Source organism: Ureibacillus sp. GCM10028918 (genome assembly GCF_042666115.1).
Classification (GTDB): domain Bacteria; phylum Bacillota; class Bacilli; order Bacillales_A; family Planococcaceae; genus Ureibacillus.
The window spans coordinates 461,371-576,713 of the sequence record NZ_JBHTFK010000005.1 but is presented as its reverse complement, the minus strand read 5'-3'; the positions used below and the strand labels follow the sequence as shown (position 1 = coordinate 576,713).

Annotated in this window: 104 protein-coding genes, 1 pseudogene and 1 other annotated feature (2 of these 106 only partly in view); of the genes and pseudogenes, 98 read left to right on the top strand and 7 right to left on the bottom strand. The window is 38.2% G+C overall.

Going from position 1 to position 115,343, the window contains the following annotated elements; all coding sequences use genetic code 11:
* A protein-coding gene (locus tag ACFQU5_RS05995; protein WP_390285735.1) for a nucleotidyltransferase crosses the window boundary here: on the bottom strand, positions 1-966 show its 5' portion. The gene continues 243 nt to the left of window position 1, outside the view; the window shows 966 of its 1,209 coding nt (coding positions 1-966); the start codon lies at positions 964-966; its stop codon lies beyond the left edge, outside the window.
* 220 nt (positions 967-1,186) lie between these two features.
* Between ACFQU5_RS05995 and ACFQU5_RS05990 the strand changes: the two genes are divergently transcribed.
* The 33 genes from ACFQU5_RS05990 (at position 1,187) to ACFQU5_RS05830 (ending at position 34,969) form a co-directional block, all read left to right on the top strand.
* Positions 1,187-1,714, top strand: a complete 528-nt coding sequence (locus ACFQU5_RS05990; protein ID WP_390285733.1) for a YceD family protein — start codon at positions 1,187-1,189, stop codon at positions 1,712-1,714.
* A 24-nt stretch (positions 1,715-1,738) separates the two neighbouring features.
* The gene (gene rpmF, locus ACFQU5_RS05985) at positions 1,739-1,912 is read left to right on the top strand and encodes a 50S ribosomal protein L32 (protein ID WP_107933823.1); all 174 of its coding nucleotides are present in this window, start codon (positions 1,739-1,741) and stop codon (positions 1,910-1,912) included.
* A 180-nt stretch (positions 1,913-2,092) separates the two neighbouring features.
* Positions 2,093-2,851: an enoyl-CoA hydratase/isomerase family protein gene (locus tag ACFQU5_RS05980; protein WP_390285730.1), complete on the top strand. Its 759-nt coding sequence runs from the start codon at positions 2,093-2,095 to the stop codon at positions 2,849-2,851.
* 162 nt (positions 2,852-3,013) lie between these two features.
* Positions 3,014-3,397 (top strand): transcriptional regulator, encoded by a 384-nt coding sequence (locus ACFQU5_RS05975; RefSeq protein ID WP_390285728.1) that lies wholly within the window; start codon positions 3,014-3,016, stop codon positions 3,395-3,397.
* A 473-nt stretch (positions 3,398-3,870) separates the two neighbouring features.
* The gene (locus ACFQU5_RS05970) at positions 3,871-4,773 is read left to right on the top strand and encodes a ketopantoate reductase family protein (protein ID WP_390285726.1); all 903 of its coding nucleotides are present in this window, start codon (positions 3,871-3,873) and stop codon (positions 4,771-4,773) included.
* Positions 4,770-5,162 carry a DUF3397 family protein gene (locus ACFQU5_RS05965; protein WP_390285724.1) on the top strand — a complete coding sequence of 131 codons (393 nt, stop codon included), beginning with the start codon at positions 4,770-4,772 and terminating at the stop codon, positions 5,160-5,162. The genes ACFQU5_RS05970 and ACFQU5_RS05965 overlap by 4 nt, the downstream gene beginning before the upstream one ends.
* A gap of 124 nt (positions 5,163-5,286) precedes the next feature.
* A complete protein-coding gene (bshC, locus tag ACFQU5_RS05960) occupies positions 5,287-6,906 on the top strand; it encodes a bacillithiol biosynthesis cysteine-adding enzyme BshC (protein WP_390285722.1) in 1,620 nt (539 codons plus the stop codon).
* Positions 6,907-7,166: 260 nt separating this feature from the next.
* On the top strand, positions 7,167-7,598 hold the full coding sequence (gene mraZ / locus ACFQU5_RS05955) for a division/cell wall cluster transcriptional repressor MraZ (protein WP_390285720.1): 432 nt from the start codon (positions 7,167-7,169) through the stop codon (positions 7,596-7,598).
* A 31-nt stretch (positions 7,599-7,629) separates the two neighbouring features.
* Positions 7,630-8,580: a 16S rRNA (cytosine(1402)-N(4))-methyltransferase RsmH gene (gene rsmH / locus ACFQU5_RS05950; protein WP_390285718.1), complete on the top strand. Its 951-nt coding sequence runs from the start codon at positions 7,630-7,632 to the stop codon at positions 8,578-8,580.
* Positions 8,581-8,952 (top strand): cell division protein FtsL, encoded by a 372-nt coding sequence (ftsL, locus tag ACFQU5_RS05945; protein ID WP_390285716.1) that lies wholly within the window; start codon positions 8,581-8,583, stop codon positions 8,950-8,952.
* Complete coding sequence (locus tag ACFQU5_RS05940; RefSeq protein ID WP_486395094.1) at positions 8,949-11,174, top strand: penicillin-binding protein; 2,226 nt, start codon at positions 8,949-8,951, stop codon at positions 11,172-11,174. The genes ftsL and ACFQU5_RS05940 overlap by 4 nt, the downstream gene beginning before the upstream one ends.
* 131 nt (positions 11,175-11,305) lie before the next feature.
* Positions 11,306-13,231, top strand: a complete 1,926-nt coding sequence (locus tag ACFQU5_RS05935) for a stage V sporulation protein D (RefSeq protein ID WP_390285712.1) — start codon at positions 11,306-11,308, stop codon at positions 13,229-13,231.
* Between the two features lie 84 nt (positions 13,232-13,315).
* Positions 13,316-14,290, top strand: a complete 975-nt coding sequence (gene mraY, locus ACFQU5_RS05930; protein ID WP_390285710.1) for a phospho-N-acetylmuramoyl-pentapeptide-transferase — start codon at positions 13,316-13,318, stop codon at positions 14,288-14,290.
* Entirely contained in the window at positions 14,287-15,636 is a 1,350-nt protein-coding gene (gene murD / locus ACFQU5_RS05925) for a UDP-N-acetylmuramoyl-L-alanine--D-glutamate ligase (protein WP_390285708.1), read from the top strand. Before mraY ends, murD begins: the two co-directional genes overlap by 4 nt.
* A gap of 135 nt (positions 15,637-15,771) precedes the next feature.
* Positions 15,772-16,857: an FtsW/RodA/SpoVE family cell cycle protein gene (locus ACFQU5_RS05920; protein WP_390286534.1), complete on the top strand. Its 1,086-nt coding sequence runs from the start codon at positions 15,772-15,774 to the stop codon at positions 16,855-16,857.
* Between the two features lie 57 nt (positions 16,858-16,914).
* Complete coding sequence (locus tag ACFQU5_RS05915) at positions 16,915-17,757, top strand: cell division protein FtsQ/DivIB (protein ID WP_390285706.1); 843 nt, start codon at positions 16,915-16,917, stop codon at positions 17,755-17,757.
* Complete coding sequence (locus ACFQU5_RS05910; protein ID WP_390286532.1) at positions 17,735-18,448, top strand: DUF881 domain-containing protein; 714 nt, start codon at positions 17,735-17,737, stop codon at positions 18,446-18,448. The genes ACFQU5_RS05915 and ACFQU5_RS05910 overlap by 23 nt, the downstream gene beginning before the upstream one ends.
* 42 nt (positions 18,449-18,490) lie before the next feature.
* The gene (locus ACFQU5_RS05905) at positions 18,491-19,210 is read left to right on the top strand and encodes a DUF881 domain-containing protein (RefSeq protein ID WP_390285704.1); all 720 of its coding nucleotides are present in this window, start codon (positions 18,491-18,493) and stop codon (positions 19,208-19,210) included.
* A gap of 2 nt (positions 19,211-19,212) precedes the next feature.
* On the top strand, positions 19,213-19,581 hold the full coding sequence (locus tag ACFQU5_RS05900; RefSeq protein WP_390285702.1) for a small basic family protein: 369 nt from the start codon (positions 19,213-19,215) through the stop codon (positions 19,579-19,581).
* Between the two features lie 98 nt (positions 19,582-19,679).
* A complete protein-coding gene (gene ftsA / locus ACFQU5_RS05895) occupies positions 19,680-20,972 on the top strand; it encodes a cell division protein FtsA (protein WP_390286530.1) in 1,293 nt (430 codons plus the stop codon).
* A 32-nt stretch (positions 20,973-21,004) separates the two neighbouring features.
* Positions 21,005-22,165, top strand: a complete 1,161-nt coding sequence (gene ftsZ / locus ACFQU5_RS05890) for a cell division protein FtsZ (protein ID WP_390285700.1) — start codon at positions 21,005-21,007, stop codon at positions 22,163-22,165.
* Between the two features lie 1,009 nt (positions 22,166-23,174).
* On the top strand, positions 23,175-23,999 hold the full coding sequence (locus ACFQU5_RS05885; protein WP_390285698.1) for a sigma-E processing peptidase SpoIIGA: 825 nt from the start codon (positions 23,175-23,177) through the stop codon (positions 23,997-23,999).
* A gap of 214 nt (positions 24,000-24,213) precedes the next feature.
* Positions 24,214-24,921 (top strand): RNA polymerase sporulation sigma factor SigE, encoded by a 708-nt coding sequence (sigE, locus tag ACFQU5_RS05880; RefSeq protein WP_036202769.1) that lies wholly within the window; start codon positions 24,214-24,216, stop codon positions 24,919-24,921.
* Between the two features lie 445 nt (positions 24,922-25,366).
* Positions 25,367-26,149: an RNA polymerase sporulation sigma factor SigG gene (gene sigG, locus ACFQU5_RS05875; RefSeq protein ID WP_036202775.1), complete on the top strand. Its 783-nt coding sequence runs from the start codon at positions 25,367-25,369 to the stop codon at positions 26,147-26,149.
* Positions 26,150-26,446: 297 nt separating this feature from the next.
* Positions 26,447-26,683 (top strand): PRC-barrel domain-containing protein, encoded by a 237-nt coding sequence (locus tag ACFQU5_RS05870; RefSeq protein WP_390285695.1) that lies wholly within the window; start codon positions 26,447-26,449, stop codon positions 26,681-26,683.
* A gap of 78 nt (positions 26,684-26,761) precedes the next feature.
* The gene (locus ACFQU5_RS05865; protein ID WP_390285693.1) at positions 26,762-27,433 is read left to right on the top strand and encodes a YggS family pyridoxal phosphate-dependent enzyme; all 672 of its coding nucleotides are present in this window, start codon (positions 26,762-26,764) and stop codon (positions 27,431-27,433) included.
* 16 nt (positions 27,434-27,449) lie between these two features.
* Positions 27,450-27,926, top strand: a complete 477-nt coding sequence (locus tag ACFQU5_RS05860; RefSeq protein ID WP_390285691.1) for a cell division protein SepF — start codon at positions 27,450-27,452, stop codon at positions 27,924-27,926.
* Between the two features lie 128 nt (positions 27,927-28,054).
* Positions 28,055-28,330 carry a YggT family protein gene (locus ACFQU5_RS05855; protein WP_390285689.1) on the top strand — a complete coding sequence of 92 codons (276 nt, stop codon included), beginning with the start codon at positions 28,055-28,057 and terminating at the stop codon, positions 28,328-28,330.
* 132 nt (positions 28,331-28,462) lie between these two features.
* Positions 28,463-29,248, top strand: a complete 786-nt coding sequence (locus ACFQU5_RS05850; protein ID WP_390285687.1) for a YlmH family RNA-binding protein — start codon at positions 28,463-28,465, stop codon at positions 29,246-29,248.
* A gap of 95 nt (positions 29,249-29,343) precedes the next feature.
* Positions 29,344-29,895: a DivIVA domain-containing protein gene (locus ACFQU5_RS05845; protein WP_390285685.1), complete on the top strand. Its 552-nt coding sequence runs from the start codon at positions 29,344-29,346 to the stop codon at positions 29,893-29,895.
* A 66-nt stretch (positions 29,896-29,961) separates the two neighbouring features.
* Positions 29,962-30,211, top strand: a binding site (T-box leader).
* 273 nt (positions 30,212-30,484) lie between these two features.
* Positions 30,485-33,244 carry an isoleucine--tRNA ligase gene (gene ileS, locus ACFQU5_RS05840; protein ID WP_390285683.1) on the top strand — a complete coding sequence of 920 codons (2,760 nt, stop codon included), beginning with the start codon at positions 30,485-30,487 and terminating at the stop codon, positions 33,242-33,244.
* Positions 33,245-33,581: 337 nt separating this feature from the next.
* Complete coding sequence (gene lspA, locus ACFQU5_RS05835; RefSeq protein WP_390285681.1) at positions 33,582-34,058, top strand: signal peptidase II; 477 nt, start codon at positions 33,582-33,584, stop codon at positions 34,056-34,058.
* A complete protein-coding gene (locus ACFQU5_RS05830) occupies positions 34,058-34,969 on the top strand; it encodes an RluA family pseudouridine synthase (RefSeq protein ID WP_390285679.1) in 912 nt (303 codons plus the stop codon). Before lspA ends, ACFQU5_RS05830 begins: the two co-directional genes overlap by 1 nt.
* Positions 34,970-35,179: 210 nt before the next feature.
* Here ACFQU5_RS05830 and ACFQU5_RS05825 read toward each other — a convergent pair whose 3' ends face one another.
* Both ACFQU5_RS05825 and ACFQU5_RS05820 read right to left on the bottom strand, forming a co-directional pair.
* Positions 35,180-35,725, bottom strand: coding sequence for an MFS transporter (locus tag ACFQU5_RS05825; RefSeq protein ID WP_390285677.1), 546 nt, complete (start codon positions 35,723-35,725; stop codon positions 35,180-35,182).
* A complete protein-coding gene (locus ACFQU5_RS05820) occupies positions 35,722-37,152 on the bottom strand; it encodes an FAD-binding protein (RefSeq protein ID WP_390286528.1) in 1,431 nt (476 codons plus the stop codon). The genes ACFQU5_RS05825 and ACFQU5_RS05820 overlap by 4 nt, the downstream gene beginning before the upstream one ends.
* A 1,113-nt stretch (positions 37,153-38,265) precedes the next feature.
* On the opposite strand from ACFQU5_RS05820, the gene pyrR reads away from it, so the two are divergent.
* The 10 genes from pyrR (at position 38,266) to pyrE (ending at position 49,790) form a co-directional block, all read left to right on the top strand.
* Entirely contained in the window at positions 38,266-38,811 is a 546-nt protein-coding gene (gene pyrR / locus ACFQU5_RS05815; RefSeq protein ID WP_390285675.1) for a bifunctional pyr operon transcriptional regulator/uracil phosphoribosyltransferase PyrR, read from the top strand.
* 22 nt (positions 38,812-38,833) lie between these two features.
* A complete protein-coding gene (locus tag ACFQU5_RS05810; protein WP_390285673.1) occupies positions 38,834-40,126 on the top strand; it encodes a solute carrier family 23 protein in 1,293 nt (430 codons plus the stop codon).
* A 190-nt stretch (positions 40,127-40,316) separates the two neighbouring features.
* Positions 40,317-41,192 (top strand): aspartate carbamoyltransferase catalytic subunit, encoded by an 876-nt coding sequence (locus ACFQU5_RS05805; protein WP_390285671.1) that lies wholly within the window; start codon positions 40,317-40,319, stop codon positions 41,190-41,192.
* Positions 41,193-41,194: 2 nt separating this feature from the next.
* Complete coding sequence (locus ACFQU5_RS05800; protein WP_390285669.1) at positions 41,195-42,469, top strand: dihydroorotase; 1,275 nt, start codon at positions 41,195-41,197, stop codon at positions 42,467-42,469.
* Positions 42,469-43,569: a carbamoyl phosphate synthase small subunit gene (locus ACFQU5_RS05795; protein ID WP_390285666.1), complete on the top strand. Its 1,101-nt coding sequence runs from the start codon at positions 42,469-42,471 to the stop codon at positions 43,567-43,569. The genes ACFQU5_RS05800 and ACFQU5_RS05795 overlap by 1 nt, the downstream gene beginning before the upstream one ends.
* Positions 43,562-46,759 (top strand): carbamoyl-phosphate synthase large subunit, encoded by a 3,198-nt coding sequence (carB, locus tag ACFQU5_RS05790; protein WP_390285664.1) that lies wholly within the window; start codon positions 43,562-43,564, stop codon positions 46,757-46,759. Before ACFQU5_RS05795 ends, carB begins: the two co-directional genes overlap by 8 nt.
* Positions 46,759-47,532, top strand: coding sequence for a dihydroorotate dehydrogenase electron transfer subunit (locus tag ACFQU5_RS05785; RefSeq protein WP_390285662.1), 774 nt, complete (start codon positions 46,759-46,761; stop codon positions 47,530-47,532). The genes carB and ACFQU5_RS05785 overlap by 1 nt, the downstream gene beginning before the upstream one ends.
* Positions 47,529-48,440: a dihydroorotate dehydrogenase gene (locus ACFQU5_RS05780; RefSeq protein ID WP_390285660.1), complete on the top strand. Its 912-nt coding sequence runs from the start codon at positions 47,529-47,531 to the stop codon at positions 48,438-48,440. Before ACFQU5_RS05785 ends, ACFQU5_RS05780 begins: the two co-directional genes overlap by 4 nt.
* On the top strand, positions 48,441-49,148 hold the full coding sequence (pyrF, locus tag ACFQU5_RS05775) for an orotidine-5'-phosphate decarboxylase (RefSeq protein WP_390285658.1): 708 nt from the start codon (positions 48,441-48,443) through the stop codon (positions 49,146-49,148). It begins immediately after the preceding gene.
* Complete coding sequence (gene pyrE, locus ACFQU5_RS05770) at positions 49,149-49,790, top strand: orotate phosphoribosyltransferase (protein ID WP_390285656.1); 642 nt, start codon at positions 49,149-49,151, stop codon at positions 49,788-49,790. It begins immediately after the preceding gene.
* A 329-nt stretch (positions 49,791-50,119) separates the two neighbouring features.
* Here pyrE and ACFQU5_RS05765 read toward each other — a convergent pair whose 3' ends face one another.
* A complete protein-coding gene (locus tag ACFQU5_RS05765; RefSeq protein ID WP_390285654.1) occupies positions 50,120-53,953 on the bottom strand; it encodes a S8 family serine peptidase in 3,834 nt (1,277 codons plus the stop codon).
* Between the two features lie 374 nt (positions 53,954-54,327).
* On the bottom strand, positions 54,328-56,010 hold the full coding sequence (locus ACFQU5_RS05760) for an Rqc2 family fibronectin-binding protein (protein WP_390285652.1): 1,683 nt from the start codon (positions 56,008-56,010) through the stop codon (positions 54,328-54,330).
* A gap of 205 nt (positions 56,011-56,215) precedes the next feature.
* Here ACFQU5_RS05760 and ACFQU5_RS05755 point away from each other — a divergent pair, with 205 nt between their 5' ends.
* The 14 genes and pseudogenes from ACFQU5_RS05755 to ACFQU5_RS05690 all read left to right on the top strand — a co-directional run bounded on the left by ACFQU5_RS05755 (position 56,216) and on the right by ACFQU5_RS05690 (position 70,438).
* A complete protein-coding gene (locus ACFQU5_RS05755; protein WP_390286526.1) occupies positions 56,216-57,088 on the top strand; it encodes a YicC/YloC family endoribonuclease in 873 nt (290 codons plus the stop codon).
* A gap of 179 nt (positions 57,089-57,267) precedes the next feature.
* Positions 57,268-57,885: a guanylate kinase gene (gene gmk, locus ACFQU5_RS05750; RefSeq protein WP_390285649.1), complete on the top strand. Its 618-nt coding sequence runs from the start codon at positions 57,268-57,270 to the stop codon at positions 57,883-57,885.
* Between the two features lie 3 nt (positions 57,886-57,888).
* Entirely contained in the window at positions 57,889-58,113 is a 225-nt protein-coding gene (gene rpoZ, locus ACFQU5_RS05745) for a DNA-directed RNA polymerase subunit omega (RefSeq protein WP_390285647.1), read from the top strand.
* 382 nt (positions 58,114-58,495) lie between these two features.
* Positions 58,496-59,041 (top strand): annotated as a pseudogene (gene coaBC / locus ACFQU5_RS05740) (bifunctional phosphopantothenoylcysteine decarboxylase/phosphopantothenate--cysteine ligase CoaBC); the annotation flags it as partial.
* 5 nt (positions 59,042-59,046) lie between these two features.
* A complete protein-coding gene (gene priA / locus ACFQU5_RS05735) occupies positions 59,047-61,461 on the top strand; it encodes a primosomal protein N' (RefSeq protein WP_390285645.1) in 2,415 nt (804 codons plus the stop codon).
* Positions 61,462-61,540: 79 nt separating this feature from the next.
* The gene (def, locus tag ACFQU5_RS05730) at positions 61,541-62,032 is read left to right on the top strand and encodes a peptide deformylase (RefSeq protein ID WP_390285643.1); all 492 of its coding nucleotides are present in this window, start codon (positions 61,541-61,543) and stop codon (positions 62,030-62,032) included.
* 2 nt (positions 62,033-62,034) lie between these two features.
* Positions 62,035-62,976, top strand: coding sequence for a methionyl-tRNA formyltransferase (gene fmt, locus ACFQU5_RS05725; protein WP_390285641.1), 942 nt, complete (start codon positions 62,035-62,037; stop codon positions 62,974-62,976).
* Positions 62,973-64,331 carry a 16S rRNA (cytosine(967)-C(5))-methyltransferase RsmB gene (gene rsmB / locus ACFQU5_RS05720; RefSeq protein ID WP_390285639.1) on the top strand — a complete coding sequence of 453 codons (1,359 nt, stop codon included), beginning with the start codon at positions 62,973-62,975 and terminating at the stop codon, positions 64,329-64,331. The genes fmt and rsmB overlap by 4 nt, the downstream gene beginning before the upstream one ends.
* Before the next feature lie 27 nt (positions 64,332-64,358).
* Positions 64,359-65,498 carry a dual-specificity RNA methyltransferase RlmN gene (gene rlmN, locus ACFQU5_RS05715; RefSeq protein ID WP_390285636.1) on the top strand — a complete coding sequence of 380 codons (1,140 nt, stop codon included), beginning with the start codon at positions 64,359-64,361 and terminating at the stop codon, positions 65,496-65,498.
* Between the two features lie 13 nt (positions 65,499-65,511).
* Positions 65,512-66,258 (top strand): Stp1/IreP family PP2C-type Ser/Thr phosphatase, encoded by a 747-nt coding sequence (locus ACFQU5_RS05710; protein WP_390285634.1) that lies wholly within the window; start codon positions 65,512-65,514, stop codon positions 66,256-66,258.
* Between the two features lie 2 nt (positions 66,259-66,260).
* Positions 66,261-68,234, top strand: coding sequence for a Stk1 family PASTA domain-containing Ser/Thr kinase (pknB, locus tag ACFQU5_RS05705; protein ID WP_390285632.1), 1,974 nt, complete (start codon positions 66,261-66,263; stop codon positions 68,232-68,234).
* A gap of 4 nt (positions 68,235-68,238) precedes the next feature.
* Positions 68,239-69,120, top strand: a complete 882-nt coding sequence (gene rsgA / locus ACFQU5_RS05700; RefSeq protein WP_390285630.1) for a ribosome small subunit-dependent GTPase A — start codon at positions 68,239-68,241, stop codon at positions 69,118-69,120.
* Between the two features lie 2 nt (positions 69,121-69,122).
* Positions 69,123-69,788, top strand: a complete 666-nt coding sequence (rpe, locus tag ACFQU5_RS05695) for a ribulose-phosphate 3-epimerase (RefSeq protein ID WP_390285628.1) — start codon at positions 69,123-69,125, stop codon at positions 69,786-69,788.
* Entirely contained in the window at positions 69,788-70,438 is a 651-nt protein-coding gene (locus ACFQU5_RS05690; RefSeq protein WP_390285626.1) for a thiamine diphosphokinase, read from the top strand. The genes rpe and ACFQU5_RS05690 overlap by 1 nt, the downstream gene beginning before the upstream one ends.
* 767 nt (positions 70,439-71,205) lie before the next feature.
* On the opposite strand, the gene rpmB is transcribed toward ACFQU5_RS05690, so the two are convergent.
* Complete coding sequence (gene rpmB, locus ACFQU5_RS05685) at positions 71,206-71,394, bottom strand: 50S ribosomal protein L28 (RefSeq protein ID WP_036202868.1); 189 nt, start codon at positions 71,392-71,394, stop codon at positions 71,206-71,208.
* Positions 71,395-71,808: 414 nt separating this feature from the next.
* On the opposite strand from rpmB, the gene ACFQU5_RS05680 reads away from it, so the two are divergent.
* The 23 genes from ACFQU5_RS05680 (at position 71,809) to ylqF (ending at position 96,090) form a co-directional block, all read left to right on the top strand.
* Entirely contained in the window at positions 71,809-72,171 is a 363-nt protein-coding gene (locus ACFQU5_RS05680; protein ID WP_036202871.1) for an Asp23/Gls24 family envelope stress response protein, read from the top strand.
* Between the two features lie 18 nt (positions 72,172-72,189).
* A complete protein-coding gene (locus ACFQU5_RS05675; protein WP_390285623.1) occupies positions 72,190-73,842 on the top strand; it encodes a DAK2 domain-containing protein in 1,653 nt (550 codons plus the stop codon).
* A 721-nt stretch (positions 73,843-74,563) separates the two neighbouring features.
* Entirely contained in the window at positions 74,564-75,226 is a 663-nt protein-coding gene (gene sdaAB / locus ACFQU5_RS05670) for an L-serine ammonia-lyase, iron-sulfur-dependent subunit beta (protein WP_390285621.1), read from the top strand.
* 12 nt (positions 75,227-75,238) lie between these two features.
* Positions 75,239-76,132: an L-serine ammonia-lyase, iron-sulfur-dependent, subunit alpha gene (gene sdaAA / locus ACFQU5_RS05665; protein ID WP_390285619.1), complete on the top strand. Its 894-nt coding sequence runs from the start codon at positions 75,239-75,241 to the stop codon at positions 76,130-76,132.
* On the top strand, positions 76,125-78,170 hold the full coding sequence (recG, locus tag ACFQU5_RS05660; RefSeq protein WP_390285617.1) for an ATP-dependent DNA helicase RecG: 2,046 nt from the start codon (positions 76,125-76,127) through the stop codon (positions 78,168-78,170). Before sdaAA ends, recG begins: the two co-directional genes overlap by 8 nt.
* A gap of 273 nt (positions 78,171-78,443) precedes the next feature.
* Positions 78,444-79,034 carry a transcription factor FapR gene (gene fapR / locus ACFQU5_RS05655; protein WP_390285615.1) on the top strand — a complete coding sequence of 197 codons (591 nt, stop codon included), beginning with the start codon at positions 78,444-78,446 and terminating at the stop codon, positions 79,032-79,034.
* The gene (plsX, locus tag ACFQU5_RS05650) at positions 79,018-80,013 is read left to right on the top strand and encodes a phosphate acyltransferase PlsX (protein ID WP_390285613.1); all 996 of its coding nucleotides are present in this window, start codon (positions 79,018-79,020) and stop codon (positions 80,011-80,013) included. The genes fapR and plsX overlap by 17 nt, the downstream gene beginning before the upstream one ends.
* Positions 80,014-80,063: 50 nt before the next feature.
* A complete protein-coding gene (gene fabD / locus ACFQU5_RS05645; protein ID WP_390286523.1) occupies positions 80,064-81,014 on the top strand; it encodes an ACP S-malonyltransferase in 951 nt (316 codons plus the stop codon).
* Complete coding sequence (gene fabG, locus ACFQU5_RS05640) at positions 81,007-81,753, top strand: 3-oxoacyl-[acyl-carrier-protein] reductase (protein ID WP_390285611.1); 747 nt, start codon at positions 81,007-81,009, stop codon at positions 81,751-81,753. Before fabD ends, fabG begins: the two co-directional genes overlap by 8 nt.
* Before the next feature lie 122 nt (positions 81,754-81,875).
* Positions 81,876-82,112 (top strand): acyl carrier protein, encoded by a 237-nt coding sequence (acpP, locus tag ACFQU5_RS05635; protein WP_390285609.1) that lies wholly within the window; start codon positions 81,876-81,878, stop codon positions 82,110-82,112.
* A gap of 263 nt (positions 82,113-82,375) precedes the next feature.
* The gene (gene rnc, locus ACFQU5_RS05630; RefSeq protein WP_390285607.1) at positions 82,376-83,137 is read left to right on the top strand and encodes a ribonuclease III; all 762 of its coding nucleotides are present in this window, start codon (positions 82,376-82,378) and stop codon (positions 83,135-83,137) included.
* Between the two features lies 1 nt (position 83,138).
* A complete protein-coding gene (gene smc / locus ACFQU5_RS05625; RefSeq protein ID WP_390285604.1) occupies positions 83,139-86,699 on the top strand; it encodes a chromosome segregation protein SMC in 3,561 nt (1,186 codons plus the stop codon).
* 91 nt (positions 86,700-86,790) lie between these two features.
* On the top strand, positions 86,791-88,032 hold the full coding sequence (ftsY, locus tag ACFQU5_RS05620) for a signal recognition particle-docking protein FtsY (protein WP_390285602.1): 1,242 nt from the start codon (positions 86,791-86,793) through the stop codon (positions 88,030-88,032).
* Positions 88,033-88,466: 434 nt separating this feature from the next.
* Positions 88,467-89,636, top strand: a complete 1,170-nt coding sequence (locus ACFQU5_RS05615; protein WP_390285600.1) for an MFS transporter — start codon at positions 88,467-88,469, stop codon at positions 89,634-89,636.
* 125 nt (positions 89,637-89,761) lie between these two features.
* Positions 89,762-90,097, top strand: a complete 336-nt coding sequence (locus ACFQU5_RS05610) for a putative DNA-binding protein (RefSeq protein ID WP_390285598.1) — start codon at positions 89,762-89,764, stop codon at positions 90,095-90,097.
* A gap of 10 nt (positions 90,098-90,107) precedes the next feature.
* Positions 90,108-91,466, top strand: coding sequence for a signal recognition particle protein (gene ffh / locus ACFQU5_RS05605; RefSeq protein WP_390285596.1), 1,359 nt, complete (start codon positions 90,108-90,110; stop codon positions 91,464-91,466).
* Positions 91,467-91,573: 107 nt separating this feature from the next.
* Positions 91,574-91,846, top strand: coding sequence for a 30S ribosomal protein S16 (gene rpsP, locus ACFQU5_RS05600; RefSeq protein WP_036202915.1), 273 nt, complete (start codon positions 91,574-91,576; stop codon positions 91,844-91,846).
* Positions 91,847-91,864: 18 nt separating this feature from the next.
* Positions 91,865-92,098, top strand: a complete 234-nt coding sequence (locus ACFQU5_RS05595; protein WP_282989821.1) for a KH domain-containing protein — start codon at positions 91,865-91,867, stop codon at positions 92,096-92,098.
* A 254-nt stretch (positions 92,099-92,352) separates the two neighbouring features.
* Positions 92,353-92,871 carry a ribosome maturation factor RimM gene (gene rimM / locus ACFQU5_RS05590; RefSeq protein WP_390285593.1) on the top strand — a complete coding sequence of 173 codons (519 nt, stop codon included), beginning with the start codon at positions 92,353-92,355 and terminating at the stop codon, positions 92,869-92,871.
* On the top strand, positions 92,871-93,596 hold the full coding sequence (trmD, locus tag ACFQU5_RS05585; RefSeq protein ID WP_390285591.1) for a tRNA (guanosine(37)-N1)-methyltransferase TrmD: 726 nt from the start codon (positions 92,871-92,873) through the stop codon (positions 93,594-93,596). Before rimM ends, trmD begins: the two co-directional genes overlap by 1 nt.
* A gap of 208 nt (positions 93,597-93,804) precedes the next feature.
* Positions 93,805-94,149, top strand: a complete 345-nt coding sequence (rplS, locus tag ACFQU5_RS05580; protein WP_282989824.1) for a 50S ribosomal protein L19 — start codon at positions 93,805-93,807, stop codon at positions 94,147-94,149.
* Positions 94,150-94,337: 188 nt separating this feature from the next.
* Positions 94,338-94,901, top strand: coding sequence for a signal peptidase I (gene lepB / locus ACFQU5_RS05575; protein WP_390285588.1), 564 nt, complete (start codon positions 94,338-94,340; stop codon positions 94,899-94,901).
* Positions 94,902-95,211: 310 nt separating this feature from the next.
* On the top strand, positions 95,212-96,090 hold the full coding sequence (ylqF, locus tag ACFQU5_RS05570) for a ribosome biogenesis GTPase YlqF (protein WP_390285586.1): 879 nt from the start codon (positions 95,212-95,214) through the stop codon (positions 96,088-96,090).
* A 76-nt stretch (positions 96,091-96,166) separates the two neighbouring features.
* Here the strand turns inward: ylqF and ACFQU5_RS05565 are convergent, their stop codons facing one another.
* Positions 96,167-96,709 carry a PCYCGC motif-containing (lipo)protein gene (locus tag ACFQU5_RS05565; protein WP_390286521.1) on the bottom strand — a complete coding sequence of 181 codons (543 nt, stop codon included), beginning with the start codon at positions 96,707-96,709 and terminating at the stop codon, positions 96,167-96,169.
* A 174-nt stretch (positions 96,710-96,883) separates the two neighbouring features.
* On the opposite strand from ACFQU5_RS05565, the gene ACFQU5_RS05560 reads away from it, so the two are divergent.
* From ACFQU5_RS05560 to fliI, 18 genes are all read left to right on the top strand, one after another.
* Positions 96,884-97,672, top strand: a complete 789-nt coding sequence (locus ACFQU5_RS05560; RefSeq protein WP_390285584.1) for a ribonuclease HII — start codon at positions 96,884-96,886, stop codon at positions 97,670-97,672.
* Positions 97,669-99,579 carry a hypothetical protein gene (locus ACFQU5_RS05555; protein WP_390285582.1) on the top strand — a complete coding sequence of 637 codons (1,911 nt, stop codon included), beginning with the start codon at positions 97,669-97,671 and terminating at the stop codon, positions 99,577-99,579. Before ACFQU5_RS05560 ends, ACFQU5_RS05555 begins: the two co-directional genes overlap by 4 nt.
* A complete protein-coding gene (locus ACFQU5_RS05550) occupies positions 99,576-99,863 on the top strand; it encodes an EscU/YscU/HrcU family type III secretion system export apparatus switch protein (RefSeq protein ID WP_390285580.1) in 288 nt (95 codons plus the stop codon). Before ACFQU5_RS05555 ends, ACFQU5_RS05550 begins: the two co-directional genes overlap by 4 nt.
* A 163-nt stretch (positions 99,864-100,026) precedes the next feature.
* Entirely contained in the window at positions 100,027-101,187 is a 1,161-nt protein-coding gene (sucC, locus tag ACFQU5_RS05545; protein WP_390285578.1) for an ADP-forming succinate--CoA ligase subunit beta, read from the top strand.
* Positions 101,188-101,205: 18 nt separating this feature from the next.
* The gene (sucD, locus tag ACFQU5_RS05540; RefSeq protein ID WP_390285576.1) at positions 101,206-102,108 is read left to right on the top strand and encodes a succinate--CoA ligase subunit alpha; all 903 of its coding nucleotides are present in this window, start codon (positions 101,206-101,208) and stop codon (positions 102,106-102,108) included.
* Positions 102,109-102,222: 114 nt separating this feature from the next.
* On the top strand, positions 102,223-103,101 hold the full coding sequence (dprA, locus tag ACFQU5_RS05535) for a DNA-processing protein DprA (RefSeq protein WP_408063435.1): 879 nt from the start codon (positions 102,223-102,225) through the stop codon (positions 103,099-103,101).
* A 134-nt stretch (positions 103,102-103,235) separates the two neighbouring features.
* The gene (gene topA, locus ACFQU5_RS05530) at positions 103,236-105,314 is read left to right on the top strand and encodes a type I DNA topoisomerase (RefSeq protein WP_390285572.1); all 2,079 of its coding nucleotides are present in this window, start codon (positions 103,236-103,238) and stop codon (positions 105,312-105,314) included.
* A gap of 410 nt (positions 105,315-105,724) precedes the next feature.
* Positions 105,725-106,624 carry a tyrosine recombinase XerC gene (gene xerC, locus ACFQU5_RS05525; RefSeq protein ID WP_390285570.1) on the top strand — a complete coding sequence of 300 codons (900 nt, stop codon included), beginning with the start codon at positions 105,725-105,727 and terminating at the stop codon, positions 106,622-106,624.
* A gap of 17 nt (positions 106,625-106,641) precedes the next feature.
* Positions 106,642-107,190, top strand: coding sequence for an ATP-dependent protease subunit HslV (gene hslV / locus ACFQU5_RS05520; RefSeq protein WP_390285568.1), 549 nt, complete (start codon positions 106,642-106,644; stop codon positions 107,188-107,190).
* Positions 107,187-108,581: an ATP-dependent protease ATPase subunit HslU gene (hslU, locus tag ACFQU5_RS05515; protein ID WP_390285566.1), complete on the top strand. Its 1,395-nt coding sequence runs from the start codon at positions 107,187-107,189 to the stop codon at positions 108,579-108,581. The genes hslV and hslU overlap by 4 nt, the downstream gene beginning before the upstream one ends.
* An 89-nt stretch (positions 108,582-108,670) precedes the next feature.
* The gene (codY, locus tag ACFQU5_RS05510; protein ID WP_390285564.1) at positions 108,671-109,450 is read left to right on the top strand and encodes a GTP-sensing pleiotropic transcriptional regulator CodY; all 780 of its coding nucleotides are present in this window, start codon (positions 108,671-108,673) and stop codon (positions 109,448-109,450) included.
* Between the two features lie 327 nt (positions 109,451-109,777).
* On the top strand, positions 109,778-110,167 hold the full coding sequence (flgB, locus tag ACFQU5_RS05505) for a flagellar basal body rod protein FlgB (RefSeq protein ID WP_390285562.1): 390 nt from the start codon (positions 109,778-109,780) through the stop codon (positions 110,165-110,167).
* Positions 110,168-110,173: 6 nt separating this feature from the next.
* Positions 110,174-110,629, top strand: coding sequence for a flagellar basal body rod protein FlgC (gene flgC, locus ACFQU5_RS05500; protein ID WP_390285560.1), 456 nt, complete (start codon positions 110,174-110,176; stop codon positions 110,627-110,629).
* Between the two features lie 73 nt (positions 110,630-110,702).
* Entirely contained in the window at positions 110,703-110,972 is a 270-nt protein-coding gene (gene fliE / locus ACFQU5_RS05495; protein ID WP_486395122.1) for a flagellar hook-basal body complex protein FliE, read from the top strand.
* A gap of 110 nt (positions 110,973-111,082) precedes the next feature.
* Positions 111,083-112,675, top strand: a complete 1,593-nt coding sequence (fliF, locus tag ACFQU5_RS05490; RefSeq protein WP_390285554.1) for a flagellar basal-body MS-ring/collar protein FliF — start codon at positions 111,083-111,085, stop codon at positions 112,673-112,675.
* A 15-nt stretch (positions 112,676-112,690) separates the two neighbouring features.
* Positions 112,691-113,704 carry a flagellar motor switch protein FliG gene (fliG, locus tag ACFQU5_RS05485; protein WP_390285552.1) on the top strand — a complete coding sequence of 338 codons (1,014 nt, stop codon included), beginning with the start codon at positions 112,691-112,693 and terminating at the stop codon, positions 113,702-113,704.
* Entirely contained in the window at positions 113,688-114,479 is a 792-nt protein-coding gene (gene fliH / locus ACFQU5_RS05480; RefSeq protein WP_390285550.1) for a flagellar assembly protein FliH, read from the top strand. The genes fliG and fliH overlap by 17 nt, the downstream gene beginning before the upstream one ends.
* 4 nt (positions 114,480-114,483) lie before the next feature.
* A protein-coding gene (fliI, locus tag ACFQU5_RS05475) for a flagellar protein export ATPase FliI (RefSeq protein ID WP_390285548.1) crosses the window boundary here: on the top strand, positions 114,484-115,343 show its 5' portion. 466 nt of this gene lie beyond the right edge of the window; 860 of the gene's 1,326 nt are visible here — the first part of the coding sequence; it begins with the start codon at positions 114,484-114,486; its stop codon lies off the right edge, out of view.

Genomic DNA, 115,343 nt, shown 5'->3' with positions numbered 1-115,343 from the left:
CTCCTTAGTAATGCCAGTAAAAATATGGGTGACCATTCGCTGCAGTCTTGTCCAAGTATAACGTTTAGACTTGATGAGATTCATGAATTGGCTAAAAGAACTACTTTTTTTAGCAGCCTTAATTAGAGCAAATTCAATTCCTTCACTTACATCAGCAAAGCGAGTTAATTGTTCTGGCGTATTTCGCAAAATGGCGAAACGCAGGTAAGGCCAAAATGTCTCCCAATGCATAAAGGTATTGTACTGCTTATGCCAGTCTTCCAATAACTTAAATGATTCATTAGGAACAAATTGTTCAATTTCTTGTAATGATTGCCCCTCAAATATTGCCTTTCTTATTCCGGTTGCACTTGCAATGGTAGAGTCGGAATTAATGTCATCATGAAAACCGGCTTGAATCCGTGGAATTGTCATAGGCTCTATTCGTAGATTTAAACGTTTAGCTGCTTCGATATAGTGATAACCCAGAATGTTATTTGGCTTCGATAAATCTATTGTTTGATTTATTTCCTTTTGGCGAAGTTCTTCGTATGCCTTGTATAAACTTTGGGGATAACTAATTCCAGTTGTAACATACTGTTTAATAAGCGCATTATATCGTTCCTCGTTTGTCTTTAATAACGTAAAGGTGTTTATAAAGGGGTCAATAGAGCCCTCTTCACTACCGAAAGCAAAATTCGCACAGCCAACTGCCTCTAACAGTTGAATAGAACCTTCAGCAAAAAATGTAGCATGCCCGGTGCAGAAGGCATAGGGAAGTTCGATTACAATATCTACACCATTTTGTAGGGCCATCTTGGTGCGATGCCATTTATCGACAAGTGCTGGTTCCCCACGCTGCAAAAAGTGACCACTCATTACAGCAATGACCACATCAGCATTTGACTTGCTTTTTGATTGACTTATATGATAAAAATGTCCATTATGAAATGGATTATACTCAACAACCACACCAACAGCTTTCATTATGTTACACTCCTAAGGGGAATTATTTTCAGTTAAGAAAGTTTCGAAAAAATGGGTAAAGATGAGATATGGAGCTTTATTTGATATTCTCCTTTTTCTATCGTTTTTTCATTTAATTATTTAAATTATATTACTCAATTCTTATAGTGACAAGAAAATATCTTGACATCTAAAAATACACATTATATAATCAACATTGTTGTCTCGAGGTGATTAGTGAATGAAATGGTCAATTCATCAATTATCGAAGTATCGCCAAAATGGGATGCCGATTGATGCAGAAGTACAATTGGATGATGTAATGAAGCGAAACAAAGAAATTCGTCATATTTCACCCGTTCATGTAAAAGGACACTGTACTTTCGGTGCATCGCAAATGACATGTCAATTTACGATGACAGCGACATTAACACTACCATGTTCCAGGACATGGGAAGATGTTGAATATCCGATTAATGTCGATGCAGTTGAAATTTTCAGCTGGATAGAACCTGAACATCGTGGTAATGACGATGCAGATATACATTATATTGATGGTGAAGTTATCGACTTAAAACCAGTTTTAGAGGAACTTGTACTTCTTGAAGTGCCTATGCAAGTATTTAAAGAGGACACAGAAGGGAAAGTGCAGGGAGGCAAAAACTGGAGCTATTCAACAGATGAAGCTCGTCAAAAGGAAAATGACGAACCAAAAGTGGATCCAAGACTGGCTGATTTAGCTAAGTATTTTGATCAAACAGATGAATAGATAATCTGTAAGGAGGTGCCAATAATGGCTGTACCATTTAGAAGAACTTCTAAAACTGCAAAAAGAAAGCGTCGTACGCATTTCAAATTATCTGTACCTGGTATGGTAGCTTGCCCAAACTGTGGCGAAGCAACTTTATCTCACCACGTATGTAAAGCTTGTGGTCACTACAAAGGTAAAGAAGTAGTTAGTAAATAATACAGTATTTACTAATAATAAGGCTATTAGAGAGGCCATGGCTCTCTAGTAGCCTTTTTTATTTTTAGAAAATCTGATGCAACACCCAAGCTCCACCCTTGTAAAATCGAAATTCCTCCCTTACTATTTAATCAGTATGGTCTATTATTTCTTAAGTATCCATAAAGGGGATGTTTTAATGTGGCTTACAAAATAGAAAGCAAAGAGGGGATCATCACTTTCACTATTGCTCGGGAAGAAAAAAGAAATGCGGTAAATGATGAAGTGATGGAAGGTTTAAAGAAAGTTATTACATATATAAAAGAGCATAAAGATGTACGCTTTTTAGTAGTTACAGGTAGTGGAGAACAAGCTTTTTGCTCGGGTGGAGATTTATCGGAATTTCATCGTTTAAAAACCGAAGAACAAGCTTACGGGATGTTAAGCAAGATGGGAAATATCCTTTATGATTTAGCAACCTTACGTGTACCGACGATTGCATTAATAAACGGTGCTGCTGTTGGAGGGGGCTGTGAAATAGCAACTGCTTGTGATTTTCGACTGGTGGCAAGTCACGCAAAATGCGGCTTTATACAAGGGACTTTATCGATAACAAGTGGCTGGGGTGGCGGAACCTATTTGTTTGAGAGAGGGTTGCGACATGACCAGGCACTAAAAATGCTGATAGATTCGAAAAAATATGATGCAAAGCTTCTTTATGAAATAGGCTGGGCAATGCGTGTTTTCGAAGGTTCAAAAGAACAAGCATTAGAAGAATTTATTGCTGACATGAGAAAGATTCACCCAGATGTTCATCAAGCATATAAGGAAATTGAACTTCGAAAATGGCAAGAGAGAAATGTTTATGCAAGAGTGATGGAAGAAATTCATTTGTGTGCAAAACTATGGGAAAGTGATGCTCATAATGAAGCAGTAAATCGGTTTTTAAATAAGTCGTAATAAGAATGTGCTCTTCTCTGTAGTGTATGGGGAGTTAACTGACTCTTTTTGTATTAATAGTGGTAGAAGGAAATTTAATACAATTTATCCTTTTTCCAAGGTTTGTTATTCTATTTAATCTATTTACCTGCATATAGTAGTAAAAAATGCGAGGTGATAGAAATGGATGGAAAAAGACGTAAAGATCAATGGACGGCCGATGACGATGAAAAATTAGCCGAAATCGTCATTCAAGCAGTTCAAAATGGTAAAACACAACTTGAAGCTTTTGCTGAAGCTGCAAGTTTATTAAATCGTACAAAACAAGCATGTGGCTTCCGCTGGAATAAAACACTTAGACAGCAATATGGCCAAATGCTCAATAGCGTGCGAAAACGTCCAAAGCAATTAATGCGCAGCCATTTAAAACTAGCACTCAATAGTTTCGATGAATTAACCGAAGCATATAACGAACTGGAAACTAGATATCGCGAATTACAATCAGAACACGAAAAAATTCTGAAGTGGTTACAGCAAGGATCTAGCTTTATAGAACAGCAGAAATAAATTTTACCAGAGATTTTTGTCATTTAGTGTGTTTTTGTAAGATTAGCGAAGTCTTTAGAAGCTCTTATTCTTTTTTAAGAATTGCATCAATGTATTTAGGGTCGCCTAAATGAGAAAAAAGTAACTGAAATAACCATTACTTTAAACAGGTGGGCGGCACAAAAATGCATGATTATTTTGATGTAATCGTTATGCATGTGTCTTTTTCATCCGAGTGTTTATTTTTTGTACTTATTCTTAAAATTTTGTAATCGGGTCTAAAAATATGCCTAAACTGGGAATAAATTTCATATAACTTATCGTAAATACTTGGTATATCCATTATAATTAGGTATAAGAAGACAAGGTCTGCCATCTGGTAGACCTTTCATTTTCGTTATCAAAAAGTAATCTTACAAGGGGACGCTGCAATAAATAGTCCCCTTGTAATAAGAGCTTTTATAACATACAGTCAACGGACGAGAGGTGTATTGATGGAGATTGTTGTGATTGGTGCTGGCTCTGTTGGGATGCTGATAGCTAGCTTTTTATCGGAATATAATGATAGAGTAACTCTAATTACTAGGAGAGAAGAGCAGGCGAGAAATCTTAAGTTGTATGGGCTTCTGCGGAAAAATTCAGATGGTACATCTACTATAACTGAAGTCAATAGCAGCACTTGTTTGCCGGGACTTTCAAGGGATGCGTTAGTTATTATAACGGTCAAATATGGGCAATTGAAACAGGTTTATGACACATTGCATACTTTAGATCCTAGTATTCCACTCTTATTCCTGCAAAACGGTTTAGCTCATTTTGAAGAAGCTAATACTTTACCTCATCAATCAATAGCCTTTGGTTCATGTCAATTTGGGGCGCAACGTGAAAATGATAGAACCGTCCATCATCGTGGACATGGCCTTTTAAAGCTAGCGATTGAAAAAGGAGACACTCGTCCGTATACTCTCCTTTTGCAAAGTCCCAATCCCCTATTTCAAGTTGAAGTTGTAGAGAGTGCGGAGAACATGCTCTTTGAGAAGGCCTTATTAAATAGTTTCATTAATCCGTTAACGGCAATTTTAGAGGTTACTAACGGTATGTTGGTTGAAAACCCAATAACTCATTCTCTACTCGAAAATTTATATAAAGAATTAAAGGTTGCCTTCCCTGAAGAAGTGAAACAAGTTTCTTTTTCTGACGTGGAAAACCTATGTAGGAGAACTGCTGACAATAAGTCTTCAATGTTAGGGGATATTTTGAACTTAAGACCGACGGAAATTGAAACAATTGTTGGAGCGCTTTTAAAAAAAGCTGCCGATAGAGGCAAAACATTACCGATTTTGGAGACATTGTATTTATTAGTTTTAGCGAAGGAAGGAAGCGGTGAGAAAATGTGAAAATAATTATTCAATATTTGGTGAGTATCATTATCTTTTTCCCTATAATCTTATTTTTTATTGCATATGTACTTTCTCGTAAACGGAAAAAAAGTAAGGCAAAATCATTTGGAGTTGCAAGTGATGTAACGACAATTGTATTGTTTTTCTCGGTACCTCTTTCCATTTCAAGTTTATGGGAAAAGAATTACAATGTCTTTGTTTTTGTTATAGCGATTGTTATAGCGATTATTTTTACATACATAGATTGGCGTACAAAAAAAGAGATTGAAGTTTTGCGTTTATTAAAGAAAACATGGAGACTATACTTTATTCTATTAACAATCGCTTTTCTTATTATATGGATTGTTGGTTTGATTCAAAGTATAATTGAATATGCTTTTAGCTGATTTAAGCATTTTCTTTTGAAGTAGAAGTTCGATACTTTACAATAAGGAATGTGATGAAAACTTCAGGATAGATAGAAATTAGAACAATGCAGAAAACTGTTCGTAGAGTAGAGGAGATTTTTTTATGAGGCTGGAGCATATTGAAATACCAGTTAATAATAAATTACTAGCTGATTATTGGTCGGGTAGTGAAGAATTACTTTCATTTTTTGAGTATAAGTATAATGATGAAGCATTTAAAACTCGCTATAATTACTTAAAATCAAAGCATTATTATAATAAAGAGTTAAGTAGTATTATTCGTCAATTTATGGAACCAATTGGTATTTCCGATAAAGTAGAAGATAATTTAACTGCTCTGGCAAATGGATCAGTTGCTATAGTCGGAGGTCAACAAGCAGGGATTTTAACTGGTCCATTGTATTCTGTTCACAAAGCCATTTCAGTCATTCTGTTGGCAAAGGAGCAGAGTGAAAAGCTAGGAGAAAAAATTGTTCCTATTTTCTGGATTGCAGGGGAAGACCATGATCTAGATGAAATCAATCATACCTTTACGGTTGATAGCGGTACTATCAAGAAACGTGTATATAGTGAGCGTTCTAAATTGAAAACGATGGCTTCAACAACGAACATTCAAAAAGAAAAATTGAAAAGTTTAATCGGTACAATTTTCAAAGACTATGGTGAGACAGAATATACCCAAACATTATATAAAAGCTGTATCAATCAATTGGAACAAAGTCAAACTTTTACTGACTTTTTTGCCCGTTTAATGAATGAATTGTTCAAGACTGAAGGTTTGTTAATGATTGACGCCGCTTTTGAGCCCTTTAGAAAACTTGAATCAGATTTCTTTGTTAAGATAATCGAGCTAAACGAGGAAATTGCAAAAGTTGTTGTTGAAAAGGAACAACTTTTGGATAGGGAAGGGTTTGGTTCTCCAATAGATGCCAGTGAAGAGAATGCAAATCTCTTTTACGTGCAAGAAGGCGAACGATTTTTATTACAAAGAAATGAAGAGCAATCTTATCAAGATGCCAGTGGGTTTATTACATTAACTAGGGAAGAACTATTAGAGGTTGCCAAAAACAATCCAGAAAAGTTAAGTAATAATGTGGTAACGAGACCTCTTATGCAAGAGATGACGATTCCGGTATTAGCTTTTGTTGGCGGTCCAGGTGAACTAGCTTATTGGGCGACCTTAAAGGATGCCTTCAAAGTTCTAGATCTACAAATGCCTATTTTGGCACCAAGGTTGAACATTACTCTGTTAGAACGAAAAATAGAACAGCTCCTTGCTACATACCAATTATCGATTCTAGACATTATGAGTGGAAAAGCACAATCATTAAAAGCGCAATATATTGACAATGTGCAGGATTCGGAAGCAAAACAACAGCTTGAAGAGTTAAATCATGCCGTGAAAGAGCAGTATAAAAAGTTGGATGCTCACTTAAAAACACAGCAACTTGAACTGCAATCTTTAGTTGAAAACAATATAAAATATCATGAAAAGCAGTTTAAGTATTTAAGTAAAAAGATTGAACAGCAAGTACTCATAAAGCATGATAAAACAATTCGTCAATTTGATATGATGCAACTCGAAATCTATCCAAATGAAAGTCTGCAAGAGCGCGTTTATAATCCTTTCCAATATATGAATCATTATGGACCTACTCTAATAGAGGATTTATGTTCACTTCCATTGGAAATTGCAAATAAGCACTATGTAATCCTTCTGTAATAATTGTAGTGCGAGTTTAATGTTGGTGGGTCATTATACCTAATATAGCGTTGGAAGCCCGGTATGTAGAGCTTTGGGTTCAGAAAAAGGAAGTCGTCTCAAATAGAGACGACTTCCTTTTTTGTGCCAAATTTCACATGAGTAGAAGTGTAGAAAAGTACTATATACACAAATTGTAAAAAGTAGTTAACAATCTCTTTAAAAATGTGGAGGAAAGTGGGGGAATGTGGTACATTATTTACTAAAGTGGGGTGAGTAGCATGTTCATGGGAGAATATCAACATTCCGTTGATGCAAAAGGGCGCCTAATTATACCTTCCAAATTTCGTGAGGACCTAGGAAATACTTTTGTTATTACACGCGGACTTGATAACTGTCTATTTGGATATCCTATGAATGAATGGCGAAAACTCGAAGAAAAATTAAAAGAATTGCCCATGACAAAAAAAGATGCCCGTGCTTTTGCAAGGTTCTTCTTTTCTGGAGCAACAGAAGTTGAAATAGATAAGCAAGGGAGAATTAATATCCCATCGACATTAACTGCTTACGCAAAGCTTGAAAAAGAATGTGTAGTGTTAGGTGTATCAAGTAAAATTGAGATTTGGGCTAAAGAATCTTGGGAATCTTATTTCAACGATGCTGAAAATTCTTTTAATGAAATAGCAGAAAATTTAATTGGCTTTGACTTCTAGTTAAGTATGCGCCAAGAAGGAGTAATGGTTAATGTTCGATCATACAACCGTATTATTAAAAGAAACTGTTGATGGACTGAACATCAATCCACAAGGGATTTATGTGGATTGTACATTAGGTGGCGCTGGGCATAGCGAATACTTAGTACAGCAATTATCATCAGAAGGTCGACTCATTTGTTTCGACCAAGATACGACAGCAATAGAAAATGCAAAAGTACGATTAGTAGATTATTTAGATCGTGTGATATTCGTTCATTCGAATTTCCGTAATGTTAAAGAAGAGTTGCAGAAACTTAATATTCAAAAAATTGATGGTATTTTATATGACTTGGGTGTTTCTTCTCCACAATTAGATACACCAGAGCGCGGATTTAGTTATCATCATGATGCACCTTTAGATATGCGTATGGACCAAACAGCACCGCTTTCTGCTTTTCATGTAGTGAATGAATGGGCTTATGAAGATTTAGTACGTATTTTTTTCCGCTATGGGGAAGAAAAATTCTCAAAGCAGATTGCACGTAAAATTGAGGAAGCAAGAAAGAACGCACCAATTGAAACAACAGGGCAACTGGTTGAACTGATTAAAGAAGGCATACCTGCTCCTGCTCGGAGAAAGGGTGGTCACCCGGCAAAAAGAGTATTTCAAGCTATTCGAATTGCGGTTAATGATGAATTGGGTGCTGCGGAAGATTCATTAGTCGACGCAGTTGAGTTGTTAAAGATTGGCGGGCGAATTAGTGTCATCACATTCCATTCGTTAGAGGACCGTCTAACCAAATCGATTTTTAAAGAGGCTTCATCACTTCCAGAATTACCACCAGGATTCCCAGTAATTCCGGATGAGTACAAGCCTATATTAAAACTTATTACAAGAAAGCCAATAGTGCCAACAGAAGAGGAGTTAGAAATAAATAACCGTTCACGTTCAGCAAAACTAAGAATTGCCGAGAAAATTAACGAGAAAGGAAGAGGGTAAATGGCAGTACGTGCTAGGCAAAATGCTTATATTGGACAACCAGTAAAGCCTGAACAACAACAACAAATTAAACAACAAAGTAGTAAAAGAAAGAAATCGTTCATTACGCCCAAAGAAAAAATGCTCTATATAGCTTTCGTTGTCATGGTTGCAGTTCTAGCAGTTACAATACTACATAAACAAAGTTCAATTCAGCAAACGACCATGCAAATACAACAGATTGAATCAGAAATCACAGAAATCGAAAAACAAAATGTGAATTTAAAAGTTCAAGTAAGTGAGCTGTCAACCTATGAAAGAATTTGGGAGAAAGCAAAAGAACTCGGTTTAACACTTAATGAGAAAAATGTGAAGGTAGTGCCGGGAGAATGAAAAAAAAGAGATTTCGATTCCAATGGGGAGCCTTTCTAATGCTAGTTATTTATGGAGGGCTCTTTTTTGCATTATTTATCCGCATCTTTTATATTCAGTCAACCGGTGAAGTTAAAGGACAACAGTTAGAAGCTAGAGCAGCTGCACTCTATGGAAAAGAAGCGGTCTTATCAGCTGAACGCGGTAAGATTCTTGACCGTAATGGAGGTGTCATTGCAGAAGATACATTAAGTTATCGACTAATAGCCGTTGTAAATCCCGAAGCAACGACAGACAAAGACGAACCTAGACATGTACAAAACCCAGAAGAAACTGCTAAAGTACTTGCAAAATATATTTCGATGGAAGAGTCTGAGATTTATAGTATCTTAACGAAAAAATTAAGTGATGGAAGAACGCCATATCAAGTAGAATTCGGAGTGGCGGGGCGCAGTATTAGTCATGAAACGATGACGGCCATAAAAGAAGAAGGTCTTGACGGAATTATTTTTGCAAGTGATTCTAAAAGGTATTATCCTAATGGTCCCTTTGCTTCACATTTAATCGGCTTTGCATTAAAGGAAGAGCAAAAAGATGGCAACTTTAAAACCGTTGGAAAAATGGGATTGGAGTATACGTATAATAAAGAATTAACAGGTGTAGATGGTTCATTGCAATATGATAGTGATATATTCGGATACTTACTTCCAAATAGCGAGAAGATGGTGAAACCTGCGGAAAATGGGGATGACATCTATTTAACACTAGATAAGACAATTCAAAACTTCTTAGAAGAGTCAATGACAAATGTCTATAAAGAATACAATCCCGAAGCGATGATAGCAGTTGTAGCCGACCCAAAATCTGGAGAGATTTTAGCGATGTCACAGCGGCCAACCTTCGATCCGGATACTAGAGACGGGCTTGATTCATGGAATAATGACATCATTGAGTCAGTAATTGAACCTGGTTCTACCATGAAAACTTTTACTCTAGCAACAGCGATTGAAACGAATAATTGGCATCCAAACGCTTACTATCAATCAGGTTCTTATACGCTGCTTGGAGATACTATTCGAGACCATAACCAAAGAGGTTGGGGGCAGATTACGTATTTAGAAGGATTCCAAAGGTCATCGAACACAGCTATGGCTAATATGCTAGAGTATATCGGGAATGATAGATTAATAGATTATTTTAAAAAATTTGGGTTCGGTGAAAAAACAGGTATCGACTTACCTGGTGAAGCTTCAGGTACATTGTTGACGAATTGGCCGATAAACTATGTCACAACATCTTATGGACAAGGTTCTACTGTTACACCTATTCAGCTTGTTCAAGCAATGACAGCAATTGCAAACGATGGTGAAATGATGCAACCATATGTAATTGATAAAATAGTAGATTCTACTACTGGCGAAGTAATTAAGGACGAAAAGCCAACGGTGAAAGGGAATCCAGTATCTAAAGAAACAGCAAAACAAGTTCGAGAGATTTTGGCTTCTACTGTAACTGCAGAAGATGGTACCGCTAAAAGTTTTGCTATTGAGGGCTATGATGTAGCTGGGAAAACTGGAACAGCGTATATACCAAGAGCGGATGGGTCAGGAAGATACTTGACTGGAAACAAAAATAATTATCTATATTCGTTTTTAGGAATGGCTCCTGCAGATAACCCGCAATTAATTGTCTATGTTGCGGTAAAACAACCTAGACTAGAGGCAACAGAGGTTGGTTCTGCACCTGTTTCAGAAGTGTTCACTTCTGTTATGCAAAATAGTTTAAAATATCTAAATATCAATCCGGAAGACGTCGCAGAAGCAGAGACAACAACGATGAAGGATTATGTTGGCGAAAATGCTGAAAATGTTCAATTGGACTTAGTGAATGAAGGGGTTACACCTGTTGTTATTGGAGAAGGCGGTAAAATACTATCTCAATATCCTGAAAAAGATTTATCGATTACAAAGGGTAGTATTGTCTTTTTGAAAACGCAAGGCTCCGTTACTTTACCGTCATTTAAAAATTGGTCATTAAGAAATCTGCTTGTTTATAAGATGATGTCTGGGTTGTCGATTGAAATAGTAGGGGAAGGTTATGTTGAAAGTCAAAGTGTTTCCGCCGATACTGTAATCGGCGAAGGGTCCCCGATCGTTGTGCAATTAAGGACACCTGAAGAAACATATTCCACTACTCCGGTTGAAGAAACATCTGCTGAGGGAGAAGAATTACCGCAAGATTAACTTCATTCAGCAAATGCCGGGCTCCTATCAAATGGCGGGTTGAAAACATAAGCAAGAATAATTTGATAAAAGCATCCGAATAGAACTCGTTTTTAATTCATACTTTGTTAAAAACGAGGTGTGAATATTATATGAAGTGGATTTCAACCATTTCAAAAAATCGCTTAAAGTTAATTGTTTATGGTTTTATTCTTTTTGGTATAGCTGTAGTTATTCGCTTATTCTATGTACAAGTCATTCAGCATGATGAGCTAACTGAACTAGCAAAAGAAAACTGGGACAGGGAAATTCCATTTGCCTCGGAAAGAGGCGAAATCGTAGACCGCAAAGGGGAAGTCATAGTAACAAATAAATTGGCCCCAACTCTTTATTTTATGCCAGCACAAAATGATAATATTGAAGAAGCTGCAAAACAAATCGCTTCCGTATTAGACCTTGATGCAGAAAAATTGTTTGAGAAAATGAATAAACGTACTTATTTAGTAAAACTTGCACCAGAAGCTAAAAATATTACGTATGAACAAGCTGTGGAAATCCAAAGTCTAAAAATTGACGGGCTGTATAGTGGTGTGGATTATGTTCGACATTATCCTTATGGGAATCTACTATCCCGATTTATCGGATTTACAGGATATGATACACAAGGCCTTGCTGGAATTGAATATCAATATAACAAGGTTTTAACTTCTAAAGAGGCGGCGATTCGACTCTATACTGATGCGCAAGGGAATTCCTTGCCACATGTGGATGATGAATGGCGTGAGGGAGATCAAGGTGCAACTGTTGAGTTAACGATTGATTTGGAAGTCCAAAAGGTAGTGGAAAGAGAATTATCGCAGGCTATGGAAAAATATGATGCGGATCAAGCATTAGCAATCGCAATGAATGTTAATACTGGTGAGATATTAGGATTATCATCTTATCCTACATATGATCCTGCTAACTTTTCTGAAGTAGATCAATCAATCTATAACCGCAATCTACCTGTTTGGATGACCTATGAGCCAGGATCAACATTTAAAATTATTACACTTAGTGCAGCACTTGAAGAAAAAGTTGTAGACTTAGAAAAAGATACCTTCTTTGACAAGGGGTATACAATGGTAGAAGATACACGCCTTCGTTGTTGGAAGCGTGAGGGACATGGACAAGAAACCTTTTTGCAAGTTGTAGAAAATTCCTGTAATCCAGGCTTTATCGAGCTTGGACAGCGAGTTGGAGCTGATAAGCTTCTACAATATATAAAAGATTTCGGCTTTGGTGAACCTACTGGGTCAAACATTCCAGGGGAAGCCTCAGGAATTCTTTTTTCTAAAGAAGCTTTTGGTCCGGTTGAACACGCAACAACCTCCTTTGGTCAAGGGATTGCTGTTACACCAATTCAACAGGTTACAGCTGTGGCGGCTGCAGTAAACGGCGGGAAATTATTTACACCATATGTAGTTTCAAAAGTCGTTGACTCAGAAACTGGTAAAATCATTACTGAAAATAAGCCCGAAATGAAAAGAACGGTAATAAGTGAAGAGACATCTGCAGAAGTTCGAAATGCTTTGGAATCAGTTGTTGCAAATGGTTCTGGTAGACAAGCATTTCGTGATGGTCTTCGAATTGGCGGAAAAACAGGAACAGCACAAAAAGCAGTGGATGGTCGATATAAAGATGGTGAATATATCGTATCATTTATTGGATTTGCTCCTGCAGATAAGCCGGAAGTGGTCGTTTATGTGGCAATCGACAATCCGAAAAGCGCAACTGTTTTTGGAAGTACAATTGCTGCACCAATCGTTGGTCAAATAATTGAGGATATTGCACCAACAGTCGGGATAGAAGTAGACCGTGAAGGACAGATGGAAAAACAATATCGTTGGGGAGACCCAATAACTGACCGCGTACCTAATTTAGTTGGCTATTCTGTGGATGAATTAGCAAAATTGCAGTATCCATTTAAAATAGAGGTACATGGAGAAGGCACGACTGTAAAAGCACAATTGCCTGAACCAGAAAATATTCTTGAACAAGATGGGACAATACATCTTTATTTAGATGGAAAAAATTAATTATTAACTTCTTAGTTTAAATGCTAAACATAAATTTTAGAGTAGTACTAAAGAAGAATGAACAGAAATTAGAGGAGATCTAACATGACAATCACAACAACAATAACCATTCTAGCAATTTCATTTATCGTTTCTGTGGTTTTGGCACCAATATTCATCCCGTTACTTCGCCGAATGAAATTCGGACAGAGCATTCGGGAAGAAGGCCCGCAATCACATATGAAAAAGGCTGGAACTCCAACTATGGGGGGCATAATTTTTTTAATCTCGATAATTGCTACAACGGTAATTGTTGGAAATATGTCTGACATATTTACGACTCAGTCTGTCGTGATCATACTAGTCTTAGCTGGATTTGGTTTGATTGGATTTTTAGATGACGGGATTAAAGTAATTTTCAAACGTAATTTAGGATTAACATCATTGCAAAAACTAATCGGTCAAATTATTATCTCGATTGCCGCATTTCTATTATTGCGACTTGGTTCTTTTGATACATCGATTAGTGTACCGTTCACTGATTGGTCGATTGACCTAGGAATCTTATATGTAGGTTTTTTAATTTTTTGGTTGGTTGGCTTCTCAAATGCTGTAAACTTAACGGATGGATTAGATGGGCTAGTAGCTGGCACAGCATCAATTGCGTTTACGGCATTCGGAGTTATCGCATTATATAACGAACAAGCCGATGTAGCCTTATTTGCTTTTGCAGTAACCGGTGCACTTTTAGGATTTTTAATTTTCAATGCAAACCCAGCAAAGGTATTTATGGGAGATACGGGATCCCTAGCTTTAGGTGGATCCCTTGCCCTTGTGTCCATCCTTGTAAAAGCGGAATTGCTTTTATTGCTTATTGGATTAGTTTTTGTAATCGAAACATTATCGGTTATCTTACAAGTAGCAAGTTTTAAATTACGCGGAAAACGTATTTTTAAAATGAGTCCCATCCATCACCATTTTGAGTTGTCTGGATGGTCTGAGCGCAAGGTTGTAGGCGTCTTTTGGTCAACAGCACTAGTTGTTGCGTTAATTGCAGTAGTATCGGAGGCATTGCTATGATTGAGTACACAAATTTACAGCATAAAAAAGTCTTAGTACTAGGTTTGGCGAAAAGTGGTGTAGCAGCAGCAGAGCTGCTCCATCAATTAGGCGCATTCGTTACTGTGAATGATTCAAAGCCCTTTGATGAGAATTCACAGGCACAAAACCTTTTAGAAAAAGGGATAACCGTCATTTGTGGACGACATCCCGAGGATTTACTAGATGAAGGATTTGAATTGCTTGTTAAAAATCCAGGTATCCCATACACAAATCCAATCGTGGATGATGCAGTAAAACGAGGCCTGCAAGTGATAACTGAAGTAGAACTAGCTTATTTAGTAAGTGAAGCGCCAATTATCGGGATTACAGGTACAAATGGTAAGACGACGACTACAACTTTATTATTTGAAATGTTAAATAATGGTGGGAAAAATCCATTGATTGCCGGGAATATTGGAACCGTTGCATGTGGCGTTGCTGCTAGTGCAACGAAAGAAAATATAATTGTTACAGAGCTATCCTCATTCCAATTGATGGGGATAAAAGAGTTTAAGCCTAAGATTGCCATTTTAACGAACCTTTATGATGCCCACTTAGATTACCATGGTACATTTGAGGACTACGCAGAGGCGAAATTTAACATTACCAAAAACCAAGATGAGACAGATTGGTTCATCTATAATGCCGATCAAGAGATTGTGAAGGAATATGCTGCCAAATCGAATGCGCAAAAAATTCCTTTTAGCTCAAATGGACGTACCAATGAAGGAATCAGTGCAGATGACACTATGATTTATTGGAAGGGTGAAGCATTTTTAGAAAGATTAAATATTGCATTACCCGGGAAACATAATTTAGAAAATATTTTAGCTGCACTTGCTGCGTGTATTTTGTACGGTTGTGATAAAGAAGCGCTGGAAGAAGTATTAAAAACATTTACGGGAGTCCGACACCGTACGCAGTTTGTTCGTGATTGGAACGGGCGAAAAATTTACAATGACTCTAAAGCAACCAACTGTTTAGCCACAAAAGTTGCTTTAGAAGCTTTTTCACAACCGACTGTCTTACTGGCGGGGGGGTTAGATCGTGGCCACTCCTTTGAAGAGCTGCGGTCATCAATGAGGAATGTAAAAAGCGTAGTAGCATTTGGGCAAACCGGGGAAAGATTTATTGAATTTGCGAAGTCATGTGAAGTAGAAGAAACTGTATTAGCTGAGAATGTTGAAGATGCTGTGACAAAAGCGGCTTCTATTTCCGAAAGCGGGGATGTGATTTTATTATCTCCTGCATGTGCAAGCTGGGATCAGTACAAAAGCTTTGAGATTCGGGGCGATTTATTCATAGACGCTGTGATGAAGCTTTAATGGCTTTGATAGTGGATTAGAGTATTTTAGACTTTAATATTAATCCTGCAAATGACAGAATGGTTAATTCGTGTGTTAGGAGTAAACCTCTATGCACTGTACTTTTTGAGTATTTAAGAAGAAAGGATGCCTTAGCTGAAGTTTACGTATAAGAGGCTCTTCATTATTTCTGCAATCCTGCTGTCGTTAATTGGAATCATTTTCATTTATTCTGCCGGTACATATTGGAGTTCAATTCATTATGAGGATGAACTGCCCTTCTATATAAAACAAAGTATTTACTTGATTTTAGCTATAGTCGTATTTCTAACTGTTGCAAATATGCCAATATTTACACAGGAAAAGACCTGGATTGTACTCTATGTTTTCTCTTTGCTGTTATTAATCCTGGTTCTAATCCCTGGTATCGGTCTTGAACGAAACGGTTCACAGAGCTGGATTGGACTTGGTCCGTTAACAATCCAACCAGCGGAGCTCGTTAAAATTACAACTTTAATGTATTTAAGTTTTTTACTTAGCAAAGTAAGAAATGATGAACGCGTTGTGCAAATTAAGCATTTTTTAATTATTATCATTCCGTGTGGGTTAATCATGCTGCAGCCTGATTTTGGGTCCGTGTTCATTTTAGTTGTGGCGGCATTCATTTTGCTATTCATTGCAAAATACCCAATCAAATTATATGTAGGTTTCATTGTGCTTGGGATAGTAGGCTTGGTCGCTTTAATAGCATCAGCACCCTATCGCTTGAAGCGAATTGAAGCTTTTATCAATCCTTGGGCCGATCCATTAGTAAGTGGTTTCCAAGCGGTACAATCATTATTGGCGATTGGACCAGCAGGGCTGCTGGGACATGGTTTCCAAGAAAGTCGACAAAAGTTTTTATATTTGCCAGAGCCCCAAAATGATTTCATCTTCTCTATTATTTTAGAAGAAATTGGCTTTTTGGGCGGCTGTGTTGTGTTAGCCCTCTTTGCTGTTTTTATTTATTCTGGATGTGGACTGGCCATTCAATCACTGAAAAGCTCTGATTTTTATGCCATATCCGCGTTAGTTGGAATGGTAGGATTCCAAGCTGCATTGAATATCGGAGTTGTTATTGGGTTGATTCCTGTCACAGGAGTAACTTTGCCATTCATAAGTTATGGTGGTACGTCACTGATGATTATTTGGTTTGTTGTGGCCATTATTATTAGCTTTGCAAATCAATCCGACACGACGTAAGTTCTTTATAATATGGATGGATCAACGAAAAAGTGGAGGAGAGGAGGAGTAAAAATTATGGATAAAGTAATTGATATCGAAGAACGGATCCCGACCTTAAGAGAAAAAAGAAGAAAAAGAACCAATTTTAAATTTATCTTCTTAATTGTACTATTCTTGGTAACATTATTTTTACTCCTCTACTTTCAATCTCCGTATAGCGAGATCCAAAATGTCGAAGTTATTGGTGCCGAGCTAGTAGACGCGGATGTTTATAAAGAACAATCTGCTTTACATACGGGAGATTCGATGTGGGGATTTAAAGTAACGGATATACAAGACAAAATAAGTGAAGATCATTGGGTGAAGGATGTTTCGGTAAAAAGAAAATGGTTAACGACCGTTCAGATTGAAGTTAAAGAATGGGAAAAGGTAGCATACATATCCGTTGAAAATGAGCTATACCCTATGTTAGAAAATGGAGATATTTTTAAAGAAGCCAGTAGTCTAGAGCCAATTGATGCTCCGTTATTTTTGGAGTTTGAAGATGAAAAATTGAGAAAAAGATTATTAGAAGAACTGGCAAAGTTAGATTCAACGGTTTTATCGTTAATCTCTCAAATAAATTCAACTCCCAGCAGCGCGGATCCGTATGCAATTACCCTGTTTATGAATGATGGATACGAGGTACGGGCTGAAGTAACAACTTTAGCTGAAAAGTTAAATTATTATCCTTCCATTGTAGCGCAAATTGAAAGTGCTGGCTCAAATGAAAAAGGAATAATTGATATCGAAGTAGGTTCATATTACAAATCCTATCAGGATGAATATGCACAATTTGACTTTAACATCGATGAATCAGGTGAAGCAGTTATCGAAGAACAGGAAGTGATGGATGATGAAGAAACCACTTCGGAGTAAAAAAAACGGCAAATTTACAAGAAAGCAGCTCATCATACTAATTGTATGCATCGTAACTGGATTTATTATCGGTTACTCATATAAATTGACAAAAAATCAACAGATTAGTACCTACTCAGAACAAGAGGAATCGTATCGAGAAGATCTAATTCATCAACAGGAAAGAAATAAAGAATTAGCAGAGGAATTGCAAGATTTACAGGAGCAACTGAGAGAATATGAAAAATCCTTTGCACAAAATGAAGAGGAATATGAGCATTTAATTGAAGAAGCCGAGAAATTGCGACTAATGCTTGGGGAAATTCCTGCGCAAGGACCAGGAATTCAAGTTACTTTAAAAGACAATGAATATAATCCGAATTCAACAAATCCTAATGAATATATTGTGCACGAAAGCCATGTTTTATCTGTAATCAATGAGTTGAAGATTTCAGGAGCTGAAAGCCTTTCAATAAATGGACAAAGGTTAAAATCGAATTCATATATCAGATGTAATGGTCCTGTTATTACAATAGATGGAAAACAATACCCGGCGCCATTCGTGATAGAAGCAGTAGGAGATTCAAAAACACTTATATCTTCTTTAAAAATTGTCGGGGGAGTATTTGACCAATTACTGAGTGATAATATTGTTGTAACAATTGAGGAAAAAGATCTGATTCAGATGTCCACAATCGGTGATGAAACATAATATTATTCGCGGACAAGCCTAGAGCGTCTAGGAGGGGAACCAATGACGAAAAGAATCGTTACCCAAATAACAGTTATCTCATTTATTGTAGGCCTTATGATTGCTGTTCAATATAATACAGTTCAAAATCCTACGACAAGGGACACACGAGATATTTGGGCTATTAGGCAGGAATTATCTGTAGAAAAAGAACATCACTCAGAGTTGTTATCTGAAATAGCAAATTATAATGATATTATTGAGCAATATGAGGATGACGATGCTGAAAGTCAAGCTGTTTTATTAAATAATACGGTGGATGATCTTAAACGTGAAATTGGCTTATTATCCGTCAATGGGCCGGGACTAGTACTTAATATTACTCCTGCCATGGAATTAGTACAATTTGGATATGAGATCGAACCCATTTCACCTGATTTATTAATTCGATTGGTAAATGAAATTTACCGTTATGATGGCCTTTATGTTGAAATTGATGGGCAGCGTCTTACACACACTTCAGCGATTCGAGATATCAATGGTGCAACAACAGTTAATAGCGTTCCAATTGATGAAACAAACATTAAGATTAAAATTATTACTGAAACCTTCGAAAAGGCAGAAAAGCTATATGGTTATTTGTATGCTTCACCTTTTAGGGACGATTTTTACCTGGATAATTTAAACCTGAGTATAAATGAGGCACAAAAAAATATACCCATTACAGAAATTGACAGACCATTATCAACAGATTACTTAGTTGAAAACGACGAAGGGGATTAACTATGTGGTTACCATTATTAGGATTAATATTAGGCTTGAGTTTAGGATTGTTAACCGATATCCAAATCCCTGCTATATATGAAAATTATCTATCAATTGCTGTATTAGCAGCGTTGGATACTTTATTTGGCGGGATTCGTGCAAATCTACAACAAGTGTATGATGATAAAGTGTTTGTGTCTGGTTTTTTCTTTAATATTGCACTTGCAGCCGGATTAGCATTTTTGGGTGTTCACTTAGGTGTTGACCTCTATTTGGCTGCCATTTTTGCCTTTGGAGTCCGACTATTCCAAAATATAGCAGTCATTCGACGAATTTTGATATCAAAATGGGAAGAGAGACATATAAAAAAGGATGAAAATGCAGTATAATAGCTGTAAAATTAAATCTTGTACATGAATTTATTTAGACATTACTTAGGAATTACAATAGAATAAAAAATAGTAGGAAACGAAGGAGGTGCGGAATGATGAATCACCAGGATATATATATATCACTAGACATAGGTTCATCTTCTATTAAAGTTTTGATAGGAGAGATTACAGATAACCAATTGCACGTAATTGGTGTTGGTAATGTAAAATCTAACGGTATACGTAAAGGCGCAATCGTTGATATAGATGCTACTGTACAATCCATAAAAAAAGCAGTCGAACAAGCAGAACGTATGACAGGAATTAAAATAAACGAAGTAGTTTTAGGTATACCTGCAAATCAAACAACACTTCAACCAGTAAAAGGTGTAGTAGCTGTAAATAGCGAAAATCGTGAAATAACTGATGAAGATTTAGACAGAGTAATTGAATCCGCACAAGTAATGTCAATTCCACCCGAGAGAGAGCTAGTAAATATAATCCCTCGTCAATTTATAGTTGATAATCTAGATGAAATTAAAGATCCACGAGGTATGATTGGTATTCGTTTAGAAATGGATGCTACAATGATTACAACTTCAAAGACGTTAGTTCATAACGTATTACGGTGTGTTGAACGGGCTGGTTTGCAAATAAGAGAAATCTATTTACAACCATTAGCATCTGGATTCTTTGCTTTAACGGAAGACGAGAAAAACCAGGGAACAGCCTTTATCGATTTAGGAGGAGGTTCCACAACAGTTGCAGTTTTTGAAGAAGGTCTACTAACACGAACAGGGGTTATCCCTGTTGGTGGCGAACATATAACTAAAGATTTATCAATTGTTCTTAAAACACCTACTGAACAAGCCGAAGTGATAAAAAAACAGTTTGGACATGCTTTTTATGAAGATGCATCAGACGATGAAATCTTTGAAGTACCAGTTTCTGGCACAGATTCAATGGATCAATATAGCCAAAAATTCATCTCAGAAATTATCGGTGTCCGTCTTGAAGAATTATTCGAACTAGTTTTAGATGAGTTAGCTCGTTTAGGAGTTCGCGATTTACCTGGTGGAGTAGTCCTTACAGGTGGTGTTGCTCAACTTGAGGGAATTGCACAACTTGCTCGTCAAGTTATGCAAACACGTGTAAGAATTTATACTCCAGACTATATTGGAGTTCGTGAATCGGCTTATACAACCGCTGTAGGTTTAATACGTTATGCACATTCAGAAGATGATTTTTATGGTAGAGGTCCAATCCAGACACCTGCATATGCAACAGTTAGTGCGGGAACAACGCCGCCCAAAAAAACATCTAATGCAGTGGAAAAAGAAAACAGCAATACAAACAAAACAAGCGTAATCAATAAAGCTAAAAAACTTTTTGATAAGTTCTTTGAATAATAATTCGAGATTAGGTAGCAGGAGGAGAAACTATGTTAGAATTTGATACGAATATAGACCAGCTAGCTAACATCAAGGTCATTGGTGTCGGCGGTGGCGGTAATAATGCAGTTAATAGAATGATTGAGCATGGAGTACAAGGTGTTGATTTCATCGCTGTAAATACTGATGCACAAGCATTAAATCTATCAAAAGCAGAATATAGATTGCAGATTGGGAATAAGCTGACAAGAGGTCTTGGAGCAGGTGCAAACCCTGAAGTAGGTAAAAAAGCGGCAGAAGAAAGCCGGGAGCAAATTGAAGAAGTTCTTCGTGGAGCAGATATGGTTTTCGTAACTGCTGGTATGGGTGGAGGCACTGGAACGGGTGCAGCACCAGTTATCGCTTCAATTGCTCGTGACTTAGGAGCCTTGACTGTTGGTGTAGTAACACGCCCATTCTCATTTGAAGGCCGTAAACGCCAAACCCAAGCAATTGGCGGTATTTCAGCAATGAAAGAAGCTGTTGATACACTAATTGTTATTCCAAATGATAAATTATTACAGATTGTTGATAAAAGCACACCAATGCTTGAAGCTTTCCGTGAAGCAGATAATGTACTTCGTCAAGGGGTACAAGGTATCTCTGACTTAATCGCAACGCCTGGACTAATCAACCTTGACTTTGCAGACGTTAAAACGATTATGTCCGATAAAGGGTCTGCGTTAATGGGAATCGGTATTGCTACTGGTGAAAACCGTGCGACTGAAGCTGCGAAAAAGGCGATTTCAAGTCCATTACTTGAAACTTCGATTGACGGGGCAAAAGGTGTAATCATGAATATTACAGGCGGATCAAATTTAAGCCTATTTGAAGTACAAGAAGCAGCAGATATTGTTGCATCAGCTTCGGATGAAGAGGTAAATATGATCTTCGGTTCGGTAATTAATGAAAACTTAAATGATGAAATTATTGTAACTGTCATTGCCACAGGTTTCTCTGATGATATCTTAACTCAACCACAACGCCAACAAAGCAATCGCCCAATGGGAACGATGCGAGGTGGACAAGCTCAGGCTCAACCACAAGCACCGATGCGTGAGCGTGTACAAGAGCAACCAGTACAACAAGAACCACAAAGACAAGTGCAACATCAACAGCAAGATGATGTATTAGAAATTCCAACATTCCTACGAAACCGCCGTAATCGATAGTACGCCCAAGTAAGATAAAATTCGACATAAAAAGAAGCCGTCTCATAAAGTTGAGATGGCTTCTTTTTTGAATTACTAAAAAGTTTGTGTAATAAGTTGAAGTTAGAAGATAGAAAGTTATTCTCATTGTGACCCCTTCGTCACTATGTAAGTTGCGTAATTATCTGGAAGCTTTAGAAGGAGCAACTGTTGTGAACGGGAGGATCATTAAGTAAGCGCAGACAAGTCGAGGCCACTGAAAAATTATTATTGATTTTCGAAAAAAACTTTAAGTGGCGGTAAAGAAGGGAAGATTGGAGTAGAAGTGTAGACAATACTAGCCTTTGAACAAATCAAGTTGATTGAAGAAGGAAGTTTCACGATCTAGGCTCTATTTAGACAGAACAGAGATGATTGAGAGTAGAAGTGTCACAATCCAGGCTCTAATTAGACAAATCAGAGATGATTGAGAATAGAAGTGTCATAATCTAGGTTCTAATTAGAAAAATCAGAGATGATTAAATAGTAGAAGTGTCACAATTCAACCTTATATTAGCTCGCTCACCCACCAAAAATACTGAATTAGAAACTTTTAAAATTATTTAATCAACTATTTTAAGGATAATATGTAGAAAGTTGTCCAATCCATAAAATGCAGCCTACCCCGTAAGCTGTCGAATCTAACCAGGAGCTTTAGAAGGAGCAACTTATTGTGAGCGGGCCTATACAAAGCACTAAGAAAAGTCGTAGAGACAACAACAAGTTGGTTCTACGGCTTTTGTGCTTAGCCCGCTCACCAAAAAATACTTTATTAGAATCTTTATGACAATGTACGCTCTTTCAAGACAATATCTAATTCATACTATTTACCTTCCTACTATCATCATATAACGCCGAAAAATTTCTACATATTGTGTCAAATAACTGCATTTTTTAAAAAATATTGTCAAAAAGAAAATTCATATTTATACGACGGTTTGACATTTTCCGAAGTCGCAGGGTGTTACTCTATTAACAGGAGGACGCTGAAATGATTGGAGAATTACTCGTACTATACAATACGTTATTTAACTATTTTTTATTAAAATTTACGCAAGAAATAACGGGATTGTATGTGAAAAGGAGTAGGTTGCTACTTAGTGCGTTTTGTAGTGGTCTGATTGCAAGCATTTTCTACCAGACATTAATTGGAGCCTTACTTAGTTTTTTCGTACTAATTGGACTAGCATTTTCCTTTAAACTCCAGGCGTTGTTAAAGCAAGGCACTGTACTTTTTATAACTACCTTCTTTCTAGGAGGCGTGTTAACAAGCTTACTGCCCTTTTTATTAAATCAATCTGAAGTTACATTTTTTATCTTATGTACAGCAATTGCAATTATAGGATTAACAGCGATCCATTCAAAATGGAGAAGTATGATGCAAGCAAAGATTCAACATTCATTTGTCGTTGATTGTGACCTCGAATTATTTAAAAAAACATATAGTTTAAAAGGATTTATAGACACGGGAAATGAATGTACGGAACCCATGAGTGGAAAACCGGTTCATTTTCTTTCATATTCGGCAGTGTCAAAGAATTTACCGGAAGACTTCCATAAAGCGTTGCTGGAATGGGATGAAAAGAATCCTTATCAACTAAAGATGTTTCCTGCGTATGTTTATCCAAAGGTGAGGGTATTGACGCTATCGACTGTCCAACAAGAACGGTCCACCGTACTTGCCTTCCGGTTTGATAAGTTAAAACTAAGTGGTACAACTGCGAAAGAAATCGTTGAACAGTATATTGTTTTTACTAAACAAGATGCGAGGTACCCACAAGACGCACAAATGATTCTTCATGTTTTGGCACTATAAACTACTATGTTTTTTTCAAAAGTAGTAAAACACTTTGAAAACTTGCACCTGCATTAAAAGGGTACTAAATCTCCTTCCTAAGTGATGAGTAAAGTGAGGAAAGTGTAGGAGAGGTAAGTCCGCATGCGCCAAATCAGCCGCCTTCCATTAGCCGATAGAAATTTCTGCTATGGATAGTCACTTAATCAAATTTACGCATAAAGGGGGAAAATGATTGTTTAATAAAATAATTGACCTATTTAGAAAAATTTGGAGTAAGTTTCGACTTAAAGGAACGTACTATATAGGAGGGCACGATTCATTGCCAGTACCATTAACTAGAGAAGAAGAGATGACAGTTATTGAAGCCTTTATGAATGGTGATTTGAGAGCAAGAGATACATTAATTGAGAGAAATCTTCGTCTTGTTGTCTATATTGCAAGACGGTTTGATAACACAGGAACACCAATAGAAGATTTAATAAGCATTGGATCGATTGGCTTAATAAAAGCAATCGAAACATTTAATACTGAAAAAAATATAAAGTTAGCGACTTATGCTTCTAGATGTATTGAAAACGAAATTTTAATGCATTTAAGAAAGACAAGCCGTATGAAGGGAGAGGTATCATTAGATGAGCCATTGAATTCAGATCCGGATGGAAATGAACTGCTCCTTTCAGACATTCTTGGGACGGAAGAACAAATAATCATGAATGATGTTGAGAAAAAGATTGAAAGACAGCATATGTTCCAAGCCATAAATGGGTTAAGTGAACGTGAACGCTATATTATGGAATGTCGATTTGGTTTAAATGGCAAGCAGGAAATGACACAAAAAGAAGTGGCAGACCATTTAGGGATATCTCAATCCTATATTTCACGTTTAGAAAAGAAAATTATTTTAGATTTACGAGAACATTTAAATCAACCTATTTCTTAAATATAAAATTGATGATTACTTTGAAGCGGAGCTAAAGAGCAGCTCCGCTTTTTGATGTCCAGCTGCGAACGCCAGCTCCTCAATCAACTTCGGTGCTGCCTAAAAAGGGTAAAGAGCACTCTTTTGTCAGCCTCTCCAGTCGTATTCGGAGCTAACGGGCGTTCTCCGCTTTTCGATTTGATTGGATGAAATTGGACGAAATTTTTGTGCATATTCTTTTTTATTCCGGACAAACTTAAAAAACAGTTCAGAGATATATGTGAAGCTTTCTTCAAAATTACTTTTAGAAAGTTAAAGACCACATTTGTGGTTTTAACAGTCAGTGTCACACTTTTTGCGCTATTGGCTGTGCACATAGAAATTCAAGCATTTACTGGCTGTTTATTCCTTTGGTTTTTACAACAGTAAATGCGGGGAAAAAAAAGACAGTTCGGAGGAAAAGAAGATGGTTCGTACTAAAGTAGAACTTTGTGGTGTAGATACTGCTTCTTTGCCAGTGCTAAAACATGAAGAGATGAGAGCGCTGTTCGTTCGCTTACAAGCAGGAGAAGAATGGGTAAGAGATGAACTGGTAATTTGTAATTTAAGGCTTGTTTTAAGTATTGTCGGTAGGTTTTCTTATCGAGGCGAACAAGCAGATGACCTATTCCAAGTAGGTTGTATCGGTTTATTAAAAGCTATTGATCATTTTGACCTTAAGCATAATGTTCGATTTTCAACATATGCTGTACCAATGATCATTGGCGAGATTAGAAGGCATTTGCGTGATCATCATGCATTACGTGTATCCAGATCCTTGCGAGATATTGCCTATAAAGCAATGCAAGCAAAGGAAAAGTTTATTTCTGAAAATCTGCATGAACCGACAATTGAACAATTGGCAGAAGCTATTGAAATGAAGAAGGAAGATGTTTTGTATGCGTTAGATGCAATTCAGGATCCCTTATCATTACAAGAACCAATTTATTCAGATGGCGGCGATGCCGTTTATATTATGGATCAATTAAGAGATGATGATGTATCTGAAGAACAATGGGTAGCGTACGTTAGCGTAAAAGAAAGTATGCAAAAGTTAGATGAAAGACAGCAAATGATTCTCTCTAAACGATTCTATTACGGCGAAACACAAACTGAAATTGCAAAATCACTCGGCATTTCTCAAGCACAAATCTCACGATTGGAAAAAAATGCAATTGAGACAATGCAAAAAGACTATAAATTAGGATAAAACATGCAGCGCACTTAATTTAAGTGCGTTTTTATTTGCCTTTTGAAGTTATCATACCGAACTAACTTACTCTTTTTATAGTTTATATCTACCACTAGAAATTGACTCAAACTGCTTGTATGGAGAACAAGGCATCTTGTCCATGAGAGAACGCTCCGATAATCAAAGTATAGTTGACCACCAAGTTTATTCAATATAGGCATTTTTTATTTCTGTAAGTATAAATTTCGCTTACCCAAGCATAAGTGTTATTAAAGAGTAGAATGTGGTGATTATGTATACGAAAGGAGATCATATTTGCGTTTTTCCGATGTGCAGCAGAAGGAAATTATCGAAGCTGGAAATGGCCGTTTTATAGGGTATATTGTGGACGCCGAAGTAGATGAAAAGTCAGGAAATATTGTTGCATTTTTAGTTTCTGAACCCAAAAAGTTTATGTCCTTTATGCAAAATGAAGAACAAGTGAGAAAAGTTCCGATTAGTGATGTACTCGTAGTAGGAAAAGATGTCATCTTAGTAAGAGAACTTCCTTAATGGGAGTTGCTATGCATTGAAAATTGGCATGTAGATTGATACAATGAAAGAAACTATTATTGTAAAGTTGGGTTTAAATTGGCAAAGATACTAGAAAACTTACAAAGCATAAATGAAAAGATAGAACAAGCAAAAAATCGTTCCAATGCAAAACAAGAAGAAGTGACGGTAATTGCTGTTACAAAACAGGTTTCTACTGAAAGAGCTTTTGAAGCGATTGAAGCTGGATTAATTCATCTAGGTGAAAATCGACCAGAAGGATTATTAACTAAAAAAAGCGAAATTAATAATAGAGCAACATGGCATTATATTGGATCCCTGCAATCAAGAAAAGTGAAACAAGTAATCAATGAACTTGATTATCTCCATTCCTTAGATCGTTTTAGTTTAGCTGAAGAAATAAATAAGCGAGCACAAAAAACGATTAATTGTTTTGTACAGGCAAATGTTTCGGGAGAAGAGTCAAAGCATGGGCTTATGAAAGAAGAAGTAATACCATTTATCGAAAGTCTAGCCCAATTTGAAAATATTTGTATCGTAGGCTTAATGACAATGGCTCCAAATACAGAAGATGAAGACACGATTCGAAACGTATTTCGTGAATTGAAAAATCTACAACAAGAAATTGTTAAGCTGAACTTGCCATTTGCACCTTGTGACGAGCTTTCAATGGGTATGTCTAATGACTACGAAATTGCAGTAGAAGAGGGTGCAACATTTGTAAGAATTGGAACAGCTCTTGTTGGATAGAAATGAGGGATATTAGATGAGCATGAAAAATAAAATCAAAAATTTCTTTTACTTAGAAGAAGATGAAGAAACAGTTGAAGTGCAAGCCCAAAATTCAGTAAATCTTCCAAAAGAGCAACCGGCAGCAAAGTCACGCACTAAAAAGGAAAGAAAAGTAGTGCAAGTTGAAGCTCCAACAGCACAACCACCTCGTAATGTGGTAAGCTTACAAGCTGCAAATGCTTTGAAAAATTCAAAAGTTGTAATTGTTGAGCCACGTGTCTATGCGGAGGCACAGGATATTTCCGAGCATTTAAAAAGTAAACGAGCGATTATTGTGAATCTACAAAGAATTGACCGTGAAGCAGGGATTCGTATTATCGATTTCTTAAGTGGAACTGTTTATGCATTAGGTGGAGATATTCAAAGAATAGGTACTGATATATTTTTATGTACGCCAGAAAATGTAGAGGTATCCGGGGAGATTTCCAATTACTTTTCTGAGGAATACTAACTTCATTCCTTTTAGGGATGGAGTTACCCTCTGTCTTGAGAGTACATATGAGATTATCAACTAGCTTACGTATTAATTACTCCTGCCAATTCAGGGGAATCTAAATTTAGAGAGGGTTATCAATTTAAATGTTATCATTTATATCTGTGATTTCAATAGCATTCTCGATTTACTCGTTTATGCTGATCGCTTACATCTTAATGTCTTGGGTTCCGGCTGCTCAAGAATCGTCAATTGGCCGTTTGTTAGCTAAATTATGTGAACCGTATTTAGGCTTCTTTAGAAAATTTATTCCGCCAATTGGAATGATTGATTTTTCACCAATCATCGGAATTTTATTATTAAACTTCATTGAACGTGGCGTAACAATCGTTCTTCTTAACATCTATAGAATGATTGCATAGGACCTGCCCCTACGAACAAGTGGGGGTTTTTCTCTTCTTTCAACCAGAAAAATGATACTGTCATACAATAAATTTAATGATATATGGAATAATAACAACATAGACAAGTAATTAAAAAGTGAGGCTTCCGTCATGGAGCATTTAATACAGCATTTTAGAAAAGATGAACAAATATTTATAGAAAAAGTAATTGGCTGGCAACGGGAAGTAGAGGATCGTTTTGCTCCAAAGCTAACGGATTTCCTCGATCCGCGGGAACGATTTATTGTTTCGTCCATTATCGGCCAGCAAAATGATTTGCAGGTATTAACCTCTGGCGGATTTCAAGAACCCGAACGTCAACGCCTTTTTATTTGTCCAAGTTATTTTGAACCAACTACCGAGGATTTCCAAATCTCTTTTTTCTCCATTAACTATCCAACAAAGTTTGTACAACTCAAGCACCCTGATATTTTGGGGGCACTATTATCTCTAGGCATTGGACGTAGCAAATATGGCGATATCCGTATAGAAGGAGACGTTATTCAATTTGCAGTGGCGGGGGAAGTGCAAGACTACATCCTGGCGAACTTAACTTCAATTGGGAAATCAAAGGTAAAGCTTGAACAAATAACGGCAAAAGAGCAATTAATCACGTTAACTGAAGAGTGGTTTGAACATTCCTACACTGTTTCTTCAATGAGGTTGGATGTTATATTAGCTACAGTTGTGAATATATCAAGGCAAAAGTCCCAAAGTTTAATTAAAGCAGGTAAGGTAAAAGTGAATTGGACAGTTAGAGAAGATACTTCTTTTGAGGTTCAAGAAGGCGATGTAATATCTGCTAGAGGGTATGGTCGAATTAAGGTCATGATGACTGAAGGACGAACAAAAAAGGATAAAATACGACTGCAAGTAGGACGATTAGAGCAAAAATAGTTGTATCAAGGGAAATTTTACGAAAATTTGATGTCAAGTGACGAGTCGAGCTGTATAATAGAGAAAGATATTTCAAATGAGAAGGAGTGTTGACCATGCCATTATCACCTCTTGATATACATAATAAAGAATTTACTAGAGGCTTCCGCGGTTATGCAGAAGACGAAGTGAATGAATTTCTAGATCAGATCATTAAAGACTATGAAATTATCCTTCGTGAGAAAAAAGAGTTAGAAGAGAAGATTAAAACAATGACTGAACAAATGAGTCATTATAATACACTAGAAGAAACATTACAAAAATCAATCGTTGTAGCCCAAGAAGCTGCAGAAGAGGTGCGCCGTAATTCTCAGCAAGAATCAAAGCTAATTATAAAAGAAGCAGAGAAAAATGCAGACCGCATCGTGAATGAATCATTAAGCAAAGCTCGTAAAATTGCAATTGAAATCGATGAGTTGAAAAAACAATCAAAAGTATTCCGCAATCGTTTTAAAATGTTAGTGGAAGCACAATTAGATTTGCTAAGTACTGACGATTGGGATCACTTAATGGAATATAACGTTGGTCTTACAGAGATTCAAAAGCATGCAAGAAAAGAAAGTGATGAAACCGAGCTAACACCTGAAGAGTTGAATAAACTTCTATAATTTCCGATTTACTTGACGAAAATTATTTATTTCCATATACTGATAACACGAGAAATAAAATATTAAAAATACGCGTTGACGGAGACAGTATTTTTTGAAAGTGGCAAAAGCGATTCGAGGATGGTGAAAGCTCGAACAAAACATTCAAAAAAGAAAATCACTCCCGAGCCAAATTACTGAACTAAAGGCAAGATGTGTCTTTTTTAGTAAGTGATTTCGTATACACTTGCGTTAAAGTGTCTAAGAGGTAATCTGAAGATTTTTATTGGATTGCAAATTAGGGTGGTACCACGAGTTATAGCTTCTCGTCCCTTTTACCGGGGATGAGGGGCTTTTTTATTTGTAAAAGTAATTATAAAACCTTGCTGTAAGTATACCCTCTTCATTATTTTGCTTCAGAAAGACCTATAACTACAAAAAGGCGCAGTCTACTACGTAAGCTGCGCAACAATTCCAGAAGTTTCGGAAGAATATCTATAGGTAGAGTTTCTTATTATTCCTATTAGACTTACTCGCTTTGTGTATTCTTATTATTAAACATACTGGTCATTTTATCATTAAGAAATATAAACTTTAGGAGGACTTTAAAATGGTAGAGTACAAAGATACGTTATTAATGCCGAAGACAGATTTCCCAATGCGCGGAAATTTACCAGCAAATGAACCGAAAATGCAAGAAAAATGGAATGAAATGGACATCTACGCAAAGGTTTTGGAGCATACAAAAGACCGTCCTCATTACGTATTACATGATGGCCCTCCCTATGCTAATGGAGATATCCATATTGGGCATGCATTAAACAAAGTACTAAAAGATATGATTACCCGTCATCGTTCAATGACTGGTTACCATGTACCTTATGTACCAGGTTGGGATACGCACGGGTTGCCAATTGAACAGGCTCTTACAAACAAGGGTGTAAAACGTAAAGAAATGACAGTAGCTGAGTTCCGTGAGCTATGTGAGAAATATGCATACGAGCAAGTAGAAAACCAAAAATTACAATTCAGCCGTTTAGGCGTTCGCGGGGATTGGGAAAATCCTTATATTACACTAAAACCTGAATTTGAGTCACGTCAAATCGAAGTATTCGGTAAAATGGCTGAAAAAGGCTATATTTACAAAGGGTTAAAACCAGTTTATTGGTCTCCTTCTTCAGAATCAGCCTTAGCAGAAGCAGAAATTGAGTATAAAGATATTAAATCTCCTTCGATTTATGTAAGCTTTGGCATTAAAGATGCAAAAGGTGTTGTGCCTGAAGATGCGAAATTTATTATCTGGACAACAACTCCATGGACGATGCCGGCAAACTTAGGGATTTCTTTAAATCCTGAAATTACTTATGCAGTCGTGGCTGTAAATGATAGCAAATTTATTATTGCAAAAGATTTATTAGAGACAGTAACTCAAACACTAGAATGGGAAAATCCAGAGGTTATTCAGGAAGTAAAAGGGCAAGAGCTTGAATACGTAGTTGCAAAACACCCATTATATGACCGTGATTCATTGATTATGGTAGGCGATCATGTAACAACTGATGCAGGTACAGGATGTGTTCATACAGCTCCGGGTCATGGTGAAGATGACTTCCAGATTGGTAAACGATATGGTCTGGAAGTTTTAAGCCCAATCAATGACCAAGGTTGTTACACTAATGAGGCACCAGGATTTGAAGGTTTATTCTATGATGATGCAAATAAAGTTGTTACTGAAAAGTTAAAAGAAGCAGGTGCTTTAGAGAAGCTATCCTTCTTTACACACTCATACCCACATGACTGGCGTACGAAAAAACCGGTTATCTACCGTGCAACACCACAATGGTTCTGTTCAGTAGAGGCATTCCGTGATGAGCTATTAAAAGCGGTTGAAGATACAACATTCACGCCAGCTTGGGGTGAAACGCGACTTTATAATATGATTCGTGACCGTGGTGATTGGTGTATTTCACGTCAACGTGCGTGGGGTGTTCCAATTCCAGTATTCTACAATGAAAATGGCGAAGAAATTATTACACCTGAAACAATTGCCCATGTATCACAACTATTCCGTGAACACGGATCAAACATTTGGTTCCAATGGGATGCAAAAGACTTACTGCCAGAAGGCTTTACACATCCAGGAAGTCCAAACGGCAAGTTCTCTAAAGAAAATGACATCATGGACGTATGGTTCGACTCTGGTTCATCTCACCAAGGTGTATTAGTAGAGCGTGGAATGAAATATCCAGCTGACCTATACCTAGAGGGCTCTGACCAACACCGTGGATGGTTCAACTCTTCATTAATTACATCAGTTGCAATTAATGGCTATGCTCCATATAAAGGTCTTTTAACTCATGGTTTCGTGTTGGATGGCGATGGTCGTAAAATGAGTAAGTCTTTAGGAAATGTCATTATTCCTGAAAAAGTAATGAACCAATATGGTGCAGATATCCTTCGTTTATGGGTAGCTTCAGTGGACTATACTGCAGATGTACGTATCTCAATGGATATGTTAAAGCAAATTTCAGAAGTATATCGTAAAATTCGTAATACACTTCGTTTCTTACACGGGAACGTTTCTGATTTCAATCCTAATCAAGACCGTGTAGCATACGATGATTTACGTGAAATGGATCAATACATGTATATGCGTCTGCAAGATGTGTTAAAAACGGTTCGTAATGCATATGACCGTTATGAATTTGCATCTGTATATCACACGATTAATAATTTTGTTGCAGTAGAACTATCTGCATTCTATTTAGATGTAGCAAAAGACGTTGTGTACATTGAAGGAAAAGATAATCATGACCGTCGTGCAATGCAAACGGTAATGTATGATACTCTACAAACTTTATTAAAAGTGTTAACACCAATCTTGCCGCATACGACTGATGAGTTATGGTCCTACTTAAACGAAGAGGAAGTATCGGTTCAATTAACAGACTTCCCAGAGGTTGACGAGCATAGTAACTTCCCAGAGCTTCGTGCAAAATGGGAAAAAGTTATTGTCGTGCGCGACGAGGTATTAAAAGCTCTTGAAGAAGCACGTAATGCTAAAGTAATCGGTAAATCGTTAGAGGCAAAACTAACAATTTTTGCAAATGAAGAAGTTACAGCTTTATTGAATGATTCTTCAGTGAACTTTGCACAAAGTTGCATCATTTCTCAGCTTGAAGTTGTATCGGGTAAAGAAAATGCACCTGAAAACGCTCTTGTTTTAGAGAAAACTTCAATTGTTGTTGAAAAAGCAGGCGGAGAAAAATGTGAACGCTGCTGGTCTTATTCAGAAACAGTAGGTCAAAACGAAAAACATTCTACCTTATGTAGTCGTTGTGCAGATGTAGTAGAGAAACACTACGTATAAGAAGTTTCTCAAGTTGGCGGATCTATTCGGGAAAATGACGGAAATTCGAAAAAGTGGCTGATTGTCATCAAAAGTGGGATTTAAACAGAATACCATCTATACCGAAATAACGAGCCCAATTTTTAAAAGCCCAATACGATGCAAATAAATAACCGCTCTCGTTTTCGGGAGCGGTTGTTTTTCGCTCGGACCGAAAATACTACATGAAATTTTTGGTGTTTAGTTCCTACTACCCGAGCGTTCGTGGTAGGATAGTATAGGATAAATCTTTAATCTTTGCCCTTACATTAACTTGAAGTAAAAAAAAGTGAAGATTATTGGCAAATGGGGGAATACTGTGTATAAATACTATGGTATCGCTGCAATCGTGATTATATTAGATCAGTGGACGAAATGGTTAGTAGTTAAAAATATGGAACTTGGAGATCGCATAGTTATTTGGGATCCATGGTTTGGTCTTCTTTCCCATCGCAACCGCGGCGCGGCATGGGGAATGTTGGAAGGGCAAATGTGGATTTTTACGATTGTCACGTTAATCGTTATTGCCGGGATTGTTTATTACTTCCATAAAGAAGCAAAAAATAAGCCTATTTTTGGAATTAGTTTAATGATTCTACTCGGCGGAGCTTTAGGTAATTTTATCGATCGAATTTTTAGAGGTGAAGTTGTCGATTTTGCTGACGTACTGATCCCAATTATTAATTATGACTTCCCAATTTTTAATATTGCTGATGCAGCTTTAACAATTTCAGTTATTATGCTTATTTTAGTAATGCTTAGAGAAGAACGGAATGAAAAGAAAAAGGTGAAATAATGACAATAGTCACAATTACAATAGAACAAGAAAATGCAGGAGAACGTATTGACAAGGCACTTTCGACAATACAAGAAGATTGGTCAAGATCTCAAATAGCTACATGGATTACAGACGGGATTGTCAAAGTAAACGGAGAAGATGTAAAAGCGAAATATAAAGTCAAAGAAGGCGATGTCATTGAAGTGGACGTGCCAGATCCAGAAAGTTTAGAAGTAATTCCAGAGGATTTAGACTTAGAGATTGTTTATGAAGACAAAGATGTACTAGTGGTGAATAAACCAAAAGGAATGGTTGTCCATCCTGCACCTGGTCACCTAACAGGTACATTAGTAAATGGCCTTATGCATCATTGTAAGGATTTATCCGGCATCAATGGGATTTTAAGACCTGGTATTGTTCATCGTATTGACAAAGATACATCAGGACTATTGATGGTTGCTAAAAATGATCATGCGCATCATTCACTTGTCGATCAGCTTGTTAATAAAACAGTTACTCGTAAGTATACGGCTTTAGTTCACGGTCATATCGCTCATGATAAGGGTACAATTGATGCACCTATTGGACGTGACCAAAAAGACCGTCAAAAACAAGCAGTCGTTGATAATGGAAAGCATGCTGTCACGCACTTTAATGTAATGGAACGACTTGGCGATTATACACTTGTAGAATGTCGTCTAGAAACAGGACGTACACATCAAATACGTGTGCATATGAATTATATTGGCTATCCTCTTGTAGGGGATCCTAAATACGGTCCGAAAAAGACAATTGATTTTGGTGGTCAAGTTTTACATGCTGGAGTTTTAGGATTTGTGCATCCTGCGACTGAAGAATATCTTGAATTTGAAGCCCCACTTCCTGAGGATTATGTTGAATTATTAGAACAATTACGTAAGGAAGCTTAAATTTTTTTCTAGGTTGAAAGAAATATATGGAAGCACCTCGCCATATTTATTATGGTCGAGGTGTTTTTTTGTTTTTAAGGAAGCAAAAATAAGCAAAACTACCATTCCACTTAAAAGCGGGGTACCAATACTTAGGAAAAGGAGTTGCGCGTAAATAAGTTCTACCTATCATATTTAAACTGCAATTAGGGATTGTTGAACACCTTAAAATTAGAATACCTCATCTCTTTCCCTCTTAATAATCACAAAGGCGGCTATAATATAAACAAACGAAACCAAATAGAAAAGGCTGGCAATCGTCAAGAAGTCAATTAAGTAACCGGTTAGGATGATGACGATTCCACTCCAAAGGGATACATGTAGATGATATTTTCCAATTTGTTTTCCGGCCGTTTCTGTATTATTACCGCGAGCCAAGAAGGCTTTTTCCGTATTTTTTTGAAGGGCACCGAGTATTCCCATTACAATCTGTATCAGATAAACTTGCCAGACCTCATAAAGCAGGGGGATGAGCAACATAACAGCTGCCATGCCAAGTGTATAAATAAGAAGCATATTCTTATCACCAAACTTATCACCCAGGCGACCGATAATTGGGTAAGTAAGCGCTGCAGTCAAGGTAAATAATCCATAGGCCCAACCAAATTGAGAGTAGCTGTCCCCAACATTTTTAATCAATAATAGATAGAAGGGAAAGACTACACTGCTTGCTGCAATTAGAATACTTTGGGCGACGAGAAACTTGCGGAAATTCATTGGCTGTACTCCTTGTAAAATAGATTCATAAATACTTCATTCGGATCATATTGTTTCTTTAGTTCGAAAAACTCCTTGTTCCTTGGATAGGCTTTATCCATTTGAGCTTGTGTGGGATAAGAATAATAAGGCAAATAATAGGAACCATTGTGTTGTAAGGCAACATCAATCATTTTCTGTATAACCTTTTCCGTTCTTTCAATCTCTTTTTTGCTTTTGCCATGGTTAATTAACAAGACAAGTGCAAACATCTCCTCTTTTGCATAGGATAATACCGCTTCTTCATCCTCATTTACATAACGTACAGTAATATTTAGTAGGTTTAGTTCTTCTTTTTCAAGCACCGACCGCAAATCATCCAAATAGCTTGTGAACTCATCAATTGGCACAAAGTACTCTTGCAGGATTTCAGTTTTACTTGGGTTGTCATACTCCATAAACTTACTGTCACCGCGCATAGTATTGTTCCGGGTAATATAGTTGCCATCTTGGCCAACATACATTTTGTTTTGTAAATCCCAAAGCAGGTTTTTCCCCCAGTCGTTATAGCGGGAAAGACCGAGCATGAATTTTTGAGGTGCAGCAAGTGTATCTCTTTTTAATTCTAGGTAACTTGCTAAGCTTTCTTGATTCTCTGCTAATTCGTAATCAGTAACATACATTTCCCGTAGCAAGGTCTCCGGAGCTACTGATAATCTAGCAATGTGCATGCGGATTTCATCATTTTGTTTGACTTCATTAATAAAATAATTCGGATAATCTTGATAAGTTATTGATCTGGAACGAATTTGATAGAGTTCATCATCGGTCAAATGTAACGTGACATCAAGAATGATACCGAACAAACCATATCCACCTATTATTAGAGGGAAAAGCTTGCTATTTTCTGTTCGGCTCACATTAATGATATCGCCCTCAGGAGTAAGAAGTCGGAAAGATTCAACAGTATCAATCAGTGAACCATAACGAATATCTCGTCCATGAGCATTCACACTGATGGAACCACCAACCGTAAAAATATTTTGTGACTGCATCACTCGAAGCGCCAGATGATCGGGGTTTATCTTTTTTTGGATATCCTCCCATGTAGCGCCACTTTGAACCGTAATCGTTTTCTCATCAGGGTTATAATCAAGGATTTTGTCATAATCCTTCATATCGACCACTATTCCATTAGGATAGTAGGTATGCCCACCCTGACTATGCTGCATTCCGGCAACAGAAATTTTCTCACCGTTTTCAATCGATTCTTTCACCAAACTTTGCAGCTCTGCTTCACTTGTAGCCCCATGCACCTCTTTTATCCTGGTAGGCAGCAATTGACCGACATCTTCAATCATCATCGGCTTATGATGATATAGCCAAAGTGAAAAAGCTAATCCCAAGCCATATAGAGTGCTAATGAGTATTATTTTTTTCTTCAAGATATATCTCCTTAACTTATGGTAATTATCATTAGTTTTTTATTCAGCTAAGTATAGCTATAAAAATTGCATTCTACAATAATCTCTCCTGATCAAGGTAGAGTAAGATATTTTGAGTGGGGAAAAAGGGACTTTGTTACGGCAAATTTAATGTTAAATTGAACAATCTAATCCAAAATTAAAATTCTTGGGAAATATTAGTACAATATCTGAAACGCTCGAAATTGAGCTTTGGTTGCGCTTTTTGATTATTGAAAGGGAGAACACGAATGGAACCAAACTCAATGAAATGAAAATGGTAACGGTAAAGAATATACAATTCCAGTTGGTACAAGACTGGACGGTGGAGAATTTAGAGTATCAGTTACAAGTATTATAGATAAAACGTTCGGATTGAATTTATATGAGAAGATAGTTCATATTGGTTACCTTTTCCCTAGGGAAATTATTCTATTAAATTAACTTTAGGGAGATGTTTTTCACAAAATAAAAAAGCCCAAAACCTGAGTTGTAAGGGTTTCAAGCCTTCTATAATGGTTTGGTCTCTACAGGATTCGAGCTTGCTGCCTCCACCTTGTCGATGTCCTCGGTCCAAAGAGGGAACGATGTTTTCGATTAGAGCCTTCTAAGTGCTTAGGTCTCTCATGAAATGAGTTATGTCGACGCTTCAACACAATGTGGCGGTTTGTAAAAGCGCAGCTAAGCAAGGCGTTTTCGCTTTTGTTACAAATAATTTTCAAAATAAGGTTGACGAATAACTTTCAAAAAGACTATACTAACAACAGTGAATAACCCACAGAGATGGGCAACTAAAATTAAAATCGAATATATTCACCTTTAATGGCAGTCCAGAGAGGCTGAGAAGGTACTTGTAGAAATGTTATGGATTTATGCACTTTTCTAAACAAATGGAAAATAGTTGCGACTATTTAGTTCATTGTAATGAAAAGGGACTTTCACCGTATGTTTATGGTGCGAAATTTGTCCAAACATGTAATTTCAACACGTATATCCAACCTCTTAAAGCCTAGCTTTAAGAGGTTTTTATTTTGGAAACTACAACCCTCTTATGACTGTTTAGAATTAGCAGATCCAATTTAGAAAGGAGGAAAAATGATGGGACAAATTACTGAACTTTTAGATGGCCCTTCAATGAATCGTGCTTTAACTAGAATTGCTCATGAAATCATCGAAAAAAACAAAGGAATCGACGAATGTATTCTCGTAGGGATTAAAACACGCGGTGCTTTTCTAGCGAGAAGACTGGCGGAAAAAATCGAGAAAATCGAAGGCAAACCAATTCGTACGGGAGAATTGGATATCACTTTATATCGAGATGATCTTTCTACGAAAAACGCAAATGGTGAAGCACTGGTACAACAAGTTGATATTGATTATGTTGTAACGAACCAAAAAATTATTCTAGTAGATGATGTTTTATATACAGGTCGTACGGTACGAGCGGGATTGGATGCAGTAATGGATTTAGGGCGTCCGTCACATATACAACTAGCAGTGCTGGTAGATAGAGGTCATCGGGAACTGCCGATTCGTGCGGATTATGTCGGGAAAAACATTCCAACATCCGGTACGGAGAAAATCGTTGTTCGTTTAACGGAAGTCGATCAAGAAGACAACGTAACACTTCATAAAGTAGATTAACAGATAAAAGAGGGAATAGAAAATGTCAAAAGCGGTGTTAGACATCAATGAAAAACCAACAGCTGGTCAACTCGTTACATTAAGTTTTCAACATATGTTTGCAATGTTTGGTTCAACAATTTTAGTTCCTCAGTTAGTAGGATTAAGTCCTGCAATCGCATTACTAACGAGTGGGATTGCAACAATCATATTTTTGCTAATAACGCAATTTAAAGTACCGGCTTATCTAGGTTCATCATTTGCCTTTATTGCACCGATTTTAATTGCTGCTGGCGGATTAGATGAAAATGGAGCAAGTGTTAGTCCAGGGAATGCCATGATCGGCGCAATGGCAGTCGGTCTTGTATATGGAATCGTTTCCTTACTGATTTGGAAAACGGGTTATAAATGGTTAATGCGCATACTGCCGCCAATCGTAGTAGCACCGGTTATCATCGTAATTGGACTTGGATTAGCTGGAACTGCCGTAGATATGGCGATGAACGTAAATGGAGAATATAGCTTCAAACATTTTACAGCAGCACTAGTTACTCTTTTTGCAGCAATCATTTTTAACGTGTATTTCAAAAATATCTTAAGTACAATGCCAATCCTATTAGGATTAATCGTAGGATATATTTACTCGGCAATCATTGGTATTGTGGACTTTACTCTAGTAACACAAGCAAAAATGTTTTCTCTGCCAGAGTTCCTGATTCCTGGAGTAGATTACGAATTTAAAATAACATCTACTATATTACTGGCAATGGTGCCTATTGTTATCGTAACAATTTCAGAACATATCGGTCATCAATTAGTATTAGGAAAAGTAGTAAACAGAAATTACATAAAAGACCCAGGATTACATAGATCATTACTTGGTGATGGACTCGGAACATTTGTAAGTGCCCTGATTGGCGGACCTCCGAAAACAACATACGGAGAAAACATCGGAGTACTTGCCATCACAAGAGTTTATTCAGTTTATGTCATCTTTGGTGCAGCAGTATTGGCCATATTATTCTCCTTCCTTGGAAAAGCAATGGCATTGGTACAAACAATACCTACAGCAGTACTTGGTGGAATCTCCATCCTGCTATTTGGGATTATTGCTTCAAGTGGTCTGCGAATGTTGGTTGAAAATAATATCGACTTTGGCAACAGCCGCAACATGGTAATCGCTTCTGTCATTTTAGTAGTAGGGATCGGTGGAGCAGCACTTCGATTCAATGAGTCATTCTCCATCGAAGGAATGGCATTAGCAGCCATTGTTGGAGTTATTTTAAACCTTATATTACCAGGAAGAGATAAAAAAGATACATTATTAGAAGAATAATATTACCTTTTAATGAATTGTCCAGAGAGGCAAAGAAGGGGAATAGGCAAGGGGGTACATCAAATTTTTGGGTGCCTTAGCTTGTCATACCTCCTAGCCTCGCGAATAACATTTGCGAGGCATTTTTTCTACTAAGATTGATTTAGTAAACGAGTTTTCTAAGGAAAACGCGAATTAGGAGGAAAAATTAATGAGAAATCTATTATCAATGGAACATTTATCAAATGAAGAAGTATTGATGATTATAGAGCGAGCCGCTCAGTTCGAGGATGGCGAGGATTCAAGATTAAACAAATCTTATCATGTAGCAAATCTCTTCTTTGAGCCAAGCACCCGAACTAAAACAAGCTTTGAGATGGCTGAAAGAAACATTGGATGTACAGTAATCCCGTTTGATGCTGGATTTTCCAGTGCACTAAAAGGTGAAACAATGTATGACACCGTAAAAACACTTGAAATGATCGGCATGGATGCAGTCGTGATTCGCGCAAAAGAAGACGAATACTATAACGAACTTCTTGAAGGCATCAATGTGGCAGTAATCAATGCAGGAGACGGAGCGGGACAGCATCCTTCACAAAGTTTGCTAGATTTATATACGATACATAAAGAATTTGGCTCATTTGAAGGTTTGAATGTAACAATCGTAGGTGATATCTCTCATAGCCGTGTTGCAAAATCGAACGCGACTGCACTGAAACGTTTGGGTGTTAATGTTCGATTCCTATGCCCACCAGAATGGGCAGGTGGATTTGATGCATATCATTCCTGGGATGGGCTGATTGAAGACAGTGATGTCGTCATGCTCCTTAGAATCCAGCATGAACGTCACTTAGTTAACAAGAGCTTTTCAAAAGAAAGCTACCATGAACAATACGGACTCAGCTTTGAGCGTGAAGCAAAAATGAAGAAAAACGCAATTATCATGCATCCTGCTCCAGTAAATCGAGATGTAGAAATCGTATCAGAGCTAGTTGAGTGTGAACGCTCAAGGATATTTGATCAGGTTCGAAATGGTGTTTTTGTGAGAATGGCGATATTAGAGACAGTCCTGAAAGGAAGATAGACATGACAAAATATATTAAAAATGTAAAACTACTAAACGAACAGAGTGAATTAGTAAACACAACTGTGACAATTGTTGAAGGTCGCATCTCGGAGTTAGGCGGAGAACAGCCTGAAGGTGCTGAAATAATAGATGGACATGGAAATTTACTAACTCCAGGATTTGTCGATGTGCATGTCCATCTGCGTGAGCCCGGCTTTGAACATAAGGAAACAATCGCCACAGGTACGGCATCAGCTGCAAAGGGAGGATTTACAACAATTTGTGCAATGCCGAATACCAAACCAGTGCCTGACTCGATTGAAAATTTGCAATTAATAAATAGCTTAATTGAACAAAGTGCAAAAGTTAGGGTTTTGCCTTATGGATCACTAACGGTAGCACAATCTGGTGATGAACGAACAGACTTAGCTGCTCTAAAAGCTAGTGGTGCAGTAGCATTCTCGGATGATGGGGTGGGTGTACAGCTTGCTTCAACAATGTACGAACAGATGCAGGCAGCCGCAAAGCTTGACATGGTTGTCGTTGCACACTGTGAAGATAACTCCTTAATCTATGATGGGGTTATGCATGAAGGCAAAAGAAATAAAGAGCTTGGTTTACCTGGAATCCCATCGATTTGCGAATCCGTACAAATTGCACGTGACGTCCTGCTGGCTGAAGCAGCAGGTGCCCGCTACCATGTATGTCACGTATCGACGAAAGAATCGGTTAGAGCGGTAAGAGATGCAAAGGCTGCTGGAATAAGTGTCACTGCTGAGGTTTGTCCACACCATCTGCTATTGGAAGAAATGGATATTCCAAGCGATGATGCGAACTGGAAAATGAATCCGCCACTTCGCGCTGCAGACGATAAAGATTCCTTACACGCAGCATTACTTGATGGAACAATTGACTGTATCGCAACAGACCACGCACCTCACACAGTTGAGGAGAAATGCTGTGGGATGGTTGGTGCTCCATTTGGAATTGTAGGATTTGAAACAGCATTCCCGCTATTATATACAAGATTCGTAGAAACAGGGAAATGGACATTAAAGCAATTAATTGATTGGATGTCAATTAAGCCTGCACAAATCTTTGATCTTCCATATGGTACGTTGGAAGTAGGGGCTACAGCAGACTTAGTGTTAATTGATCTAAATAAAGAGCAGGCGATTAATCCAGATGAATTTGCAACAAAAGGACGCAATACACCATTTACTGGCTGGCAGGCAAAAGGTTGGCCGGTACTAACAATGGTAGAAGGCAACATCGTTTATGAGGAGGCAAAATAATGAAAAAGCGATTATTGATTTTAGAAGATGGAACAGTATTTAATGGCTACGCGTTCGGTAGCGAAAGAGCGTCACAAGGTGAGGTAGTATTTACAACAGGGATGACTGGTTATCAGGAAACGTTATCAGATCCATCCTTTTACGGACAAATTGTTACGTTCACATATCCATTGATCGGAAACTACGGCATTAATCGTGATGATTTTGAATCCATTACACCTGCTATTCGTGGAGTGGTATGTCGAGAGCTTGCAAAGGAACCATCAAACTTCCGTAGCGACCTTTCACTAAATGATTATTTAGTGTCGCAGGATATCCCTGGGATTGAAGGGATTGATACACGTAAATTAACAAGAATCATCCGTTCAAAAGGTGCTGTAAAAGCAATGCTTACAGCAGCTGACGAAGAAGTGAATGTAGAAGAAGTGGTTGCAAGATTACAAGCGACACCACTGATTACAAATCATGTGAAGGAAGTTTCTCCAAAAGCGGCATATCCAAGTCCAGGGCGCGGGAAGCGAGTTGTCTTGATAGACTTTGGTATGAAGCACGGTATCTTGCGTGAATTAAACAAACGTGATTGTGACGTACTTGTGGTACCATATAACACTTCTGCACAACAAATTTTAGCGTGGCATCCGGATGGGATAATGCTTTCAAACGGACCTGGAGATCCAGCAGATGTAACAGAGGGTATTGAAACAATCCGTAATTTAATCGGAAAAGTTCCAATCTTCGGTATTTGCTTAGGACACCAATTATTTGCCTTAGCTAGTGGAGCGAAAAGCTTCAAACTTCCATTTGGACACCGTGGAGGAAATCACCCAGTAAAAGACTTACGTACAGGTCGTACAGAATTAACTTCACAAAACCACGGTTATGCAGTGGATGAAAGTTCTCTGGAAGACACTGATTTGGAAGTAACGCATCTTGCTTTAAATGACGGCACAATCGAAGGATTACGCCATAAAAAACATCCAGTATTCACAGTACAATACCACCCAGAAGCATCTCCTGGGCCAGAAGATTCCAATCACTTATTTGACGAGTTTATTGAATTAATGGAATCACATGTAAAGGAAGGGAAACAACATGCCTAAACGTACAGATATTGAAACTATTTTAGTAATCGGATCAGGTCCAATTGTTATTGGCCAAGCAGCAGAATTTGACTATGCAGGTACACAAGCTTGTCTTTCTTTAAAAGAGGAAGGCTACAAAGTAATTTTAATCAACTCAAACCCTGCAACAATCATGACAGATACAGAAATCGCGGACAAAGTATATCTTGAGCCAATTTCGCTAGAATTTGTGTCACGTATTTTACGTAAGGAACGTCCTGACGCAATCCTTCCAACACTTGGAGGGCAAACTGGTTTAAATATGGCGATTGAATTAAATGACTCTGGCATTTTAGATGAGCTGGGTATTGAAATTTTAGGTACAAAACTAGATGCCATCCATAAAGCAGAGGACCGTGATTTATTCCGTAATTTAATGTATGAATTAGGTGCACCGGTACCTGAGTCCGACATTATCCATAACCTGCAGGAAGCGAAAAACTTTGTTGCAAGAATTGGCTACCCAGTAATCGTCCGTCCAGCATTCACTCTTGGTGGGACTGGCGGAGGAATTTGCTCGAACGACCAAGAATTAGAAGAAATCGTAGCAAGTGGTTTAAAATACAGCCCAGTTACACAATGTTTACTAGAAAAGTCCATTGCAGGCTTTAAAGAAATTGAATACGAAGTAATGCGTGACTCCATCGATAACGCAATCGTTGTATGTAACATGGAAAACTTTGACCCGGTGGGAATTCATACAGGAGATTCCATCGTAGTAGCACCTTCACAAACATTATCGGATCGCGAATATCAAATGCTGCGCAATATTTCATTAGATATCATCCGAGCTCTAAAAATCGAAGGTGGTTGTAACGTACAGTTGGCGCTAGATCCTCACAGCTTCAACTACTATGTAATCGAAGTAAACCCACGTGTATCTCGCTCATCTGCACTAGCTTCTAAAGCAACAGGTTATCCAATTGCGAAGCTTGCAGCGAAAATAGCTATTGGCTTAACTTTAGATGAAATTGTAAATCCTGTAACTGGTTCAACGTATGCAGATTTCGAGCCGGCTCTAGACTATATTGTTGCGAAAATTCCTCGTTGGCCATTCGATAAATTCGAATCAGCCAAACGTAATCTAGGGACACAAATGAAGGCAACAGGCGAGGTAATGGCGTTAGGCCGCAATTTTGAAGAAGCAATTTTAAAGGCTGTCCGTTCACTAGAAACAGGCCATACTCATATCGAATTAAAGCATGCTGAAGAAAATAGTGATAACTGGATTGAAAAACGCATTCGTAAGGCTGGAGATGAGCGTCTATTCTTTATCGCGGAAGCATTGCGCCGCGGTGTAACAATCGAGAAAATCCATGAATGGTCCGAAATCGACCTTTGGTTCTTAAATAAATTGCAAAACATCATCAAAATGGAAACAACTTTAGCTGACAATGTAAATAATGCAGAAATTTTGCGCCAAGCTAAACGTATGGGCTTTGCTGATAAGAAAATAGCAGAACTTTGGAATAGCGATGAGAGTGCAATTTATGCATATCGTAAAGAACAAAACATCATTCCTGTTTATAAAATGGTGGATACATGTGCAGCAGAATTCGAGTCAACAACACCTTACTTCTACGGAACATATGAAGAGGAAAATGAGTCAATCGTAACCGAGAAACCATCAGTAATCGTATTAGGTTCTGGTCCGATCCGTATCGGTCAAGGAGTTGAATTTGACTATGCAACAGTTCACTCTGTTTGGGCGATTCAGGAAGCTGGTTATGAAGCAATTATCATTAACTCAAATCCAGAAACAGTTTCAACAGACTTCTCGATTTCTGACAAACTTTACTTTGAGCCACTAACTATAGAAGATGTAATGCATATCGTCGATTTAGAGAAACCAATCGGTGTAGTTGTTCAATTCGGTGGCCAAACTGCTATTAACTTGGCCGATAAATTAGCAGCTAACGGCGTGAAAATCCTGGGAACAAGCTTGGAAGATATTGACCGTGCAGAAAACCGCGATAAATTCGAGCAAGCATTGCGTGAATTAGAAATTCCACAGCCTGCTGGGGAAACGGCTGTCTCGACGGAAGAAGCAATTGCAATCGGTAAAAAACTAGGCTTCCCTGTGTTGGTTCGTCCTTCTTATGTGCTTGGTGGACGTGCAATGGAAATCGTGTATAACGATCAAGAATTAGAACATTACATGGAAAACGCGGTAGAGGCTTCTCCGGATCATCCAGTTCTTGTTGACCGATACTTAACAGGTCAAGAGATTGAGGTAGATGCAATTTGTGATGGCGAAAATGTGCTAATCCCGGGTATTATGGAGCACGTTGAACGAGCAGGAGTTCACTCTGGTGACTCAATCTCTGTCTACCCGCCGCAAAAGCTGACAGACGAACAAAAAGCAACAATAGTAGATTACACAACTCGTCTGGCAAAAGGATTAAATATTGTTGGATTGATGAATATTCAGTACGTCCTTTCAAAAGGTGAGATTTTCGTAATCGAAGTGAACCCGCGTTCTAGTCGTACAGTACCGTTCTTAAGTAAAATTACGAACATTCCAATGGCGAACATTGCAACAAAAGCAATACTTGGCCAATCCATTGTAGAGCAAGGGTACCCAACTGGTTTAGCAAAAGAGCAAAAAGGTGTGTTTGTAAAAGTACCAGTATTCAGCTTTGCAAAACTTCGTCGTGTAGACATCACATTAGGACCTGAAATGAAATCAACAGGGGAAGTAATGGGGAAAGATGCCACGTTCGAAAAAGCATTGTACAAAGGCTTTGTTGCAGCTGGTATGGAAATTAAAACTCACGGAACTGTGTTATTTACAGTATCGGATAAAGATAAAAAAGAAGCAATCGAGTTAGCAAAACGCTTCAACACTGTTGGCTACCGCATCATGGCTACTGAAGGTACGGCAAAAAGCTTTGCAGAAGCCGGTGTTCATACGGATGTAGTTGGAAAAATTGGATCAAAAGAAAAAACTTTACTCGAAGTTATTCAAAACGGCCAAGCACAGCTTGTTGTCAATACTTTAACAAAAGGGAAACAGCCTGCTCGCGATGGATTCCGAATTCGCCGTGAATCTGTAGAAAATGGTATTCCATGTTTAACATCATTAGATACAGCTGAGGCAATGTTAGAAGTGATTGAGTCAATGACATTTACAGCAGAAGAAATGCCAAAAGCGGAGGTAGTACATTAATGATTCAACAAGAACGAATGATTGTCGTTCGTCAAAGTGAAATTGCTCATCATATTTTTGAACTTACATTACAAGGTCAAATTGTTCAGGACATGAATCCTGGGCAATTTGTCCACATTCGTGTGTCAGATAGCTTTGAGCCACTTCTTCGACGACCAATAAGTATTGCAAATATTAACAAAGAAGCTAGTGAGGCAACAGTAATCTATCGTGCAGAAGGAAGAGGGACACAAATACTTTCCCAAAAGCAAGTGGGTGATGAAGTTGATGTGCTTGGTCCGCTAGGAAATGGCTTCCCAGTAGAGGCAGTTCCAGAAGGTGGAACAGCCCTTCTAGTTGGTGGAGGCATTGGAGTACCACCGCTTTATGAGCTATCACAACAGTTAAATGCTCGTGGAATCCGTACGATTCATGTGTTTGGCTTTGCTACAGAAGATGTGTGCTTCTATGAAGATCAATTCTCTACTTTAGGCGATACTCATTTCGTGACGGTTGATGGTACGAAAGGAACAAAAGGATTCGTTACAGATTTGCTCGATGAGCTAAAGCCTGAATTTGACGTATTTTATGCTTGTGGGCCTCTGCCAATGCTCCGTGCATTGGAAGGATTTTATCCCGAAAAACAAGGTTTCCTATCCTTTGAAGAACGGATGGGATGCGGGATTGGTGCTTGCTTTGCTTGTATTTGCAAAACAACCGATCAAACAGACAAGGATTATGTAAAAGTATGCTCAGACGGGCCAGTATTCCCGAAAGGAGTTGTTGAGCTATGAGTCGATTAAGTATTCAACTCCCAGGCTTAGATTTAAAAAATCCAATCATGCCAGCTTCAGGCTGCTTCGGTTTTGGTAAAGAATTCGCCGGTCTTTATGATTTATCAAAACTAGGAGCTATTATGATCAAAGCAACAACAGTGGAAACACGTTTAGGCAATCCTACACCGCGTGTTGCTGAAACAGCTGCTGGAATGTTAAATGCTATTGGCCTGCAAAACCCTGGTTTAGAAAAAGTAATGACAAACGAGCTTCCGTATTTAGAACGCTTCGATGTACCAATTATTGCAAACGTTGCTGGAACAACTACTGAGGACTATGTTGAAGTATCTGAGAAGATTTCCACTTCGCCAAATGTAAGGGCATTAGAGTTAAATATCTCTTGCCCAAACGTAAAGCATGGTGGGATTACTTTTGGAACAGATCCAGTGATTGCTAGAGAATTGGTGGAAGCTGTTAAAAAAGTTTCAAAGGTACCAGTTTATGTGAAACTATCACCTAACGTGACAGATATCGTGGAAATTGCTAAAGCAGTTGAAGCAGGTGGGGCAGACGGAATCACGATGATAAATACATTAGTTGGTATGCGTTTGGATGAACGTACAGGAAAGCCTGTTATTGCAAACGCAACTGGTGGATTATCAGGTCCTGCTGTAAAACCAGTAGCCATTCGTATGGTGTATGAAGTTTACAAGGCCGTCAACATTCCGATTATCGGTATGGGTGGTGTGACAAACGCACAAGACGTGATTGATTTCATGTCTGCAGGTGCATCGGCAGTTGCTGTAGGTACAGCTAACTTTGTGGATCCATTTGTATGCCCGAATATTATAGAAGCATTGCCTGCTCGTTTAGAAGAGCTTGGGGTAAAACGAATTAAAGAGATTATCGGAAGGAGCCATCTGTAAATGAACACAAAACCAATCGTAGCACTAGATTTTCCTGGTGAAAAAGAAGTATTCCAGTTTTTGAATCATTTTAACGAATCGATCTTCGTAAAGATTGGAATGGAGTTATATTTGCAAGAAGGTCCGAGCATTGTTCAAAAAGTAAAGGAACAAGGCCATGATATTTTCTTGGATTTGAAGCTTCATGATATACCGAATACAGTAAAGTCTGCCATGAAGGGACTAGCTCGCCTAGGTGTTGATTTAGTCAATGTTCATGCAGCAGGTGGTGTCGAAATGATGCGTGGAGCGCTTGAAGGCTTAGAAGCTGGCACTGCAGCCGGCAAAGATCGAGCTAAACTAATTGCTGTCACGCAGCTAACTTCTACAACGGAAGAACAAATGAAACAACAACAAAAGATTAATTTAACACTATTAGATTCTGTATTACATTATGCAAGCATTACCAAGGAAGCCGGATTGGATGGTGTTGTTTGTTCTGTGCACGAAGCAGGTCAAATTGGTGAAACTTGCGGACAAGAGTTTCTAAGAGTGACACCTGGTATACGGTTGCCTGGTGGGGATGCTCATGACCAAAAACGTATAGCTACACCAGATGGAGCACGTGCTGGTGGTTCATCATTAATCGTAGTAGGTCGTGCGATCACTAGGTCAAATGATCCAGTAGCAGCGTATAAAAAAGTTTGCGAATTATGGGAGGAAAACTAAATGTCAGTACAAAAAGAGATTGCGCATGGAATGTTAAAAGTAGGGGCCGTTGAATTAAATCCAACTGATTTATTTACATGGGCTTCAGGTATCAAGTCTCCGATTTACTGTGATACGCGCTTAACTATTTCTGACGTAACCGTTCGTAAACAAATCGCGCAGGGTCTTGCACAAAATATTAAAGAATTTTTCCCGGAAACAGAAGTGGTTGCGGGTACTGCAACAGCGGGTATTCCACATGCTGCATGGGTGTCGGATGTATTAGAATCTCCAATGGTTTATGTTCGTTCAAAAGCAAAAGAACATGGTCGAGGCAACCAAATCGAAGGAAAAATTGCACAAGGTCAAAAAGTGGTAGTAGTAGAAGACATCATCTCAACGGGTGGTTCATCTATCACGGCTGTAGAAGCCTTACGAGCTGCTGGATGTGAAGTAGTAGGTGTTGTGTGCGTATATACATATAATTTACCGCGTGCCGAACAAGCCTTTGAAGAAGCAGGCGTGAAATATGTTTCATTAACCAACTTTGACTACCTAGTAGAAGCAGCTAGTGAAACAGGAGCAATCAAAGAACAAGACATTCCGTTCCTTAAAGAGTGGCACGCGGATTTAAAGGCAGGGAAGTTACCAACTAATAAATAAACCTTATATGTGTTGAGGCAGCTTAATTATTAAATCGAGCTGCGCCGAAAGCTTGCGACAGGCGCACCGCGAAGTTGAAAGCGGGAGAGCTTTAATTTCTGAATTTTAATATAAGTGTTGAACGACTTATTAAATTAAAGAAAGCTGTGCCGAAAGCCTGCGACAGGCACACCGCGAACCTTAAGGCAGGATTTTTATAATCATTAAAAGACCCCAAATTGTATGAAAGTACAATTTGGGGTCTTCTATTTTTTATAAATCTGCCTTAAAAAGCATTATGCTAATGAACCTATTTTTTGATTTGAACATGAAGTAACGTCTATTTTAAATTAACTTTCTATTATTGCTTCTTCTATTACCTCGCCAGGTATTTCACTTTCATCAACGGCCGGAGTCTCTTCGTTATTGCCTTTCCCATTCCCAGGATTTCCTGTTGCGTCATCCGTCTCAGTTTGAGCAGGACTGTTTCCTTTACCTGGTTTTTCATCTGATTTCCCGGTTTTTTTAATTTGGATTGTTTGAGTAGTAATATTTCCAGCCAAGTCTTCAGCTTCAATAACAAACTCATTCGTACCATCAGCTAATTCAAGCTCCAACTCAATTTGTTGTTCAAAGCCGTTCATTGCATATGGTTCGGAAAGTTCATGCATGAATCTTTCATCACCATTCACTGTTAGTCTTAGTTCATCAAAGTTATCCTTCAGTGTAACGACAACAGTTGTTGTGCTTTCTTTTGTATTTCTAGGATACTTGCCAACCTTAATAGTTGGAGCTAGCGTATCTACGAAGATTTTACGTGCGATCTGCATTTCGTTATCAAACTCATCGATTGCTTTCACTCGAATGTCCTGTACGCCGTTTTCTAGATTCAATGTATGAGAGAACTTCGCACCATCAATTGCTGCTTCTTCATCGTTTACGGTTACAGATTTGATATTGGAGTCATCTTCTATTGTTCCAAATACATCTATTTCATGTGTATCATAGACATCGAAAAATTCAGGTGCTTCAATATAAATTACAGGTGGTGTTGTTTCTTGTTCACTTTCTGCTTGGAAATCGTAAACTGTTGTATTTAGTGCTACATCTACTACGTGAACAGTAATTTTGTCTTTATTTGTAATTTCGCCCTCAAATGTAAATGTAGAAGTAGAAGTTGGCAGCACTTCAGAGATTGCTTTATCATTTACAAGCACCTGCCAGTAATCCACACCCGTTCCCATCTCTGCATCCATGAAGTTTTCTGCTGATATTGTTTTAGTTTCGTTATCATAAGCTACTTCTGCCGTTGGTGCAGCCGTGTCCACTTTTACAGGGAATTCAATTGATTGCCAATCTGAATTTTCATAATCAATAACTCCACTTAAACGAAGGATGTAGTCTCCATCAGCAGCTAGGGCGTTATTAATCAACCCATCCCAACCATAGTCTAGATTGTACGTATAAGGAAGTAATGTAGCTGAAGACTCATAATGCTTTGTAAGATTGTTGGCAGTTCGAATTGTACGTAAAACATTGCCTTCAGTATCTACAACTTCCACTTTAAATTGCTTTGCATTACGGAAAAGGGAGAATACAGGAATCGCTAGGTCACGAACACCATCCTCGTTAGGCGAGAATCCAAAGCGATTTGGATTAAACCCATCTGAATCGCCCGTTATAAACAGTCCTTGTTCATCGGCTAAAGCCGTATAACCCCAGTAAGTTAAGCTGTCCCAAGCAAAATAATCGAAAATAGGGGCATCATCCCAGTTGCCGTTAAAGCCAAAGAATGGTACAGATAATGGAACGTTACCTGTAATTTCCTCATTTGGATCAAGTAAAGTAACAAAGCCATCTACAAAGAATCCATTTGTATAAATCGCACGAATATCGTCAGGGATAGCAGATACATCTGCTGAGATTGTAATGGTTGCTGTACCATTGGCTGGAACCGTAACGGTTTCAGGAGCGTTAATATCAGCTTCTTCTTCGGTTAATACGTATGACCCGATTTCGTTTGGTGCTGTTACGTATAAACCGCCGCCAATATCGGCAGGATAGTCAATTTGAAGCTGTGTAATTACATCGTAAGTAACTTCTTCCTGTGAATAGTTTTTAGCTTGTAATGTAAAGGTGAATTGGTCATTATTAATTTCTTTTAATGCTACTTTACCTTCATTTGAATGGCTTTCTGTTACAACTACATCGGTTGTAAGGGCGTTTGCTAGCTGCATTAAACCTGCACCTTGTCTGCGAGGTGAAACATATTCACCATCTGCAAGTTCCACTGGAGTGGCAGTATTCATCAAGAGGTTTTTTGCAAGCTGAATTCTATCAAACCCAGACAGATTAAATTCAGAGTCAACTCGCTCTAAAACTAAAGCACTACCACCGGCCACATGAGGAGCTGCCATCGAAGTTCCACTCATTAAACCGTATTGATCATCGTTTAATGTAGAGAAAATATTGCCTCCTGGTGCTGTAATTTCAGGTTTGAAATCGAGATTTGGAGTTGGTCCCCAAGATGTAAAGCTACTCATTTGACCGGCACTTGGATTTTGTACTTCCACAAAATTGCCCTCAAAGGAAACTGTAACTGTTTGACCATTATCGAGAGCATTTTTTAATGCTAACCCGTCCGACTGTAAAGCAGACATAAAAGGGATTGTAATTCCAGGATCTGATGCCATATTGATTGTGCCATCTGCATTATTGTAAACAATCGCAGCAACTGCTCCGGCATTTTGTGCATTGAACCCCTTTTCAACGAAAGAAATACTTCCTCGAGAAATTAGGGCTACTTTTCCTGTGAAATCCTTGCCTTGGAAATCCTCTGGTGTCCCTAAACCTGCATCCAACACCTCAATTTGTCCAGATAAAACAGTTTGCGGATCTGCACCATTTGCCAGTAGATAAAGTGCACCTCCAGCTTTTTCACCGTCAAATTGATAATCGAAGCTGTAGGCAGTAATCATGCTATTTTCAATCGATGCTACACTAATTGAATCATTAGAAATACCAGGTGAACCTGTTACACCGTAATCTTGGTTTTCTGCATATGGATAAAAACTCCCTGAACCATACATATCAGAGTTTCCTGATGAAATAGCAACCACGATTCCGTTTTCAGTCGCTCTCGAAACGGCTTGTTGTTCAGGGCTATTCTCATCAACATAGCCAGCTGGTGAACCTAACGACATGTTTAGCACATCTGCATCTAGTTTAATCGCGTCATCAATTGCCTTAATGTAAATATCTCCATAAGTAGAGGAGAATAGTGGGTCGTTCCCGAATACTTTAAGAGCCAAAAGCTGTGCTTCAGGAGCTACCCCTTTAATGCCGTTGTTTTCTTCATCGCCGTTTGCCGCAACTGTTCCACCAACGTGCATACCGTGCATAGAGGCATCTGGACCTAAATCTAAAATAATATTATTGCCATCCATATAGTTGTAACCAAAAGGAACCTTTTCGGTATAAAATTCTCCATTCTCAATTGCCCCATCTGCTAATAATGAGTTAACTTCACTTTGTGTCAACTCGGCTGTGTTATTATCTGATAGAATCATATCCTTATGGCTAGGATCAATCCCTGTATCGATAATGCCGACAACCATGCCTTCGCCTTTGAAGCCATAATCATTCCAAGCTTGCTGCGCCTGAACCAATTCTTTTGAATGCACCATATCCGGTGTGTATTCAGGTCTTTCATATTCCATTGCTTCATAGACCGCTTTAACACCAGAAGTGGAAGCTATTTCTTCGATATATTTCGCCTCAACCTCCGCAGAGAATCCATTAAAGACAACAGTGAAGTTTTTTAGGTACTTCATTGAAGGAGTTTTCGATTTTAAATGAGATTTTACATTTCTTTGTTCATTCTCTACTATTGCTTCAAAAGATTTTTTTTCTGCTGCTTTTAATTGTTTGTATAGAAGACCTCTGTTAGTAGCTTTTTGAATTGCTGGTTCGCCCTCAAGCTCGACAACTACCCTTACTTTTTCATCTGGATTTTGTCGATTTAGTAAGGATTGTGAAATGTTAACCTGTGGTTTTTCTTGTTGAATGGTAGGTAAGTTTTGCAAGCTTTTACTACTTGCACTTGCTGCACTAACATTGAGTAGTGTTGTACTTAGAGACAAAATGAAAATAATTGTCACCAGTAAGGTTTTCCTTAGCCCCATTAAATTTCCCCCTTGATTCATATGAATGTAGTTTAGAATAAACTTCAATTAAATCTAAAAGTCTCTTAGTAGATTTAAGAGAGTTGAGTCTAACCTTCTTAATTAGATTAATTGACGGAATATTCCTCCAATTTAAATCTTTTTGATTCTAAAGAATGATATTTTCCTATAGTGTTACTATCGAAATACTTACAAAAATGTAGGTGAAAAAATATTAGAGAGAAAGATGTCGAGGGGGTAGGATTATAGATATGTGAGAGTTTTTTGAGATTTGATTCTAATGGGGTATTGTGTAATAGGGGAATGTATCAATAACGCGAAAAAGACCCAAGAAGAAAGAAACTCTTCTTAGGCCAAAAATAATTATAGGGATATTATTTTTTTAACTTCATCACAAGCTCTTCACTTGGCGTAACATAAAGCGTTTTTTGTTCAAAATAAATAACAAAACCAGGCTTTGATCCGTTAGGTTTTTTCACTTGTCGAATTTCAGTATAGTCAACTGGTACAGAGGAAGAATCCCTAGCCTTACTATAATAGGCACTTAAAGTAGCTGCCTCGAGTAAAGTTGCTTCGTCGGGATCATTCGAATGAATGACTACATGGGAACCAGGGATATCTTTTGTATGTAGCCAAATGTCAGTTCTTTTAGCAAGTTTAAACGTCAGATAATCGTTCTGCTTATTATTTTTACCGACAGAGATAGCAATTCCGGATGATGAGACAAAAGACTCCGGGGAAGGCTTTGTCGGTTTTTTCTTCTTTTTGTTTGCGCGTAGACGAAGATAGCCTTGCTCTGCTAATTCCTCACGAATTTCTTCGATATCAGCAGGGGATGCTTGGTTAACTTGGGCCATTAACATTTCGAAATATTGAATTTCACTTTCAGTTTTCTCGAGTTGTTCTTTAACCATAACAAGGGCATTTTTTGCTTTATTATATTTACTATAGTAGCTTTGAGCATTTTCAACAGGTGTTTTTCTTTCACTTAAAGGAATTGTTATTTGTTCGCCAGTTTCACTGTAGTAATTTGTAACAGTAACCTCTTTCATTCCTTTCTCGAACAAATATAGACTGCCCATTAATAATTCACCATAGAGCTGAGATTTATCTAGTTTAGAAGCCTGCTCTAGATCTTTGTTTAACTTTTTGATTTTAAGTTTTAACTTATTTAGTTCATTTTGTAGCCAACGCTCTAGATCTCCAGCTTGCTGTTTTACTCGATCTCGTTCTGCCCGAGCAAAGAATGTTCGGTCCAACAGAATACTTAATGATTGATAATTTGTTTCTGCACCCTCCAAATGTGTTAACTTGGTAGGCGAGAAATATATTTTTCGATCTACCTCAATATAGGTTGGACTTAAGCTGTTTATAATTTCATCTAGGAAAGAACGGTAGGACTGTACATTATTTTCACCTTGCAGTCGATACAATAACTCATTGGCATGGGTTGGTGAAAAGCCCTTAAAGTGTTCGACAATCTCCTTTGATGTCTTCTCTTCACTGAAAAAGTTCATAATTTCTTCATCACTGACAGTTAGGGGATTCACTTTGTTTTGCGCTGGTGGAGTGATGTAGATTTGTCCTGGCAATACTGTACGATAGCTGTTGACCGATGGTGGCAAATGCTTTAAGCTATCGATAATTTTATTGTTCTCTCTATCAATCAATACAATATTGCTATGTCGTCCCATTATTTCTATTGTTAATTTCCGAAAAACTTGGTCCCCGATTTCATTTTTACTCTCTATGTTTAATGTAATCATTCGTTCGAATGGATCTGTTTCAATTGTATGAATAAAGCCGCCTTCTATATGTTTTCGAAGGAGCATACAAAACATTGGTGGTTCAGAAGGATTGTCAATCGAATGTTGAGTTAAATGTACTCGAGCGTATGATGGGTGAATAGAGCTTAATAATTTGAAGTTCTCGCCATTTGCACGAATATGTAAGACGATTTCAAGGGCATTCGGTTGGTGAACTTTCGTAATTCGACCAGTTTCTAATTTTTTTAATTCATTTGCCATAGCAAATGTAAATAATCCATCAAAAGCCATGATTGTGTTCCTCTTTTCTGAAAATCATTTATATAGTGGGAAGTAACCCTATTTTGAATAGTGGTAAGTTAAATTCTATTTCACATTATACTATAGTTCTTATGTGTTTCCTCCAATATTTACTTTTTCTATAGCTCTGAGATTAAAAATTTCCTCCGATGTGTTATACTTGGAATAGTATGCAAAGAAAGGTGTGATGACCTTGGTGCGTAGTATGACCGGTTTTGGCAGAGGTGTCACAGCTACGAATAACTATCAACTGACTGTTGAAGTTCGTTCAGTGAATCATCGATTTTTAGAAATTTATACGAAATTTCCAAAAGAGTGGTTTGAGGCTGAAATCGCTACAAAAAAACAGTTATCCCAATATATCAAACGTGGGAAAATTGATGTTGTGGTTAACTTAAAAGCAATTGGAAACGAAACTTTAACGGTCCAAATTAATTGGCCATTAATCGAAGCTTATAAAAGTGCAAAAGAAGAGCTTCGTGAAGTCGTACCATTAGAAGAAAAATGGTCGATGCAAGAAATCCTTTCATTAGAGAACGTTATATCTTATGAAAAGCAGGAATTATCACTTGAAGAGTTAATGGAAGCGATTAGTGTAGCCGTGAAAGATGCAGCAGAGAAGTTGGTTGACATGCGAATTCAGGAAGGTCAGCAGTTAAAACAGATCTTATTAAGCTATAATAATCAGCTAAAAGAACTAATCCAACTAATTCGTGGATTGTCCGGTGAAGCAGTTAATAAGTTTCGTGACAGGTTAATGGAACGTCTGAAAGAAATTGGCAATTTAGAGGTAGTAGAAGATCGGATTCTGGCAGAGGTAGCAATTTTTGCTGAGAAGATTGATATTTCAGAGGAACTCGATCGCTTGGATAGCCACTTTAAGCAATTCGAAAGTACAATTGAAGAGTCAGATTCCATTGGACGTAAATTAGATTTCCTAATGCAGGAAATGCATCGTGAAATTAATACGATTGGTTCTAAAAATCAAAATTCAGTCATCTCCGTTGCAGTTGTTCAATCTAAAACAATTTTAGAAAAGATGCGTGAACAAGTACAAAATATTGAATAATACATGTATCCCACACTTAATCAAGTAAGTAAAACCATTGCTTGTCAAAGCCCGAGAAAGTAAAACTTAATAATTATTCGGATGAAAAAAGTCCCCATTAGCCCAAGTTTTACTTTATACTGTAGTAATCATTAAAAATATTGTTGTAAAAGCAGTAAGTAAGGGAGAAGTAGAGAACAATGAGAAAAGAACGAGGCTTATTAATTGTTCTATCAGGCCCATCAGGAGTCGGTAAAGGAACAGTGCGTAAAGAACTTTTTTCGAAGGCCGGCACTAATTATGAATACTCCATTTCAATGACAACTCGTGCACCACGTGAGGGAGAAATTGATGGAGTTGATTATTTCTTTAAATCGCGTAATGAATTTGAAGCGCTGATTGAGGAAGGCGGCTTATTAGAGCATGCTGAGTTTGTTGGCAACTATTATGGCACACCACTTGCCTATGTGAATGAGACATTGGATGCAGGACGGGATGTGTTCCTGGAAATAGAAGTACAGGGGGCTGCACAAATTCGCGAAAAAGCTCCAGAAGCTCTGTTCATCTTCCTGGCACCACCTAGTATTTCAGAGTTGCAAAATCGTTTAATTGGACGCGGTACTGAAACAGAAGAAATTATTAAAAAGAGAATTGACACGGCCCGCAATGAGCTTGAAATGATGAGTTTATATGATTATGTGGTTGAAAATGATGAAATTCAAAATGCATGTGATAAAATAAATTCAATCATTGTTGCAGAACATTGCCGCCGTGAACGTATTGAAAAAACTTATTTGTCTATGTTGAGAGGAGAATAAATTATGTTATACCCATCTATTGATGCTTTAAAAAATAAAATCGATTCAAAATATTCTTTAGTGAGCTTAGCTTCTAAACGTGCTCGCCAAATGCAAGAAGAAGGCGACGAGTCATTATCGAAATACGTATCATACAAACCAGTAGGGAAAGCATTAGAAGAAGTAGCAGCTGGTGTTCTGAAAAAAGAAAAACAAGACGAATCAACAATTTACGAAGACGAAGTGTAATAGTGTTAGGAACTAGATACTGATACAATTAACGCCACTTAGGCAAAGTTAAACTTATTCAAAATTTGATTCAGAAGAAATTTTTTCATAGTAGACGCGGAGTACTGCGTAAGTTTGCGTCCTATGTACAGAAGTTACAGAAGGAACGATAATCTTGAGTACGCCTTTCACAAAAGCCGGTGACAAAAACTCAGGCGTACTGCGCATCACTCCCATGACCAACGTCGTTTTGGACCCTAAGCGCGCTCACCAGAGGTTTTATAGAATTCTTAATCCAGAATCTATAATCTTTATTAGTATTTCTAGTTTGTAGATATGTTGTGATTAGGTAGCTCCCGAAGAATTTTTCTTTGGGAGCTTGTCATTTGAAAGGAGATAAGTTATGCGAAAAAATATTTTACTTTGTGTATCAGGCGGGATTGCGGTTTATAAAGCGGTTGCACTTGTCAGCAATTTAACGAAAGCGAATTTCAATGTAAAAGTGATGATGACAGAATCTGCAAGGAAGTTTGTAACGCCCCTTAGTTTTCAAGTGATGTCAAAAAATGATGTGTATTTTGATACCTTTGACGAGAAAGACTCAAGTAAAATTGCACATATAGATTTGGCAGACTGGGCTGATTTGATTCTCGTTGCACCAGCGACCGCTAATGTGATTGGGAAACTTGCTAACGGTATTGCCGATGACATGGTGACCACTACCTTACTTGCTGCAACATGCCCTGTTTGGCTGGCTCCAGCTATGAACGTACATATGTATGATCATCCTGCTGTAAAACGTAATATTGCTCAACTAGCAACGGATGGCTGTTCCTTCATCGAGCCATCTGAAGGATTTTTGGCTTGTGGGTATATCGGGAAAGGCCGCTTGGAAGAGCCGGAAAAAATTACGCAGATTGTGGTCGATTTCTTTAATAAAGAAGCAAAAAATAAATGATTACGGTAGCAGAAGTCATCGTGGATGTTGCTGCATATCCTGTCGATCGCCCCTTCGATTATTTAGTGCCTGCTGAAATGACACAAATTATTGAACATGGTTGTCGAGTAAAAGTACCCTTTGGACCACGAAATGTACTCGGATTTGTTGTTGCTATCAAAAATGAAACTGATGTCCCACTAGAAAAAATCAAACCTGTTTCGCAACTTCTTGATATAGAACCAGTTTTAACCGCTGAAATGCTAGATCTTGCAAAATGGTTAAAGAATGATACCATCTGCTATGAAATTGATGCCTTACAGGTTATGCTCCCGTCTGCTTTAAGGGCAAAGTATGAAAAAATTGTTCACTTACAAATGGATGTTGAACATTTACCAGATTCATTACAAAAAATCTTTGGGACTTCTCAACATGTAAGTGTAAAAGTATTTGAAAAAAATAACTTGCTTCCCGAGTTAAAGCAAGCTTTAAAAAACAAACAAGTCTCGATTGAAAATATCGTGAAGCAAAAAGGGAAAATAAAGGAAGTTCGAAAAGTTCAAATTAATGAAGATGTACAAAAGTTGATGGAGATTCATCACAATATTTCTAATCGTGCCAAGAAGAAAAAGCAGCTTGTGGAGTGGATGCAACATCATTCGGGTGAAATAATGGATCCTGAAGTAATTTATAAAGAAACAAATTCTTCATCGCAAGTATTAAATGCAGTGGTCGAATTAGGAGCAGCATCCTTTGTTCAAAAAGAAGTATTTCGGGATCCTTTTGCAAAAGAAGTTAAAAAAACGAATTTTTTGAGCTTAACAGATGAACAGTCGGTCGCATTAAATCAAATTATGGCGGCTATTGATGAAAAGCAGCCGGATACCTTTTTGTTACATGGGATAACGGGCAGTGGCAAAACGGAAGTGTATCTGCAAACAATTGCAAAGGTTTTGGATGATGGCAAAGAGGCAATCGTCTTAGTTCCAGAAATCTCCTTAACACCGCAAATGACAGAACGTTTTCGTTCGCGTTTCGGTGAATTGGTAGCAGTCATGCACAGTGGTTTATCTGTTGGCGAGAAATATGACGAGTGGAGAAAAATACATCAAGGGAAAGTAAAGGTAGTAGTAGGGGCGCGTTCAGCAATTTTTGCTCCTTTCGAAAACGTAGGGATCATCATTTTGGATGAAGAACATGAATCTACGTATAAACAAGAGGATTCCCCTAGATACCATGCCCGGGATGTTGCCATATGGCGTGCTAGGTATCACCAATGTCCAGTAATATTAGGAAGTGCAACCCCTTCATTGGAATCTTTTGCGCGTGCAAAGAAAAATGTATATACATTACTTACATTACAACAACGTGCATTAAAGCAATCTTTGCCTAAAGTTGAAATAGTCGATATGCGTGAAGAACTAAAAAAGGGAAATCGCTCAATGTTTTCCCAAAGTTTAGTGGAATCAATTCAACTGCGTCTAGATAGAAAAGAGCAAATTGTTTTATTTTTAAATCGACGCGGCTATTCATCTTTTGTCCTATGCCGGGATTGTGGTACTGTCCTGCAATGTGAAAATTGTGATATTTCATTAACTTATCATCGTAAAAATGAAAAATGTAGATGTCATTATTGTGGCTACGAAATACATGTACCGAAGACATGCCCGCAATGTCAAAGTGAACATATTCGTTTTTTTGGAACAGGTACGCAAAAAGTAGAAGAGGAGTTAGCAAAACTCTTCCCTGGGGCTAGAGTATTGCGAATGGATGTCGATACGACACGGACAAAGGGCTCTCACGAACAATTACTACAAGCATTTGGTGAGGGGAAGGCAGATATCTTACTTGGGACACAGATGATTGCAAAGGGTCTAGATTATCCCAATATTACATTGGTAGGGGTATTAAGTGCCGATACGTCTCTTCATCTACCAGACTTTAGAGCCGCAGAAAAAACGTTCCAGCTGTTAACGCAAGTGAGTGGACGTGCGGGAAGGCATGAAAAACCTGGAGAAGTAGTTGTTCAAACATATACACCAGAACATTATGCAATCGAATTATCCCAAGCCCAAGATTATGAGCCTTTTTATGAACGAGAAATGCATATGAGACATCTTGCAGGCTATCCCCCTTATTATTATTTGGCACTCGTTCAAGTATCCCATGAAGATGTATTGATGGCAGCTGATTATGCAGGGAAAGCAGCCGAATGGTTAAGTTCACAGCTTTCATTTAAGGTGTCGATCATTGGGCCAACTGCCGCTGGTATCAGTCGTCTCCAAAATAGATATCGCTACCAATGTTTGATAAAATACAAAGTAGAACCAGATTTAATCCCGACTTTATTGCAACTGATTAAAATCTACCGTACAGACTGGATTAAAAAAGGCATTAACTTAACCATAGATCTAGATCCAAACATGATTTAAATATAGATTAAAATGTTTCAAATAATATTTATCTTAAATTCAATAAGCTTAGAGAAGTGTAGAAAGAGGTAAACTAATAATGGCAATTAGAGAAGTAGTGAAGCATCCGGCTAAGGTGCTTACAGCAAAATGTAAAGAAGTAACAGAGATAAATGAAGAAATAATTACACTTCTTGATGATTTATATGACACGATGGTAGAGCATGATGGTGTTGGGATTGCAGCACCTCAAATTAATGTACCACTACGCGCGGCAATTGTAGAACTTGGTGAAGAACGTGATATTTTAGAAATGATCAACCCAACAGTAATTGAAACTTCTGGAGCCGAAGTTGATATAGAGGGATGTTTGAGCTTCCCAAATTTGTTTGGTGAAGTGGAGCGCCCAACATACGTGAAAATTGAGGCGTGTGATCGTGAAGGAAGAGTATATGAATTAGAAGCAGGTGGCTTTGATGCTCGTGCAATTCTTCATGAAATTGATCATTTAGATGGTATTCTATTTGATTCTAAATTAATTCGAGTTGTCACTGAAGAAGAGTTGGCTCAAATGTATAGCGAGGAGGAGTAAGGATGACGTCAGTTGTTTTTATGGGGACGCCAGATTTTTCTGTCCCTATTTTACGAATGGTTCACGAGGAAGGGTATGAAGTATTAGCAGTAGTTACTCAACCCGATCGTCCGGTCGGTCGTAAAAAAGTGTTAACACCGCCTCCTGTGAAAGCTGAAGCTTTACGTTTAGATCTTCCTGTAATACAACCTGAAAAACTGCGCAACTCTGAAGAGCTGCAAGAAATTCTAGCCTTGAATCCGGATATTATCATTACAGCAGCCTTTGGGCAAATCTTGCCGAAAGCTTTACTTGATGCACCTCGTCTTGGTTGCATTAATGTCCATGCTTCATTATTACCGAAATATCGCGGTGGAGCACCGATTCATCAAGCCATCATTGATGGAGAAGAAAAAACAGGTGTAACAATTATGTATATGGCCGAAAAATTAGATGCCGGTGACATTATTACACAACGTGCGATTGCGATTGAGGATGAAGATAATACAGGGACAATGTTTGAAAAGTTAAGTGTAGTAGGGAAAGAACTACTAAAAGACACATTGCCTCTTATTATCGAAGGAAAGAATGAACGAATTTCTCAGGACGAAGACCAAGTAACGTTTGCTCATAATATTTCGAGAGAACAAGAGCGCGTAAATTGGGCAAATAGTGCAAGGAATGTGTTCAATCAAGTTCGCGGTTTAACTCCATGGCCAACAGCTTATACAACTTTCCAAAGTGAAAATGTGAAATTGTGGTCAGTCAAAGAGGGCGAGAGTGTTACAACACAGACACCGGGTCAAGTTGTGAAAATTAATAAAGATAGCTTTGAAGTTGCTACTGGTGATGGAAAATCTATTGTTATTTTAGAATTACAGCCTTCTGGAAAAAAACGAATGACTGCCCAAGACTACCTGCGCGGAACTGGATCTAAACTAGCGATAGGGGACCAATTTGAATGACGAAAAAGAAAGAGCAAATTTGGGACGGCAATGTCCGTGATGCGGCATTGACAATCCTGTTAGCTGTGGATAAACACCAAGCCTACAGTAACCTTTTACTAAATCAAACGATCAATAAATATAAGCTGGAAGCAAAAGACCGTGCACTGCTTACCGAATTAACGTATGGTACGTTGCAGCACAAATATACACTTGATTACTATTTAGAGCCTTTTATCAGAGGGAAGATGGATCTTTGGGTAAAGTGGCTGCTTCGACTTTCATTGTACCAAATGGAATATTTGGATCGAGTTCCTGACCATGCAGCGGTAAATGAAGCAGTTGAAATTGCAAAACGTAGAGGACATAAAGGAATAGCCGCTGTTGTAAATGGTGTATTACGTTCTATTTTACGGCAAGGTGTTCGTTCCATTGAAGAAATTAAAGAGCCTACGAAACGATTAGCAATCGAAACGAGTCATCCAGACTGGTTAGTTGAGCGCTTTGTTGAAGCATACGGGATTCAAAAAACAACTGAAATGCTACATGAAAATAATGTACCACCGCTCCTTTCTGTTCGTGTAAATACAACGAAGGCAACAGTTGAGGAAGTAGTGGCATTATTAGCGCAAGAAGGTGTACAGGCAGAGCAAAGTAAAGTAATGCCTGAATGCCTTCACTTAATAGGTGGACAACCCTCCAGAACAAAAGCATTTAAAGATGGATATATTACGATTCAAGACGAAAGCTCTATGATGCCTGCTAATGCCCTTAATCCACAGCCTGGATGGCGTGTATTAGATATGTGTGCAGCTCCAGGTGGGAAAACAACTCATATGGCGGAAAAAATGAACAACGAAGGCTCTATCCTGGCGACAGATATACATCCACATAAATTGGATCTGATTGATGAGACAAGTACAAGACTTGGTCTAGGAATTATCCAAACTGCTCCAGTTGATGGGCGTAAGGCCGCGCAATTCCTGGAAGCAGAATCATTTGATGCAGTCTTGGTAGACGCCCCTTGTTCGGGATTAGGGGTTATGAGACGGAAACCGGACATTAAATATACAAAACGTGAGGAAGACTTATCAAGACTTCATGAGATACAGCTAGAACTTCTAGACAATGCAGTGAAGGTCCTTAAAAAGGGCGGACGTCTAGTTTATAGTACATGTACTATAAATAAAGAAGAAAATGAAGAAACAGTACAAGCATTTTTAGCGTCCCATCCGGAAATGGAATCCACTCCACTAGAAAATTTACCGAAAGAACTATTAGAAAGAAGCCAGGGTGGCATGCTACAAGTATTCCCGCAAGATATTGGGAGTGATGGGTTTTTTGTTGCTGCCTTTCGAAAAAGCGAACAAGATTAGACATAAAAAGGAGAATCCGAATTACTAATGGATCAAAATAATATTAATGAACGTATACAAGACTTGGTAGAAGAGACTGAAAACAAGCCGGTACGTCGCGAGAAAAAAGAAAAACCTCAGTTAAAAGAATCGATCTATTCATTGCGTCCCGATCAATTAGAGGAATGGTTAACAGAAAACGGCGAAAAAGCTTTTCGTGCCGGACAAATCTATGAATGGTTATATGAAAAGCGAGTAAAAACGTTTGAAGAAATGTCGAACTTGTCAAAAGCACTGCGTGAAAAGTTAGCAGAGAATTTCTTATTAACAACACTTTCAACTATTATTAAGCAGGAATCAAAAGATGGCACAATCAAGTTTTTATTCCAGCTTCAGGATGGCTACTCAATTGAAACTGTATTAATGCGCCATGATTATGGAAATTCTGTCTGTGTAACGACACAAGTAGGATGTCGAATTGGATGTACGTTCTGTGCATCGACACTTGGCGGATTAAAACGTCACTTATTAGCTGGTGAAATTGTTGAGCAGGTTGTAAAAGTGCAGCAAGAACTGGACTCAGTAGATGAACGTGTATCACATATCGTAATTATGGGAATCGGTGAACCATTCGATAACTACGATGCAATGATGAACTTTTTAAAGGTCATTAATAATGATAAAGGGTTAAATATTGGTGCTCGGCACATCACAGTATCCACATCTGGTATTGTACCGAAAATCTACGAATTTGCAGATGAGGAATTACAAATCAATTTTGCTGTTTCTCTCCACGCACCAAACCAGGAAGCACGTCAAAAATTAATGCCGATTGCCCGTGCCTATAAACTGGACGAATTATTAGAAGCTGTTCGTTATTATACAAAGAAAACTGGCCGTCGCGTGAGCTTTGAGTATGGTTTAATGTCAGGGGAAAATGATTCAGTTGAAGTTGCAGAGGAATTAGCTGATTTAATTAAAGGCATTAAATGTCATGTGAACTTAATTCCAATTAACTATGTACCAGAACGTGATTATATTCGTACGTCTCGAAACAGTATTTTTGCTTTTGAAAAAACATTGAAGAAACGTGGAATTAACGTAACGATTAGACGAGAGCAAGGCGCTGATATAGCAGCAGCTTGCGGACAATTACGAGCACAAGAACGCCAGGAAGAAACAAAGTAGGTAGGTGACTTATGTGAAGTTTACAGTCGAAAGTGATATAGGACGTAAACGTATGGTTAATGAAGATCGGGTTGCTTTTTTCGAGCATCCCGATCGCTTTAAGCTCGCCATTTTAGCCGATGGTATGGGTGGCCATAATGCTGGCGATGTGGCTAGCGAAATGGCGATTGAAGAGATGAAAACTAATTTCCAAAACATAGACGTCACAAAGCTAGACTCAAAAGAGACCAAAAGACAATGGATGCTTGAAACAATTCAATCGGTAAATGAAAAGATCTATAACCATTCTTTATCACATGAAAACTGTAAAGGGATGGGGACTACCCTAATTGCTATGCTGATTGATGAGAATGACTGTCTAATTGGACATATTGGGGATAGTAGAGTCTATTATTTCACTTCCGATACTGTCACTTTAGTAACACGAGATCACTCATATGTTAACTTTCTTGTGGAATATGGAGAAATTAGCGAAGAGGAAGCTGCAAATCATCCTCAAAAAAACTTTATTGTTAAGTCTCTTGGCACAGAAAGTACTATTGACCCGGATTTTTATGAGCTTGAATTAGAACCGGCAACGAATGTGTTAATCTGCTCGGATGGTTTAAGCAATAAACTGTCCACTGAAGAGATGGCCGCTATTTTAACCTTGCCACTATCAATTAATGAAAAAGGCAAGAAGTTAATACAATTAGCAAATGATTCAGGTGGAGAAGATAATATTTCAGTGATTTTATTATCAAACGATGAGGAGGTGTAGAGATGCTTGAAGGAAAACGAATAAATGACCGTTATAAAATATTAGACCTTATTGGTGGAGGCGGAATGTCGAATGTGTATTTAGCACACGACATGATTCTTAATCGTGATGTGGCCGTGAAGATTCTGCGTTATGATGCAGCAAATGAAGAAGAATTCCATCGCCGTTTCCAAAGAGAAGCATTATCAGCTACAAGCCTTACACATTCTAATATTGTGAGTATCTTTGATGTTGGAGAAGATCAAGATATGCACTACATCGTGATGGAATATATAAAAGGCAAAACATTGAAACAATACATAAATGAGTTTTCGCCTTTATCTCCCGCCAGAACTGTACAAATCATGAAACAATTAACATCGGCAATTGCCCATGCACATGAAAATCAAATTATTCACCGTGATATTAAACCCCAAAATATTTTGGTTGATCATGAAGGGAATGTGAAGGTTACCGATTTCGGCATTGCCACATCATTAACTGCAACGAGTTATACGAAAACAAATTCTGTAATTGGGACGGTTCATTATTTATCACCGGAACAAGCTCGTGGAGGTACGGCTACAAGCCAGTCCGATATTTATGCACTTGGGATTGTACTATATGAATTATTAACAGGCGAACTTCCTTTTTCCGGGGAATCTGCTGTATCCATTGCTTTAAAGCATTTGCAGGCACAGACGCCGTCAGTAAGAGCGTTTGACGCATCAATCCCACAAAGCTTAGAGAATGTCGTCTTAAAGGCGACTGCAAAAAGTCCCTTGCATCGTTATTCGTCAGTTGAAGAGATGGAGGCAGATCTTCAAACCGTTTTATCGCCTAATCGCAGTAATGAAATGAAGTTTATTCCGCCGATTGATGATGATGAGACAAAAGCCATTCCAATTATTAAAGAACCACTTCCAATCGGTGAAATAGCAAATACCAAAATCTTAAATCAAGAGACAGGTAAAATCGAAAAAGTAGAGCTGACTAAAAACAAAAAAGAATCAAAAGGCCAAAAGAAGAAAAAAAGCCGTGGGAAAATTTGGGGAATTGTCCTTGCCTCGATTCTAATTGTAATTTTAGCTGCGATTTTGTTATTTAACTTGTTAAGTCCTAAGCGAGCAGAAATACCGGATGTGGCTAATCTAGATATAGATGAGGCAACTGAAATCCTTGAAGGCGCCGGCTTTGTTGTTGGTGAAACGAAAGAAAAACATTCAGCGGATATTGAAGAAGGACTTGTAGTTGAGACAAATCCGAAATCTGGTTTAACGCGTGTGGAAGGTACAGAAATCGATCTATTCATTAGCTTAGGAATCGAAACGGTTGAAATGGATGACTATGTCGATAAACAAATTGATCAGGTTATTTCTATACTTGAAAAAAGTGATTTTCTTGATGTGAAAGTAAATAGAGTAGAATCGGAGCAACGTGAAGGAACAATAATTGAGCAAGAGCCTAGTGCAGGTGAAGAGGTTGTACCAGGTGAAACTGAAATTACACTTACGGTTAGCGAAGGAATAAGCTATGGTACCGTTGAGGACCTTTCTGGCTATAATAAAGCTTCCCTAAGAGGATATGAACAAAGATCTGGTTTTAGGGTAGAAATCGCCGAAGAGCATTCGGATAGTGTTCCGGCTGGTGAAGTCATGGACCAAACTCCGAAAGCTAACGAAAGCCTGGAATTAGGCGGCAAAATACACGTCGTCGTTTCGAAGGGGCCAAAAGAAAAAGAATCTAAATTATATGTAAAAACGATTGAAATTCTTTATGAGCCAGACGAGTTAGGTGTTGAACAAGAGGTTCGTATCTTTATTCAAGATAAAAACCATACAATGGTGGAACCTTTTGATGTATTTACCATTACAGAGGATACTTCTTATAAGATTGAATTAGAAATTACTGAAGATCAACCAGCAGCATATCGAGTAGAACGTGATGCTATGAGGACTCATGAACAAACGATTCCATATAACAGTGTTGAGGAGTGAAACAATGGCTGAAGGCCAAATCCGTAAAGCGTTAAGCGGCTATTATTATGTCTATTACAATGAGGAGCTAGTACAATGTCGTGGCCGCGGTGTTTTCCGAAATAGAGGAGAATCACCGCTAGTTGGGGATCATGTTGATTTTACCAAAGAAGGCGACTCGGATGGAACGATCATGAAAATCCATCCGAGAACAAATGAACTTGTACGTCCGCCTATTGCGAATATCGACCAAGCACTTTTAGTGTTTTCCGTAAAGGAACCAGATTTTAATACGATTCTACTGGATCGCTTTTTAGTTGTTTTAGAATCCTTTAATGTAGAACCGATTATTTGTTTAACAAAAATGGATTTATTGACGATTGAGGAAAAAAGCAGCCTTCAAAGCTATATTGATGATTATAAGGGGATTGGCTATGAAATCATTGAAACGTATAAAGAGGATTCCTCTTTATTGGATCGTTTACAGCCAATCCTGAAAGGTAAAACATCTGTTTTAGCAGGGCAATCTGGTGTTGGTAAATCGACGTTATTAAATACTTTAGTACCTGAATTAAATTTGGAAACGGGTGTTATTTCTCAAAGTTTAGGTCGAGGAAAGCATACAACCCGCCATGTTGAGCTAATCGAAGTTTGTGATGGACTTCTAGCTGACACTCCAGGCTTTAGCTCCTTTGATTTTGATACAATTGAAAAAGAAGAATTAACTGCATGTTTCCCTGAATTTAGCAGACTGAGTGAAGGTTGCAAGTTTAGAGGTTGTTTACATATAAAAGAACCGAAATGTGCAGTAAAAGATGGACTCCACTCAGGAGAAGTGAACTCTTATCGTTACGAGCATTATCAACAGTTTTTACAAGAAATTATTGATCGAAAGCCGAGGTATTAGCGATGATTAAAATTGCACCATCCATTTTGTCTGCAGATTTTGCAAGATTGGGACAAGAAGTGAAAGAAGTAGAAGCTGCTGGGGCAGAGCTGATCCATATTGATGTCATGGACGGACACTTTGTCCCAAATATTACAATGGGACCTATTGTTGTTGAAGCATTGCGTCCTATTACACAATTACCACTGGATGTTCATTTGATGATTGAAAATCCAGATAATTATATCGAACAGTTTGCAAAAGCAGGGGCAGACTATATTTCAGTACATGTGGAGGCGTGCAGACATCTGCATCGCACAATTCAACTAATTCGTTCACTCGGTGTGAAAGCAGGCGTTGTATTAAATCCACATACACCGATTGACACGATCCAGCATATATTGGAAGACATTGATTTTGTATTATTCATGACTGTTAATCCAGGCTTTGGAGGTCAAAAGTTCATCTCTTCTGTAGTTCCTAAAATTGAAGCTCTGTCAAAAATCATTAAAGAACGCGGTTTGGCGATTGAGATTGAAGTTGATGGTGGCATTACTGCCGAAACTATTGGCGTTTGTGCCAAAGCAGGTGTCACGATGTTTGTAGCAGGCTCTGCTATTTATAATCAGGATAATCGAGCAAAAGCCCTACAAGAGATTAAAACAGCTGGAGAGGCTGCAATTCAATAATGACAAGTGTTGTCGTGTGTTCAGGTGGGCCAAGGGGTGAACTTTGCTCATTTGATGAGTTTAAGTCTAAAAATGCACTTTTTATAGGTGCTGACAGAGGAGCTCTTTATTTAATAGAAGAAGAGATTGTACCCACCGATATTGTAGGTGACTTTGATTCGTTATCTGAAGAAGAGTGGCAACAAGTATCCAATATTGCACTTAACATTGAAAAGGTTCAAGCGGAAAAAGATGATACAGATACAGACCTGGCACTTTTGAAGGCTGTAACATACACGCCATCTGAAATTTACTTAACAGGAGTAACTGGAGGAAGATTGGATCACTTTGAAGCAGCACTTCGTTCTATGTACCGTATTCAAGTTAAGTATCCGCATATTCATATAAAAATTATAAACTCTCAGAATGAAATTCGCATACTATTGCCTGGGGAACATACTATAATACGAGATGAAAAGTTTCGATATATTTCATTTTTTGCTTATCAAAATGAAGTAGAAAATGTGACGATCCGAGGCGTAAAATACGAGACTACAAACGATCGCATTGAAATTGGCACTTCTCGATTTACTAGTAATGAATTGATTTCTAGCCTTGGGTATATCTCCTTTTCATCAGGCATATGTTTAATGATAAGAAGCAGTGACTAAAAAGGAGGGCCAGCATTTGAGAGTTTATACATTTCAATTGCCGAAATTTGTTAGTAGTCTTACACGTAGTTGCATTAATTTATTCACAGGCGGCGGAAAGAAGAAGAAAAAGGATTAGTGTGAATTTTATTTTTCCCGCAATTAGTTGCAAGTCAAGCCCCCAACCTATCTGAAAGAGTATAAATTCAATGATTAGGTGGGGGTCAACCGAAACGAAAGTAAAACAGCTATTGGTACGGCCACTAAGAATATTGGTTACATAAGTGTTGTCACAAAGTAGCCAATCATTTGCATGTTGGTCATGTGTAGGATTCGGCAAATTGTGATGCGCTTAGTTTTTGTTGGAGTAATCAATCGGTGGGGACTAAGAGCAAACTAAATGTGACTTTTGTGTCTAATGTCCTCATTCTTTCATCCATGTGTTTCGCAGGTACCCATTGATTGGCGATTCATTCTAACAGCTTTATTGTAAATTATAATCATCAAAGTGAATAACTTAGTAAAACAAAAAGAACTGTCCTCCAGATAAAATGGGACAGTTCTTTTTCAACATTACGAGAACAAAAGCGCAAACGCCCTGTCTAGCCCGCGTCGACGAAAAACCCGATCCTTTGGCAACCCATGACTTGCATCCTGTAAGCTCCAAGCTGCTTGCGATGTAAAATAACTAATTCAGAAAGAATTACACAGCAAGATTTTATAATTTCAGTAACAATAAAAAAGCATCAATTTTTACAAATGTAAAAATCGATGCTTTACAGGTTAGATTAAACGCGTTCAACTTTACCAGATTTAAGCGCACGAGCAGAAACCCATACACGTTTTGGTTTACCGTTCACTAAAATACGAACTTTTTGTAAGTTTGCACCCCAAGTACGTTTGTTAGCGTTCATTGCGTGTGAACGATTGTTGCCTGAACGAGTTTTTCGACCAGTTACTACACATTGTTTAGGCATGTATATTCCCTCCTTACAGATGAATCTGAAAGATTGTTTTTCAGTTCTTTATTTCACATACTTTAATAATTTAACATAGTCAGGAATCCTATGCAATAGTTTTCACATAACCTTTCAAGAAAAAATCCTTTACAGACTGAAAAAGAGTGTTAGAAATGGAAATACTATAAAAAAACAACTATGATATAAAGAAAAGCGGAAGGTGCTCGCATAGCGCCTGCAGCTAGACACTGCTCAAGTATAGCAAACAAATTTACCGATTAAGGATAAGGCATCGGTGTAGTAATAGTATTGGCTATTTGATTAATAATGGGAAATTGGACAATATGTAGACGAATACCTAGGTTTTCTTTTATAATCAATTTTTGTGTAGTACAATAGAATTTAGTGAAAATGAGCCAAGGGGGCAAAGTCATGTCAGTAGAGATTAATAATGATTTCGGCCATATCGATATTTCAAACGATGTAATTGCACAAATTGCTGGTGGAGCGGCAATTGAATGCTATGGTATCGTTGGAATGGCATCAAAACATCAAATTCGTGATGGATTAACTGATATTTTACGAAAAGAAAACTTTGCAAAAGGTGTAATTATTCGTCAAGAAGGACAAGACCTTCATATTGACATGTATATTATCGTTAGTTATGGAACGAAAATTTCAGAAGTGGCTTATCAAGTTCAATCAAAAGTAAAATACACAGTAAACAAAACATTAGGTATGAGCGTTAAATCAGTAAATATTTTTGTTCAAGGCGTTCGTGTAATGAATGTGTAAGAGGAGGATTTAAATCGGATGAAGTCATTAGACGGAATCAAATTTGCAGAAATGGTGCAAATGGGTGCCCATAATTTATCTCAGAATGCAAATTATGTTGACTCTCTAAACGTATTCCCGGTTCCAGATGGAGACACAGGTACAAATATGAACCTATCTATGACATCGGGTGCAAAGGAAACGGAAATTAATGTTGGGAAGCATATTGGGAAAACAGCACAAAATTTATCAAAAGGATTATTAATGGGTGCGCGAGGCAATTCAGGAGTAATCTTATCTCAATTATTTCGCGGTTTCGGAAAAGCGATCGAAAAAGATAGTGAAATTGATGCAATCCAATTTGCTAATGCGTTTCAAGCGGGTGTAGATACTGCCTATAAAGCAGTTATGAAGCCAGTGGAAGGAACAATTTTAACAGTTGCACGTGAAGCAGCCGCAAAAGCTGTGGAAGTTGCGCAAGAAGAAGACAGTATTATTGCTGTTATGGAAGCAGTGGTGAGTGAAGGGAAAAACTCACTAGACCGTACACCTGATCTTTTACCTGTCTTAAAAGAGGTTGGCGTTGTCGATAGCGGTGGTCAAGGTTTACTATTCGTTTACGAAGGATTCCTTGCATCCTTAAAGGGGGAAGCGCTTCCAGCTAAAAATGATGCATCATTAGATGATTTAATTAGTGCAGAGCATCACCGTGCCCAGGATTTCATGAGCACAGAAGATATCGAATTCGGCTATTGCACGGAAATCATGGTTCGTCTTGAACAAGAAAAAGAACCGTTTGATGAAGCAAAATTCCGTGAAGAACTAAATGTAATGGGTGACTCATTACTTGTTGTATCGGATGAAGAGATCGCAAAAGTACATATTCACTCTGAAACACCAGGAGCGGTACTTGCTGCAGGTCAAAAATATGGTAGCTTAATCAAAATTAAAGTTGATAATATGCGTGAACAGCATTCTTCAATTGTGAATGATTCATCAGGTACTCCTGCAAGTGCACCGAAGAAACAAGAAAAACACCCTTATGCGGTCGTTACAATTGCTATGGGTGAGGGAATTGCTGAATTACTACGCAGTATCGGCGCTTCATATGTCATTGAAGGTGGTCAAACAATGAACCCTTCAACTGAGGATATTGTAAAAGCTGTTAAGGATGTAAACGCTGAACGCGTGTTAATCTTACCGAATAATAAAAATATTGTTATGGCAGCAGAACAAGCAGTTGAATTGTTAGATATCGAAGCAGCTGTTGTTCCGACTAAAACAATTCCTCAAGGTATGGCGGCTATCTTGGCATTTAACCCTGAAAGCTCTGTTGCGGACAATAAAGAAGGTATGACAGACGCTTTCTCTCACGTTAAAACAGGTCAAGTAACTTTTGCTGTTCGTGATACAACCATTGATGGTGTAGAAATTCATAAAGATGACTACATGGCGTTAGCTGAAGGCAAAATTATCTTATCAACGCCGCGTATGTCAGAAGCTGCAGAAAAAGTTGTCGCTGAATTAGTTGATGAAGATTCCGAAATCGTCACAGTTATTTACGGTGAAGATGCAACAAAAGCACAAGCAAATGAGTTGGCAAGCTTCATCGAAGAAAACTACCCTGACGCAGAAGTAGAAATTGTAGAAGGAAAACAATCATTATATCCATTTATTTTATCAGTTGAGTAATTGAAGATGTGAGAATGCCGGGTAAGCACCGGTATGCTTGGGACACCAATTTTCCTCGCTATAAAAAAGCTGACCCAAAAGTTTGTTGAATGTTAACAACTTTTTGTGGTCAGTTTTTTGCTTTTGCGATTCTTGTTCTTAAGGGTGGAATACAACCTGTCTATAAGACGAAACACGGCCATAACGAATAGTGGGTAGTCGAATGGAAGATGTCGAAATGACCAAAAGCGGTGCAACGGGAGGAGAATTCCTAATAGTGAACGTCGAGATCACTGAAAAACAGGAAAGTATATTATTCTTTGCAATTACAGCTTGTGTTTTAAGTATTGAGCTACTCTGGTGACAAATCCATTGGCAACCAACTCAGAATTGTCCGATTCAAGCTTGTATGGTGACAAATCCGTGCCCAAACCAAATAAGAATTGTCCAATCAAAAGATATTTCACTTTTTTAACCAAGACTTTTCCAATTGTCCATAAAAAACGAAAATGAATACAACCAGACACTCCCCCAAACCCCACTTTTTGAACAAGATTGAATACAAAACGTACCAAAATGACCCGAAATAAAAAGAAAAATTCAATAAAATCATTTTCTAAAAATTATATATTTTGTGTGTCTATGAATCTTCGTGATAAACTAAGCTTAAAATAATAGAATTTATTTCTGATAACAAATCATTTCGGATTTTAATATAATTAAGATTAAAGGGGAGAGTAGTTTGAAGTTTACTTCAGTATTTGACATTATTGGTCCAGTTATGATTGGTCCTTCGTCTTCTCATACAGCTGGAGCTGCACGTATCGGACGAGCGGCGAGGGATTTATTTGGTCGAAAACCGAAATGGGCTAAAATTCACCTGTATGGTTCTTTTGCAGAGACATTTAAGGGGCATGGAACAGATGTAGCGATCGTTGGGGGACTTTTGGATTTTGATACATTTGATGAACGCATCAAAACATCATATGAGCACGCTAAGAATGAAGGATTAGAATTTGAAATTATACCAGAAACAGCTAATAAAGAGCATCCAAATACAGCTCGAATTGTGATGGGTGATGAAAAAGGTGAAATGTCGGTAGAAGGGATTTCCATCGGCGGCGGTAAAATTGAAATTAGTGAAGTGAATGGCTTTAAGCTACGTTTAACTGGAGGTATGCCGGCAATATTGGTAGTACATGATGATCGAGCGGGTTGTATTGCCAATGTGGCGAATTGCTTAGCCATGCACCATGTAAATATTGGGCATATGGAAGTATCCCGAATTGAACGAGGTCAAACAGCTTTAATGGTCATTGAAGTCGATCAAAATATCGATGACCGCATTCTGCAACAGATTTCATTGATTCCAAATATTACAAAGGTATCTAAAATAAACAACTAGGGAGTGAGCTTTGTGGATGTATTATTTCATAATGTAAGAGAATTAGTTGAACTTGCTGAAAAAGAAAATAAGCTCATTTCTGAAATCATGATCGAACAAGAAATAAATATGACTGGTCGTTCAAGAGAAGAAATCTTCGAGCAAATGGACAGAAATTTGGTTGTCATGGAGCAAGCGGTTGAACGCGGCTTAAATGGTGTTCAGTCCGTTTCAGGCCTGACTGGCGGCGACGCAGTTTTACTACAAAATTATATTGCTTCAGGTAAAAGTCTTTCTGGCGACTTATTATTAGATGCTGTTAGTAAAGCGGTTGCAACGAATGAAGTAAATGCGGCTATGGGAACGATTTGTGCAACTCCTACAGCTGGATCTGCAGGAGTAGTGCCCGGAACATTGTTTGCTGTGAAAAATAAACTAAATCCAACGCGTGAGCAGATGATCGGTTTCTTATTTACATCGGGTGCATTTGGATTTGTAGTTGCAAATAACGCTTTTATTTCAGGTGCAGCAGGCGGATGTCAAGCAGAAGTTGGCTCTGCGGCTGGTATGGCTGCAGCAGCGATTGTAGAGATGGCTGGGGGAACTCCTGCTCAATGTTCGGAAGCGTTTGCTATCACGTTAAAAAATATGCTGGGTCTTGTTTGTGACCCGGTAGCTGGTCTTGTAGAAGTTCCGTGTGTCAAACGAAATGCAATGGGGGCAGCAAATGCAATGGTAGCTGCAGATATGGCTCTTGCTGGGATAACTAGCCGAATTCCTTGTGATGAAGTAATTGGTGCGATGTTTAGAATTGGTCAGACAATGCATCCGAGTTTAAAAGAAACAGCTCGTGGGGGTCTTGCTGCAACACCTACAGGTAAAGCACTTGCTGCTAAAATCTTTGGAAGTGCAGTAGAAGTTGACTAATGTATTGGAACCAATTACAGAATTAAAAGGGATTGGAAAAGAAACGGCTGAACACCTAAGTGAAATGGGTATTTACACAATCGAAGATTTGATTTGGACGTTCCCCTATCGTCATGAGGACTTTCGATTAAAGGATTTAGCAGAGACACCACATAATGAGAAAGTGACAATTGAAGCAAGAGTAGAAAGTGTTCCTTCAGTGCTTTATTTAGGGAAAAATAAATCTAGAATTCAAGTAACTGTATTAGCGGGAAGACATCTTGTGAAGGTTGTATTTTTCAATCAAAACTATTTAAGAACAAAGCTGACACCAGGTGAAATCGTCACGGTCTCAGGAAAATGGGACCGTGGCCGACAAGTCATTAATGGCACATCTATAAAATTCGGTCCTAAAACGGATAATACCGATTTTGAGCCTGTTTATAGTTTGAAAGGCTCTATTCATCAAAAAAAATTTCGCAAATATATGCGTCAGGCTTTAGATTTGGTTGAGGGTGAAATGGACGAAACACTGCCAAGTCATTTAATAGAGCAGTATCAATTGCCAAAAATAATCGATGCCTTGGAAGGTGTTCATTTCCCTAAAGACGCCGATCATGCCAAACAAGCGAGAAGACGTTTCGTTTATGAGGAATTGTTGCAATTTCAATTACGGATCCAATCTTTGAGAAAGATTAGAAAAGAAAATGAACAAGGAACCGCCATTCAGTATGATGTAGTGAAGGTTCGCGAATTTATTAAGCGGATTTCGTTCGAACTGACGAATGCTCAAAAACGAGTGGTCAATGAAATTAGCAAGGATTTAAAAGAGCCGCATCGCATGAATCGACTTTTACAGGGGGATGTAGGGTCAGGAAAAACGATTGTGGCTGCAATAGGTCTTTATTCTGCAGTGACTGCAGGTTATCAAGGTGCATTAATGGCACCAACAGAAATCCTGGCCGAACAGCATGCGGAATCATTAAAAGGCTGGTTTGATCCGATGGGTGTGAAAGTAGCCATGCTTTCTGGTTCAACGAAAACAAAAAACAGAAAATTAATATTAGAGCAATTACATAAAGGCGAAATTGATATTTTAATTGGTACGCATGCCCTTATTCAACCGGATGTGATTTTTAAAAACCTGGGTTTTGTCATTACCGACGAACAGCATCGATTCGGCGTTGAGCAGCGAAGAATTTTACGAGATAAGGGGATGAACCCGGATGTGCTGTTCATGACGGCGACACCAATTCCGAGAACGCTAGCTATAACTGCTTTTGGCGAAATGGACGTATCCATTATTGATGAATTACCTGCCGGAAGGAAACAAATTGAAACACATTGGTTGAAGAAGGAGCAATTGAATTCGAGTATAACCAAAATGGAATCGGAATTGCGAAATGGCAGACAAGCCTACGTTATTTGCCCGCTTATTGAGGAATCAGATAAATTGGATGTTCAAAATGCAGTGGAGGTGTATGAGCAGCTTGCAACAATTTTCAATGGTCGATATAAAGTTGGCTTAATGCACGGAAGACTGCATCCTGATGAAAAAGATGCTGTCATGCGCGAGTTCTCAGATGGGAAAATTGATGTTTTGGTATCGACAACTGTTGTAGAAGTTGGTGTAAACGTACCAAATGCCACTTTTATGATGATTTATGATGCGGACCGATTTGGACTAGCCCAGCTCCATCAATTGCGTGGTCGTGTAGGGCGTGGTGAACATCAATCCTATTGTGTGCTTCTCGCTGATCCGAAGTCTGAAGAAGGAAAAGAACGTATGATGTCAATGACACAAACAAATGATGGCTTTAAACTTGCGGAAAAGGATTTGGAACTGCGTGGACCCGGAGATTTCTTTGGGAAAAAACAAAGCGGGTTGCCTGATTTTAAAATGGCAGACTTAGTACATGATTACCGAACGTTAGAAGTAGCTAGACAAGATGCTGTCAAACTCATTTACGATGACCAATTCTGGCAATCAGAAGAATACCGTTATTTACGTGAGATGTTAGAAGTGTCTGGTGTTTTAAATGGGGAAAGAATTGATTAAAACAATTTGCTTTTACTATATGGTTAAGTTAGAAAAACGATTTTCGCTTCTAATAGCGGAAGTCGTTTTTTTTGCTGAAAAATTAGGCGGCTGGATTATGAACAAAAGTGGATAGATTTTTGCTAAAACCGGCTAAATTCAACAACAGGCTCTGGCTCCTATTACAAATGAAACCATTCTCTTAATTTATTTGTACTTGCGTTCTTTTTTATAGAAATGTATACTGGTATTAGTACCAAGTGCTAAAAAAACTAGAAGTAGGTGACGAATGTTTTGAAGCGTACAAAAAAAGAACGACAAAGACTACTAACTGAAACAATTCAAGATAACCCATTCGTCACTGATGAACAATTAGCTTCACAGTTTGCAGTCAGCGTTCAAACCATTCGTCTAGATCGAATGGAACTCTCTATTCCAGAACTTCGTGAGCGTATAAAAGGCGTTGCCGCGCAAAATTATGAGAACGAAATAAAATCTTTGCCACTTGATGAAGTAATTGGTGAAATAATCGATATTGAATTAGATCAGCGAGCGCTTTCCATATTTGATGTAAAGGATGAGCATGTTTTTCAGCGTAATGGCATTGCGAGGGGGCATCACCTATTTGCTCAAGCAAACTCATTAGCTGTTGCTGTTATAAATGATGAATTAGCACTTACTGTTAAATCAAATGTTGTCTTTGTAAAACCTGTAAAAGCAGGTGACCGTGTGATTACAAAAGCAACTGTTCGTGGAAAGAATAGTGAAAAAAATCGTACATATATAGAAGTAGCATCAACTGTTAATAATGAAACAGTATTTAAAGGTGAATTTGAAATGTATCGCACGAAAGGTTCAGGTGACAATCATGAAGCTAGCAATTGATGGAATGGGTGGCGACAACGCACCAAAGGCAATCGTTGAGGGTGTGCTGCTTGCATTGGAAGACTTTCCGAACATAGAAATACAACTGTATGGAAATCAACTGCAACTACAGCCCTTTTTAAAAGAACATAACCGCCTTCAAGTGATTCATTGCGAAGAAGTCGTTGAAGCGGAAGACGATCCAGCTCGTGCTGTTCGTCGTAAAAAAGATTCCTCGATGACGAGAATACTTGAAGCCGTGACAGATGGAAGTGCGGATGCATGTTTATCTGCTGGGAATACCGGTGCTTTAATGGCAGGTGGCTTATTTAAAGTAGGTCGAATCGAAGGTGTTGCTCGCCCAGCTTTAGCTACAACATTACCTACCATTGATGGTAAAGGATTCTTGATGCTTGATTTAGGTGCAAATGCCGATGCAAAACCAGAAAACCTTTTACAATACGCCATAATGGGCTATATTTATGCAAAAAAAGTAAGAGGCATCGACAATCCTCGAGTAGGATTATTAAATATCGGTACAGAAGATAAAAAAGGGAACGATTTAACAAAGCAAGCCTTTACCCTGTTAAAAGAAGAATCCAACATTAATTTTATTGGCAATGTTGAAGCCCGTGACTTATTGGACAGTGTGGCCGATGTTGTGGTGACGGATGGCTTTACCGGAAACATGGTCTTAAAATCAATTGAAGGTACAGCAGGCAGCATGATGGCAATGCTTAAAGAAGCATTTATGGCATCAACTAAAACAAAAATTGGCGCTGTACTTATGAAAAGTGAATTAAAAAAACTCAAAGGTAAATTAGATTATTCCGAGCATGGCGGTGCTGCACTTTTCGGTCTGAAAGCACCGGTTATTAAAGCACATGGCTCGTCAAATGCCCGAGCAGTCTATAGTGCAATTCGCCAAGCATCCATAATGGTCGAGCATAATGTTACAGGAATCATTACGGAAACAATTGCACAAAATCCGGAACAATAAATCCGTTTACTGGGGATAAAGGGATGACGTTAAAGAAATGGGGATTGAAAATGACAAAAATAGCTTTTATTTTTCCTGGTCAAGGCTCTCAGCAAGTAGGTATGGGGCAGGAATTCACTCAAAATAGTAAAGAAAGTAAAGCTTTTTATGATAAGGCAGATGAAGTTTTACAATTTCCTTTATCAAATTTAATGTTAAACGGTCCAGCAGAAGAATTAACGTTAACTTATAATGCACAACCTGCTTTGTTAACAACAGGGGTTATGGTTGCACAAAAGTTGATTGAGGCCGGGATTAAACCAGATTATACGGCAGGACATTCCTTAGGTGAATATAGTGCGTTTGTTACTTCCGGTGCACTTTCATTTGAGGATGCGGTTTTAACAGTTCATAAACGTGGATTATTCATGAATGAGGCTGTTCCGGCAGGTGAAGGGGCTATGGCAGCGATTCTAGGCCTAGATGCAGAAAGCCTTAAAGCCGTTTGTGATGGAATCACTGCTGAGGGTAACGTAGTTCAGCTTGCGAATTTAAATTGCCCTGGTCAAATTGTAATCTCAGGGACAAAAGCTGGTGTAGAAAAGGCTTCTGCAGCAGCGAAAGAAGCTGGCGCAAAAAGAGCGATTCCTTTAGTGGTAAGCGGACCTTTCCATTCCGAATTAATGCGTGAGGCGGCTGAAAAATTGCAAGATGTGATTGATGGTATCGAGATTAAAGCTCCTCATACACCAATAGTCAGCAATGTAGGTGCAGAACTTTTACAAGATCCATCGGCAATTCGCAATGAAATGATTGAGCAGGTCTATAGCCCGGTATTATGGGAAGACGATGTTCGCAAATTGTTGGAGCTGGGTGTGACTACCTTTATTGAATGTGGACCTGGAAAAGTGCTTTCAGGGCTAGTGAAAAAAGTCGATCGTTCTGTCAAAACATATTGCGTTTATGATGAAGCATCATTGCAGGAAGTCATTGAATCGATTGGAGTGAATCAAGTTGGGTAAATTAGATGGGAAAACTGCGGTTGTGACCGGAGCATCTCGTGGAATTGGACGAGCTATTGCTTTACAGCTTGCAACTGAAGGTGCCAATGTGGTTGTGAATTTCAGTGGAAGTGAACAAAAAGCGAGTGAGGTCGTAAAAGAAATTCAAGATCTTGGTTCACAAGCAATTGCCGTTCAAGCCAATATTTCTGATAGTGAATCAGTTCAACAGTTAATGAATGCTGCCATCGAACAGTTTGGAGCTATCGATATTCTAGTCAATAATGCTGGTATTACTCGAGATAATCTTCTAATGCGTATGAAAGAAGATGAATGGGATGATGTAATCAACACCAATCTAAAAGGTGTGTTCTTATGTACGAAAGCAGTTACTCGTCAAATGATGAAGCAACGTGCAGGGCGTATCATTAACATTTCTTCAATTGTCGGGGTAATGGGGAATGCTGGTCAAGCAAACTATGTTGCAGCTAAAGCTGGTGTTATTGGCTTAACGAAAACAACAGCAAGAGAGCTTGCTTCTCGAAACATTTTGGTCAATGCGATTGCACCAGGGTTCATTTCAACTGAAATGACGGATACGTTACCAGAAGACGTGAAAAGCGCAATGTTATCTCAAATCCCATTAGCTAAACTTGGCAATCCTGAAGATGTCTCAAAAGCTGTAGTGTTCCTAGCTTCAGATGACGCAAGTTATATGACTGGCCAAACGCTCCATATTGATGGCGGAATGTATATGTAATATTGGTTGACAATGAATCTATGAGTAAACTATCTTTAGTAATGTTATTAATTGAATACTAATTTTGTCGTTACTTATTGGCAAAATTAGTTAATAGACCTATTTGAGGGGAGGTGAACGATTTGGCTACAGTATTTGAACGTGTTACAAAAGTAGTCGTTGACCGTTTAGGTGTTGACGAAAGCGAAGTGAAAGTAGAAGCTTCTTTCCGTGAGGATTTAGGTGCAGACTCATTAGACGTTGTTGAGTTAGTAATGGAACTTGAAGATGAGTTTGATATGGAAATTTCAGACGAAGATGCTGAAAAAATCGCAACTGTTGGCGACGCTATCAGTTACATTGAAGGTAAAGTAAGCTAAATTAACTTTATTCATTAGAATAAAATTAGTGGTGGCGGATGCCACGGATTATTAATGGAGGCTAGCTGACCTGCACCGTGCAGGTCTAACCTCGATAAATCTATGCGCATTTAATAAAGAGGCACAGTTTTGGCATTCGGTTGAAAAGCGAAACTTTGTGCCTCTTTTTATATTAGTTTAGCTTATATTTAAAGAAATGTTGAATTTATCATGCTTAACAAGGTAAACTATACGTTAGAATCTATTAGGAAGGCCGATTGTTCATGACAATAAGAAAAAAAGGTAATAATCAAAAAGTTGGTGTATTACCTGAAAAAGTAAGACATCAATTCGATTTTTTGCAAGAGGAGTTAAATATTTTCTTTAGAAATAAAAGCTTACTTTACCAAGCTTTTACACATTCATCCTATGTGAATGAGCATCGTCGAAAATTATTTACCGACAATGAGAGACTAGAGTTTTTGGGAGACGCAGTACTTGAACTTTCCGTATCTAAATACCTTTTTGAAAGATATCCACATATGAGTGAGGGAGAACTTACAAAACTTCGTGCCTCCATCGTTTGTGAACCATCTCTTGTTATATTTGCCAACGAATTAAATTTTGGTAAATATGTTCTTTTAGGGAAAGGTGAAGAGCTGACAGGTGGTCGTGAACGTCCTGCACTTCTGGCAGATGTTTTTGAATCCTTTATTGGCGCACTTTATTTAGATCAAAGTTTAGAAGCGGTTGTTGAATTTTTAGAACGAATTGTTTTCCCAAAAGTAGAAGTCGGTGCTTTTTCGCATGTGATGGATTTCAAAAGTCAGCTGCAAGAAATGGTTCAACAAACAAACAATGGTACATTGCATTATGAAATTGTCGATGAAAAAGGACCTGCACATAACCGAACGTTTGTTTCTCGCGTTTTATTGAATGACAAGGAATTGGGTATCGGCCGAGGGAAATCGAAGAAAGAGGCTGAACAACAAGCGGCGCAAAATGCGATGGTGACATTGAATCAGTCTAGCATTAAGGAGGATTAGTATGTTCCTTAAACGACTTGAAGTAATTGGCTTTAAATCGTTTGCTGATCGTATTGGTATTGATTTCGTTCCTGGTGTAACGGCAGTAGTTGGCCCAAATGGTAGTGGAAAAAGTAATGTAACGGATTCAATACGATGGGTTTTGGGAGAACAATCCGCGAAATCACTACGTGGATCCAAGATGGAAGATGTTATTTTTGCTGGAAGCGACTCAAGAAAACCGCTTAATTTTGCTGAGGTAACGCTCGTTCTGGATAATGAAGATGAACAAGTATCAATGCCTTTTACTGAAATTAGCGTAACGAGACGTGTGTATCGTTCAGGTGATAGCGAATATTTGCTAAATAATCAGCAATGTCGCCTGAAGGATATTACGGACTTGTTCATGGATTCCGGGTTAGGAAAAGAAGCATTCTCGATTATCTCACAAGGACGCGTAGATGAAATTTTAAATAGCCGACCAGATGATCGCAGAACGATTTTTGAAGAAGCAGCTGGTGTTCTGAAGTATAAAAACCGCAAGAAAAAAGCCGAACATAAATTAATTGAAACAGACGAAAATCTTCATCGGGTTTTAGATATATTGCATGAATTGGACAGCCGGTTAGAACCTTTGCAAATTCAAGCATCAAGTGCAAAAGACTATGTGCGTATGACTGAGGAACTTAAAGAATCTGACATTGCCCTCACTGTAAACGATTTAATCGCCCATGCAAGTGATTTGCAAAAAATCAATGAAGAATATCATCAATTAAAATCAACTGAGCAACAACATGCCTCAGAGATTTCAAAAGATGAAAAAAAGTTACATACAATTCGTGTGAAGTTAAAAGAAATTGATGATGTGCTTGATACTGCGGGAGAGCAGCTAGTGGAAGCGAGCTCTGAGGTTGAACGATGGGAAGGCCGTAAAGCGCTTATGAAAGAAAAGCGTTCCAATGCCCAAAAGCAATTAAATCAATTACAGCAATCGCTTCGACTTGCAGAAGAAGAAGAGCAATTACTGACGACTAGTGAAGATGAGAAAAAGTCGCAGTTTACAATCAAGCAAAATGAAGTTCAAAAGCTAAAGTTTGAAATAAAGCAACTAGAATTAACTTTAAATTCTTCTGCCTCTGAAATTGAAAGAGAGATTGACCAATCAAAAGATCTGTATATTGATTTGTTAAATGAAGAAGCAACAATTAAAAATGAATTAAAGCATATTGAACAGCAACTGACACTACAGCTAGAATCGGCTGAACGTATAAATGACCGTTCTTCAGAAATGGTAAAAAAACTGACGGAAATCGCTTCCGTTAAGTCCGAGCTTGAAACTGTTCTTAAAAAGGTTGAATTACAGCTGAAAGAAAAGCTGGAACAACATGAAATTCTACAAATACAATTAAATAAAACGGCTACTTCCTTTGAAGAAAAGCAACAAATGCTGTACCAAGCCTATCAACACCAGCAACAACTTAGAGCACGCAAAGAAACTTTAGCGGAGCTTGAAGCTGATTTTTCTGGTTTCTTCCAAGGTGTTAAAGAGATTCTTCTAGCTCGTGAGCGAGGAGAACTGTTTGGTATTGAAGGAGCAGTTGCAGAATTAATCCAAGTGGAAGGGAAGTATTCAAAAGCAATCGAAACGGCTTTAGGGGCTGCCATGCAGCATATTGTGACCATTACCGAACAAGATGCACAAAAAGCGATTGGCTGGCTTAAAGCTAAACGAGCAGGGCGAGCGACATTCTTGCCGAAAACGGTTATGAAGTCACGCAAGCTTGCATCAGCTCAATTTGGACAAGCAATTGACCATCCCGCATTTGTAAGTCTTGCTGTGGATTTAGTCGAATTTGATGAGTCAAATCGTACGATTGCTGAAAATTTACTAGGAAATGTACTGGTAGCTTCAAATCTGGAAGGTGCAAGTCAGATTGCTCGAAACTGTGGTTTTAGATATCGCGTTGTCACTGTAGATGGCGATATTGTAAATGCAGGTGGTTCTCTAACTGGTGGTGCCTCCAAGCAGCAATCTTCGTTATTTTCTCGTAAAGCTGAGCTCGATCAATTATCAAGTAGTCTTGAAAAAATGGAGAACTCCATTGTTCAAGCCGAAAAGGCAGTTGCTGCAGAGAAAGAAGAAGTGGCCAATTTACGTGAGCAGCTTGAAGCTTTAAAACTTGATGGGGAAACGCTTCGCAAGGAAGAAATGACCCTTCAAGCTCGGTTGCTTGAAATTGGTATGGAAGAGAAAAACTTAAAAGCAACAGTCAATGTAGCATCAAGCGAACAAACTTCCATGACAGCAAGAAAAACAACGCTCCTTCAGCAAAAAGAAGAGGCACTAAAACGTATAGAGCAATTAAAACAAGAGCTTGAGGAAATAAATCACAAAGTAGCGCATTTAAGTGAATTAAAAACGAAAAGTGAAAGTGAGAAGGATTCTTTAAGAGAGTCATCTGCACAAAAGCGATCAGAACTTGCGGTTGTTCAAGAGCAGCTTAGTCAGCTGCAAATTGCAACAGCAGAGCTTGCTTTACAACGATCCAAAGCTCAACAGCAAGTTACTACACTCTCACAAGAAATCAATTGGCTTCAGAATGAAGATGATAATGGACCTACTGATGCAGAGATTGAAAAGACGGTTCATGAATGGACAGCGAAAAAAGCTTCTTTAACTGAAAATATACAACAAAATCGTAATTTGCGCTTTGAACACCAACAAACATTAGCGCAATTAGAAGAACAACTAAAAGAATTGCAACGAATTCATAAGGGCTTCATAGAGAGCTTACGAACTGTAGAAGTGAGGGCTAGTCGAATTGAATTTGACATGAATCGTCTACATACACTTCTTGAGGAGCAGTATGAACTCGATTTCGAAGAGGCTCGTGAACAAGCTGTTGAGATTGAGGATATCGACCAAATACGCCGTAAAGTTAAGCTATTAAAACAATCCATTGAAGAACTTGGACCAGTCAATCTAACGGCGATTGAGGAGTATGATCGAGTGTTAGAGCGTCATACCTTCTTAACTGAGCAACGCAATGATTTATTAGAAGCCCAAGATACTTTGCATGAAGCAATTCGTGAAATGGATGAAGAAATGTCTTTACGTTTCAGAGAATCCTTCACGATGATTCAAACTCAGTTTAGGCATGTATTCCGTGAATTGTTTGGTGGTGGACAAGCAGATTTGGTACTGCTCGATCCGGAAAACCTTCTCGATTCGGGGATTGAAATCGTTGCCCAACCACCAGGTAAAAAGCTGCAAAATTTAAGTTTATTATCCGGTGGGGAAAGAGCACTAACTGCTATAGCGCTGTTGTTTGCTATTTTAAATACTCGTCCGGTCCCATTTGTCATTCTCGATGAAGTTGAAGCCGCACTGGACGAAGCAAATGTCCAACGCTATAGTGATTATTTAAAGAAATTAAGCAGTGAAACTCAATTTATTGTCATCACACACCGTAAAGGTACAATGGAAGGTGCAGATGTACTCTATGGTATTACGATGCAAGAATCCGGGGTATCGAAACTGGTTTCAGTAAAACTTGAAGAAGAAGCGGCACTTGTCAGATAGAAAAGTTTCTGATTAAGTGTGATTACGGCTTATCGCTAAAGGGTATTGGCGATAAGCCCCATTTTCTAATAGACATAAGGAGCGATAGTGAATGAGCTTTTTTAAACGACTAAAAGAAAAGTTAACAGGTAGTACGATAGAAGAAAAAGTTGAACATGAACAAGCTGAAAATCTGGAGGCACAGCCGCAACTTGATGAAGTCGACGGATTTGAGTCAGACAAAGAAGAGCCTGCTGTCATTACAAATGAAGTGATTGAACAGATCATCGAAGAAATTGATGAAACCCAAGAGGAAAAAGCTGAAGAGCTGGTGCAAGAAGAAGAAACTCTACCTTCTCCTGTAGAAGAGGTGGAGGAGCAAAAGCCATCCGCATGGTCCATTACGCAAAAATTTAAAAATGGTCTAGCAAAAACACGTGATTCATTCACATCGAAAGTGAATGATTTAGTAGCACGTTATCGTAAAGTGGATGAAGAATTCTTTGAAGAATTAGAAGAAGTATTGCTTCAAGCGGACGTTGGATTCGAGACAGTAATGGAGCTAATGGATAAATTGCGTTTTGAAGTGCAACGTAAAAACATCAAGGATACTGAAGGAATTCAAGCAATTATTTCTGAAAAGCTTGTTGAAATTTACGAAGCTGGCGAAGAAAATATTATTGAGTTAAATTTGCAGCCACAAGGCGAGCTAACAGTCATTTTATTTGTTGGTGTAAATGGCGTTGGGAAAACAACAACTATCGGTAAACTTGCCCACCGCCTATCAAAAGAAGGAAAGTCAGTTGTACTTGCAGCAGGTGATACATTCCGTGCCGGGGCGATTGATCAGTTGCAGGTTTGGGGAGATCGTGTTGGTTGTGAAGTAATTAAACAATCTGAAGGTTCTGATCCAGCTGCAGTTATCTATGACGCGATTGCTGCGGCGAAAAAACGCGGAGCAGACGTGTTAATCTGTGATACGGCAGGGCGTTTACAAAATAAAGTAAACTTAATGAAAGAGCTTGAAAAAGTGCACCGCGTGATTTCTCGTGAAATTCCAAATGCACCACATGAAGTATTATTAGCGCTTGATGCAACAACTGGGCAAAACGCCCTTATCCAAGCACAGACCTTTAAAGAAGCAACAAATGTAACAGGTATTGTGTTAACAAAGTTAGACGGTACTGCTAAGGGTGGTATCGTATTGGCAATCCGCAACAAACTTCACATTCCAGTAAAATTTGTTGGACTTGGTGAAAAAATGGATGACCTTCAACCGTTTGATGCAGAACGATATGTATACGGTCTGTTCGCAGAAGGTCTAGAAAAAGAAATGGAAAAAATTGAAGACTAAATGATTGAGACTATTTCAGTATCCGCGATGAGCTTTGGTCGCGGATGCTGGGATAGTGTTTTTTTATTTGGGGAGTTAAATATTGTGTATCGGGATAAATGGTTGATGGATTTTGATTGGAGTGTCTCAGGTAGGGCGTGTAATGAGACAGATGGTTAGTGAATACAGATTGAAGTGTCACAATAGAACCTGTATTGAGACAGATGGTTGGAGAATTCAGCTTGAAATGTCACAATAGAGCCTGTAATGAGACAAATGGTTAGAGATTTGAGCTTGAAGTGTCTCATTGCTTCATCGAAAAGCAATACGAGTCCGATTTCCCATAAAAGTACAATTCAATCCCCATTCCTAAAACTACCCCTACTTAACTAACTGAATGTTTAGTATAATTTGATATATATACATATGGTTGTTCTTAGAAAGAAGGGTTAAGAATGGAACGTCCGAAACTTTGGACCAAAAATTTTCTAATGATATGTGGAATTAATTTTTTCACACATCTTGTGTTTTATAGTTTGCTTGCTACTGTTACCCAGTATGTGACAGGCCATTTTGGAAGAAGTCAAAGTGAGGCTGGATTGGCTGTGGGAATATACGTCATTATGGCACTTGTAGCACGGCTTTTTGCAGGGAAAATAGTAGATGTTCTGGGACGCAAGAAAATCCTCATCATCTCGGCAGTGTTATTCTTCGTGGCAGTTTTAGCCCACCAGGTTGCCACTACCTTTGCATTATTTTTGATGGTCCGCGCAATTCATGGGTTTGCTTTTGGATTTTTAATGACTGCTGCCAACGCAATCATGGCCGATATTGTACCGGATGAACGTCGGGGGGAGGGGACGGGCTATTATGCAACAGCTATGAACCTCGCTATGGCTACAGGGCCGTTTATTGGACTATTTATGCTGCGTGCAGCAACATTCGATTTGTTTATATGGGTTTTAGTTTTCGCTGCATTTTGTAACTTGCTTGGAATCTTTTTGAAAGTGCCAACTCCAAATACCCCACAAGTCTCCCAAAAACCGAAGCTTACCTTTTCAATAAGCGATATGTTTGAAAAAAGGGCATTGCCTATAGCCATCTGCATGTTCACCTTAGCTTTAGGATACTCAAGCTTATTATCTTTTTTAGGGTCTTATACAGAGGATATCGGCCATGGAGAGGTGGCTACGTATTTCTTTGTTGTATACGCCATCGCTTTAGTACTCACGCGACCTATTACAGGTCGGTTGTTTGATCGTTTGGGGGAAAACAAATTAACCTATCCGATGCTGATCTTATTAGTGATTGGATACTTTACATTAAGTCAAGCTAATAGCGGATGGATGATTTTAGCAGCGAGTGCTTTGATTGGAATCGGCTATGGAACAGTGCAATCCAATTATTTAGCTATCGCCATAAAAGAAGCGTTAAAACATAGGAAAGCAACAGCAACTTCCACATTTTTCATTCTAATGGACCTAGCCATTGGTGTTGGTCCTTATTTATATGGTGTTCTTTTAGCTTATATGAGCTACCAGTCGATGTATAGCTGGACAGTTGGATGGTTTATAGTGGCCATTGGAATTTATTATTTATTGCATGGTAAAAAAGCTACTATATAATTTAAGACAATAAATAAATACCAACCCCGATTTATGGTTCGATTTGTGGACAAGGAAATTCCCTTGACACACCTATTGAAAACATATATGATACAGTAGACAAAATATGATTGGAGAGATATTTGATGCTACTTGAAAAAACAACACGCATGAACTTTCTCTTCGACTTTTATCAAGCATTATTAACTGATAAACAAAGAAGTTATATGGAACTTTACTACTTAGATGATCATTCTTTAGGAGAAATTGCAGAAAGTTATAAAGTTTCACGCCAAGCTGTATATGATAACATTCGTCGTACAGAGGCAATGCTTGAGGAATATGAAGATAAATTACGTTTATTTGAAAAATTTGGCGAACGCCAACAGATTCTTGAACAATTAACTGAAGCAATTAAGGACGAGACTTCAACGATGGAAGATCGCCTTGCGTTAGTTAATCAACTAAAAGAAACGGATTAGGAGGCTAAACATGGCATTTGAAGGGTTAGCAGAACGACTCCAAGGAACAATCCAAAAGATAAAAGGTAAAGGGTTGGTTACCGAACAAGACGTTAAAGCAATGATGCGGGAAGTTCGTCTTGCATTAATTGAAGCAGACGTTAACTTAAAGGTTGTTAAAGAGTTTGTCAAAAAAGTTAGCGAACGAGCGGTCGGCACAGAAGTGATGAAAAGCTTAACTCCTGGTCAACAAGTTATTAAAATCGTTCAAGATGAGCTAACATCGCTAATGGGTGGCGAACAAAGCCCCATTAAATTCAATACGAAGCCGCCAACTGTCATTATGATGGTCGGATTGCAAGGTGCTGGTAAAACAACAACTACTGGTAAATTAGCGAACGTATTACGTAAAAAATATAATCGTAAGCCTTTGCTTGTTGCTGCCGATATTTATCGTCCAGCCGCGATTCAACAGCTTGAAACGCTAGGGAAACAATTATCTATTCCAGTTTTTTCACTAGGAACCGATGTATCTCCAGTGGAAATTGCTCGTCAAGCGATAGAGCAGGCAAAAGAAGAACATCACGATGTGGTTATTATCGATACAGCAGGTCGTCTGCATATCGATGAAGAACTAATGGGTGAGCTGAAAAATATTAAAGCTTTAAAAGAACCTGATGAAGTATTTTTAGTCGTTGATGCGATGACGGGGCAAGATGCTGTAAATGTTGCCCAAAGCTTCAACGAAACAATTGGCATTACAGGTGTTGTCTTAACGAAGCTTGATGGCGATACACGTGGTGGTGCTGCATTATCAATCCGCGCAGTCACAGAAAAACCGATTAAATTCGTCGGGATGGGTGAAAAAATGGATGCTCTTGAGACATTCCACCCAGAACGTATGGCCTCTCGTATTTTAGGTATGGGTGACGTACTATCACTAATTGAAAAAGCACAAGCAAATGTCGATATGGAGAAAGCCAAAGAGCTTGAAGAGAAGTTCATGTCCCAAAGCTTTACTCTGGATGACTTTGTGGAACAGCTTCAAGCTGTGAAAAAAATGGGTCCACTCGAGGATATGCTGAAGATGTTGCCAGGTGCCAACAAGATTAAAGGCCTTGATAATGTGAAGGTGGATGAGAAGCAAATGGGACGTGTGGAAGCAATTATCTATTCCATGACTCCTGCTGAAAAAACACATCCGGAAATCATGAACGGAAGTCGTAAAAAACGTATTGCACAAGGATCTGGTACATCCGTTCAGGAAGTAAACAGATTGCTTAAGCAGTTTGAAGATATGAAAAAAATGATGAAGCAAATGACAGGGATGACGCAAGGAAAAGGCAAGAAAAAAATGAAATTACCTGGCCTTGATTCATTGTTTAAATAAAAAAAGTTTGCTAAAATATTAGGTGTTAAGAAAAAACACTTTACAAACCAAAATAAACTTGATAATATACTATCTTGTGTGAAACTTATTCGGAGGTGCAATAAAAAATGGCAGTTAAAATTCGTTTAAAACGTATGGGAGCTAACAAATCTCCTTTCTATCGTATCGTAGTTGCTGATTCTCGTTCTCCACGTGACGGACGTCAAATCGAAACAGTTGGTACTTATAACCCACTAACTTCACCAGCTACAGTGAACATCGATGAAGAGAAAGCTCTTAAATGGTTAGCTGATGGTGCAAAACCATCTGATACTGTACGTAACCTGTTCTCAGAACAAGGTATCATGGAAAAATTCCACAACCAAAAATTCAGTAAATAATTCTAGAGGTGACACGCGATGCAGAAGCTGATTGAAACAATCGTAAAACCGTTAGTCGATTTTCCAGAAGAAGTTCGTGTCGAAACGGACGAGAATTCAAGTCGAATTGTTTATAAACTTTTTGTTCATCCAGAAGATCGAGGGAAAGTAATAGGCAAGCAAGGTCGTGTTGCAAAGGCAATTCGTACAATTGTTTATTCAGCTGCTGGCAGTCATCACAAGAAGAAGACTTATGTCGATATATTAGACTGAAAAGTGTAGCGCGTTCGATCAACCGCGACAAGCACTGGAGACTTCTGAGGTGCATGCGCAGAAGGAGTCGAAGTGATTCGAGCGGTTAACGCGCGAAACTAGACATGATAAAAGCGGAGAACGCTCGTTTAGCTAGCGTTCAAAACTTACATAAAAGAAGGGGGCGAAATGCTTTCCCTTCTTTTTTTTAAACTTTTTTAGTATGATAATGTCGATAAAAGCAATTGATACAAAACTTAAGGTGGGCTTAATTAATGGAATGGTATAATGTAGGAAGAATCGTTAATACGCACGGAATTCGCGGAGAGGTACGCGTCCTTTCCACAACAGACTTTGAAGATGTACGTTTTGCAGTAGGCAGCAAATTAGCGGTTTTCAAAAAAGATGACAAAAAACCAATTTGGGTAACAATAGAGAGTATGCGCCGACATAAAAACTTTATCTTGTTAACCTTTGAAGGCTACAGCAACATTAATTTTGTGGAGCCATTTAAAGAAGGGCTATTAAAAGTGTCAAAAGATCAATTAGACGAAGATGTATTAGAGGAAAATGAATACTATTACTTCGAAATAATTGGGTGTGAGGTGCTTTCAGAAGAAGGCGAACAAATTGGAACAGTAACTCAAATTTTAGAAACGGGTGCAAATGATGTTTGGGAAGTCATAGCACCAAACGGCAAAAAACATTATATTCCTTATATAGAGGATGTTGTAAAAGAGATTGACGTTGAAGAAAAGAAAATTATTATTCACGTCATGGAAGGTTTATTGTAATGAATATTCATGTGTTAAGTTTATTTCCAGATATGTTCACTGGAGTTTTCGGTTCATCCATTTTGAAGAAGGCGCAAGAAAAAGGAGCGGTTTCTTTATCTGTATCAGATATCCGTGACTTCAGTAATAATAAGCATAAACAAGTGGATGATTATCCTTATGGGGGCGGTGCTGGAATGGTTTTAAAGCCAGAACCGATGTTCCAGGCTGTTGAATCGATTACGGAGGGCCGAAATCCTCGAATTATTCTCATGTGTCCTCAAGGTGAGCGTTTTACCCAGAAAAAAGCAGAAGAGCTTGCAAAGGAAGAAGAGCTTGTTTTCCTATGTGGCCATTATGAAGGATATGATGAACGTATTCGAACAAATCTTGTAACAGATGAGATCTCGATTGGTGACTTTGTATTAACAGGCGGAGAACTGCCTGCTATGACAGTAATAGATGCTGTTGTTCGTCTCCTCCCTGGTGTCTTGGGACAAGAAGACTCTCATATTCAAGATTCCTTTTCAACGGGTTTATTAGAACATCCACATTATACGCGTCCTGCTGAGTTTAGAGGAATGAAAGTGCCGGATGTATTATTATCAGGAAATCATGCGAATATCGACAAATGGCGTGAACAGGAGTCACTTAAACGAACGTTTGAAAGACGCCCCGACCTTTTAGAGCAAATGGAATTAACACCGGAACAAAAAGCATTTATTGAGCGTTTAAAGTCGGAGTAATTCAAACTGTGTGGAAGATGCCAAAATCCACCAAGATTGAATCTGCTTGTTGAAGCAAAAGAAAATGACTTTGATTTTATATAATACTTGCAAACAATAAAAAGAATATGGTATTATTCAATCTGTGCTTCTATATGAAGTACTGAATTACGGTGTTCCGCTGAGGCCGATTAGGACTGTAAGAGCATCTGTCCAAGGAGAGAAAATTATGTCAAACATTATTACAGAAATTACAAAAGAACAACTTCGTTCGGATCTACCATCTTTCCGTCCTGGTGACACTGTTCGCCTACACGTTAAAGTAGTAGAGGGTACTCGTGAACGTATCCAGTTATTTGAAGGTGTTGTTATTAAACGTCGTGGTGGCGGAATTAGCGAAACTTTCACAGTTCGTAAAATTTCTTACGGTGTTGGTGTTGAACGTACATTCCCTGTACACACTCCAAAAATCACTAAATTAGAAGTTATCCGTCGTGGTAAAGTACGTCGTGCTAAACTTTACTACTTACGTAACCTACGTGGTAAAGCAGCTCGTATTAAAGAAATCCGATAATAACTTTTTGAGAGGGGGCTTGATTACAAGCTCCCTTTCTTTTTGGTAAAAAGAAATGGGAAATAAGATTTTCCTGTGAAATACCCTGAGAGCACTATCGCCAAATAGAGTTGTAAGAACTCGAGTTTTCAAACTTGTATACATAATTCATTTGCAATAAAATGAAGTTAGATGGGGAGGAATCTTCCGTGGAGAAAACAAAAAAAGAAAAGAATGAACTTTGGGAATGGATCAAAGCGCTAATTATTGCTTTTGTGATTGCAGTACTTATTCGCTACATATTATTTACACCAATCGTGGTGGATGGCGATTCAATGATGCCAACATTAAAAGATGGCGACCGAATGATCGTCAATAAAATTGGCTACTCGATCGGTGAACCTGATCGCTTTGATATCGTAGTCTTCCATGCTCCCGAAGGAAAAGATTACATCAAACGTGTGATAGGTCTACCAGGCGATACAATCGAATATAAGGACGATCAGCTTTATATAAATGGAAAAGCATATGATGAACCCTATTTAGATGAGTATAAATCACAGTTAACAGAGGGAACACTAACACAAGACTTTACACTTCAAGAAATAGACCCAACACTAGAAGTAATTCCAGAAGGGTATGTTTTTGTGATGGGAGATAATCGACGCTATAGTAAAGATAGTCGTCATATCGGAATTGTTAGTCAGGATGAGCTTATTGGAAATACAAGCATTATCTTTTGGCCAATCGGAGATATTAAAATTGTAAAATAATACTTAAGGAATGAAGGAGGTTCTTTGTAATCTCCTTTTCTTTTTGGCGGCTAAAAAGGTCGAAACTTTTTCACTGCTACATAATAATGCTGAACTATCCATTAAAAAAAGTTAGAAGTTCACATTAGAAAATTTTTTTTACTGAAGAAGAAATTGAACAGTGTCTTGCGCAAACAGCCCAGCCCCTCGAGTCGTTTCGCCTCCTCCTACGAAGGCAAAAAGCGCCTTCTTGTCGGAGGCTCCAGCGCTTGTCGGGGCTAAGCAGGGCACTTGCGCATTTCTTAAGAGAAACATAAAGGAGGAAATAAACATGACAATTCAATGGTTCCCAGGACACATGGCAAAGGCAAGACGAGAAGTATCAGAAAAACTTAAACTAGTTGATATCATTTTTGAATTAATCGATGCACGTTTGCCCCTTTCTTCAAGAAACCCAATGATTGATCAGGTCATTAATCAAAAACCACGTCTTCTGATTTTAAATAAAGCTGATATGGCTGATGAGACAGAAACGAATAAATGGGTGCAGTATTTTGCTAAGCAAGGGCACACAGCTGTAGCGATCAACTCTTTAGAAGGAAAAGGGCTGCAAAAGGTAACAAAAGCAGCACAAGAAATTTTAGCGGAGAAATGGGATCGTATGAAGGCCAAAGGGATGAAACCTCGAGCAATTCGTGCGATGATTGTCGGAATTCCTAATGTCGGGAAATCCACTTTAATCAATAGACTGGCGAAGAAAAATATAGCCAAGACAGGGAATATGCCTGGGGTAACTAAATCACAGCAATGGATTAAAGTAGGAAAAGATATCGAGCTATTAGATACACCTGGAATTCTATGGCCAAAATTTGAGGACCAAGAAGTAGGGCTTAAATTAGCCTTAACAGGTGCGATTAAGGATACAATCATTAATATGGAAGATCTTGCGGTGTACGGACTCCAATTCCTCTCAATCCACTATCCCAATCGTATGGAAGAACGCTACGGCTTAACAGCAATCCATGAGAAATTAGTTGATACTTTCGACCACATTGGAAAAAAACGAAAAGTATTTGGACAAGGTGGGGAAATCGACTACGATCAAGTTGCAGAAATCATCGTTCGAGATATTCGGAATCAACATTTCGGGAAGATTTCCTTTGATATCGTCGACGAACAACTCGAAAAAGAAGCTTTAGCAGAAGAATAGGGCAAGTTTTGGGACGAAACCAGAAGAGGCGAAGAAAAAACAATCCAGTTTTTTCTCCACCTCTTTTTTAATTTACTTAAGCTGGCATATCCGTAGGTGTTGGTGCTGCATAACCTTCTTTGTATTTAGAATCAATGGCGTTTCGGATTTCTTTTAGGGATTTTCCTTGTTGAGCCATTTGAACAGATTCTACTGCAATTTCTAAACAAACCAGGCAGCGTGTCCCATGATCATCCCACACTATTGAGCCATCTTCCTTAGTTTCTGCTATAAAACAATTTAAGTTACTGCGATGTCCTACTGATTCCCCGCATCCACAATAGCAAGGTATCCATTGCAAAATATCTGGAGCTTTTCCAGCTACTTCGTAGACTAGACGAATATCTTCATGCTGACTATCTAAAAAACTAGGAAGAATTTCGGCAGATGCCGTCATTTCTTGAATATCGCCAGAAGCATGATTATGGGAATCAGGATTGTCATTCGCTTCATCAACAGCCGTATCGGCACTATGATTTTCACTTGCATGTTCTTCATCGGTATGTTCATCTTTTGCGGCATTCCCACATGCAGACAATATTAGGACAATACTCGCAAAAAGAGGGAAAAGTTTTTTCATATAGATTTCCTCCATTCATTTCACTCCCATTATAGACTGAAATTTACCTATTGAACAAGGAACTATGTTAATTTGATAGTAGAGATAAAACACTGGAATTTAATAATTAAATCTTTGATATCATGCAAAAATGCCGATATAAAAAGAGAGAGAATATAGGGAAGTGTCATACATATGGTAAAAACAATTAAAGAAATAACAATCGCCTTAAATGAAGCACACCAGTACGAAGAATGGATGCAGGATATCGAACAGGATGAACGTGCGGGTGTTCAAAAGGTATGGAAGCAATGGAATAATCGAATGGAAAAAGAAAAGAAAAAGTTAGCAGAACATGAGAGTAAGGTGAAATTTGATATGAGCTTCCTGTCATCGTATGAACAGCTATTGGCTGGGATTGATGAGGCGGGAAGAGGTCCGTTAGCGGGTCCTGTTGTCACAGCAGCAGTAATATTACCTAGAAATTGTGAAAAGTTCATCGGAATAAATGACTCCAAGCAACTACCAAAGAAGGCAAGGGAAGAGTTTGCTAACATTATTAAAGAACATGCTTTGGCATACTCCATCCACTTCCAGGATGCAAAAGTGATCGATGAGCTTAATATTTATGAAGCTACAAAGCAATCAATGAAAAAAAGTATTGAAAACTTAAGGATCTGTCCAGACTTTTGTATTGTGGATGCTATGAAATTACCGGTAGATATACCGCAAAGTTCTATTATTAAGGGAGATGCCAAAAGCTTAAGCATAGCAGCTGCATCCATTTTAGCGAAAAATGCAAGGGATGAATTTATGGAACAATTACATGAAAAATACCCTGTCTATGGATTTGACCAAAACGCTGGATATGGGACAAAACAGCATTTAGAAGCACTCGAAGAATTCGGTTATATTGAAGAACACCGAAAAAGCTTTGAACCGATAAAGTCCATGGTTGGGGCGAAGGAGCGGGTATTACTATGACATCCACATCATTTAATCCGATACAAATACAACAAGCAACACTAGAACAAAATCAACCCTTAACATTAAAGCAAGGTCAAGTGTTTCATGGAACTATCAAAAAGCTCTACCCAGATCAGATGGCGGAAATACAAGTTGGGCCAAACAAATTATTTGCTAAGCTAGAAACCCCTTTGAAAGCCGGAGATTCACATTTTTTCCAAGTAACGAACATGAACCCTCAAGCAGAGTTGAAAGTTGTGACAGGGCCAATGCAGCCATCTCAAACGACGGGCGGGCAACTAAATCAGCTTTTAGAAACAATGAATCTTCCAAAAACCATGGAAATGCAGCAAGTACTTGCTCATTTTGTTAAGAATCAAGTGCCTCTTTCAAAAGAAGCTTTATTACAAGCTGAAAACTGGTTGAAAAATTTACCCGAGTCTATTACAAAGCAAGAGGCATTGCAGGTTATTCAAAAAATGGCTGATATGAAACTGCCATTTACAAACGAAGTGTTTAAAGCCTTAATTTTTGGTAATAAAAACAACGGAATGGCTTCAGCGATTTCCAATTTAACGACATTACTAGCTCAGGATACAAGCATTGAACCATCCACAAAATCAAACATTCTGCAACAATTACAACTTATTTCTAAACCAATCGGGCAAGAAACGGGTGGGGCGATTTTATCAAAGGCAATCCAGAGCTTATTGAGTAACACTGATTCGGATGTGAATAAATCGCAAGTCCTCAATCTGTTAAAGAACGCTGATATAGTACCGAAAAATACGTCAGCTGATAATTGGTTATCCCAAAGTTTTAAGCAGCATCAAAACCTATCATCAAATGAATCAATCAAACAGCCTGCGGGCCAGCTTCTTCAAACTGTAATGGCATCAAAACCGTCCGATGCACAACAAATGATCCAGCAAGTCCAAAATTGGACTGGCAATCAATCGAATTTATCGCAGGAGCAAAAAACACAGCTGCTTCAGCTCGTTAGTCGATTTGAAGCATTACCTAAAAGTACAGCGACAATCGAAATGTTTGCAAAACAATTACATGAGCAACTTGTAAGAGCATTTGCAACTCAAACAAATCAGCAGTCAACAACCAATGGTCAAGTAAACAGTTCGCAAAATGAACAATTGCTTACCTTGCTAAAGCCAGAAGCCGCTAATCCTCAGGTGGCTCAGTCCACTTTGTTAAGTCTAGCTCGTATAGCTGGAGAATCAAGCGCACCTACCGTACAAACAATGCAATTGCAAGCCGATGCGGAAGTTTTGTCGGCACTTGATGGGAAAATGATGGAACAGGCGATCAAAACAGTTTTAAAAGGCTTAGGAATGAGCTATGAAGCAACCTTGAATAATAAAATGTCCGATATACAAGAGTTGGCCCAGTCTTTGAAACCACAACTATTAACGCTTATTCAAGATGCTCAAACTCCAACAGCTGTTAGAGAAGCAGCAGATAATATTCTTGCAAGATTAAATGGGATGCAGTTAACTTCAGGAGAAAACGGGCATCAGCACCAACTGGTCATGCAAATTCCTTTGCAGTTTTTGGGGAAACAAACGGAAGCAACTCTTCAATGGAATGGCAGAATGAAAGAAAATGGCAAAATCGATGCCAATTATGCACGGGTTTTATTTTATTTAAATATGGAAGCACTAGAGGAAACAATGGTAGATATGCAGGTGCAAAATCGCATTGTCACAATTCATTTATACAATAATCAACCACACCTTGAGGTGCTGGCTGAACCACTGAAAGAAACTTTGAAAAAAGGATTATTGGATAAAAACTATCAGCTCTCGGGATTATTTGTGAAACCATTTGAAAATAACACAACTCCTCACAATGGCACAAAGAAAAAGGTGGATGAATCCAACCTGAAAAGTGGAGTTGATATTCGAATATGAATGATAAAAAGTATGTCAGAAAAGAAGCAATTGCATTAAATTACAATCCCGAGAAAAATAATAGCCCTACTGTCATTGCAAAGGGAAAAGGTAAAATAGCTGATAATATTATAGAAAAAGCAGCCCTGAATGATATACCGGTATATGAAGACAAAAACCTTGTTGAATTATTGGGGAATCTTGATTTGAACGAAGCGATTCCGGAAGAACTATATGAAGCTGTTGCGGAAGTTTTTGCATTTATCTACCGGCTCGATCGAAATTATGAAACTAAAACAAAATAAATCTGCACTAAAACTATAGACGGGAATGCGTAAAATAGATAATATTGTAATAAAATAATCTATTTTTATACATATGATACAACGATAGACTTTGTCAGAATATTTGTATAGAATGGATTGTGGCAAGAAAATAAGTACTAGAGGTTGGATTGGAGGATGTATCATGAATATCCATGAGTATCAAGGGAAAGAAATCCTGAGAAAGTACGGAGTAACTGTTCCAAATGGAAAAGTTGCATTTTCACCGGAGGAAGCAGTAAAGGTTGCTAAAGAGCTAGGTTCTAATGTAATCGTTGTAAAAGCTCAAATCCATGCAGGTGGACGTGGTAAAGCTGGGGGTGTAAAAATCGCGAAGAATTTGGATGAAGTCCGAACTTACGCGAAAGAGTTATTAGGGAAAATCCTAGTGACTCATCAAACTGGTCCTGAAGGTAAAGAAGTTAAGCGTCTTTACATTGAAGAGGGTTCGGATATTAGTAAAGAATATTATTTGAGCTTTGTTTTAGATAGAGCAACTTCTCGAGTTACACTAATGGGGTCAGAAGAAGGCGGAATGGACATCGAGGAAGTAGCTGAACATTCTCCGGAAAAGATTTTTAAAGAAGTGATTGATCCGGTAGCGGGATTACTTCCATTCCAGGCACGTCGAATGGCTTTTAATATGAATATCCCGGCAAAGCTTGTTAATAAAGCTGCAAAATTAATGTTGGGATTATATGAAGCATTTGTTGATAAAGACGCTTCGATTCTAGAGATAAACCCGCTTGTTGTCACAGGAAACGAAGAGGTTGTGGCTCTCGATGCGAAATTTAACTTTGATGCGAACGGGTTATATCGTCATAAAGATATCGTTGAGCTAAGGGATTATGATGAAGAAGATCCAAAAGAAATCGAAGCTTCTAAATACGATCTTAGCTATATCTCGTTGGATGGCAATATTGGCTGTATGGTGAATGGTGCGGGTCTTGCGATGGCTACGATGGATACAATTAGTTATTACGGCGGTAAACCGGCAAACTTCCTTGACGTTGGGGGCGGTGCTACTGCAGAGAAGGTTACAGAAGCATTTAAAATTATTTTATCGGATCCAGCTGTAAAAGGGATCTTCGTTAACATCTTCGGAGGCATTATGAAATGTGATGTCATTGCAGAGGGAGTAATTACCGCTGCAAAGGAAGTAGGATTAGAAGTTCCTTTAGTTGTACGTTTAGAGGGGACAAACGTAGGACTTGGCAAAGAATTATTAAATGCTTCAGGTTTAAATATTGTAGCGGCTGACTCAATGGCAGATGGCGCTGAAAAAATTGTAGAGCTCGTAGGTTAAGGAGGCTAATGACAATTCATGAGTGTTTATATTAATGCGGATACAAAGGTAATTGTACAAGGTATTACAGGCGAAACAGCACTATTCCATACAAAGCAGATGCTAGAATATGGCACGAAAATTGTAGCGGGGGTAACACCTGGAAAAGGTGGTCAAGTTATTGAAGGCGTTCCTGTTTTTAATACAGTTGAAGATGCGGTCAAGGTAACTGGTGCAAATGTTTCGGTAATTTATGTTCCTGCACCATTTGCAGCGGATGCAATTATGGAAGCGGTGGATGCTGAATTAGATTTAACAATTTGTATTACAGAACACATTCCTGTATTGGATATGGTCAAAGTGAAACGATATATGGAAGGTAAGAAAACACGTTTAGTTGGTCCAAACTGTCCAGGTGTAATTAGTTCAGATGAGTGTAAAATTGGAATTATGCCAGGTTATATCCACACAAAAGGTCATGTTGGTGTAGTATCCCGTTCAGGTACATTAACATATGAAGCAGTACATCAGTTAACACAAGCCGGAATTGGTCAATCGACAGCAGTTGGTATCGGTGGAGACCCAGTAAATGGTACGAATTTCATCGATGTACTAAGCGAATTCAATGATGATCCAGAGACATACGCTGTCGTAATGATCGGTGAAATCGGTGGAACAGCCGAAGAAGAAGCGGCTGAATGGATTAAAGCGAATATGACTAAGCCTGTCGTTGGATTTATCGGTGGACAAACTGCACCTCCAGGTAAACGAATGGGGCATGCTGGAGCCATCATTTCTGGCGGTAAAGGAACAGCAAGTGATAAAATTAAAGCGATGAATGAAGCAGGTATTGAAGTTGCACCTACTCCATCGGTAATTGGTGAAACATTAATTAAGGTTATTAAAGAAAAAGGTCTATACGAACAATGTAAAACTCATTAAAATAAAGGGTGTAGCAATCTTGTTGCTGCACCCTTCCCTTTTTTATGCGGTCACTTTTTATCAAAGCACATGCTTTGTCGATGAAGAGAATTTCTTCTATTAATAAGGAGTGATATGTTGAACAGTTTACAAGAAATCCTCTCGTTTCATTACGTTTATCCTCTTACCCTAAACAAATTCCAACTTCTGATGAAATCTATCGAATCTACACGTAATCTAGTAGAAACTTCACCAGCAAAATTAGCTAAAATTCTATCGATTTCGACAATAAACGCAGATAACATTTTATTGAAATATAAACAAGTATTGAAAATTAATCTCATGGATGTATATAATTCTTCTTCGGTCAGAGCAATTCCATTCAATAGTAAATTCTACCCAGAAAGCTTGCTGGATTTAATTGACCCTCCGACGGTCCTATATGCAAAAGGGGATATATCTTTACTGCAGGAACCCAGGAAAATTGCCATCATTGGCTCCAGAAAAGCAACGAATTATTCCAGCTTGGCATTGGAGTATATTGTCCCGCCGCTAGTTGAACAAAATGTCGTCATAGTAAGTGGACTTGCAAAGGGGGCTGACAGTTTGGCTCATCGTGCAACAATTCAGTATGGAGGCAAAACCATTGCAGTATTAGGGCATGGTTTTTCCCATCTCTATCCACGAGAAAATAAAGAACTTGCAAGCGAAATAGAAGGAAATCATTTACTTTTATCAGAATATCCTCCATATGTTGGGGTCCAGAAATGGCAATTTCCAATGAGAAATCGTATTATAAGCGGTATCAGCAACGCAATTGTTGTAACAGAGGCTTCTTTAAAAAGTGGGACACTGATTACAACAGAGCATGCACTAGAACATGGCAAAGATATTTTTGTCGTTCCTGGGCCCATTCTGAAAGAACAGTCAAAAGGGACAAATAGTCTACTGCGAGAAGGGGCTATTCCAATCTGGGATGGTTATCAAATCATAGAGGAATTAAAATTGTTTTGAAGGTAAATATTGAAAAAAAGTTGCATTCTCATAAAAACTGTTATACATTTTGCAACAGATACATTTTTTAGGTTGCTTACCTAAGTATGTGAATCAAGATAAACAATTAACCTCTACAAGGGGGAAGAATATAGATGGCAGATTATTTAGTGATAGTAGAATCACCAGCAAAAGCAAAAACAATTGAGAGGTATTTGGGGAAGAAATATAAAGTAAAAGCTTCCATTGGTCATGTTCGTGACTTGCCGAAGAGCCAAACAGGGATTGATACAGAAAATAATTATGAACCAAAATACATTACAATTCGCGGGAAGGGTCCGGTATTGCAGGATTTAAAATCAGCAGCGAAAAAAGCCAAAAAAATCTATCTAGCAGCCGATCCCGATCGCGAAGGAGAAGCGATTGCATGGCATTTAGCACAAGCATTAAATATCGAAATAACTTCTGATTGCCGTGTGGTTTTTAACGAGATTACCAAAGATGCTATTTTAGAATCCTTTAAGCATCCCCGTCCAATCAATATGGACTTAGTGGATGCACAACAAGCAAGACGTATTTTGGACAGACTAGTAGGTTATAACATTAGTCCAATCCTGTGGAAAAAAGTGAAAAAAGGATTATCTGCTGGCCGCGTTCAATCGATCGCACTGCGATTTATCATCGATCGAGAAGAAGAAATTAAAAACTTTGTTCCGGAAGAATATTGGTCGATTGAAGCTAACTTTGAAAAAGGGAAGAAGCAATTCGACGCCTATTACTATGGCAATGGTGAAGAAAAAGTAAAACTAACGAACGAAGAGCAAGTAAATTCGATTTTAAAAGGTCTAAAGGGCAATGAGTTTCAAGTTGCTAATGTTGTTAAAAAGGAACGCAAACGTAATGCAGCTCCAGCCTTCACAACATCTTCTTTACAACAAGAAGCGGCTCGAAAATTAAATTTCCGTGCAAAGAAAACAATGATGCTCGCTCAGCAATTATATGAAGGTATTGATATCGGAAAAAAAGAAGGTACTGTCGGGTTAATTACATATATGCGTACAGACTCTACTCGAATTTCTGACAGTGCGAAAGCTGAAGCGGTTAGCTACATCAGTGAAAAATACGGGAAAGACTATGTAGTAGGAGAAACGAAGCAAACAAAAAAATCAGCGAATGCCCAGGATGCCCATGAAGCAATCCGTCCAACGAGTACAATGAGAACGCCGGATGAGCTAAAAGCATTTTTAAGTCGTGATCAGCTGCGACTTTACCGATTAATTTGGGAGCGTTTTATTGCAAGTCAAATGGCTCCTGCGGTATTAGATACAGTGACGGTAGATTTAGTAAATGATAATGTTCAATTCCGTGCAAATGGTTCCCATGTAAAGTTCCCTGGTTTCATGAAGCTTTATATTGAGGGAACTGATGACCAAACAGAGGAAACGACGAAACTACTTCCAGAAATGGAAGTTGGCGATACGGTGAAGTCTTTGGAAATTGAACCGAAACAACACTTTACACAACCGCCTCCACGTTTCACTGAAGCGCGTCTTGTTAAAGAACTTGAGGAAAGAGGCATCGGTCGACCTTCTACTTATGCACCGACTCTAGATGTGATTCAAAGACGAGGGTATGTTCAATTAGATGCAAAACGTTTCGTACCAACGGAACTTGGGGAAATCGTTCATCAGCTCGTATTAGAATTTTTCCCGGAAATCATAAATATCGAATTTACAGTAAAAATGGAAGAAGACCTTGATAAAATTGAAGAAGGTCAAACCAACTGGGTGAAAATCATCGATGATTTCTATAAAGACTTTGAAAAGCATGTAAAACACGCTGATGAGGTTATGGAAAAAATTGTGATTAAAGATGAACCAGCTGGAGAAGATTGTGAAAATTGTGGTTCTCCTATGGTTTATAAATTAGGTAGATACGGAAAATTCATGGCTTGTTCAAACTTCCCTGAATGCCGAAATACAAAGGCGATTATGAAACCAATTGGTGTAAAATGTCCGGGCTGTGAACCAGGGGAGATCGTAGAAAGAAAAAGTAAAACGAAACGCTTATTCTATGGATGCAACACTTATCCAGAATGTGATTTTGTCTCTTGGGATAAGCCAATTAGTAGACCTTGTCCAAAATGCAGTTCACTTTTAGTTGAGAAGAAAATTAAAAAAGGTGTTCAAATTCAATGTACCAAATGTGATTATGAAGAAGCACCTTCACAATAATTACATTCTCACGTGCTAAATAAAAAGCAAGCCTCATTTTAACGACAATTCATAATTTTGTGAATTCTCAAACAGTATAATTGCTTAATGCCTCATTAAATTGTTATAATTTATGAGGCATTTTCTTTTTATGCTGATTGTTGGAATAATCTGTAGTTACAAGAATGTAAAAAAATGCAAAAAACAAACCTAACAACTATCAAGAACCTATGAGTTCACACATTTTTAATAATTTTATTTACTAAATACTTGATATCTTTCCAAGATAGGTTTAGTGTCATAATGTATGTTTTCAATATTTCCTATAAAATTTGAAAGACCTTAAAAAGGTTTAAGGTTCATACCCCTTTTTAACGCATTAAAAAGTTCACCCTATTTTTCATGTAATATTATTGGAGGTGTTTTGCTATTTGTTTCTAACATTTGCAGAAAGCCTAGATAAGTTCCTCAAGTATATTCAACTAGAAAAAAACTTCTCAGTACATACTGTTAGGGAATATGAGTTTGATTTAAATGATTTTCTGAATTTTTTAAAATCTGAAGGTATTTCAAATCTAAACGATGTTGAATATATTCATGCAAGGGTATATATAACAAAACTTTATGATGAAAAGAAAGCAAGAACTTCGATTTCAAGAAAAATTTCTTCCATTCGTTCTTTTTTTAAATACTTAAATCGTGAATACAACCTAGATGATTCGTCATTTCGTTCACTCTACCATCCCAAAAAAGAAAAGCGATTGCCTAATTTCTTCTATGAACAAGAGCTTTCTCAGTTATTCGAAAGAAATATTGGTGCTGATGACAAGTCGGTGCGAAATATGGCCTTATTAGAATTATTGTACGCAACAGGTATTCGAGTAAGTGAGTGTACATCAATAGAAGTGGGAGACATCGACTTTCACTATTCCATAATTCGGGTGATGGGTAAGGGGAGAAAAGAAAGGATTATTCCGTTTGGACAGTATGCGCACGAGGCATTAAGTCAATATTTAGAAGAAGTTCGAGTTAGGCTGATGAAAAATAGTAATCATAAAAAACTCTTTGTGAATATGCGCGGGGGAGAACTTACTCCTCGCGGTGTACGTTATATACTTGACGAAATGATTAAAAATGCGTCAATGCATACGAAAATCTATCCACATATGTTGAGACATTCTTTTGCTACTCATTTATTGAATCAGGGAGCCGATCTAAGGACAGTGCAAGAACTCCTTGGCCATGCGAGTTTGTCATCAACGCAAGTCTACACACATGTAACGAAAGAACATCTTCGAACTACTTATATGAATACTCATCCGCGAGCTTGATTTTAGGAGGAATGAAAATGGAACAATTCCATGCTACTACCATATTTGCTATTCATCATAACGGGAAATGTGCGATGGCAGGTGATGGGCAGGTTACATTAGGAAACTCGGTTGTCATGAAACATACTGCTAGAAAGGTCAGACGTCTATTCAATGGTAAAGTGTTGGCTGGGTTTGCAGGGTCAGTGGCTGACGCGTTCACTCTATTTGAGATGTTTGAAACTAAGCTCAATGAATATAGTGGGAACTTACAGCGAGCTGCAGTAGAGGTTGCAAAACAATGGCGAGGAGATAAGATGCTTCGTCAGTTGGAAGCATTGCTGTTAGTGATGGATCAGTCAACGCTATTGCTAGTATCCGGAACAGGGGAAGTAATAGAGCCTGATGATGGCATATTAGCAATTGGCTCGGGTGGTAATTACGCACTATCTGCAGGGAGAGCATTAAAACAATACTCTGGGGACCATCTTACAGCTAGCCAAATAGCAAAAGCTGCATTAACAATAGCTGCTGATATTTGCGTTTATACAAACCATAATATTGTAGTGGAGGCGCTTGAAGAATGACAAAACAAAATTTAACGCCAAGACAGATTACTGAACAATTAAATCGTCATATTGTTGGGCAAAATAATGCAAAGCGAGCTGTAGCCATCGCTTTACGAAATAGATATCGCCGCTCCCTTTTAAGTGAGGAATTGCAAAATGAAATTATTCCAAAAAACATTTTGATGATTGGTCCAACAGGTGTTGGTAAAACAGAAATTGCGCGAAGAATTGCGAAATTGACAAACGCACCTTTTATTAAAGTGGAAGCTACTAAGTTTACAGAAGTAGGTTATGTAGGCCGTGATGTTGAATCGATGGTACGGGACTTAGTTGAAAGCTCGCAAAGACTCGTTAAAAACGAAATGATGGAATCTGTAAAAGATGCTGCAGAATTAAATGCAAATGAGAAGCTAGTGAAACTGCTTGTTCCTTCTAAAGTCAAAACAAAAATGGCCCAAAACCCATTAGAGATGCTCTTTGGCCAAAATAACAACAGCATGGACGAAGAGAGAACGGAAGAAGAAACGGCAACTCGTTCAAAGCGTTCTCAAGTTTCTGAAGACTTAAAAGCGGGTAAACTTGAAGATGAATGGGTGACAGTTGAGGTTACTGAACAAAATACGCAACTTTTAGATTTGATGCCTGGTATGGGCATGGACATGGGGGCTACGGGAATGCAGGATATACTTTCTAGCCTTATGCCAAAGAAAACAAAAAAACGTAAAATGAAAGTAAAGGATGCGCGACGTGTCCTTATTGTGGAAGAAGCCAATAAGTTAATTGATACAGATGAGTTAGCTCAGGAAGCCATTCGACGAGCAGAACAATCAGGCATTATCTTTATTGATGAAATCGACAAAATTGCCAGTCGTGGAACATCTTCTGCAGATGTGTCGCGAGAGGGTGTACAAAGGGATATTTTGCCGATTGTAGAAGGCTCAACTGTTACAACAAAATATGGTCCTGTTAAAACTGATTTTATGCTCTTTATAGCAGCAGGCGCCTTTCACATGTCTAAACCAAGTGACTTAATTCCTGAGTTGCAAGGACGATTCCCGATTCGTGTCGAATTAGAGAAGTTAACCAAAGAAGATTTTATAAGAATTTTAAAAGAGCCAGATCAATCACTTATTTTGCAGTATAAAGCTTTATTGGAAACAGAAGGTGTAACGATTGAATTTACAGATGATGCAATTGAAAGAATCGCGCAGATTGCTACAGAAGTAAATCAGGAAACGGATAATATTGGAGCAAGAAGACTTCATACCATTCTGGAACGTCTTTTGGAAGAATTATCATTTGAAGCATCTGAAATTTCACCGGCACATATCGAAATTACACCTGTATACGTCGACAAAAAACTCGAAAAAATTTCAAAAAACAAAGATTTGTCACAATTTATCTTATAATTCGAGTTTAATTAGTTACAATAAATTGTAGAAACCTTTAGAATATTAAGTGAATTATTATACGCACCCCTTAGGAGGATATTTTTAAAATGAATTTATTAGCAAAAACACGCAAGATTAACTCGATGCTTCAAGCATCAGCAGGTAAGCCGGTTAACTTTAAAGAAATGGCTGACACTCTTGGTGATATTATAGATAGCAATGTATTTATCGTAAGCCGTAAAGGGAAATTACTTGGTATTTCAATTCACCAACAAATTGAAAATGCGCGTATTCAAAAAATGGTAGAAGAGCGCCAATTCCCGGAAGATTATGCTCAACATCTTTTTGAAATTATTGAAACTTCGCCAAATATCGACATCAACAGTGAACATACAATCTTCCCTACTGAAAACCGTGATCTATTCAAGAACGGTTTAACGACAATTGTTCCGATTGTCGGTGGTGGTGAACGTTTAGGCACTTTAATCTTAGGAAGATTAACTGAAAGCTTTGAAGATGACGATTTAATTTTAGCTGAGTATGGAGCGACTGTAGTCGGAATGGAAATCCTGCGTGAGAAATCAGAAGAAATTGAAGAAGAAGCACGTAGTAAAGCTGTGGTTCAAATGGCGATCAATTCTTTATCATATAGTGAATTAGAAGCAATTGAACATATCTTTGAAGAGCTGGATGGTAATGAAGGATTACTTGTTGCATCAAAAATTGCAGACCGCGTAGGAATTACACGTTCAGTAATCGTAAATGCGTTACGTAAATTAGAATCAGCTGGTGTAATTGAATCTAGATCTTTAGGGATGAAAGGTACTTACATTAAAGTATTAAATGATAAGTTCTTAATGGCCTTAGCTGAAATCAAGATGAAATAATAATGAAATAAAAATTAAGGTTCTGTCATATAGACTGACGGGACCTTATTTTTTTGTCTAAAATAATATACATAATTTACTGGTCGCAATTTACTAGATGATAATAGATAATAGGTTTACTTGTAAAAATTAGCTCTTTATGCTGTCGAAATATTGGAAAATGTGGAGAATTGTGAATGGAAATGAGTCGAATTTTCACAAAAATAGTCCCTATTAACTATTAAAAAACAACAAATGCCAATAGACACTTTGTAGTATTATACTTTAAAATTAAGTTATCGTATTGAAATATAATGTAATATAAAAATAGATTTTGAGGTGAATAGTTTGGACTTGTTCGGAGGGACGATCAGTAAACTAGAAAACGGGTTGAATTATGCTTCGTTAAAAAATAAAACAATCGCTCAAAACATTGCGAATGTGGATACTCCTAATTATAAGGCGAAAAATGTCAGTTTTGAGAAAATGTTGTCAGATGCAAAAAAATCGACTATTTCTGCAACGCGGACAGATGCCCGGCACTATGACTTCGAGATAGCTCAATCCACACCAGGTGTTTATAGCTATGAAAACTTTAACTACCGCAGTAATGGGAATGGTGTTGATATGGATGCGGAGCAAGCAAGTCTAGCAGAAAACACAATTTACTATAATGCTTTAGTTGAACGAATCTCTAGTAAATTTAATAGTCTAAATACAGTCATTAAAGGGAGGTAGATAAGTATGTCTATATTTACAAGCATGAATACAACTGCCTCTGCGTTAACTGCGCAGCGTTTAAGAATGGATGTTATTTCTTCGAATATCGCAAATGTCGACACGACTCGAGCTAAACAAGTGAATGGCGAATGGGAGCCATACCGCCGTAAATCTGTAACGATGACAGAGGATAATGGTCAATTTTCTAGTTTCCTGAATCAAGCGATGGGAAAAAAAGAGAACGCTGGAAATGGTGTTAAAGTCACAAAAATAAACGACGATACAGAGACGCCATTTAAATTAGTATATAATCCGACTCACCCAGATGCGAACGAAGATGGGTATGTAGAAATGCCGAATGTAGATCTATTGACGGAGATGGTAGATCTAGTTTCTGCAACTCGCTCTTATGAAGCAAATATAACAGTACTAAATGCTAGTAAATCAATGCTTACAAAAGCCCTGGAAATAGGTAAATAAATAAATTAGGTGGAAGGGAGGAGTCGACTTGGCAATAAATCCAGTATCAATATCTGTTGCAAATACGCAAACAATAGATGAAACAAATAAACTAAAACCGGCTGCTACGCCATTTGAAGCGCAGCAATCTTTTGCTAATACATTAAAGGATGCGATTGCTTCCGTGAATAATCAACAAATGCAATCAGATGCAATGACACAAAAGCTTATTAATGGAGAAGATGTTGATTTACATGAAGTCATGATCACTGCTCAAAAAGCGGGTGTAACTTTAAATGCAACGATGGAAGTTCGCAATAAAGCAATTGAAGCGTACCAAGAAATTATGCGAATGAGTATCTAACTTCATTTAGCAACTCTTTATCTGCACCATTAACTTTACGTCAGGTGAACATTTTTTATGCACCTGGGTAGGTCGAATAGGGTGTATTCACAAAAATCGGGGGATAGCTAATGAATGAGCGTTTTACAAAGGTGAAAAGCGACTCGAGTCAATTTTGGAAGAGTCGTACAAAAAAACAAAAGGTTGCAATTGTTGGGACATTAATCGGCGTAATTGCTCTTGCAACTATACTTACATATTTCTCAACGAGAACAAACATGGTTCCACTTTTTACTGAATTATCTGCTACAGAAGCTGGAGAAATTGCCGAAGTCTTGACAGCGCAAGGCGTAACATATGAAATCGCTCCTGGTGGAACGAATATTTTAGTGCCGGAAGAACAAGTAGATACATTAACTGTATCACTTGCTGCACAAGGTTATCCTGAATCCGGAGAGATCAACAATTCCTTCTTCACATCAAATGCGGGATTCGGTATGACTGACAATGAATTTAATGTCATCAGGCTTGCTGCTACACAAACAGAGCTGGCAAATTTAATCAAGAAAATTGATGGTGTGAAAAATGCAAATGTAATGATCAATATGCCTGAACAGGGTGTATTTGTAAATGATACTGGGCAAGAGGCAAGTGCTTCCATTGTTTTGGATACGGAACCTGGCCATCAATTTTCAAGTGAACAAATTTCCACTTTATATAATTTAGTCTCTAAAAGTCTTCCGAACTTAAGTACAGAAAATATCGTCATCACAAATCAATACTCAGAGTATTTCGATTTGGAATCAGCATCATCTGGATCTAACTCAGTTGAGACGGTTGATGGTCAAATGCAAGTAAAGAAAACAATCGAACGGGACTTGCAAAGACAGGTTCAACAAATGCTCGGTACTTTAATGGGGAATGATAAGGTTGTTGTTTCGGTGACAACTGATATCGATTTTAAACAAGAAAACCGTCAAGAGAATCTGGTTGTACCTGTAGATGAGGAAAATATGGAAGGAATTGAAATCAGTGCCCAGCGAATTACTGAATCATATTCCGGAGTAGATGCTGCATCAGGAACACCAGAAGCAGGGGCGGGAACAGATAACTTCGTCGATTATAGCTCAGTAACGAGCGGTGACGGAGACTACGAAAAAGTAGAAGAAACAATTAACAAGGATGTCAATCGCATTACAAAAGACATTCAAGAAAGTCCATACAAAGTACGTGATATTGGAATTCAAGTGATGGTGGAGCCACCAACACCTGATGATGCAGCTTCTCTATCCGAGGACGTTAGAAGTGACATCGAACAAATACTGTCAACGATTGTTCGTACAACTATTGATAAAGAAGCGGCAGGGGACTTAACAAACGAACAAATCAGTGAAAAAGTTGTCGTTTCAGTTCAACCGTTTTACGGCAATGACGAACCAACTGCTGAAGAAACACCAATCATTCCATGGTGGATTTGGGTAATTGGCGGGATTCTAGTTGCTGTTATATTATTGCTCGTATTCTTCATAGTACGTTCTAGAAGACGAAAAGAAGATGAAGAAGAACTTACAATTCTTGAAGAACAAGAAGAGTTCAGAGTAAATGATATTAATGAAGAAAAAGAAACAGAAGGAACAATACGCCGTAAACAGCTTGAAAAAATGGCGAAGGAAAAACCTGAAGACTTTGCAAAGCTATTACGCAGTTGGATTACCGAAGATTAGTGGGGGTGTTCGAACATGTCCAAAAAGGAAAAAGAACTAACGGGAAAGCAAAAGGCGGCATTACTGTTAATCTCTTTAGGGCCAGAAGTTTCTGCTTCTGTATATAAACATTTAAATGAAGAGGAAATCGAACGACTTACGTTAGAAATCTCAAGTGTCAAAAAAGTTGAACCTGGTATAAAGGAAGATATTATTGAAGAATTCCATCATATCGCTTTAGCTCAGGACTATATTTCACAAGGTGGAATCGGTTACGCAAAGACAGTTTTAGAAAAAGCATTAGGGCAAGATCAGGCACAGGCGATTATTAATCGCCTGACGTCATCTTTACAAGTACGCCCATTTGACTTTGCAAGAAAAGCGGATCCTGGACAGATCTTTAACTTTATCCAAAATGAACACCCTCAGACGATTGCTTTAATTTTATCCTATTTAGATCCTGGACAAGCTGGTGTTATATTGTCGTCATTACCGCAAGAAGTTCAGGCGGATATAGCAAAACGTATTGCCATGATGGATTCGACTTCTCCTGAAGTGATAAGTGAAATTGAATCGATACTGGAACGGAAATTATCATCCACAGTTACTCAAGATTACACGGAAACTGGTGGGGTAGATGCAGTTGTTGATGTATTAAATGGAGTCGATCGTCAAACAGAAAAAACGATTCTTGATGCGCTAGAAATTCAAGATCCAGAACTAGCGGAAGAAATTAAGAAGAGAATGTTCGTATTCGAGGATATTGTTACACTGGATAATCGTTCAATTCAGCGAGTTATTCGTGATTGTGAAAATGAAGATCTACTTCTATCCATGAAGGTAAGTAGTGAAGAAGTAAAAGATATCTTGTTCCGAAATATGTCCCAGCGTATGGCTGATACATTTAAAGAGGAAATGGAAATTATGGGTCCTGTTCGCTTGCGTGATGTAGAAGATGCCCAATCAAGAATTGTTGGGGTTATTCGCCGCCTAGAGGATGCTGGAGAAATCATCATAGCTCGTGGTGGAGGAGATGACGTCATTGTCTAGAATCATCCGCTCAAGCAGTACAGTCCAGCAACAAGAAAAACAAGTTGAGATACAGGTTCGTAACTTGTTTAAGGTTGATTTTGACGGAGAAGAAAATAATCAAGGTTCAGCAATAACAATGGACGAGATATATGCCCAAAGAGATGAGATTATATCGAGCGCAGCATCAGAAATCGAATCACAAAAACAAGAATTTGAAAGATATCGACAAGAACAATTAGAAATTCTGGATCAGCTAAAAAAAATGTGGGAAGAAGAAAAACTTGTTTTAGAGCAAAATGCCTATGAACAAGGTTTTCAACAAGGCTATGAAGAAGGCATGAAAAAAGCCCATGTAGATATGGCGGAATCCCTGGCTGTTGCAAACAAAGTCATTGAGGATTCTCGTATAATTGCCCAAAAGTATATTGAAGAACAAGAGCAAGTCATTTTGGAACTTGCATTAACAGCTTCCGAACGGATTATTGGTGCATCCTTAGATAGAGATGATGAGATGTTTTTATCAATTGTTAAAAGAGGTCTCAAAGAAGCAAGAGAAATGAAAGAGATCAAAATCTATGTATCACCTACTTACCATCATTTAATTACCCAGCACCGAAGCGAGCTAATAGAGATGTTCCCGACGGATGTACCATTATTGGTTTTCGTTGACGAAGACTTGAAACAAACGGAAAGCTATATAGAAACAAACCATGGTCGAATCGTCGTGTCGATTGACGAACAGTTAAGTGAACTTCGTTTCAAACTAAGTGAAATTTTAGACAGTAAGGAATGATGGGATGAAAGCGGCTCAATTAATAGATACAATACCTACAATTGAAACGTTTAAGAAGTTTGGTAAAGTTAGTCGTGTTGTCGGTTTAATGATTGAGTCTCAAGGTCCTGAAAGTTCAATTGGTGATGTTTGTAAAATACATGTGAATTCATCGAAAAATGGTCATCAAATAATTTTAGCAGAAGTCGTCGGATTTAATAATGAATTTGTTGTGTTAATGCCCTATACTTCAATCCGCGAGATTTCAATTGGTTGTCTCGTAGCAGGTACAGGTAAGCCTCTTGAAGTTAAAGTAGGACCTGAACTGATTGGAAAAGTATTGGATTCGATGGGGAACCCTTTTGATGGCTCAGCTCTTCCTAGAGGACTAATGACTGTTCAAACAGATCAGGAACCACCAAATCCTTTGAAGAGACCACCAATCAAGGACCAACTTGAAGTCGGGGTAAAGGCAATTGATGGAATGCTGACTGTTGGAAACGGTCAGCGTGTTGGTATCTTCGCCGGATCTGGTGTAGGTAAAAGTACACTGTTAGGTATGATTGCTCGTAATACAAAAGCTGATATAAACGTTATCGCTTTAATTGGGGAGCGTGGCCGCGAAGTGCTCGAATTTATCGAACGAGATTTAGGGGAAGAAGGCTTAAAACGGTCGATCGTTGTAGCTGCAACCGGGGACCAACCCGCATTAATGCGTATTAAAGGAGCTTTCACGGCTACAGCCATTGCTGAGTACTTTAGAGATCGGGGAATGAATGTCATGTTGATGATGGATTCAGTAACCCGAGTAGCCATGGCACAAAGAGAAATCGGTCTAGCTACTGGTGAACCACCAGCACAAAAAGGGTATACTCCCTCAGTGTT

Bases quoted from the DNA above. Each gene is read 5' to 3' on its own strand.
- ACFQU5_RS05990 (WP_390285733.1), top strand. From the start codon at position 1,187: ATGAAATGGTCAATTCATCAATTATCGAAGTATCGCCAAAATGGGATG.
- rpmF (WP_107933823.1), top strand. From the start codon at position 1,739: ATGGCTGTACCATTTAGAAGAACTTCTAAAACTGCAAAAAGAAAGCGT.
- ACFQU5_RS05975 (WP_390285728.1), top strand. From the start codon at position 3,014: ATGGATGGAAAAAGACGTAAAGATCAATGGACGGCCGATGACGATGAA.
- ACFQU5_RS05970 (WP_390285726.1), top strand. From the start codon at position 3,871: ATGGAGATTGTTGTGATTGGTGCTGGCTCTGTTGGGATGCTGATAGCT.
- bshC (WP_390285722.1), top strand. From the start codon at position 5,287: ATGAGGCTGGAGCATATTGAAATACCAGTTAATAATAAATTACTAGCT.
- mraZ (WP_390285720.1), top strand. From the start codon at position 7,167: ATGTTCATGGGAGAATATCAACATTCCGTTGATGCAAAAGGGCGCCTA.
- rsmH (WP_390285718.1), top strand. From the start codon at position 7,630: ATGTTCGATCATACAACCGTATTATTAAAAGAAACTGTTGATGGACTG.
- ftsL (WP_390285716.1), top strand. From the start codon at position 8,581: ATGGCAGTACGTGCTAGGCAAAATGCTTATATTGGACAACCAGTAAAG.
- ACFQU5_RS05940 (WP_486395094.1), top strand. From the start codon at position 8,949: ATGAAAAAAAAGAGATTTCGATTCCAATGGGGAGCCTTTCTAATGCTA.
- ACFQU5_RS05935 (WP_390285712.1), top strand. From the start codon at position 11,306: ATGAAGTGGATTTCAACCATTTCAAAAAATCGCTTAAAGTTAATTGTT.
- mraY (WP_390285710.1), top strand. From the start codon at position 13,316: ATGACAATCACAACAACAATAACCATTCTAGCAATTTCATTTATCGTT.
- murD (WP_390285708.1), top strand. From the start codon at position 14,287: ATGATTGAGTACACAAATTTACAGCATAAAAAAGTCTTAGTACTAGGT.
- ACFQU5_RS05915 (WP_390285706.1), top strand. From the start codon at position 16,915: ATGGATAAAGTAATTGATATCGAAGAACGGATCCCGACCTTAAGAGAA.
- ACFQU5_RS05910 (WP_390286532.1), top strand. From the start codon at position 17,735: ATGAAGAAACCACTTCGGAGTAAAAAAAACGGCAAATTTACAAGAAAG.
- ACFQU5_RS05905 (WP_390285704.1), top strand. From the start codon at position 18,491: ATGACGAAAAGAATCGTTACCCAAATAACAGTTATCTCATTTATTGTA.
- ACFQU5_RS05900 (WP_390285702.1), top strand. From the start codon at position 19,213: ATGTGGTTACCATTATTAGGATTAATATTAGGCTTGAGTTTAGGATTG.
- ftsA (WP_390286530.1), top strand. From the start codon at position 19,680: ATGAATCACCAGGATATATATATATCACTAGACATAGGTTCATCTTCT.
- ftsZ (WP_390285700.1), top strand. From the start codon at position 21,005: ATGTTAGAATTTGATACGAATATAGACCAGCTAGCTAACATCAAGGTC.
- ACFQU5_RS05885 (WP_390285698.1), top strand. From the start codon at position 23,175: ATGATTGGAGAATTACTCGTACTATACAATACGTTATTTAACTATTTT.
- sigG (WP_036202775.1), top strand. From the start codon at position 25,367: ATGGTTCGTACTAAAGTAGAACTTTGTGGTGTAGATACTGCTTCTTTG.
- ACFQU5_RS05860 (WP_390285691.1), top strand. From the start codon at position 27,450: ATGAGCATGAAAAATAAAATCAAAAATTTCTTTTACTTAGAAGAAGAT.
- ACFQU5_RS05855 (WP_390285689.1), top strand. From the start codon at position 28,055: ATGTTATCATTTATATCTGTGATTTCAATAGCATTCTCGATTTACTCG.
- ACFQU5_RS05850 (WP_390285687.1), top strand. From the start codon at position 28,463: ATGGAGCATTTAATACAGCATTTTAGAAAAGATGAACAAATATTTATA.
- ACFQU5_RS05845 (WP_390285685.1), top strand. From the start codon at position 29,344: ATGCCATTATCACCTCTTGATATACATAATAAAGAATTTACTAGAGGC.
- ileS (WP_390285683.1), top strand. From the start codon at position 30,485: ATGGTAGAGTACAAAGATACGTTATTAATGCCGAAGACAGATTTCCCA.
- ACFQU5_RS05830 (WP_390285679.1), top strand. From the start codon at position 34,058: ATGACAATAGTCACAATTACAATAGAACAAGAAAATGCAGGAGAACGT.
- ACFQU5_RS05825 (WP_390285677.1), bottom strand. From the start codon at position 35,725: ATGAATTTCCGCAAGTTTCTCGTCGCCCAAAGTATTCTAATTGCAGCA.
- pyrR (WP_390285675.1), top strand. From the start codon at position 38,266: ATGGGACAAATTACTGAACTTTTAGATGGCCCTTCAATGAATCGTGCT.
- ACFQU5_RS05810 (WP_390285673.1), top strand. From the start codon at position 38,834: ATGTCAAAAGCGGTGTTAGACATCAATGAAAAACCAACAGCTGGTCAA.
- ACFQU5_RS05805 (WP_390285671.1), top strand. From the start codon at position 40,317: ATGAGAAATCTATTATCAATGGAACATTTATCAAATGAAGAAGTATTG.
- ACFQU5_RS05800 (WP_390285669.1), top strand. From the start codon at position 41,195: ATGACAAAATATATTAAAAATGTAAAACTACTAAACGAACAGAGTGAA.
- ACFQU5_RS05795 (WP_390285666.1), top strand. From the start codon at position 42,469: ATGAAAAAGCGATTATTGATTTTAGAAGATGGAACAGTATTTAATGGC.
- carB (WP_390285664.1), top strand. From the start codon at position 43,562: ATGCCTAAACGTACAGATATTGAAACTATTTTAGTAATCGGATCAGGT.
- ACFQU5_RS05785 (WP_390285662.1), top strand. From the start codon at position 46,759: ATGATTCAACAAGAACGAATGATTGTCGTTCGTCAAAGTGAAATTGCT.
- ACFQU5_RS05780 (WP_390285660.1), top strand. From the start codon at position 47,529: ATGAGTCGATTAAGTATTCAACTCCCAGGCTTAGATTTAAAAAATCCA.
- pyrF (WP_390285658.1), top strand. From the start codon at position 48,441: ATGAACACAAAACCAATCGTAGCACTAGATTTTCCTGGTGAAAAAGAA.
- pyrE (WP_390285656.1), top strand. From the start codon at position 49,149: ATGTCAGTACAAAAAGAGATTGCGCATGGAATGTTAAAAGTAGGGGCC.
- ACFQU5_RS05765 (WP_390285654.1), bottom strand. From the start codon at position 53,953: ATGGGGCTAAGGAAAACCTTACTGGTGACAATTATTTTCATTTTGTCT.
- ACFQU5_RS05760 (WP_390285652.1), bottom strand. From the start codon at position 56,010: ATGGCTTTTGATGGATTATTTACATTTGCTATGGCAAATGAATTAAAA.
- gmk (WP_390285649.1), top strand. From the start codon at position 57,268: ATGAGAAAAGAACGAGGCTTATTAATTGTTCTATCAGGCCCATCAGGA.
- rpoZ (WP_390285647.1), top strand. From the start codon at position 57,889: ATGTTATACCCATCTATTGATGCTTTAAAAAATAAAATCGATTCAAAA.
- priA (WP_390285645.1), top strand. From the start codon at position 59,047: ATGATTACGGTAGCAGAAGTCATCGTGGATGTTGCTGCATATCCTGTC.
- def (WP_390285643.1), top strand. From the start codon at position 61,541: ATGGCAATTAGAGAAGTAGTGAAGCATCCGGCTAAGGTGCTTACAGCA.
- fmt (WP_390285641.1), top strand. From the start codon at position 62,035: ATGACGTCAGTTGTTTTTATGGGGACGCCAGATTTTTCTGTCCCTATT.
- rsmB (WP_390285639.1), top strand. From the start codon at position 62,973: ATGACGAAAAAGAAAGAGCAAATTTGGGACGGCAATGTCCGTGATGCG.
- rlmN (WP_390285636.1), top strand. From the start codon at position 64,359: ATGGATCAAAATAATATTAATGAACGTATACAAGACTTGGTAGAAGAG.
- pknB (WP_390285632.1), top strand. From the start codon at position 66,261: ATGCTTGAAGGAAAACGAATAAATGACCGTTATAAAATATTAGACCTT.
- rsgA (WP_390285630.1), top strand. From the start codon at position 68,239: ATGGCTGAAGGCCAAATCCGTAAAGCGTTAAGCGGCTATTATTATGTC.
- rpe (WP_390285628.1), top strand. From the start codon at position 69,123: ATGATTAAAATTGCACCATCCATTTTGTCTGCAGATTTTGCAAGATTG.
- ACFQU5_RS05690 (WP_390285626.1), top strand. From the start codon at position 69,788: ATGACAAGTGTTGTCGTGTGTTCAGGTGGGCCAAGGGGTGAACTTTGC.
- rpmB (WP_036202868.1), bottom strand. From the start codon at position 71,394: ATGCCTAAACAATGTGTAGTAACTGGTCGAAAAACTCGTTCAGGCAAC.
- ACFQU5_RS05680 (WP_036202871.1), top strand. From the start codon at position 71,809: ATGTCAGTAGAGATTAATAATGATTTCGGCCATATCGATATTTCAAAC.
- ACFQU5_RS05675 (WP_390285623.1), top strand. From the start codon at position 72,190: ATGAAGTCATTAGACGGAATCAAATTTGCAGAAATGGTGCAAATGGGT.
- plsX (WP_390285613.1), top strand. From the start codon at position 79,018: ATGAAGCTAGCAATTGATGGAATGGGTGGCGACAACGCACCAAAGGCA.
- fabD (WP_390286523.1), top strand. From the start codon at position 80,064: ATGACAAAAATAGCTTTTATTTTTCCTGGTCAAGGCTCTCAGCAAGTA.
- rnc (WP_390285607.1), top strand. From the start codon at position 82,376: ATGACAATAAGAAAAAAAGGTAATAATCAAAAAGTTGGTGTATTACCT.
- smc (WP_390285604.1), top strand. From the start codon at position 83,139: ATGTTCCTTAAACGACTTGAAGTAATTGGCTTTAAATCGTTTGCTGAT.
- ftsY (WP_390285602.1), top strand. From the start codon at position 86,791: ATGAGCTTTTTTAAACGACTAAAAGAAAAGTTAACAGGTAGTACGATA.
- ACFQU5_RS05615 (WP_390285600.1), top strand. From the start codon at position 88,467: ATGGAACGTCCGAAACTTTGGACCAAAAATTTTCTAATGATATGTGGA.
- ACFQU5_RS05610 (WP_390285598.1), top strand. From the start codon at position 89,762: ATGCTACTTGAAAAAACAACACGCATGAACTTTCTCTTCGACTTTTAT.
- ffh (WP_390285596.1), top strand. From the start codon at position 90,108: ATGGCATTTGAAGGGTTAGCAGAACGACTCCAAGGAACAATCCAAAAG.
- rpsP (WP_036202915.1), top strand. From the start codon at position 91,574: ATGGCAGTTAAAATTCGTTTAAAACGTATGGGAGCTAACAAATCTCCT.
- ACFQU5_RS05595 (WP_282989821.1), top strand. From the start codon at position 91,865: ATGCAGAAGCTGATTGAAACAATCGTAAAACCGTTAGTCGATTTTCCA.
- rimM (WP_390285593.1), top strand. From the start codon at position 92,353: ATGGAATGGTATAATGTAGGAAGAATCGTTAATACGCACGGAATTCGC.
- trmD (WP_390285591.1), top strand. From the start codon at position 92,871: ATGAATATTCATGTGTTAAGTTTATTTCCAGATATGTTCACTGGAGTT.
- rplS (WP_282989824.1), top strand. From the start codon at position 93,805: ATGTCAAACATTATTACAGAAATTACAAAAGAACAACTTCGTTCGGAT.
- ylqF (WP_390285586.1), top strand. From the start codon at position 95,212: ATGACAATTCAATGGTTCCCAGGACACATGGCAAAGGCAAGACGAGAA.
- ACFQU5_RS05565 (WP_390286521.1), bottom strand. From the start codon at position 96,709: ATGAAAAAACTTTTCCCTCTTTTTGCGAGTATTGTCCTAATATTGTCT.
- ACFQU5_RS05560 (WP_390285584.1), top strand. From the start codon at position 96,884: ATGGTAAAAACAATTAAAGAAATAACAATCGCCTTAAATGAAGCACAC.
- ACFQU5_RS05555 (WP_390285582.1), top strand. From the start codon at position 97,669: ATGACATCCACATCATTTAATCCGATACAAATACAACAAGCAACACTA.
- ACFQU5_RS05550 (WP_390285580.1), top strand. From the start codon at position 99,576: ATGAATGATAAAAAGTATGTCAGAAAAGAAGCAATTGCATTAAATTAC.
- sucC (WP_390285578.1), top strand. From the start codon at position 100,027: ATGAATATCCATGAGTATCAAGGGAAAGAAATCCTGAGAAAGTACGGA.
- sucD (WP_390285576.1), top strand. From the start codon at position 101,206: ATGAGTGTTTATATTAATGCGGATACAAAGGTAATTGTACAAGGTATT.
- dprA (WP_408063435.1), top strand. From the start codon at position 102,223: ATGTTGAACAGTTTACAAGAAATCCTCTCGTTTCATTACGTTTATCCT.
- topA (WP_390285572.1), top strand. From the start codon at position 103,236: ATGGCAGATTATTTAGTGATAGTAGAATCACCAGCAAAAGCAAAAACA.
- hslV (WP_390285568.1), top strand. From the start codon at position 106,642: ATGGAACAATTCCATGCTACTACCATATTTGCTATTCATCATAACGGG.
- hslU (WP_390285566.1), top strand. From the start codon at position 107,187: ATGACAAAACAAAATTTAACGCCAAGACAGATTACTGAACAATTAAAT.
- codY (WP_390285564.1), top strand. From the start codon at position 108,671: ATGAATTTATTAGCAAAAACACGCAAGATTAACTCGATGCTTCAAGCA.
- flgC (WP_390285560.1), top strand. From the start codon at position 110,174: ATGTCTATATTTACAAGCATGAATACAACTGCCTCTGCGTTAACTGCG.
- fliF (WP_390285554.1), top strand. From the start codon at position 111,083: ATGAATGAGCGTTTTACAAAGGTGAAAAGCGACTCGAGTCAATTTTGG.
- fliG (WP_390285552.1), top strand. From the start codon at position 112,691: ATGTCCAAAAAGGAAAAAGAACTAACGGGAAAGCAAAAGGCGGCATTA.
- fliH (WP_390285550.1), top strand. From the start codon at position 113,688: ATGACGTCATTGTCTAGAATCATCCGCTCAAGCAGTACAGTCCAGCAA.